The sequence below is a fragment of the Enterococcus sp. 9D6_DIV0238 genome (assembly GCF_002174455.2).
In the GTDB taxonomy this organism is placed as follows: Bacteria; Bacillota; Bacilli; order Lactobacillales; family Enterococcaceae; genus Enterococcus_L; species Enterococcus_L dunnyi.
The window spans coordinates 1,627,915-1,743,257 of the sequence record NZ_CP147246.1 but is presented as its reverse complement, the minus strand read 5'-3'; the positions used below and the strand labels follow the sequence as shown (position 1 = coordinate 1,743,257).

Sequence of the window (115,343 nt, the reverse complement as noted above, 5' to 3'; positions counted from 1 at the left end):
CCATTGGAATTTACATTTTTATTTGCAGCACCGATGCTTTATGGGGTGCATGCGATTTTAGCCGGAGCAACATCCGTCTTGGCACAATATCTAGGAGCAGCAGTCATGGCGCCGATGGGACATGGTTTGATCAACTTCACGATTTACGGTGTGATCCAAGGAACTAAAACTCATTGGTATATGATTTTACTTGCTGGAATTCCATGTGCGATCATCTATTTCTTTGTCTTTAGATTTTTGATCTTGAAATTTGATTTTGCTACACCAGGTCGTGGTGCGGAAGCAGATATCAAGCTTTCCAGCCGAAAAGACGTGGAATCTAAATATGATGGAGGAAGGAAAAAAGGGAAAAACAATGGAGATGCGGCTTTGAGAGAACAAGCATTAGCATTAGTTGAGGCTCATGGAACAAGAAGCAATATTGTTGATGTGGATGCGTGTATTACTCGTTTACGTGTTACAGTAAAAGATAAAAGTTTAGTTCAGCCGGAAGTGATCAAAGGCAAACTACAAGCGATGGGTTTTGTTGAATCGGATATGCAAATGCAGTCGATCTACGGCGGACATGCTAATGTGTTGAAGAATGAAATTCTGAAAATATTTGAAGAAGATGATGAAAAATAAAAGGGGATGGATAATATCAAAAAGAATGTGATGCTGATCGATATCGATGGAACATTTGTATATGATTCATCTGAAGTATCAAAAGAAGATCTTAATGCTTTTAAAGAAGCAGAAAAATATTGTTATATGGGGATCGCTACAGGACGTTCTGTAGACGAGATTGCTTATATCGAAAAAGAAAATGATATAACACTAGATTATCGAATTGGTTTCAATGGTGCATTGATCGTTGATCAGAAAAATGACGTCTTGTACAACAAACCGATCGCTAAACAGACATTGTTAGCATTAGTCGATTATTTAGAGGAACAACAGTTGATTTTTGATGCACTGGATGGTGAATCTAGATTGGGTAATTTTAAGCATGAAGCTAAAAATCAGTTGCTGGGCTTAGAGTACTACTATTTAGAATCACCATATGAAACAGTTCGCAACAAAAACGTTTATAAAATAAATTTACGACCGGACACACTAGACAATGCGAGCCGTATCACGAAAGAGTTGAAAAGGCGTTTTTCTGATTTATCGATTTTCCAAGTCGGACAGCGTCGTATTGAAATCTCAGCAGATAATACATCAAAAGGAGAAGCCTTACTGAAAATCGCAGAGGATCCATCGAAAACGATCGCAATTGGTGATTCTGAGAATGATATTTCAATGTTTCAAAAGGCGCAAGTCTCGTATTGTATGGAGCATGCACCTGATTATGTTAAAAAAACTGCAACATTCGTCGTGCCAAGATTTAGTGATGCGATTGCACATTTTATCAAAACACAGGAGGCGGTCTAAGTGATCGGCAAAGAAAATTATCGCTCAATTAATCAGCGTTTAAATCACTTACTGGAAGAAAAGAAAGTACTATTGGCTGTCCATCGCGGTAGCGCAGCAGGTAATATCATTGAAAATACGATCCCTGCTTATCTGGCCTCTCTTAAAATGGGTGGAGATATTCTAGAAGCAGATGTTGTTTTATCGAAGGATAAAAAAATCTATCATTTTCATAGCGGGATGGAACCTAAAAATTTTCAACAGAATATCGATATTCAAGCATATACCTCATCAGAGATCAATCAGCTTGTTTACATCAATGATAACTTAGAAGAAACAAGTTATCCTGTTGAAAAACTAGAGACAACTTTGAATTATTTTAAGGGAAAATGTTTGATCAACATCGATCGAGGATGGAATTTCTTTCCGGAAATCTGTGCATTGATAGAAAAAACACAAACAGCTGACCAAATTTTACTGAAAGGACCGCTTACTGAAGAGGTAGTTACTTTTTTACAAGCAAGTCCAGTGAAATATATGTTCATGCCGAAAGTCTCAACAATAAGTGAATTAGAGCAAATTACAGCATTGGAAGAAATCAATATTGTTGGCGTTGAAATAAAGGTAGTCGAAGAAACGGATGATTTTTTCAAAGAAGAGAATATTCAAAAAATCAAGGAGCAGCAGCTTTTTGTTTGGGTTAATGCTTTGACCATGGATGATCAGAAAAGATTATTTGCAGGTTACGATGACAACCGTTCGATTCTTGAAGGGGAAGAAAGTGGCTGGGGTGTGATCTTAGCTAAAGGGGCGAATGTGATCCAGACAGATTGGCCGGCATTGGTAGCTGAGTATCGTAAAGTTTGGCTAGAAAAGCAAGGACAATTATAAGATGTCTTTTGTAGATATTACGTTTAGGCTTGTCTTATCGATCATTATTTCTGGTTGTATTGGGATCGAGCGGGAACATAAAAATCGTCCAGCAGGGATTCGTACGCATATTTTAGTCTGTGTTGGTGCAACAGTTATTGCATTGATTCAAGATCAAATTTCGATCGATGCATTAGCCATGGCTCAAGCTGATCCTGCTTTAAGCGGTGTGATTCGGTCAGATCAAGCAAGATTGATCGCACAAGTTGTCAGTGGTGTTGGTTTTCTTGGAGCGGGGACGATCGTTGTTACACAACGGTCGATTCTAGGCTTAACAACAGCTGCTACTATTTGGGCGGTGGCCTGTTTGGGCATTGCTATCGGTATGGGATATTATCCAATTGCGATCATTGGTGCAGCAGCGATCATGATCGGTTTGACCTGGATGAAGCGGATCATCAAAGTGCCAAGTGAAAAAAAAGTAGAAGTAAAGTTTGTGCATAAACTGCAAACAAAAGAATTTTTGAATAATTATTTTGAGGAAAAACAGATTACGATCAAAGATGTGGAGTTCAGCGTTGAATTTCAAAATGATCTTCGTATTTATAACAATGTTTATACAGTTGAGTTGCCGATTGCTTTGACATATATGGATATGATCGAAGATATATCAATCCATAAGAATGTGATGAAGATCAAGATTGTCAGTGTTTGATAAAAAGGCAGCCCCCAGTGGAAAAACTCCGCTGGGGGCTGCCTTTTTATCTAAGACTCGATTTTTTGTTCGGCCCATTTTGCTGAATATTGTTCACCAGCAGTTAGGTCATATTGGATATAATTATAATCAGCTAAAATCTCTTTCTGGGCTTTAGTCAATTCATTTTCAGAAATCATCTTATTTTTATCAGTGACGAAAATCTGTTTACCATTATAACGGTTTGAAACACTTGATACAGGATCGATCGTTGCTGCGGGAAGATCGTTTGCAACTTGTGTTAGTAACGCATAAAACGGTGTGACTTTGATATTTGCTTGTTCGAATGCTAAAGCAGAGAAATTATTTGGAGAAACAACTTTTTTATTTAGCTTCTGCATCTGTTCACGACTATAAGCATTACTGTAGATAAAGTAATCTGTTTCATGATGCTCCAAACCATATTTTTTCATGTCATTTCCACTGTATAGAGGAGGCAAATGATCGCCATAAAAGACAAATGTGATTGGTTTTTGAATTTTATCTAGTTCCTCTATAAATTCTTTGACAGCTTTATCTGTGTAATTCAGACCCTGCATGAATGTTACTAATTCGTGTTTTTTACTGTCAATTACAGCAGTTCCCTCAAAGCTGAAGTCATTTTGATCGTAAAAATCACCATAAGGCATATGATTTTGCATTGTTGAAAGCTGAATAAACTGAGTGGTTTCAGTATTACTTTGTAATGCTTTGAGTGTTTCTTTATAAGCAGACTCATCTGAAATATATCTATTTCTAGCGATTTTATCTGTATAAGTCAATTTGTCAGGACTGTCAACGTAGTAAAATTGTTCAAAACCAAATTTTTCAAATACTTCTTTTCGTTTATATAAAGAAGCGGTAAAAGGGTGGATCGCGATTTTTTCATCGAATAGATTTGTGATATTTGGACTGATCTGTTGGCTATCGACAAGCTGAGTATAAGGTGTAACTAATGTTGGCGATAAACTGCTTATATCCAAACCGGTCAAGCCTTGCCATTCGATATTTGCTGTACCGCCGCCGTAGCCAGACGACAGCATCAGACCACTCGTAGTGTCCTTTTTGATCTGTGAAATTTCAGGAATCGGATTACCTGAAACAGTGACATTAGGTAATCGTGAAGGATCACTGAAGCTCTCGCTCAAATTCAAAATCAGTGTTTGGTTGTTTAGCCAGTCATGTCTTGTTTTGTTGATATTTTCTGCTTCTTCATCATATTTCTTCATGATCTCTTCGATTTTTTCTTTAGAATACCCTTCTGGCTCTGGCATGATCTCAATATCTATATTGTTCAAAAACTGAATGATCGGTCCGTTTTCTCTTACAGCATCTCCTTGGTTAAAGAATGTCTTATTCACTCTAAACAGGTTGAAAAGAAGATAAGAAGGTGAATTTTTGTGATTAATAAAAAAGACACCAGAAAGTAAAACAAGCAACGTCAGAATTCCAACGACTCTTTTCTTCCAATTAAATTTAAGGGCATAGCGATGTTGTAATTTCCGTTGGATAATAATGCTGGAAATGGTTAAGAAAATCACGATAATAATCCCAGCTACTATCAATATTGGGCTGACCATCGCCAATAATTCAGAAATACTATTCAGCATTTTTAAGTCAGAAGGAAAAACAGGTTCTTCTCTAAGTGTGACTTTCAGTACGCTGGAAACGGTGAGTAGTAAATCGATAACCAATGTAATCGAAAAAACATACCAAAAACGGTTTGTAAGTAATAACAATAATAAAAAGAAAGCCATAATAATAAATGTAGTCAAAACTAAAATAGACTGACGCTGAGTAAATACCTTAAGCGCAACTTGGATGGTTTGCTTCCAGCCCTCTTTTTTTTCTAATAAGAAGATTTGTATGAAGGTAAAGAAGTAAAAGAAAATACCGACATAGAAAATTGCTCTTTTTTTATAGAGCCATTCTTTTACAGCACGGAGCTTTTGAGATAGTTCAGACAAGGAATTAAAGGCTAAATAATTATTTATTTTTTTGAAAGGCCATGTTTTTTGCAGCAAGAGACATACTAAAGTAAATAGAATAGCTGCGAGTATATAGATTCCTACAAACTCAAAAATATTCAAAAGCCAAGCTTTGCCGGAAGTTGGGAATGATTTCTTTTCGTAAGTGGTTACTCGATAGCTGATCAATGGCCAATAGGCAAGAACGATCGTAGTAATCAAACTTGTGGAAAGAATAGGTCCTTTTACTCGTAAAGCCATTTTTTGTGACAGCCATTGCAAGAAGATGAACAGGCTAAGCGTATAGTACATAGAAAATAAAGAATAGGGTACAGAAAAACGATTAGCAGTAGAGGCATCACCTCTGACGATCAAGGAAATTTGAGTCATCAGTAGAATCAACCCACCAAGGATTACTACACTAAAAGCAAGATGCAAAAAGCTGAATTTCAATTTATTGATCCAGTTGAACTGTTTGATTATATAACCTAAAAAGAATAGGTAGAAAATCCAGATAATATTTTGCCCCTCTTGAAATCCCCATAAATCTTTACTGAATAAGGTTGGGAAAATGACGAACAGCAATGTTAAAGCAAAAAAGAGGTTCTTCAATAACTTAGGTGAAACTTGTTCCAGCCATTTGACCAACCATGGGGTGCTACAAAACAATAGTACACAAGAAACAGCATAGATAAAATAGTTTTGGCTGATCGGAAAGAATCCTAACCAGTAATCATGCAAGTTCAATGCAGAAGAACGAATATAAAAAAAGACATTGCTGCATAATCCGATAAAGAGATAGAGTAGAAAGAATCGGCTTAAATAGCTAAATACATTCTTTCGGTAAATTTTTTGGTAATGATACCCCATATATAAAGGGATCAGATTTAAGCCTGCTCCTGCAATGACTTTCATAAATGAATAAATATAAAAACGTCCAGGATTTGTTGCATATTGAGGTATCTCAACTGCAGAGAGCAACACCCGCTGTAAGATAATCAAAAGACAAGCCGCTAAAATAGGTAAGACATCATAATTTCTAGATTTTGTTTCTGTCAAAATACACACCTGCCATATACATGTTTAATGATACAAGTTCCAAACGAAGAACTTGTATCATCGATCTCAATCTATAGTACCGTAGAATATGTGCTTTTACAATAAAATACATATATAAAAAGCACTGAAAAGATAGATAAAAGAGATTAGCTTTCTTTGAAATGTTCCTCATAGACCAGCATTAGTTTATCAAAACTTTGGGCGTCAGGAATCAAAGGAATCATCACTATCGGTACGGTATCAGTTTGAATTTCAGGAATGTTTGTAATGACACAATCATAGTCGGATAAAGATTTTTCAACATCTGCAAGTGTCGTCACACGAATTGGTGTGCAGGAGAAACGGCCTCTTAAATAATAGGTGATCCGCTCGGACAGCATCTGCATATACTCCATACTGATATCAAATAAAAGGCAGGCATTTAATGTTGGTGTCGAGGCTTCTAGTCGATCTAACAAATTTGGCCAATAAGTAAATAGCATCGAAATAGATTCATAAACTATGTATTCTTTATAAGGATTTGAATAGAAGATTGCTTGCAGTGAATGGATAATTTCTGTCGGTAAATGTCCATATAGATTTTTAACGCCTAGAAAGAACTCCTTATTACGATCGTATAGGATATATGTCCGTCCATGAGTCATGCAATCCAAATTATAAAGTTGTAAAAAAATAGCTTCGAAATTATGACACTCACAGTCCATCCTGCGTTCGATTTCACGAATTAAATGGATGATTTTTTGATATTTAAGCCGTTCTTGATGATCGCTTTTGATCAACTTCTTTGCAGATTCAAGAGAATCCACATAGTCATTACTAAAGAACAAGAAGAAAAATGTGTTCAGAGTTTTAGGGGTTAGGGATAATTGAAACTGGGCAAAAAATTCATTACAGGCATGTGTATCCTCGAGGATCGAAAACACCTTTTTAGGAACGTCATAGAACTGATTTTCGTTATTGTATTTTAAAAGATTGATTACTGTATATGTATAAAGCCGCAAACGATTCAACAAAGAGAAATACATCCTGTAAGATTTACGGCCAGGAAGAGCTTGTTTAACGATTTGTAAACCAACTTGGTCTAAAGAAGCAAGCTGAGCAGCTGTCAAAAGTTTTTCTGCTACACCGTATCGTTCTTGAAAGTAACAGTGCATAAAGTTACAAATACTATGTGGGTCGCCAATTAACTGCATTTTCTTCAAATTGATCGTAAAGCCTTCTAATTGAAGCTGCTGGTTGACTCGTTGAACAATTCGTTTGATCGTCGAAATACTGATGTACAGGTCGTCAGCCAAATCGATAATAGTGGAAAAATTATGTAAAAAGATTTTTTCGATCAGCTGAAATTCAATACTGTTTTTTAAGAATTTCTGATAAATACTTGATATACAGAAGTCAAGATTTGTTGCTAGACGTAATCCGTATTTTTTTGAGGTTTCAATGGTTGTTGGTGTTAAGAGCGCTTCTAGTTCAATAATATCTGATTTGAGGGTTTTTACAGGAACATTCAAGATTTCGGAGGCTCTTGGAAAAGTGATCCAATCCGCATCTGCTAGGAGTTCTAATAGTTCTAATTGGCGTCTGGTTCGAGAGGAGAAAATAGCCTTCATGATATCATCACTTTCTTATTCTTTGTTTTTTTATAATTGTTCATCATGCTTTGAACTAAATTTCATTATAATATTATTTTAACTCTAAATATACCAATTTGTCTAGATAGTATTTGGGTTTAAACAACTTATTATTGAAATGGTTATTAAAATATCGGTTCAATTTTTTATTTTGAAGAGAAAAATATGATCCTTTTTTTAAATAAAAAACGTTATTTAATTTCCAATCTGTATGGAAAGCCTTACTTGGATATAAAAAACTAAAAAAAGGTCAAATCTGTCGTTTTTTTTCCCTTAAATGATCTTTTTGTTTGGCTCAGAGTCTTTACACTAGGAATGAGCCAATTGATGGCAAAAAAATGAATGGAGGAAAATTATGAACAAGTTAACAGGATGGACAATGATAGCAGCGGTTGCTTTAGGTGGGGCGAGTGTGTTGTTTGCTGCTGAGGCAGATGCACATGGATATGTTGAAAGCCCGGTAAGTCGAGGTTATCAGGGGGTGTTAGATCGTAATACATTGGGATGGACTGAAGCGTTTAATAAGTACGGGAACGTGATCACTAATCCACAATCATTAGAAGCGCTTAAAGGATTTCCGCAACAAGGACCTGCTGATGGACGTATAGCATCAGCGGATGGAGGACTTGGTCAGATAGGAGATTATGTGCTAGATAGTACTGGTGTCGATCGTTGGAAAAAACAAGAAGCAAAAACAGGTGTAAATACATTTACTTGGACATATACAGCACCACATTCTACATCAAAGTGGCATTACTATATCACTAAAAACGGTTGGAACCCAGAAAAACCATTAGCGAGAGAAAATATGGAGTTGATCGGCGAAATCAAGCATGATGGATCGACTGCAACCAATAACAGATCTCATCAAGTGACGATTCCAAGCGATCATACAGGATACCACGTTGTATTAGCTGTTTGGGATGTAGCGGATACTCCTAATGCATTTTATAATGTGATCGATTTAAACTTGAGCTCAGAGGGAACGACGCCACCTATAGAAGAAGCACCTGCGAAGCCAACGAATATAAAAACATCAGAAGTGACAGTTTCCACTGTGAAGCTAACGTGGGGTGCTGTATCCAATGTAAAAGAGTACAATGTTTACCGTGATGGTAAAAAAGTTGGTACAGTCGGCGGCACACAATTTAATGATTCAAATTTAGCGGAGGACACAACGTACTCGTATCAAGTGGAAGCTGTAGGTACAAATGGAAAAGTCTCTGAGAAAAGTACAGCAGTGAAAGTAACTACGCAATCATCAACAATAGAAGATAAGGAAAAACCAACGGCACCGACAAATCTTCATTCAATGGGAACAACGGCAAATTCAGTCGATTTGATGTGGACAAAATCTGCACACTTTTTGGGTGTTAAAGAATATGATGTATATCGTGATGGCAAAAAAGTAGCGACAACAACAGCAACTCGTTTCAAAGATACAGGGTTGAAAGCTGAAACAACATACACATATACAGTTAAAGCAATCAGTCTTGGCGGGAATGTGTCAGAAGAAAGTGCAGCATTTTCTGTAACAACTAAAGAGGCTAGTGGCCAAATCACGACATGGGAAGCAGATAAAATCTATGATACTGGAGATCGCGTGTTTTATGAAGGCTTAGAATATGAAGCAAAATGGTGGACGAAAGGAAATCAGCCTGATCAATCAGATGTGTGGAAACTCCTTCCGAACCAAGTTGCAGAATGGAATGTAAATAAAGCTTATGATGGCGGTTCAAAAGTAACCTTCCAAGGGAAAACGTATCAAGCGAAACATTGGACAAAAGGTGACCAACCAGGAGCGTCTTCTGTGTGGGAACTTGTATAATCTAAATCATTGAGCATAATTAACTTAAAAGAGTCCAGAACAAAACTATTTTCTAGTTTTGTTCTGGACTCTACTTCTTAATAAACGGTGGCCAAAAGTCAGTTTCTTCGGCGATTTCGCAAAAGCCAAGTGGTACAAAAGAGTATTGTTTGGTTTTTGTATTACCCAAATCTAAACGACCTTTGTCTCATCCTTATTTTCGTGCGGCTACTCTTTTTTCGTCACTGGAAGCCATACCTCAAACGTTGCATTATTTGGATTAGAATCCAGATAAAGCTCGATATCAGGACCATTTGCATACTCATATCCAGAGCTTGGCAGCCAGTCAGTCACGATCCGTTTCTCCAACTCCTGAATGGCATGCGGCATAGCTCCTTGTCCAGTAAAAATCGCCCAAGTAAATGATGGGACAATGTATTCAACGAGCTTGCCGGAAATTGCCTGATCGCTCGCAACAGCAATGTAGTATGACATTCCTTTACTTCCTTTTAGATCACTGTCTACACTCATATCTCCATCAAAACCTGCACTGATTCCTAAAACCCCCTTAGGTTCTTGATTCATCATAGGCAGCATTGAATTGAGTGTGCCATCCATACTGATTTGCTGCCAAAACTTCGGTACTTCAGCAAAATTTTCCTCTATGTTTGCAGATAATTCTTTTTGTGCGCCGATTACACGAAAGGCCTCTTTTGTTTCGATCCGATATTCCATCTCTACATCTCCTTTGATCGTAATCTGGAATTTGATTCTAGGAAAAGAAGTCAAGCGACTGCCTTCTTGCTGTGCCTCAGAAGGTGTGATGCCATGCTGTTTTTTGAAAGCTCGGGTAAATGAATTCGGTGACTCGTAGCCATATTTAATGGCCACATCGATCACTTTTGCTCCTTGCTGCAATTCTACACCAGCCAATGATAATTTTCGCCGCCGAATATAGACTGCTAAAGGTACGCCTACCATGTAAGAAAATACGCGTTGGTAATGATAAGAAGAGCAATACGCGATTTTTCCTAACTTAGCTACATCTATTTCCTCTGTCAAATGATCTTCAATATACGTCAATGTTTGTTCCAGTCGAGTAACCCATTCCATATCTAATCAACTCCTACCTTTAGTCTAACGATTCTAGCTTTAGTTTACCTCACTTTCTCTGCCCAAAAAAGAGAGAGTGTATTTTTTAAGGATGATTGGTTTATATAAGTCAAAACGTTTATACTATAATCAAAAGAACAAAGGAGAGAATCAATGAAATATGAATGGCGTAAACAAGAAAAAGAACTTTATTTACCGAAAGCAAAACCAACAGAAATCACAGTGCCAAAACAAAATTTTTATACGATCACAGGCAAAGGTGACCCGAATAGTGAGCGATTCAGTGAAGAAACAGCAGCGCTTTATGCAATGTCTTACGGTATCCGCATGATGCCGAAAAGAGGAGTCACACCGGAAGGTTATTTTGAATACACAGTATACCCGCTGGAAGGGATTTGGACGATGTCAGATGAAGCTATCGCAGAAGGGAGAAATTTTGACAAAGCAGATCTAGTTTATAAGATCATGATCCGTCAACCGGAATTTGTTACAGAAGAACTGGCATTAAAAAACCTGACGGAAATCTCTGAGAAGAAACCGAATCCGAATAATCGACACGTAAAATTTGAAACGATCGAAGATGGCAGAGCCTTGCAAATGCTGCATGTCGGGCCTTACGATGATGAAGCAAAAACCTTTGAGATCATGGCGAAGTATTGCGAGGAGCATCAGCTGAAAAAAAGAAGACTGGATCATCGGGAAATCTATTTATCTGATCCAAGAAAATCAGCACCAGAAAAAATGAAAACTGTTTTGCGGTATTTTTTAGAGGAATAAACGAATAGATATAAATGCAAATATAGGATCTTATAAGAAACTTAAAAAAACATTGTTACATAAACATTTCTTTTGTGTTACAATTTGGTTGCGGATGAAAAGGAGTGTTTAGTATGAAAAAAACATGGATCGTTGGTTTATCAGTATTATTTTTAGTAGGTTGTTCTGGAGAAAAGCAAGAGGAAACAGAAGCTAGCTCTTCTAGCGTACAAAGTTCGCAAACTACACAACAAAAAAAGATAGAGGAAAAATCATCGAAATCATCGAGTATATCGTCACAAATGAATGAGGCCCTGCCTTTAGATCAGCATTCTGATTCAGCTGTGGCCAATGATTCAAGTGAAAGTGTTACTATTGATAGTTCTGAGGTAAATGAAAGTGTGGATGTGAATGCGGTAACACCTGCACCGCTAAGAGGAACTTGGATGGGGAACAATGATGAAGTAGATATTGAATTCACGATAACAGAGAACACGATTATTTCAAATGGTCAAACGTATGCTGTCACTGATTTCTCTCAGAGTGGAAATACATATACCATTTATTGGGATATTGATAGTGTGGCAAACCCAGGTAATCCACAGCCCTTTATTTATACTTATTCACCAGAGACTGATGAATTAAGTAATAGCATCGTTTTTCATCGTAAATAAACCTGATGTTCTTTACTTGATAGACGATAAATTACAAGAATAAAAATAAACAGCTTGAGAGCTAGTGAAGCTCTCAAGCTGTTTATTTTTATTTTATACTTTCCGGTAAACATGAGCTTCATAATCCGACAGAATCATCTTATGAGCAAGTGGTTTATACTCTGTATTCGTCAATACTTCCTCCCAACCAGCAGTTTCCCAAGAATCAGGAAATGTGACTGTTATTTGGTTTTGGTCCAGTTGAACTAAAATCAACCAGCTTTCCGTTTCTGTCGTACGAGTATAGCTAAAAACAGTTGGATGTTCAGGCAACAGTAAAGTAAATACGCCGTAGATAAGTGCCTCTGTGCTTTTCCGTAAACGGATCAATTGTTGATAATAGTGGAATACACTGTTTGTTTCTACATCTTTTTGCGTTGCATTGATCAGTTGGTGGTTTTGGTTTACCTTCAGCCAAGGTGTCACCGTAGAAAAGCCGCCAAATAGTGACTCATCCCACTGGAAAGGTGTACGGCTATGATCTCTTGACCAATTGATTGCGATATTCAGTGCTTCTTTTGTCGTCTTTCCTTCCGTCAGCAACGTCTGATAAAAATGGATCGTATCAGCTGCATCGATTTCTTCGATAGAGCTGAAAGGGAAATTCGTCATTCCTAGTTCCTGTCCTTGGTAGATGAACGGTGTTCCCTTTAGCAGCAGTAAAACAGTCGCCAGTGCCTTCGCAGCTTCTGGTGAATCATCTCCATAAACGGAAACACTGCGAGGTGTGTCATGATTTTCTAAATACAATGCATTCCAACCATCATCTGCTAAACTTGTTTGCCATTGATTCAGCGAATGCTTCAAATGAAAAATCGAACCTTTTTGACTGCCCAATTCACCTACGCGCTGACAGTGCTCCAATTCAAAAATCATATTGAAATAGCCATGATCTCCTGTCCATTCTGAAGCTTCAGAATGGGGCACTCCGCTAGCTTCACCAACAGTCATCACGTTGTACTCATTGAAAATCGCTCTAAGCTCAGCTAAATAGTTTTCGATACCAGCAACATTCATAAATGGCGCCCACTGGTTATCGGTAATCTTAAAGTCCCAAGCTTCTTTTTGGATGTGGCTGATGGCATCGATTCTAAAGCCATCGATCCCAAGCTCCAACCACCAGCGAATCATTTGGTAGATTTCGTGACGAACTTTAGGATTTGTCCAGTTTAGGTCCGGCTGTTCTTTCGCAAATACATGAAAGTATGCTTGTTTAGTTGTCTCATCATATGTCCAAGTCGAACCGCCAAAAAAGGATTGCCAGTCATTCGGCAGCTGTTCCGGCGTTGCATCGACCCAGTGGTAGTAATCGCGATACGGATTATCCAGTGATTTTTTTGATTCAAGAAACCATGGATGCTGATCACTCGTATGGTTGACAACGAGATCCATGATGATTTTTATGTCTAACTCATGTGCTTCTTTTACTAACGATTGAAAATCTTCCATAGTACCGAAATCTTTATGAATAGCTTGATAATCTGAAATATCATAGCCATTATCTGCATTTGGGGAAGCGTAGATTGGATTGATCCAGATAAAATCGATCCCAAGCTCTTTTAAATAAGGTAATTTTTGGTGAATACCGTTCAAATCACCGATCCCATCGTGATTACTGTCTTTGAAACTACGGGGATAAATTTGATAGCCGACGGAGTTTTTCCACCAAGTGCTTTTCTCAGTCAGTAGTTGACGCTGAATATCGATCGCTGTGTTAGGCATCTAGGTTTCCTCCGAGCGTGACGACAAATGCTTCATAAGGATCAAGCGTTCTGTTTAAAAGACTGTGATACTCTTTGTCTGTATTTGCGATAATGGTTTGTTCTGCATTTATATCCAGTGAAAATGGTTGCTCTTGATCAGAAAAATTGCAGACGATCAGCCAACTTTCTTCTTTGTAATGACGATAATAAGCAAAAATCTCTTCCGTTGTATCTGTGAGCAATTCAAATGTTCCCCACACGATCAACGGATATTTTTTTCTCAAAGTGATCAATTGCTGATAGGTATAAAAAAGAGAGTTCGTATCTTCTAAAGCCTGTGCTACATTGATTTCAGGATAATTTTGGTTGACTGCAAGCCAAGGGGTTCCAGTAGTGAAACCGGCATGTTTACTTGAATCCCACTGCATCGGAGTACGAGCATTATCTCGTCCCTTAGCATTGATGGATAATAGAATGTCTTCTTTTGCGTAGCCTTTTTCCAATCGATCCGCATACATATTTTTACTTTCGATATCTGCTGCTTCTGAAATGTCCGTGATCACACGATTGGTCATGCCGATTTCTTCTCCCTGATAAATATAAGGTGTCCCTTTCAGCATATGGAGTAGAATCGCCAGCATTTTGCCGCTTTGAACGCGATAGTCTCGATCATTGCCCCATCTGGAAACGATACGAGGGAGATCGTGGTTATTCCAAAACAAAGAGTTCCATCCCTGGTTGCCGAGCTCGGTTTGCCATTTGCTGAACACATTTTTTAATTCTGAGATGACAAGCGGACGTAAATCCCATTTGCTTTTGCCGGGCTGTTCATCTAAAGCGACATGCTCAAACTGGAAAACCATCGAGAGTTCATGTCGTTTAGGATCAGAATAAAGCTTAGCGATTTCGGGTGTTGCCCCCCAAGTTTCTCCGACAGTCAACAAGTCCTTTCCGCCGAAGGTTGCGGCATTCATTTCTTGGAGGTAGTCATGTAGTTTAGGACCATTTCCTGTGATTTTTTGATCAGGGATTTTTCCGACCAAATCGATGACATCCATGCGGAAACCACCGATTCCTTTGTCGATCCAAAAATTCATCATATCATAAACTGCTTTGCGGACAGCGGCGTTTTCCCAGTTTAGATCCGGCTGTTTTTTGCTGAAAAGGTGTAAATAATAATCGCCAGTGTGTGTATCTAATTGCCAAGCGGAGCCTAAAAAAGTCGACTCCAGATCATTTGGCGCCTGTCCATCGATCCCTTCTCGCCAGATATAAAAATCGCGGTAAGGATTGTCCTTAGAAGAACGAGATTCGATAAACCATGGATGTTCATCGCTCGTGTGATTGACAACGAGATCCATAATGATTTTTATTCCTCGTTTGTCTGCTTCCTTGATCAGTTGTTCCATATCTGCCATTGTTCCAAACTCTGCCATGATTTGCTCATAATCACTGATGTCGTAGCCATTATCATCGTTTGGTGATTGGTATACTGGGCTAAGCCAGATGGCGCCGATCCCAAGCTTTTCTAAATAATCTAAGCGTTGGATCAATCCTTGTAGATCACCGATCCCGTCACCGTTACTATCTTGGAAGCTGCGAGGATAAACCTGATAAACCACTGTTTCCTGCCACCAAGGAGCGTTTGTTTTGATGTGTCCCATTTTTTTCATTCCTTTCTACTATTTCAAGTGATGAGGCAAAACCGAATGGTGCAAGTTCGATAGTATCTTGGTCTAGCCGTTGTGTTCGGTTGTAAAATAAAATATCTGATTTTTTTACATAAACAGGTTGTTCACCAGTATTGAAAATGCTGCGTAAACGTGTTCCTTCATATTCGTAAGCGAAGTCGATCGTTCCTGTTTGTTCGTCGACCTCAAACCAGCGAAGCTTGCCTTCAGATAGTAAGGTTTGGTGTTCTTTTCTAAATGCAATCAAATGTTTTACGAAGCTGTACATCTCCTGATCTTGTTGCTCTGGTTCCCAGACCATACATTTTCGACAATCGGGATCGGCTCCACCGTCCATTGCATATTCGTCTCCGTAATATAAACAAGGAACTCCTTTTTGTAGATAAGTGAATGCCATGACTTGTTTCATCAAGTTCTTATTGTGTTGAGCGATCGTCAATAAGCGGGGAGTGTCGTGTGAGTCTAATACATTGAACATGATTTGATTTGTCTGTTCTCTATATAGCATCAATTGATGATTCAACTCTGACACAAGCTTGCTTAGAGGGATCGTTTGGTAAACAAAATAAGAGAGAATAGCATCAGTAAAGGCATAATTCATCACAGCGTGGAATTCATCTCCTTGCAGCCAGCGCTGAGAGGAATGCCAAATTTCTCCTAAAATATAAATATCTTCTTTCGCTTCAGTACAAACATCGTGGAATTTTCTCCAGAAACGATGATCTACTTCGTTGGCGACATCTAAACGCCAGGCATCGATATCGAATTCTTCGATCCAGTAACGAGCGATTTTCAATAAATAGTCTTGTACATCTTTGTTTGCTGTATTTAATTTTGGCATATGTGGTGTGAAGGCGAATGTGTCGTAAGTAATATCATCAGAAAATTCAAAATCAGCAGTCGGTGTATATGTCACAGGGAACTTATGGATATGGAACCATTGTGCGTAAGGTGAATCCTCGCCATTTTTGATCACATCTTGCCATTGCGGTGAAAAATCGCCCATATGATTGAACACTGCATCCAGCATCACACGAATACCTCTTTTATGGCACTCTTCTACCAGTGTTTTGAATAATTTTTTGTCACCAAAAGCGGAATCGATTTCAAAATAATCGATCGTATCGTATTTATGATTGCTGCTTGCTTGAAAAATCGGGCAAAAATAAAGCCCGTTGATCCCAAGATCAACAAAATGGTCTAAATGATCTAAAACACCTTGCAGATCTCCGCCAAAAAAATCATCTCTACTAGGAGAAATAGAACTATCCCATGGCAGTGTCCCCTGTGGATCATTGCTGAGATCGCCGTTAGCAAAACGCTCTGGAAAAATTTGATACCAAATGGTTTCCTTGACCCATTGAGGTGCTTTGAAACGATCGGCTTCATGAAAATAAGGTAGTTTAAAATAGTTATTTGCTGTTTTTAATGTTGCTTCTTGATAAGGGAAAAAACCATGATCGCCGTAAAACAGAATGCTTCCATCCATTCCCTCGATTTTAAATGCGTAGCTAAGTCTACGGTGTAAAGCAGATGTTTCGACGATCCAATAATCGTGTGTTGTTGTTGATAAGTATTTTTCCATCGGGATCGTTTGGTTGAACCACTCATGATGGTCCAACTGATAAGGGTCTCCGTTGATCAAGGAGACGTTTTTAACATCTTCACGACCAGTTTTTAAACGGATGTGCATTTTATCTAAGGTATATAGATAGGCAAATTCACTTTCGGGTTGATGATGGATTGCGGCAGTATTCATTTTAGTTGTTCCCTCCTACAGTTAACAAAATACATTTTTCAAAAATCACCCATATTATGCCATATAAGAAAAACGTTTTCAATATATTTTTCGCAAACGATTGCATTTTATTCTTTTAAATTAGACTAACCAAAGAGAAGAGCCTGATTTCGGTGATTTTAGTTAGAAAAAGCATTTTAAACTGATTTTAAGCTAGCTTATTAAAAAGCATTTCGTATCTTATAAATTGTTTTTTCGAATTTTTGCACATTTATACTTGACTTTTTACGCAAACGATTGCATAATGCGAATAGATCAATCATTTAAATAATTCCTGGGAGGAACAAAAAGATGAAAAGAAATACGAAAAAGCTTTTAGCATTAGGTGTGACAATGGCAGCGGCTGCGGTGATGTTGGCAGCATGTGGCGGAGGTTCGTCTGATAAAAAAACTTCTGCAGAAAATGAAAACGCTTCTATAAAGTTGTGGGTGGATGTAGCGTTTGTTGATACGTATAAACCTTTAGTTGAAGAATTTGAAAAAGAACATAAAGACTGGAAAGTGACGATCAAACCAAGCGAATCTGCATCGGCGCAAGAAAACTTGAAAAAAGATCCTAGTGCTGCAGCTGACGTATTTATGATGCCTCATGACCAACTTGGACAAATGGTAGACGCTGGAATTATTTATGCGAATACAAAATATGAAGATAGCGTGAAAGAAAATAGTACTGAAAGTGCAGTAGAAGCTGCAACCTATGATGGTAAATTATACGGATATCCATATGGTGTAGAATCACAAATTTTATATTATAACAAAGCGAAATTGACTGAAGATGATGTGAAAAGCTGGGAAACGCTGACTTCTAAAGGGAAGTTAGGAACCAACTTTGGTGAAGCTGGAGCGAACTACATTTTCACACCGCTGTTTATGTCAAACGGAGATGAATTGTATGGTGCGAATGGTGAAGACATCAATGGAACGAATTTCAACAATGATAAAGGTGTGCAGGTCTTAAAATGGATTCGTGCACAAAAAGATAATCCGGGAGTTGTTCAATCAAATGCAGATGCATTATCAAATATCGGTAATGGAAAAACAGATGCATTCTTGTCAGGTCCATGGTCTAAAAATGATGTAGAAAAAGCTTTAGGCGATAATTTTGCTGTTGCGCCTTACCCAACTGTTGATTTAGGGAATGGCGATGTGCAACAAAAAGCCTTCTTAGGTGTTAAATTATTCGGTGTGAATGCGTCAACTAAGAGCCCCGTTGCAGCAATGGCTTTAGCTGATTTCTTAACAAGTAAAGAAAATCAATTAACAGTATTTGAAAAAAATGGAACTGTGCCGGCGAATAAAGATGCACAGGAAGATGAAAAAGTAAAAGCAGATGATGTAGCAAACGCAGTTATGATGATGAGTGACGCTGATCATTCGGTTGTGATGCCTAAACTGCCTGCGATGGTTTCGTTCTGGGGACCAGTTGAAGCGGTCATCAATGATACGTATAATGACAAAATTTCTGAAGACCAATATTTACCTAAGTTAGACAAGCTTGTGAAAGATACAAGTAAATCAGATAAATAAAAACGATAATTGAGGTTTAGAGTATGGACCGAATATGCAAATGTTCGCTTCATACTCCTCCTCTTTTTAGCCCAAGTTTAGTGAAAAAGAACAGGATGTGAATCACGATGAAGTTAAAACCGAAAGAGGATGATCAGATTAGTTTTAGACAGTTATTCAAAAAAGGGGATAAATCGATCAAATTCTCTTTTATTTTCATGGGAATGGCCAACTTGCTGAATGGTCAAATAGTCAAAGGGCTCCTTTTTTTAGCGTTACAGCTTGGTTTTATCGCTTGGTTGGTGCTGAATGGATTTCATGCGCTCTCAATGCTTCAAACCTTGGGGACAAAATCTCAAGGCTGGGTCATGGATGAGACATTGGGGATCGAAGTGCAGCAACCAGGTGATAACTCGATGCTGCTTCTGTTGTTTGGGATTGCAGCTATTATTCTTATTGTCCTTTTTATTTTTCTTTATTTTGTCAATCTTAGAAGTGCCCGTAAAATATTTGTGCTAAAAGAAGCAAATAAGCCGTTGCCGACGTTAAAAGAAGATTTAAGTAGTTTGCTGAATGAAAAATTTTATGTGACATTGATGAGTATTCCATTGTTAGGTGTGTTGGCATTCACGATTTTACCCTTGCTTTATATGATTTCGATCGCATTTACAAGCTATGATCATAATCATTTGCCACCGAAAAACCTTTTTAGCTGGGTCGGTTTTGCGAACTTCGGGAATGTGATCACAGGAGATATTGCGAGTACCTTCTTCCCGGTTCTGAGCTGGACGTTGATTTGGGCGGTACTGGCTACAGCTACGACTTTTTTCTTCGGGATTTTATTAGCTCTTTTGATCAACGCTAAAGGAGTTAAAGGGAAAAAAGTTTGGCGGACGATTTTTGTGATCACGATGGCTGTGCCTCAGTTTGTGAGTTTGTTACTGATGGCTAATCTATTCAATGGATCAGGACCGGTCAATGCGCTGTTGCAAAACTGGGGGTTGATCGATCAGCCGATTCCGTTTCTAACAGACGGGCTATTAGCGAAAGTCACTGTCATTTTTGTAAATATGTGGGTTGGGATTCCAGTAACGATGCTAGTTGCGACAGGGATCATCACTAATTTGCCTGATGACCAAATCGAAGCTGCTGAAATTGATGGAGCTAATAAATTCCAGATTTTTAAAAACATTACGTTTCCTCAAATTTTATTTGTGATGGCACCAAGCTTGATCCAGCAGTTTATTGGAAATATCAATAACTTCAATGTGATTTTCCTGCTGACTGGCGGACAACCTGCTAATAGCAATTATCATTCAGCGGGGGAAACAGATTTGCTGGTTACGTGGTTGTATAAACTGACAGTCACCGCAGCGGATTATAATTTAGCTTCGGTTATTGGGATCATCATCTTCGTTCTATCAGCGGTCTTCTCCTTGATCGCTTATACACGAAGCAGCTCATTTAAAACAGAAGGGGCGTAACGCATATGAAATCGAAAAAAAGAAAAACGTTGATCGTTCACTACACATTGTTGACGATACTATCGATTGTCTGGATTTTTCCGATCGTTTGGATCGTGTTGACAAGCTTTCGTAGTGAAGGTGGGGCATTTGTAACGTACTTTATTCCAAAGCAATTTACCTTTGAAAATTATAAGATGCTTCTGACGAGCTCGACGTATCCATTTGTACAATGGTTTTTAAATACGCTGTTTGTTGCAGTTTGCAGTTGTATTTTGTCTACGCTGATCACGATTGCGATGGCGTATTCGCTTAGTCGTCTGAGATTTAAAGCGAGAAAACCGTTTTTGAAGCTAGCGCTTGTTTTGAATATGTTTCCAGGATTTATGAGTATGATCGCTGTCTACTATATTTTAAAAGCGATGAATTTGACTGGAAGTTTATTGGCGTTGATTTTAGTCTATTCCTCTGGTGCGGCATTGAGCTTTTATATAGCGAAAGGGTTCTTTGATACGATTCCAATGGCGTTGGATGAATCGGCGATGATCGATGGGGCGAGTAAGTTTGAGATTTTTACTAAGATCACACTTCCGCTAAGTAAACCGATCATTGTTTATACAGCGTTGATGGCATTTATGGCACCATGGATGGATTTCATTTTTGCAAAAATCATTTTGGGTGATAATGTTAATAAGTATACTGTTGCGATCGGCTTGTTTACGATGCAAACGAGAGACAAGATCGATCAATACTTTATGACTTTTACTGCCGGCTGTGTGTTGATCGCTGTACCGATCACGTTACTGTTTATCTTTATGCAAAAGTACTATGTAGAGGGGATAACAAGTGGTTCTGTAAAAGGGTAGTGAGAGAGGCTGAGACAAAAGTGTTTAGCTCAGAGAACCAAGTAGATACTGTACCACATCAACTCGTTTCTCGTTGTGTTTTACAGCAATTTCAGCTTATTTCCGAAGCCTTCAACTCTTAGTGCTTTAGTGCTTAGAAGTTGATGTGATCGAAGCGTAGCGTAGTAAGTGCTTTTTTCTCGCCGTTTATTCGGTTTTAGAGAGCGAAACAAAACTAATTTTTAGTTTTGTCCCGCTCTTATTTTGTTACCGTCGTTCTGTTAAAAAAGATTGTCTGCCTTCAACTATATTAGTGATTTCCATCGCTAATTGTTCTCTAGTGATGGGATCATAGTCTCTTACGAAGTGCTTAAAGATAGGCAACTTCTTGAAGCATAAGATGGCTTTACCGCCAATGACAGAAGTTGGGCGTTGTTTATCCATGATCAGGCTAGGATAAACAATCGTATATGGAAAATGCTGCTCGTGAATCACCTGTTCTGCCTTACGTTTTGCTGACATATATTTTTTTAGTGGAAATGGTGCAGCATTAGCAGATAGGAATAAAAATTTCGCTGGTTGTAGTTGCGCAGTTAAAAAAGTTGACATTCGCTGAACGGGTTCAACGATAAAGCGCTCGTAAGTAATACCTTTATTTGGTTTTTCCGTAAGTATGCCGATAGCATCGATCACCCAGTCTGCATGGATGAGCGCTGATTGCCACGCAGTGTCGTTTAAAATATCGGAATGTATCCAATGTACATAATTCGTCCATTCCTCTGTAAGGGTGTCGGGGCGTCCATGACGGGAAATGCTCGTTACAGTATGCTTGTGTTGGATGAGTTTTTTGCATAATGCGGTTCCGATGAAGCCGCTGCCGCCGAAAATAACGATATTCATTAAAATCACTGCTTTCTTCTTTTCACAAGTGTAACGTATGAACGCATTTTTATACAAAAAAAGAGATCAGCATAAAACGATATTTTTGTTTTATGCTAACTTCAAAATACTGGATACAGATGTTTTTAATTCTTTTGATCGACTGTAACAGCTACGCCAAAGTGATCGCTGATGATCGGCGTTTGTTTACCATCGAATAAAATTTGATAATGGTCGATCGACAATTCTGGTGAAGTGAAAATGTAGTCGATTCTAAGTTTTTCTTGGTTTTCGCCCCAGCCGTCGATTGCTTTTTCTACGGTAAATTCACCTGTTCTTTTTTTGGCGGATAAAAAGCTATCCTGTAAGTGTAAACTACTATTGCATACAAGTTCATAACCAGTTTCTGCGGCAGAAGCAGGATTGTTGAAGTCGCCCATGATTATCAATGGTGAAGGACAGTGCTTTAAAATGGCTTCTGTTTGCTGCCATTCATACGCGAAGCCGCCTGTTTCTGTCCACCAAGAATAGTGGCAGCTTGCTGCGGTGACCGGCAGTTCGCCAACGGATGTCTGACCGAGCAGCACAACTCTTCTTCGGTAATCGGCTGGATTTTGTTCTTTTGAGACAAGTGCTGCCTCTGGTTTGATCGGCTGCTTTGATAATAGTGCAACGCCTTCATGGTAGAGATCGTAACCGATATGGTTGTAAGCCCAGCTCCAATGGTAGGTGGCATGTTGTTCTGCTAATTGTTGAACCAGTAGATAAGCAAAATTATCTTCGTGGACAGCAAATTGATCATTCGTAGGGTGGAAATTAGGGGGATCGATAACCTGTTGGCTGTCGATCCGTTGGTTGACTTCCTGCAAAGCGATCAAATCATAGTCGTCTTCTAAAATTTGCTTTACGAGTTGTTGTAATTTTTCTAGAGGGCGTTCTTCCATCCAGCTGTGTGTGTTTAACGTCAATACTTTCATTGTCTACCTCTTTCTATAGAAAGAGACTGAGACATAACTCTACGAGTTACGATCCAGTCCCTTTAAAAACGAATAAACGGTGGAAACAGAAGTAATTTCTTCTTATTTCTAGGAGTTGAACACTTCTGGTCCAACCTCTTGGTGATGTCGTTAGATCGCTAATTTTCCAATGGGTGTTCCAGGTGCTTGTTTTCCTTTTTTGTCTAATGTGAATTGTTTGATTTTTTCGCCGTTCGTGAAGACAACGATCATCGTCGTTTGTTTGCCGGCTGCTTCGATTTTGGCTAAATCAGCAGTAGCGATAACATCTCCTGCAGTTACTTTTTGTCCTTCTGTGACAGAAATCGTAAAGGCAGAATCCTTCATTTCCACTGTATCTAATCCCATGTGGACAAGAACTTCGATCCCTTCGTTTGTTTGGATCCCTAAAGCATGTTTTGATGGGAAAATACTGCTGATCACACCATCTATCGGTGCATAGATCGTGCTATTTTCCGGGATGACAGCAAAGCCGTCGCCCATCATTTTTTGTGAGAAAACAGGATCATCTACTTCGTCAATTGCGATCACAGTTCCGTCAGCGACTGGAACCAGTGTTTTGGTGATACCAAGATAATTTGTAGTATCTGCAGCATCCGTTGATGTTTCGGTTTGTGTTTGTTGAATTGAAGGAATCACAGCACCGGAATCTAGTAAGTCTTGGATATCTGATTTTAGCACATCCGCTTTAGGTCCGTAAACTGCCTGTACACCGTTATCTTTGACGATCAATCCCATAGCTCCCGCTTTTTTCCATGACTCTTCATTTCCGACCTTGTCTTTATCGTGTACGCTGACCCGTAAGCGAGTCATACAAGCATCGACATCGACGATGTTTTCTTTTCCGCCGAGTAGATGGATCACCTCGATGATTTGAGGGTCGATTCCATCGATCGTTGTTGCTCCGCTTGTAGCTGCTGAATCGCTTGAAGTATCGTTACTATCATAGTTTCCGTTTCTGCCAGGAGTAGCAAAATTGAATTTTTTGATCATAAAGTTTGCGATGAAATAGGTCAATACACCAAATCCGATCGTGCAAAGAACGAAATTAAGTAAATCCATTCCGAGGCCAGCTTTGAGTGCAAGTGGTGTTCGTGTCAATAGTTCGATATTTCCAAAAGAGTGAACACGTAGCGAAACAATATCTGCCATCGCGAAAGCAGCCCCTTGAATAACTGCATATACAACATAAAGTGGTACGGCAGCGAACATAAACATAAATTCTAATGGCTCAGTTACCCCTGTTAAAAAGACAGCCAATGCTGCAGAAAGGTACATTGATTTGTAATTTGAGCGCTTGTCAGGATCGACATTACGATACATTGCGACAGTCATGCCCATTAAGATACCTGAAGCACCGATCATTTGTCCTACTTTGAAGCGGGCAGGAGTCCAGTTGTTTAGAACGAAATCATATTGAGACATATCGCCGGCGCCTTTCAAGTTGACCAAATCAGTTGCCCAAGCTAGCCATAATGGATCTTGTCCAAATACTTGCGTTCCTGCTTGTGCACCGGAAAGGATTTCATATGTTCCACCTAATTGTGTATAGTTGATCGGGATCGTCAACATGTGATGAAGTCCAAATGGTAAAAGAAGACGCTCTAGTGTTCCGTATAAGAACGGTGCTAGGATCGGAGCGGTATCTTGTGATTGTGCGATCCATAAACCAAAGTTATTGATTCCAGCCTGGATAGATGGCCAAATAATTGCTAAAAGGATGGAAACGATCGTTGACCATAGGATAACAACGAATGGGACAAAGCGTTTTCCGTTGAAAAATGACAAAGCATCAGGCAATTTCCGGAAGTTGTAGTATTTATTAAAGGCCATAGCACCAACAAAACCAGCAATGATCCCGACGAACACTCCCATATTCAAAGCAGGTGCCTCTAAGACACTGGTGAAGAACCCTTTGACCATGATCTTAGTACCAAATAAAGTATGAGTGAATGCTTTATCGTCCGCTAGCATCTCACTTGTGACACCGAAAATCGAACCAGTGATCCGATTGATCAAGATGAACGAAAGCCCGGCAGCAAATGCTCCGCCAGCCCGTTCTTTTGCCCAACTTCCGCCGATCGCTAATGCGAACAGTAAATGAAGATTGCCGATAACAGCCCAACCGATATTTTCGATCACGCCTCCTGTTGTTGCTAAAGCAGTCCAGTCAGGATTGATCAGCGGGATTGTTTTACCGATACTGATCATCAAACCGGCGGCGGGCATCACAGCAATAACGACCATCAGCGCTTTCCCGAATTTTTGCCAAAACTCAAAACTTAGTAACTTTTTCATTCTTTTTCTCCCCTTTGCAATTTTTACGCAATCGTTTTCGTTGATATCAGTATAAAATAGTTTTTTATTTTTGTAAACCCCGAAGTGGAATCTAAATTCTATGAACAAGTTATAATCAGTATAAATCAATAAAAAGAGCATAGTAAGGAGAAAAGTAGATAAGTTTATGAATAAATAATTGACAATGCAATCGGTTGCGTTTATTATGGTGTTAAGAAATGAAACGAGTTTAGGAGGAAATCAAAATGAATCATCTATTTGAAATAGATCCATGGAAAATTTCAACACACCAATTAGAACGTGACGAACGCCGTTTGCAGGAGTCTCTTACATCTATAGGAAACGGTTATATGGGGATGCGTGGGAATTTTGAAGAGCGCTATACGGGTGATTATCATCAAGGAACCTATCTAGCTGGTGTTTGGTATCCAGATAAAACGAGAGTCGGCTGGTGGAAAAATGGCTATCCAGATTACTTTGGTAAAGTGATCAATGCAATGGATTTTATCGCACTGGATATTTTTGTAAATGGGGAAGCTATAGATTTAGGTGTACAAGAACCTAAGGATTTTTACCTAGAATTAGATATGCATAATGGTTTATTGACAAGAACATTTATTTTAGAAAGTGACAAGGCAACAGTGAAATTCCGTTTTGAGCGCTTTTTAAGTATCGTTCAACAAGAATTAGCTGTTATTCGAGTAACGGCTGAGGTTCTTAAAGGAAGTGCAGATATTCAAATCCTTTCAAAAATCGATGGTGATGTTCGTAATGAAGATAGCAACTATGATGAAATGTTTTGGGAAGCTCGTGGCACTGGATTCACTGATGAAATCGGTTTTTTGACAACGCGCACGATTCCTAATGCTTTTGGCATTGAACAGTTTGCTGTGACAGGTGCTATGAAGCATAACACAACGATGAATACTGATGGTTCAGAAGCAGAAGCGTTGAAAATACAACAGATTTTCCAAAAGCAGCTATCAGAAAGCGAATCACTTGTGCTGGAAAAACAAGTCATTGTCCTGACAAGTCGTGATATTCCAGAAGAACAACAACAAGAAAAAGCAGTTCAGTTATTACAAGAAAGTTCAAAACGATTTGAGGAGCTTCTTCAAGAACAAAATGAAGCATGGCAAGAGCGTTGGGCTTTAGCGGATGTGACGATCGAAGGAGATGAAGCTGCACAACAAGGCATTCGGTTTAATTTATTCCAGTTATTTACGACATATTATGGTGAAGATGAACGCTTGAATATTGGACCAAAAGGCTTTACGGGAGAAAAATATGGCGGTGCTACTTATTGGGATACGGAAGCTTATGCTGTACCATTATACCTTGCATTGGCAAAACCAGAAGTAACAAAAAATCTGTTGAAATACCGCTATAATCAATTAGAACAAGCCAAGCATAATGCTCGCCAACAAGGGTTGGCAGGTGCTTTATATCCAATGGTGACTTTTACTGGAGTAGAGTGTCATAACGAGTGGGAAATCACATTTGAAGAGATTCACAGAAATGGTGCGATCGCCTATGCTATTTACAATTATGTGAACTATACAGGTGATAGTGACTATCTAAAAAATGAAGGCTTACAAGTTTTAACAGAAATCGCACGTTTCTGGGCAGATCGTGTACATTACTCAAAACGTAAAGGGAAATACATGATTCATGGTGTCACAGGACCAAATGAATATGAAAATAACGTCAACAATAATTGGTATACAAATACTATCGCAACTTGGGTATTGCAGTATACTTTAGAAAATTATCTTAACTATCAAACAGAAACAACCGTAGAAATATCAGCTGAAGAACAAGCTTCATGGCAGGATATCATTGAGCATATGTATTATCCGTTTGATGAAGAATTGGGTGTTTTTGTCCAGCATGATACATTTTTAGATAAGGATTTGATGCCAAGCAGCGATCTTTCACCAGAAAATCTGCCGTTAAATCAAAAATGGTCTTGGGATCGAATTTTACGTTCTTGCTTCATTAAGCAAGCAGATGTATTGCAAGGCATCTATTTCTTTGGCGAACGCTTTACCCAAGCTGAGAAGGAACGTAATTTCTTATTCTATGAGCCGATGACTGTTCATGAATCATCATTGTCACCAAGTATTCATGCTGTTTTGGCAGCAGAGCTTGGGATGGAAGAAAAAGCGGTGGAAATGTATCAGCGAACAGCACGCTTAGATTTAGATAATTATAATAATGATACAGAAGATGGTTTGCACATTACGTCCATGACAGGTAGCTGGTTGGCAATCGTTCAAGGGTTTGCTCAAATGAAAACAGCGAATGAGGCATTGAGTTTCGCGCCGTTTTTACCACAGAGTTGGACAAGCTATGCGTTTCATGTGAATTATCGCGGACGCTTGTTATATGTAGCAGTTGATCAAAATGAGGTTCGTTTAACATTAGTTTCCGGAGATAAATTATCACTTAAACTATACGGAAACCAAGTAAGTTTAGAAGATGAAGTAGTTGTTAAGGTGGAAAAGGTGGCAGAACATGTTTAAAGGTGTGTTGTTTGATTTAGATGGAGTGTTGACAGATACAGCGGAGTATCATTATCAAGCTTGGAAACAGTTGGGCAAAGAGATCGGTATTACTATTGACCGCGCGTTCAATGAGGAGTTAAAAGGTGTCAGTCGAGAAGATTCTTTAAAATTGATGCTGGCTCACGGCGGACGGAGTGATGTGTATACTCCAGAGCAGTTTGCTGAACTGGCGCAGCGGAAAAATGAATACTATGTAGAAATGATTCAAAATGTGAGTCCGACAGATGTTTATCCAGGCATTTTAGAGTTATTGAAACAATTGAAGGAGCAAAATTTTAAAATTTCTTTGGCTTCTGCTAGTAAAAATGGCCCCTTCTTGCTAGAAAAAATGGCCTTACTTCCTTATTTTGATGGGATCGCTGATCCGGCTAAAGTAAAAAAAGGAAAGCCGGACCCCGAGATTTTTCAACTGGCTGCAAGTGAAGTTGGCTTAACTGCACAAGAATGCCTTGGAATCGAAGATGCTAAAGCGGGGATCCAAGCGATCGTGGCAAGCGGTGCGGTACCTGTTGGGATAGGTCGTGAAGAAGATTTAGGACAGGATATTGCATTAGTTTCTTCAACGGAAGGGTTGACGCTGGCGTATTTGACAAGTGTTTGGCAGACAGAAAGAAAAGAGAAGTAAGTCCTTAGGTCAAGGAATTTGTACAGTCTTAAAATGACGATAGCAACGAGCTGCTGATATGTGGTATTATTTTCTACGATGGCATGATTTGTTCTTAAAAACATGAACCTGGAAAGGAGTGAAGCCGATGACGATTACTGTGAAAGATGTTGCGAAGAAAGCTGGAGTAGCAACTTCCACTGTATCAAGGGTAATCAATGATCACCCCAGTATTTCTGACGCGACCAAGAAAAAGGTCTTTAAAGTGATGGAAGAAATGGGATATGTTCCGAATATTGCTGCACGTAATCTTGGTAAAAGATCTTCGGGTGCAGTAGGTGTGATTTTGCCACCCTTAGATTCGCGTGAACGGATGGGCAATCCATTTTATCTAGAAATCATTGAATCGATCAACGCTGAAGCCCGTAAACATGATATGACGACGGCGATTGCAACGGCTCAGTCTTTTGATACCTTGTTAGAAAATGTTCAGCTGATGCATCGTCAAAAGCAGGTAGACGGATTTATCTTGCTCTATTCAGATAAGGATGATCCAGTGATCGATTACTTAGTTGAAAATCACGTGCCATTCTCTTTGATCGGACAACCGTACACAAACGAAGAGAAAGTTATTTATGTAGATAATGATAATCAGCTTTTAGGAAAACATGCAACGGATTTTTTGATCGAAAATGGACATAAGAATATTCTGTTTATCACTAATACAACGCACGAAAATATTTATTATGAACGTTACTTTGGTTATCAAAAAGCAATGATGGTTGCAGGTTTGACAATGTTTCCTTCGGTGGATATGGAAAGTCCGGAAGCGTATGTTGCATTTGAGGACTTGCTAAAAGAAACGAAAGCAACAGCCGCAGTTGTGATCGATGATATTTTTGCAATGCGGATGATCCAGTTGGCTCAGATGTATGGATATCGCGTCCCGGATGACTTTTCCGTGATCAGTTTCAATAACTCGATTTATTCGACATTGGTCCATCCTTATCTAACGAGTATCGATATCGATATTGCTGAGCTAGGCAAAATGGGTATGCAAAAGCTGATCGATACACTGCAGCAAAAAGAACCGACAGGAGTACGATTAGTGATCCCTCATCAGTTGATCAAGCGGGAGACGGTGCTTGATTTGAATGGCATATAATATAAACTGCGAATGAACATTTTTAGATGTTTGTTCGCAGTTTTTTTTGTATGGAACTCGATTGTGTATTTATGGATTGATAAAAAGTGATAAATGGGTTGACAAATATATTTTACTGTCTTAATATAAAGAAGAAATGGCTCGACTACATTTATAGTCGTTTTTTAAAATATAAAAAAGTACATACAGAAAGAAGGAGCGGGAAAAGTGGAAGCTAAAACATTTGATATAGAAGGGATGACGTGTGCATCTTGTGCACAGACTGTTGAAAAGGCGACGGCCAAACTAGCGGGTGTATCAAAAGCAACGGTCAACTTGGCAACTGAAAAATTGAATGTGGAATATGACGAAACAGCATTATCGGAAAAAGATATTCAACAAGCAGTTGCTGATGCAGGCTATGAAGCATTGAGCAATACTCAGCAACGCACATTTGATATAGAAGGAATGACGTGTGCATCTTGTGCACAAGTGATCGAAAAGGCGGTCAATAAACTAAATGGTGTGCAGATCGCTGCCGTAAATCTAGCGACAGAAAAAATGACAGTTGATTTTGATCCAGCAGTTCTGAATGTGTCAGATATCACGAAAACAGTTGTTGATGCAGGCTATGGAGCTGTTGAACAAATCGATTCAGCGGATACGGTAGATAAAGACCGTGAGAAAAAACAGAAACACATCAAAGAGATGTGGCAACGCTTTTGGTTGTCTGCTGTTTTCACGGTACCTCTATTTTACATTGCAATGGGACACATGGTTGGTTTGCCATTACCAGGATTCTTAGATCCGATGATGCATGCGACAACTTTTGCGACGGTCCAGCTGCTTTTGACGATCCCTGTGCTGTATTTTGGACGAAGCTTTTTCATCATTGGATTCAAAGCATTGTTCAAAGGTCATCCTAATATGGATTCTCTTGTAGCATTGGGAACGAGTGCGGCTGTAGCTTACAGCTTATATGGCACGATCATGATTTATACGGGTGACACTCATTTTGCAATGGCGCTTTACTATGAATCTGCTGGCGTGATTTTGACCTTGATTACACTAGGAAAATATTTTGAAGCTGTTTCAAAAGGAAAAACCTCAGAAGCGATCAAAAAATTGATGGGTTTAGCACCCAAAAATGCACGTGTTTTACGTAATGATGAGGAAATGGAAATTCCAGTAGATGCAGTACAATTGGATGATATCATTGTCGTTCGACCAGGAGAAAAAATTCCTGTTGACGGACTTGTTGTTGAAGGGTCAAGTGCAGTCGATGAATCGATGCTGACTGGTGAAAGTATACCTGTTGAGAAAAAAGCTGGTGATAATGTGATTGGTGCAAGTATCAACAAAAACGGCAGCTTCCGATTTAAAGCGACAAAGGTTGGAAAAGATACTGCTCTTTCGCAAATCATTAAATTAGTCGAAGATGCGCAAGGATCAAAAGCACCGATCGCTAAAATGGCAGACAAAATTTCAGGTGTATTTGTACCGATCGTCATTGTTTTAGCAGTGTTATCTGGTTTGGCTTGGTATTTCTTGGGACAGGAATCTTGGATTTTTGCCTTGACGATCACGATCTCTGTTTTAGTGATTGCTTGTCCATGTGCTTTAGGGTTGGCGACACCGACTGCGATCATGGTCGGTACAGGAAAAGGTGCTGAAAATGGTGTGCTGATCAAAAGCGGTGACGCACTGGAAACAACGCATAAAATCCAAACGATCGTTTTTGATAAAACGGGTACGATAACAGAGGGAAAACCTAAAGTGACAGATATCGTTACAGCAAATGATTTAGCTGAAAATGACCTACTGCGTTTAGCAGCATCAGCTGAGAAAGGCTCTGAACACCCTCTAGGTGAAGCGATCGTCAATGATGCAGTGGAGAAGAATCTTACTTTTGCCCAAACAGAAAATTTTACAGCTATTCCTGGACATGGGATCGAAGTGACGATCGAAGGCAGCCGCTTTTTATTAGGGAACAAAAAATTGATGGATGATCGTCATATTTCATTAGAGAATTTAGGTACGATCTCTGATCAATTAGCAGAACAAGGGAAAACACCGATGTATATTGCGAAAGATGATTTGATTGCAGGAATCATCGCTGTAGCAGACACGATCAAAGAAACCAGTATTCCGGCAATCAAAAAGCTGCATCAAATGGGCATCGAAGTAGCCATGATCACAGGGGATAACCAACGAACGGCACAAGCGATCGCGAAACAAGTTGGAATCGATCGTGTATTAAGTGAAGTTTTACCAGAAGATAAAGCGAATGAAGTCCAAAAGCTTCAAAAAGAAGGTAAGAAAGTTGCCATGGTCGGTGACGGAATCAATGATGCTCCTGCCTTAGCTCAAGCAGATATCGGCATTGCGATCGGTTCTGGTACAGACGTTGCAATGGAATCAGCAGATATCGTTTTAATGAGAAGTGATCTGATGGATGTACCAACGGCAGTAGAATTAAGCAAGGCAACGATCAAGAACATCAAAGAAAACCTATTTTGGGCGTTTGCCTATAATACGTTAGGGATTCCAGTGGCGATGGGTGTCTTGTATCTATTTGGCGGACCGCTATTGAATCCGATGATTGCAGGAGCTGCGATGAGTTTTAGCTCGGTTTCAGTGTTGCTGAATGCCTTACGTTTGAAAGGATTTAAACCATCGGCTTTGAAAAAATAGAAAATATAATAAGGGTGGAGGGGAAAATCATCGCTGAATGAGTTTCCCCTTTATTTTCCTTTTTCTGGGTTCGTAGTGTACATTGGAAAAAACAAGAATCTATGCTACTATGGTTGTGCAATCATTAAGTTGAATGAAAGATAGTAAAGGATGTGAGCGAGTAAATGGATACCTATAAATTAATATTGATCATGCTCCCGCCGCTTCCCGGAGAAAGATGTTTTTTTTCATCCCTTTAAACTAATTTTCTAGCTTAACAGGTCATTCTTGTAACAAGCTGGATCGACCTGTTCTGTTATAGATTCAGGAGGAATTTTTTTGAAAAAAAGCATCAAAACTCAAACACCATCTTTATTATTATTGATCGTTTTGGTAGGATTTCCGCAAATCAGTGAAACGATTTTCACCCCATCATTACCAGATATTGCGACGGACTTGCAAGCGTCGATGGCGACAGTTCAGCTAACATTGAGCATCTATTTTCTGTCATTTGCGCTCGGAGTCTTTTTTTGGGGCTGGCTGTCAGATCTAAGTGGTCGTCGAAAAGCAATGCTTTACGGCTTGTTTGTCTATGGTATCGGCAGTTTTCTATGTTTCAGGGCCTACTCGATCAATGGTCTGCTCTTTGCCCGCTTTATTCAAGCGTTCGGTGCTAGTACAGGTTCTGTTGTGACACAAACGATTTTAAGAGAAAGTTATGCAGGCAATCGTCGGCATGCGCTGTTTGCTCAAATTTCAGCAGCTTTGGCATTTACGCCGGCGATAGGACCTTTGATCGGCGGGCTTGTTGATCAGTATTTAGGCTTTAGAGCCGTTTTTCTTGTATTAGTTTGTATGAGTATCGTCATTTTCTGCTATGCATTTTTATGCCTACCTGAAACGTATCAAGTGGAAAAACGAGTGCAAGTAAAGCTGTTACCTTTGATCAAGCGATTATTGACTGATCCCAAGGTGATGACCTATGGCTTCTTGATCGGTGCGATCAATGGGATACTATTCAGTTATTATGCGGAAGCTCCGTTTATCTTTATCGAACATTTTCATTTGTCTACAGCAGTTTATGGTTTTTTAGGCATTGGAGTAGCAGGTGCTTCGATTTTAGGCTCGTTGTTGTCTAAACGCTTATTACCGGTTTATTGCCCGGAAAAAATCATTTATATGGGTATTTGCTGTTTGCTGCTGGGTAGTTCCTGTCTTTTGTTGACAGTATTGTCTGTATTTTTACCGAATACACTACAGATGTGGCTTATTTTGCTCGGTGTTTTTGTTGTCTTGACGGGGACAGGAATGGCGCTGCCTAACTGCTTAAGTCTAGCTTTAGTTGAGTATCAAGAGGTGATAGGATCAGCTGGAGCGCTTTTTAGCCTAGGGTATTACTTATTGGTCAGCTTGTTTACCTATGGTATGAGCGTGATTCATAATGGGGCACTGGTAGTGATGCCGATATATTTTCTTGTGATCGGACTGTCTATGTTGGTTTTTGTGCGTAGGTTTTTGTATCAGAAGAATTTACATTAGAAGAGTATAAAAAAGAGTGCGGGACAAAACTAAAAATCAGTTTTGTTTCGCACTCTAAATCTTAATAAACGGTGGAAACAGAAGCAACTCCTTCGGAAATAAGCTGAAATTCACAAAAATTGAAGAGAAATTTTCGTGAATTCCAGCTTATTTCTCGGAGCTTGACACTTCTGTCCCATCCTCTTTTTTTAATGTTGAGTTGCTGAGAAAGGAAAAGGCAGCTGTCTTTGCTTGATGATGAGATATCCACCTAGAAATTGGAGTAATCCTAGGAGAAAGAAAATGAGATGAAGTGCAACGATAGACCATAGCATCAGACATTGGATCATGATCCAGATACATAGAACAAGACCAATCAAACACTCCAAGTAAGGAAATGTGTGTGTTTGTCTTAAGTTAGCCCAGCCGATAGCAAGGTTCCCGCAACCGATCATTACTAACAAAAATAATCCGGGAATCAAAAAAGTTGTAAACGGTGAGTATCGCAACATGTCTTCTGATAGCCCAAGACTTGAATGCGCATTGCTGGATAAAGCCATCACGCCACCTGCTATACCACCGAAACCGATAAATAAGTTAGTGAGCAACAAGAGTTTTTTTGTCATAAAGAAGAACCTTCCTCGTGCTTTTCCCTAATTGTAGCACATATAAACAGGCAGACAATTGATTTAAGTGAGTTGCTCCTCCCTTTTTTTGTTATACTTTGTTTAAGATAGTCAAGTAAAGAGACGAGGGTGAAGTGGTTGAAAGAGATTTTGTTACAGGCGGTTAGTTTTTGTTTTGTCATCATTTTGGGGTATTTGATGAAACGCTTTGGTTTATTGAGTAAAGCAGATGGCGGGACTTTATCTGTGATCATAGTCAATATTACATTACCAGCAACAGTTATTGTTAGTTTGGCAAATGTGGTTGTTTCAAGTACATTGTTCTTTTTATTAGCAATGGGGATTTTATTAAATTTGATCGTGATTTTAGCAGGAGGATTGTTGTCCAAAAAGCGTTCGACATTGGAACGGACATTTCAAATGTATTCGATGTCAGGCTATAATATTGGCAATTTTACATTGCCGTTTATTCAGGGATTTTATCCGTTAGCGATTCCGTTTTTACTGATGTTTGATATAGGGAATAGTGTCATGCTGACAGGCGGTAGTACGCTGTTGATCGATAAAATAGTTGGTTCTAAAGAAGAAACGACGTTAAAAGAAATTCTATCGACATTGTTTAAGTCTGTTCCTTTTACGGCCTACATGATCATGCTGCTGTTGCGTGCAGTTCAAGTTGGCTTGCCAGTGGAATTGATTCAAATACTAGAGCTAGTTGCAAAAGCAAATGGCTTTTTATCGATGTTCATGATTGGATTATATCTTGAATTACGTTTGCCTAAACAAGCACTGAAACTAGTGAGAGAAGTGCTGTTTTGGCGATACGTGTGCGGGCTAGTCTTTGCATTGATATTTGCCTTCATTATTCCGTTGGAGCCATTATTGAGAATCGTATTAGTGGTGTTGAGTTTAGCACCGATGCCGACATTTTCTGTGATCAATAGTGTGAAGGCTGGAGTAAAAGAAGAGACGGTTGGTTTTACTTCCTCCATGAGTATTTTGATCAGTTTATTACTGATGACGCTGGTGATGGTCTGGATGGTATGATTTTTGGTAAAATATGACAAACTGTTGTCATCTATTAGATGCTAAAGTAATAGCAAATGATAGAGGAGATGATACGATGGATTTTCACATTCAAAAAAAGCCGAAATTTAATCTGGTCGGCTATCAAAAAACACTAGATATAATTGATCACTTTGAGGATTATCAAGGAATATCAGCATTTTGGGCTGATTTAACAGAGGCCAAGATCAATCAGCTATTATCTGAAACTAAAGAAAAGGCAGGTGGGTTCTATGGCGTCTCTGACAGCAATCGACAGGTGGCAGAAACGTTTAATTACATGATCAGTGTAAGTGCTCAGGGAGAAAAAGAAATCGCTGAAGAATTGACGAGTATCCAAGTGGTCAAAACGTCTTGGGCAGTCTTCACTTGTCAAGGAGCGATCGCAAATGCTGTTTCTACTTTTGACGCAAACAAACCGAATCATTTGATGCAATTAAAAAATCAATTGACTGCTCCATGGATAGCTGAGTCATTAGAAGAAAATCAGCAGCTGCCGCGAATAGAATATTATCCTATAGGGGACATGATGTCTGATGAGTATCGTTGTGAGCTATGGATTCCGCTCAAAAAATGAGGTGAGTTAAAATGAAAGAAATCAAAAATGAACAGGTTGCCGCTGTTTTTGAACAATATCCAGAGGTTATTCGCTTATCATTGCTGGAGCTTAGGGCGTTGATCTTTGAGGTTGGCGAAGCAACTTCTGAAGTTGGTGAAATCGAAGAAAGCTTAAAATGGCATCAACCAACTTATTCTACTATTCAAACAAAATCTGGGACACCTATTCGACTTGATTGCTTTGGGGAAGCCAAGATCGCCCTTTTTTTCCATTGTCAAACGACCGTGATCGAAGAATTTCGGGCGTTGTTTTCCAAGGAACTGGAATTCTCTAAGAATCGCGCCATTGTTCTTGATCCTGCAAAGGAATTACCTCTAGAAGAATTAGCTTTTTGTATCCAACGAGCACTGACCTATCATCAAAAGTAAATATAGGCTGGGATAGAAGTGTTTGATCCCAAGAAATAAGAGGATATTTGACCACGGTTTATTAAGAAGTAGAGTCCAGAGCAAAACTGTTTTCTAGTTTTGTTCAGGACTCTTGTTTTAGTTGTATATTCTAACGGTCGATCAAACGCTCTGCAATAGCAAAGTCACCTTCATAGGGAGTATCTATCCCATGGATCTTTTGATATAAATCTGCTCCTTTACCTGCCAAAACAACAGCATCTTTTGGATTGCTCAAGGAGAGTGCTTTTTCTATTGCGGCACTGCGATCGATAATCGTTTCGACTTGGATCGGTGCAGTTATATATTCTGCGATCTCTTTACAAATGGCAGCAGGATCTTCATCAGCAGGGTCATCTGTGGTTAAAATCGCGATATCTGCAAGTTCAGTTAACACCCTGCCGAAATCTTTACGTCGGGAAATCGCTTTGTTGCCCGTGCTGCCGATCACTACAATCAAACGGCCTTCTGGATGTTCTTCTTTTATAAAAGTCAGAAGGTTTTTCAAGCTATCATAATTATGGGCATAATCAACATAAACTTTTGCCCCATTTGTGTTTGTTAAAAGCTCCATTCGTCCAGGAACTGTTGCTTCTTGAATTCCTTGGACACATGAATCGTGAGTAGCACCGACCAAAGAAGCAGCAATCATTGCACTGAGTGCATTTCCTTTATTAAAGTCGCCGCCTAAGCGTAAATGATAGTCACCAGCAAGTCCAAGTGTGTCCTTTTTGGCTGTAACAGAAAAGGCTAAGGAATCTTCTGGATCGGTTTGATAAGCATAATCTGTATCTGTCTGCTGACTGCCATAAATGATGTATGGTGTGTGATGAAGCTCTGCTGTTTCCTTCAATAATTGGAAATAGTCAGAGTCGTGGTTTAAAATAACTGTCTTAGAATGTGAGATCAATTGTCTTTTACAATAAAAATAATCATCGAATGTCGGATGCTCGATCGGACTGATGTGGTCAGGTGTGATATTTAGAAAGATCCCTACATCAAAGAATAAACCATATACTCGATTCGTCTTATAAGCTTGTGAAGAGACCTCCATGATAAAATGGGTCATCTGGTTATCGACTGCTTCTGCCATCATACGATAAAGATCTAATGATTCAGGTGTTGTCAGCTGTGATTTGAAAAAAGTTTGTCCATCCAATGTCGAGTTCATAGTAGACAGCATCGCTGTTTTATTGTTTGTAGCATGATCTAAAATGAATTTTGTGAAATAAGCGGCAGTTGTCTTTCCTTTTGTACCTGTAAAGCCGACTAATTTCAGTTTATTCTGTGGATAATCATAGAACGCCATGCTCAAAACAGCCATCGCTTTTTTGATATCCGTGACGATGATTCCTAGAGCCGCTTCAACCTCATAAGGCTGTTCTGCCACATAAACTTCAAGTCCAGCTGTAATGGCCGTTGTTAAATAGTCTTCTTTGAAATTCAAGCCTTTACAGAAAAAAAGTGTGTCGCTATTTACGGTGCGGGAATCGTAAGAAAGAGCATCGAATTGTTTATTTTCTAGTGAAATTGGTGATGTTAAGCTCCAGCCTTCAGCTGAAGTAAATTCTTTTAAAAGGTGTTCTTTAAGTAAACATTCCCGGATTTTTTCTAAAGAAATAGTCATTATTCGGCCTCCAAGCACCGGTTAAAATCTGAATGTCAGGTTTTATCGGTATAGCTATACTAGTTTAGGATTTCATCATACAATTTAAACAGTAAAACTTCAAGATGTGTGCTATTTTATTATATAAGCAGAATAAATAGTCGTGTGAATTTTTTTATAAATGGTATTAGGAAATTTGGTTGCAAGTAAGAAGAATAATTGGTTAATTTTGGATAAAAAAACGATGTTTTTCTACTCTTTATTTCAGTTATTTTAGATTAATTTATATAAAAGTTGAAGAAGTGATAATTTGATCGATGATTATGAAAATAGCTTTTTAAGTGTTTTTCAATGATTTATGTAGGGAAACGATAAATAAGTGAAATTATTCGAGAAATTCGTTGCATATACTTGATTTAACAATTAAAATAAAGAAAGCATGTTTGAAGAAAGTTGGAGGAGTTAAATGATCAATCAATCAAATCCTGCTGATCAACCAGTCTTGACGAACCAGGAAAAAATGGTCAAAGGTTCGGCCTGGATGACAGCTAGTAATATAATTTCTCGGTTGTTGGGTGCAGTATATATCATTCCTTGGTATGCATGGATGGGTGAACACGCCAATGAAGCGAATAGTTTGTCTTCAATGGGTTATACTGTTTACGCACTTTTTTTATTAATTTCTACAGCAGGGATTCCTGCAGCGATCGCTAAACAAACCTCATATTATAATTCTCTTAATGAGTATAAAGTGAGCAGACAGCTCTTTTATAAAGCTCTTCAGTTGATGGCTATTTTAGGGGCGATTTTTGCCATCGTCATGTATCTGGCTTCGCCTTTATTGGCTGAGTGGTCAGGCGGCGGTGAAGATTTGATCCCAACGATGCGGTCACTGAGTTTGGCAGTCTTGATCTTCCCTTGTATGAGTGTGGTTCGTGGCTACTTCCAAGGAAATCAGGATATGATGCCGTATGCGTTATCACAGATCGTTGAACAAGTTGCCCGTGTCTTCTATATGTTACTGACAGCGTTCATTATCATGAAAGTTTTCGATGGAAATTATGTAGATGCAGTGACACAATCTACCTTGGCAGCAGCGATCGGAATGTTAGCTAGCTTTGTTGTACTATTTTTCTATATTCGTAAACAAAAGCCGATGTTCGATTACTTGGAAGCACATAGTGCGAACGAGCACGAAGCATCTACTCGTGATTTACTGACAGAAACGTTAAAAGAAGCAATTCCATTTATCATTGTAGGTTCAGGTGTTACTGTATTCAAATTGGTCGATCAATTTACATTCTCAAATTTCATGAATACTTTTACCACATATTCAGGTAGTCAGCTGCGTACATTTTTCGCTATTTTTAATGCGAATCCTGATAAATTGACGATGGTCGTCATTGCTTTAGCAACATCGATTTCTGCAACAGGGTTGCCATTGATCACAGAAGCGATCACCTTGAAAAATTACCGTGATCTTTCAAAGCTGATCAGCAATAACCTGCAGTTATTTATGTTTGTGATGCTACCGGCCACATTCGGGATGATCGTATTAGCGAAGCCGCTATATACGATGTTTTATTCGCCGGATCATTTAGGTGTATCGGTTTTAGTTCAAGCTTGCTTTGCCGGGCTGTTCATGGGCCTATACATGTTGTCATCGACGATGTTGATGGGGATGTATGAAAATAAAGCAGCCATCAAGTACTTTGGTTTAGGACTTGCGCTGAAGCTGATCGTTCAATATCCAGCTATTCGATTATTTGAAGTCTATGGGCCAGCGATTGCTACGATGATCGGTTTTGCTTTTGCATGTACCTTGATTTTGAGAAAAATCAAAAAAGTCAGCCGTTTTAATTTTAGCTTGACCTTGCGCCGCGGATTATTGATCTTTTTGATCACGTTAGTGATGGTCGTTGCGACTGTTATCATGCGTCAGTTCTTATATTTATTCTTAGACCCAACACGTAAGTTCCAGTCATTTATCATCATTATGCTTGTTGCAGCTTTTGGCGGAGCCGTATATGGTTATATTACGTTGAAACTAAGACTGGCAGATAAATTATTAGGGAGCAGCGTGAATAAAATTCGCCGCAAATTAAAAATAAGATAAGAGCATTCGCTCATGATGGATTTAAATTTAGAGTGTGCAGCAGGAGTAGGGATACTTTTGCTCACACTTATTTTCTTATAAAAGGAGATTCGATTGAATGCGTTTAGATAAATTTCTTGCCGAAGCAGGTGTTGGCAGTAGAAAAGAAGTCAAACTGTTGCTGAAAAAAAATCTCGTAACGGTAAACGAACAGCCTGTAAAAGATGGTAAGCTGCATATCGATGAATATCAGGACATCGTTTTATTTGCAGGAGAACGAGTGATCTATCAAAAATTTTATTATTATCTATTACATAAACCGCAAGGAGTTGTGTCCGCAACGGAAGATGCAAGGGATCAAACGGTGATCGATTTACTGAAAGAGGAAGATTATCGTACTGATTTGTTTCCTGTTGGTCGTTTGGACAAGGATACAGAAGGATTATTACTCTTAACGAATGATGGTCAATTGGCACATCGATTATTGTCACCTAAAAAGCATGTGGATAAAGAATACTTTGCTGAAATCGAAGGGCTAGTCACAGAAGAAGATGTGCAGATCTTCGCTTCTGGCTTTGCTCTAACGAACGATGAACAGGTAAAACCGAGCAAGCTGCTGATCGACGAGATAAATGAAGCCAATCAAACATCAAAGATCCGGTTAGTCATTCAAGAGGGAAAGTTTCATCAAGTGAAACGAATGTTTGAAGCGGTCGATAAAAGAGTTGTTTATCTAAAACGTTTACGCATGGGCAGTTTAGTATTGGATGAGCAGCTGCCTTTGGGAGCCTATCGCCCGTTGACAGAGACGGAGCTTCAAGAGCTGTAGGATAGCTAGGATTACTATGTAGAGGATAAAACAACTAGGCTTTGATCATGGCTGTTTTATTCTCTTTTTTTGACGAACTGTTGCCTTAGGTATATACTTCAATTGACTGATGAGTCAATAAGGAGGAATGGTGAAATGAAGGCCATTGAGCTAGAGGGATTAACCAAGCTGTATAAAAAGAAACCTGCAATCAATCAAGTAGATCTAACTGTAGAAAAAGGAGAAATTTATGGCTTTATTGGGCCAAATGGTTCTGGGAAATCAACGACGATCAAATCAATGCTGAATTTTATTTATCCAGATCACGGGACTGCGACGATTCTTGGCTTGGACAGTGTCAAAAATGCCAAGGAGATTCGTAAACGTACAGGGTATGTCTCAAGTGATGTGCGTTTTTATCCAGCCATGTCAACATTAGATATTCTAAAATATGTAGCAGAGTTTCACCAACTTAAAAACAGTAAAGAACAGATCGATTATTTTATGGAGCGATTCGATATCGACGGGAAGAAAAAAATGTCTGAACTGTCGTTGGGAAATAAAAAGAAAATTGCAATCATCGCTGGAATTTTGCCAAATCCAGAATTGTTGATTTTAGATGAGCCTACGAATGGTTTAGACCCACTGATGCAGCATCGCTTATTTGAAGAACTGGAAAAATATAATAAAAATGGCATGACTATTTTTTTATCTAGCCATGATCTAAATGAAATCCAACAGCATGCACATCGAGCGGCATTTATTCGTCAAGGTGAGATTATTACGGTGCAGGATATTTCTAAAGAAAAATCATTAGGGAAAGTCATTACCTTGATCGGGGATCATATTCCGCTATCTTTATTTGAAAAAATCGGTGCAGCGATCTTAAAACATCAAGGAAATGAAACGCGTTTATTCTATGAAGGAAATTTGCAAGAAGTATTGCCATTATTGAGCGATCCATCGATCCAGGATTTTACTATCACGAATCCAGAACTTGAAGATCAATTTATGGCATTGTACGAAGGAGGGGAAACAAAATGATCACAGCAAAAATCGAAACGCGTTCATTGGTCAAAGGGATGCTGATCTGGATCATCTTATTTTCGGTCATCATTTTTGGATTCAGTGCTGTTTATCCGCAAATGCATAGCTCTGCGATGAAAGATCTGCTGGATGCCAAGTTGACAGGGCTGTCTCCTTCCCTACTCAAAACGTTCAATATCAGTGTAGAAGGACAAGCCAGCTTCTTAGTAGCAACAGGTTTTTTTGCTTACTATTTTCAATATATGTTTTTAGCTTCCTCTATTTATGCGATGATGCTAGGCAGTCAGTCCTTGATCAAGGAAGAGACAGATGGGACAATAGAATTTCTTTATGCGCAACCAGTGACCCGCAAAGGAATCGTGACGAGTAAATTCGTAAGTAATATGCTTGTTTTGGGTATTTTTTGGTTGATCTCCTATGGTGTTTCTTTAGGATCGACAATGCTTTATCGTCAATCAACAGATTCAACAGCGACGATCGTAAAGGAAATCAGTAAGATTTTTATTCAAGAAAGTTTGATTCTTTTATTTTTCCTAACACTGGGATTTTTGATCTCGACCTTTTTAAAATCAAGTAAACAAAGCACCAGTATATCATTAGGTGTCGTATTTGCTTTCTACTTGATCGGTATTTTTGCTGATTTAAATGACTCGTTTAGTTGGGCAAAAAATATATCGCCGACTCATATGGGCATTCCAAGCAATTTATTAGATAAAGGATTATCAGCTAGTCACACAGGATTTCTAGTAGTGTTGATCATATTGTTTTTAGCTGGAACTTATGTGCTTTACCAACGAAAGGATCTGAAGATTTAGTGGCTGAAATCAACATCGATCCAAAAAAATATGAACGGATAATACAAGCTGCCTTGAAGCAATTTGCTAAACAGGGCTATCAACGCGCAAACACAGAAGATATTGCTATAGCAGCGGGTGTTTCAAAAGGATTGGTTTTTCATTATTTTGGAAATAAGCAAAAGTTGTATGAACGCACGATCAGCTATGTGATCGACTGTTTAAATGAACAGTCAAAAGAATTGTTTGAAAAAGAGTATGCTGATCTAGTTGAAGTGGTAGTCGCTTCGACACAGCATAAGTTAAATTTAGAGCGGACTTTTCCTGACCATATCCATTTGCTGATTGCCTCGTATGCACAGAAAAAAATGCTTCCTGATAAAATACAAGTAAAATTGGATCACTATATGGCTGAAAATATGGCTATTGCACAGCAGCTTCTAACGAAGATCATCAACAAGCTTCCGCTCAAAAAAAACATCTCTAGAGAAGATGTGGTTCGTTTAGTACTAGGTGTTTTCAATCAGATTTATTTAGAGAGTTTGACTTTTTTAGAAGAAAACCAACAGGTAACAGAGATTCATCAAATGCAATTTTTAGTTGAACGTTCACAAAGCTATATGAACATTCTGCAGGCTGGTTTTTTAGAACAATGAATGAGGTTGGGACAGAAGTGTTTAATCCCGAGAAATAAGAAAGAATTCACGAAAATTGTTTTTCAAATTTTTGTGAATTCTGGCTTGTTTCTGAAGGGATCACTTCCGCTCTCGCCGTTTATCCGGATTTCAGGTGTCAGGGATTTGACTCGCAGAGTTTTGTCTCGCTCTCATTTTAAAATGTAATAAGCGATGGTCGAAAGTCAGATTTTTCAGCAATTTTCCAAGGGGGGCGAGACAAAAGCGATCATTCAAAATTTTAAATCCGAACCGTTTCCCTCATTGTTCAAAACGTTTCATATAATAAGGAATTTGCTTGCTGATTTCTGTTGGTAAGACGACATAATGATCTTGTCCGAGAACATCGCCAATCAAGCTATGAAGGTAAACAGCAGCGCACAGGGCGTCTTTTTTAGCATCAAATTGAGCTAAAAAACCAGCGATCATTCCAGCAAGTGTGTCTCCCATTCCGCCAGTCGCCATGGCTGGATTTCCAAGAGGATTGACAAAATAGTCGTTCAAAGTATAAATAGTTGTACGATGACTTTTCAACACTAAATTGCTGCCTAATATTTTTTGAGCAGTTTGATTATTTTTTATTGTTTGGTTTGGAATGGTCAGACCGCTTAAACGCTGCCATTCCATTTGATGAGGGGTAAAAACAGCTTGCTGAGGATAAGCTAGCTGATAGTGATATTGAGCAAACAAAGTAATGCCTGAACCGTCAATAACTAGCCAGTGTTTTGCCTGCTGTTCCTGGATCACTAATTGTAATAACGTATGACTATGTTCGCTCAAACCAAGTCCGGGACCGATCAAAATAACATCAGACTCTGCTAAAACAGCTTGAATATCTTGTATCTGAAGCCAATCGATGACCATTACTTCAGGCAAGCGAGCATGCAGCGGAGCGTGATTTTTTTCTGCTGTAACGACAGTAACTAACCCAGCGCCAGAGTTGACAGCAGCTTCAGCACTCATAATGATCGCACCGCCATATCTTTCATTGCCGCCAATCAATACGACTCGCCCGAAAGTCCCTTTGTGGGAAAGCTCAGGGCGTTTTTTGATCACGCTATGTAGTAGTTCTTCGGACAATTCGTTCATTTGAAGGCACTCCTTTCACTCTTACTATTAGTATAAAGCTGTTTAAGACGAAGGGCAAAATATTACAGAAAAAACTTGTCCCGCCTTTTTCTTTTAGCCGAGTTAGTGGTATGATGAGAAGGTAGAATAATGAATTGGAGTGACTAAAAAATGACAATTGATTGGCAAAAAGAAGTAGATGCCCGCAAAGAGGCACTATTAGAAGATTTACAGAATTTATTACGCATCAATAGTGAGCGTGATGATGCAAAAGCAACACCAGAAGCGCCTTTTGGCCCAGGACCTGTGGCTGGTTTGAAACATATGCTTTCTTACGGTGAACGTGATGGCTTTGTCGTAAAGAATGTGGATAACTATGCAGGACATATCGAATATGGTGAAGGTGATGAAACATTAGGTATCTTCGGCCATATGGACGTAGTTCCTGCAGGTGATGGCTGGGACACTGATCCATATGAACCAGTGATCAAAGACGGGAAAATTTTCGCCCGCGGCTCAAGCGATGATAAAGGACCAAGTATGGCTGCTTATTATGCATTGAAAATCATCAAAGATCTAGGTGTACCATTATCTAAGAAAGTTCGTTTTGTAGTCGGCAGTGACGAAGAGAGCGGCTGGGGCGATATGGAGTATTACTTCAAACATGAAGAAACACCTGATTTTGGTTTTTCTCCAGATGCTGAATTCCCGATCATCAATGGGGAGAAGGGGAATGTTTCATTATATGCACGCTTCAGCGGTTCAAGTGAAGGTGAATATGGCTTAGAGAGCTTCAATGCTGGTTTACGTGAAAATATGGTTCCTGGTACAGCAACAGCGGTGGTCACTGTCCCTTCTGAAGAAGCTGCTGAAAAAATGCAAGGTGCATTTAGTGTATTTGTCGGTGAAGAACCAATTTCTGGTACTTTGGAGGCAAATGGAACAACTGTTACGATCAAAGTTGTCGGAAAAGGGGCTCACGGTGCTAGCCCGCAATCAGGGATCAATGCAGCGACATTCTTGGCTGTTTTCCTAAATAGCTATAGCTTTGGCGGCGCGGCAAAAGAATTTATCGAAGTGGCTGCAACATTAGTGCATGAAGATTTCTACGGTGAAAAATTAGGCGTAGCTTTTGAAGATGCTAAAATGGGCAAACTAACAATGAATGCGGGTCTGTTTGTATTCGAGAAAGGGCAAGAAGAAGGTAATTTTATGAGCTTGAACTTCCGCTACCCTAAAGGAACATCGGCAGAACAATTAGAAGCAGGTGCTAAAGCAACGGCTGGTAAGATCGGTGCAGAGATCGTTCAAGGCGGTCGCAATCAAGAACCGCATTATGTACCAGCAGATGATCCATTGGTAGAAACATTACTGCAAGTGTATGAAGATCACACTGGACAAAAAGGTCACGAACAAATCATTGGTGGCGGAACTTACGGACGTTTATTAAAACGTGGCGTAGCGTATGGCGCAATGTTCCCAGGCTATACAGATACAATGCATCAAGCGAATGAATTTATGGCATTGGATGATTTATTCCGTGCAACAGCTATTTATGCGGATGCGATTTATCGTTTAGCGAAATAAAAATAAAGATCATCTCAATAAACCTGACAGACAGTTGTCAGGTTTATTTTTGTATAATGAAAACAAGTCGTTAGAAACAAATGACAATTTCCAGTATACTTAATAACATATCTTCCCAGCTTTAAATAAAAATGAGGTGAATACATGATTCGGTTTCAACAGGTTTCCAAAAAATATAATGATCAGGCAGTTTTAGAAGATTTTGATATAGCGATCGAAGATGGTGAGTTTTTTGTATTGGTCGGACCCAGCGGCAGTGGAAAAACGACAACACTGAAAATGATCAATCGATTGATCGAGCCGACATATGGGGATATCTATTTTAATGATCAACGTTTGATTGAATATGACTTAAAAGAGCTTCGACTAACGATCGGTTATGTTCTTCAACAAATTGCTCTCTTTCCTAATCTGACTGTGGCTGAAAATATCGAATTGATTCCAGAAATGAAACGCTGGAACAAAACGCAGCGAAGAGAAAGAACGGAGGAGCTATTACGAAAAGTCAATTTACCGCCAGAGGAGTATTTACATCGTAAACCGGCAGAATTATCAGGTGGTGAACAGCAGCGTATCGGTATTTTAAGAGCGATCGCAGCAAAACCGGATATCATTTTGATGGATGAACCATTTAGTGCATTAGATCCGATTTCAAGAGGTCAGCTGCAATTATTGATCAAAGATTTGCATAAAGAAATGGCGAGTACAGTCGTATTCGTCACGCATGATATGAACGAAGCATTACTATTGGGCGATCGAATTTGTGTGATGAAAGAGGGAAGAATCATACAGACGGATACTCCAGAAGAAATCCGCAGCCATCCGGCTAATGAGTTCGTAGCGCAGTTTTTCCAACAAGATCATTCGAACTTGGAAAATTATTGTGCAGAAGATTTACTAAAAATAGATTCATTAGCTCCTGCTAAAATAACAGGAGAAGTGAACGTAGCACTGGATACGACATTACCAGTGATCATTCGTGCGCTTATAGAAGGAAAGCGTGTCACATTGGTCGAAGAAGAAATAGTTCATGGAGAAATCACAGATCGGGCAATCCTAAGATTCTTAGAGACGAAGATGGAAAAAGGTGATCAATAATATGGGGAAACTGATAGAAACATTAGCTGCACGAAAAGAAGAGTTTATTCAGGCAGTGGTTGAGCATATCCAATTATCATTGTTATCTTTGCTGATTGCGATTCTTTTGGCGATTCCACTGGCGATTTTACTTACAAATTATAAAAAAGCAGCAGAAGCAGTATTGCAAATCACAGGGATTTTTCAAACGATCCCTTCATTAGCTTTATTAGGTTTACTGATACCGATCATCGGAATCGGGACACCACCGGCAGTTGTAGCGTTAGTGATTTATGCGTTATTTCCGATCTTGCAAAATACGTATACTGGACTGACGGAAATCGACCCCTCATTAGAAGAGGCAGCTGAAGCTTTTGGAATGTCCAAAAGAGAAAAGCTGATCAAATTTGAGTTACAATTAGCGTTGCCATATATTATTTCTGGTATTCGTACGGCAACGGTGATGATCATCGGTACGGCAACCTTAGCTGCTTTGATCGGTGCAGGCGGATTAGGTTCATTTATCCTGCTTGGGATCGATCGAAATAATGTCTATTTGATTTTGATTGGTGCAATTTCCTCTGCTGTACTGGCTGTGCTGTTTAATTACGGGATCCATCTATTGGAAAAAGCGACAGTCAAACGAATCGTTACAGCCTTTATGGTATTACTAGCATTATTGATTGGGTCATTTGTTTATACACATCAAGAAGCAGAGCAAAAAGAAATCACGATTGCGGGAAAATTAGGTGCTGAACCAGATATCATTATCAATATGTATAAGGAATTGATTGAAAACAACAGTGACATCCATGTAAATTTAAAAACAAATTTTGGAAAAACCAGCTTCTTATTTAATGCTTTAAAATCAGGTGAAATCGATGTTTATCCAGAATTTACAGGGACAGTTCTTGAAACATTCCTAAAAGATAATAAGAACACATCTAACGATCCGCGGAAAGTTTACGAATATGCGCGTGACCAAATCAAGCAGCAGGAAAATATGGATTATTTAGAGCCGATGCGTTATCAAAATACCTATGCAGTAGCAGTCAAACGTTCCTTTGCAGAAGAAAACGGACTGAAAACCATCGAAGATTTGAAAAAGGTCGAAGGTCAGCTAAAAGCTGGATTTACGCTTGAATTTATCGATCGTGATGATGGCTACAGAGGCTTACAAAAATTATATGGACTCAATGTAGAGGTCAAATCAATGGAACCGTCTTTACGCTACCAGGCAATCAATAACGGTGATGTGAATGTTGTAGATGCTTATTCTACAGATAGTGAGCTTAAACAATATGATCTTGTTATTCTGAAAGACAATAAGCAACTATTCCCACCGTATCAGGGCGCACCATTATTGAAAGCAGAAACACTGAAAAAATATCCGGAACTGAAAGACTTATTAGAACCTCTAGTAGGAAAAATCACTGAAGAAGAAATGAGTGATATGAATTATCAAGTCAATGTGGAACAAAAAGATCCGGCGGCGGTGGCTCATGATTATTTAGTGAAGCATAAGCTGTTGGAAGAATAAAGGATAGCAGGAGAAAAGACGACGATTATCAGTTGTCTTTTGCTTACTTTATAAGGTATAAGAAATGAGAAAGTAATCACCTGTAAGTACAATTACAAAAAAAGCTCGAAAGTGTATTATATCGCCACTATCTTACTTTAGTAGGTAAGATAGTGGCCTTTTTTTGTCTAGCACCGCGAACGAATGTCAATTTACTTAAGGATTAAATGAGTTTGTTCAGTTTTTATGTATCAAAAACTACATAAAATCCACATTGTAATTATTTATTTCTTTAAGGTTATTTTAGAAAACTTTAAAGCATAAATATTTAATGTTATTATTTTATTTGTACTTTTTGAAGATAATTTTTTGTTGTTCGGGTTTGTTGGTTATTTTTATAATTTAATATGGAGGAGCGAAATGAAAAAGAAAATTTTTTATATGTTGTTTGGTCTGTTGTTGTTACTTAGTTTTACTATAAAGTCGGAAGCTGCAAAACCACCTAGATTTAAAGGAGTTTTATCTCAAGGTGTTAGGAACATCAAGTATTATATTGCCCCTAGTGCATCCGGAGTAGCGGGGCACATTGACAATGCTAAACATAATTGGATGTATACTGGTTGGGCAAATCCAATCTATATGTATTAAGCAAAATCATAATTGGTTATCCAATATTGACGCCCACGGTTACACAAGTTCTGGTAGCAAAACTGGAGGATATGTAGAGTTTTACGATAATACTGATAGAGCGATTGCCACTGGAGGAAATGCACCAAATAGAAACTACTTCTACGCAATCATTCGTTTCAATATGCATTATAAAAATAATAGTTATATGAGAGATCGAATTCCAAAACATGAAATGGGCCATGCCTTAGGTTTAGCTCATATAAATGATAAGACGAGTATCATGCATCCAAGTGTAGAAGGTGGTCCTCGTAAAGTGGATAGAGATGCAAGCAATAAAATTACAGATATTTACGGATGGTGATAAGAATGAAAAAACTAACAATAATAACTATTCTGTGCGTCAGTATTTTCTTAAACGGTTGTAGCAATACTTCTTCTAAAACCGCTAAAGTCAAAGAAATACCTACAGAAAAAAGTAATTCAACATCAACAACTAAAGAGCAAGTATCAGAGGTCAAAAAAGAAGACTACTACTCTTATCTCGACAACGTTGATCGTACGAATGTACAATCATCAACAGTCGAATCATTTTTGATGTACGATAATACTAATCCAAAAAGTCTTCAGGATAATACCAATAATATATTTCTAGCGCATGTCATCGCTATAGATAAAGCAGAAGTTGATGCCAATATTCCTGAAACAGATAGCAATAGTATTTTACCTGACACTTATGGAAGGTTAGAAGTATTGAAACAAATCGAAGGCACTACACTTGATCAAGTATCTTTTATCAGATCAGGTGGTATTATCAAAGAAAAAGATCGTTTCAGAAATGCAGAAAAAGAAGAGGTGGACAAACATAACCGCTTAAGAACTGAAGCTGGACGTCCGCCAATCACTCAAAGTCACGATTGGGTTGAAGTCAGAGAAGCTGGTGATATTGAACTTCAAGCAGGTGAAGTATATTTATTTTTTGCAACATATAATGAAGAAAGAGATGCATATGTTTTAGAAGGCTATCAATATGGGGCTTTGCTACTAGAAGATGACGAACAACCAATTTCAAGAACTCGTTCGCTTCCAAATCAGATCGGAAAAACATGGAAAATTAAAAATGCTGCTTCTGGTGAGGAACAGGATTTAGGTGATTATCTAAAAAATGAGTTAGGAATCGAAATGCAAGAAAACTAAATGAATAAAATCGAAACTTCAAGTTCTTGTATCATCGAGCACTTGAAGTTTGTTTAGGATTCATCTACGTTTTTCTCATAATAAAGTACTTTCTACCAAAAAGAAATGCATTTTTTCCAGACTTTCGCTATAATAAAGAAAACAATAAAAACAGGAAGTGTAAACATGAAAAAAGCAGATCGTCAACGCTTGATCAAACAATTGATCACTGAAAAAGAAATAGAAACTCAGGATGAGTTGATCGCACTTCTTGAACAATCAGGAGTTAAAGCAACTCAGGCGACCGTTTCAAGAGATGTTCGTGAAATGAGTATCGTAAAAACGCATGGCTCAGATGGCCGTGTGAAATATGCGATTTTTTCTCAAAGCCAGCCATCCAGTAGCGAAGAAAAACTAAAGGAATCGGTCAAAGACTCTGTGATCCGTATGGAGCGTGTACAGTTTATGGTCATTGTTCACACGGACATGGGCGCGGCGGATGTTGTCACTAATTTTCTTGACGAAGTAAAGTATGATGAGATTGCAGGAACAGTCGCAGGTGTAGATACGATTATTATTATTGCACGTTCAGAAGCAGATGCTAAAGCAGTAGTTGAACGTTTTGAAAGCATGATGAATTAATATTGACCAATGAAAAATGAAGGGAGATTTGGTTACATGGGATTGAAAGCGTTACAAAATGGTTCGGACATTAGAGGGATTGCTGTCGATCATGAGGATAAGAAAGCGAATTTGACACCTGAACAGGTTGGGGAAATCGCTGTTGGAATCGTTCGATGGCTATGTGAAGAGAAGCAATTAGCTGAAAAGCATCAAGCAGGAGATTTAAAAATCGGGATCGGCCATGATAGTCGAATTTCAGCAGATAGCTTGAAGCAGGCACTGATCGATAGTTTTGTAAACCAGCAGGTGGATGTTTTGGACTTTGTTTTAGCGACGACACCAGCAATGTTTATGACGACACAATTTCCTCAGTATGATTGCGATGCTTCTATCATGATTACAGCAAGCCATCTACCTTATTATTTCAATGGATTAAAGTTGTTTACAAAATCAGGTGGAGCCGAAAAAACGGATATAGCGTATATCCTTTCACACACTGCCCCTTTAGAGACGACCGGAAAAGGAAATGTGATGAGCGCGGACATCATCGATGATTATTCTGCAGATTTAACTGAGAAGATTCGTAAGGGAATGAAAACAGAGGCTGAGAAACCATTGACTGGTTTTCGTATCATTGTAGATGCTGGAAATGGAGCAGGAGGTTTCTTTGCGGAAAAAGTACTTCAAGTGCTGGGAGCGGATACGACAGGTTCACAATTTCTAGAACCGGACGGCATGTTTCCAAATCACATCCCAAATCCTGATAATAAAGAAGCAATGGCAAGTATTCAGCAAGCAGTACTTCAAAATAAAGCTGACCTAGGCGTGATTTTTGATACAGATGTCGATCGTTCAGCGTTAGTAGATGCCACTGGTGAGGTGATCAATCGAAATAATTTGATTGCTGTTTTGGCAACCATTGTATTGGATGAATACCCAGGAAGCAGTATTGTCACTAATTCACCTACCTCTAGTCATTTAAAAGATTTTATTGAAGCAAAGGGTGGAAAGCAAGTTCGTTATATTTCAGGCTATCGAAATGTGATCAATAAAATGATTGAACTGAATAATAAAGGGATTGAAACACCATTGGCGATAGAGACGAGTGGTCATGCGGCGTTCAAGGAAAATTATTTTCTTGATGATGGTGCCTATGTCATTGCCAAAATCTTGATGCTTTTGCCTAAATTAAAAACTCAAAATGAAACATTGGGTGAATTGATCGAATCATTAAAACAGCCTCTTGAAACACAAGAGCTGCGTTTTGAAATAATGGCAGACGATGTAAAAGGATACGGGAATCAAGTGATTCAAGAGTTGGAGTCTTTTGTGACTAGTCATGCGGGAATGACCATAGACCCAGAAAATGAAGAAGGCATCCGTGTCAATGTATTTGATGATTATGGCTCAGGCTGGTTATTATTGCGAATGAGTTTACACGAGCCTTTATTAGTGCTTCAAGTCGAAAATGACGAAAAAGACAAGAATCAAAAAGTACTAGAGACACTAAATGAATTCTTTGGAAAATATACTGAATTGGATTTAACAAAACTTACTCAGTTTTTGGGAGAATAATAAATAGTCGGGAAAAGAGCAGCCTCTTTTTCCGACTATTTTTAAATAAACGTAGTTAAAAAAATTATTTTGTGTTCTCTTTTTTCTTCCTGTAAACATAACCTAAGCCAAGACCAACGACCGCTGCCAAAATAAATAAAAGATCGCTCATATTTCTACCCCTCTCCTTTTGCAACCTTTAGTGTAACACAAAGAAGAGAAGGGGGCAGGTAAAGTTTAAGTAAAGATTACTCGATACCAGGTTCAGCTGTAGCAACTATTGTTTCACCACTAAACGGATGGACAAGATGAAGCTCATAAGCATGAAGCATCAAGCGGCCTTTCGGCTTTGGATGATAGAGTGGATCGCCAATGATAGGATGCCCAATACTCTGTAAATGAACTCTGATTTGATGTGTTCGACCGGTTTCTAACACACAATAAATCAACGTTTGATTTTTTTCTTTTGAGTAGGAAACAGCTTCTACATGAGTGATCGCTACATCTCCTTTATGTTCATCGATCACTCGTTTGCGTCGATCGTGTCGATTTCGCCCAATTTTTTTACGAATAGTGAAGGATGTTTCTTTAAGAGCACCAGAAACGATTGCTTGATAGCGACGGTAAATCTCTTTTTTTTCCAGTAGCCGTCCTAAGATAGGCAGTACAAATGGGTTTTTTGCAAAGAGAATTGCCCCGCTGGTTTCTTTATCTAAACGATGAACAACATATGGCACTTGATTTTTGGGCGCTAGATAAGCTGCTAAATGATTTAAAAGCGTCTCTTGTTCATCTGGCTGATTAGGATGAGTTTTCATGCCGGCGGGCTTATTTAAAATAATCAGGTGCTCATCTTCAAAAAGGACATGTACGTTAGCCGGATTGCCGAGTCGTAATTTTGGCATGGGATAGTCATCTGCTTCGAAGTTCAGCGTGATCTTGTCACCTGCTTTGGCTGTAAAATGAAATAATGCCGGCTCGTCATTGATCGACACATTTTTTCTGATACGTAGAAAATGGCGCACTTTGCGAGGAACTAGCCATTCTTGTTCAAGTAGTTCTCTGATGGTCTGTTCTTTGAATGTTTCAGGTAATAGGATGGATAATTCCATAATTTTTCCGCCTTTTCACTAGAGTCAATCCTAGTTTAACAAATGCAGGCAGAAGTTCAAGCGATTCTCTTATTTTTGGGTGAATGGGCAAAGTTAATTCAACTCAGTAGGTAGCGAAAGTTGGAACAGAATCAATCGATAAGGAGATTTTAAAGAAAAAAAGAACCCGCCCTTTGGGGAAGGACGGGAAAGGAGTTAAAAATGAAAAAGTGTTTTGTTAGGGTTGTTTGTTGGTATGTGTATATAATACAAAGCAAATATGAATTTTTTGTGTGCTAAATTATTTAAAACTGTAAACTTTTTCTAAAGTAGTCTTTAAATGTTGAACAGAATTAGTTTTTCATCGTATTGATCAAACGTTTGGTCCAGCTAAAATCAGTTTTTGTGATAGTATCATCGCCGAATAGTTTGCCATCACGGTCGATAGCATATACAAACATTCCGCCTTTTTGACCATCCTTAGGGTTCCAAACAGCATAAGAATAAGCACGGCTCGTTTCGTAAGGATCGATCGTATCATTCCAGCGGTTTCGGTCTTGTTCCTCTGGGAAAGAAATGCCAGGCAGAAATTGTTTTGTGTTGATGGATATCTTATACGTATCCCAAGTACGGTCTAAAGAAGTAGTTGAACGACCATAGGCTTGAAGAAATAGATAATCACAATAAGGAGCTACTTTTTTGAATAAAGAATGGTTATCTTTATTCGTATCATAAATCAATAGTTTTCCAGTGTTTGATAAGGGCCCTAATTTGTTTGAAAGAGCTTTGAATGTCCCAGCCGCCATTTCTTCTTGCGTAGCAGTCAAAGTCGATTCCATATCGATATCCAATCCATCCAAATCCCAAGGCGTAAGATAGGTATCGATCAATTGCTGTGCATAAGAATCATATTCAGCGAGCGTTGGTTTGGTTCCTGTATGAGGAACATTCCATAACTCTCGAATATCGATCGTGCGTATGACGCGCGTCCCTCTAGCATGAAGTGTAGGGACATATGTGTCCTTTAGTGTGTCCCAAAATTTTTGCTGATCTGTTCCAGGATTGACATAATGAAAAACGGACACAATATCGACACCTTCAGGAATGTCCGTCATGGCAGTGACATTTTCATCGGGTAAATTAGAATTTGCATCATGCGGCATAGTTACGTCTCGCCATGTGCGGTAATAAGCCATCATGATAGGATCAGGTTGTGCCTGTGCATTAGCTGAATCGGGAAGTAAATTAGACCCTAATAAGAGCAACGTAGCAACAAATAAAACCTTGAATGATTTAGACATAAAGACATCTCCTCTTTCTTTTGTTAGTAAGCGCTTTCTTTTTTTAGCACTTTAATACAAAAAAATTGTAGCATAAACAGTAAAGATACTACAGCAGGATGGTTTAAAATAAGTGAGCTAGCAAGTATTTTCATTTAGGATAGGACTTTTAAAAAAATACAAAAAAGACCTGCCTTTGGGGAAGGCAGGAAAAGGAGTTAAAAATGAAAAAAGTGTTTGTTAGGGTTGTTTGTTGGTATACTTATATAATAGATGAGAAATGTGAATTTTTATGGCCTAACGTGTTCTAAAAATGAGAACTTTTCATGATAAACGATAGAAAGACGCGTAAATGAACTTAAATAGGGATTTCTTGAGGTATTCTTAAGCTTTTCTACATAAATTCAAAAGAAAAGCATGTTAAAATAGGCAGAACAAAATTTGTATGCCTTTATTCATGCTAAAGCCGTATGAATAAATGTATCTTTCTATGTTAAAATGGCTTAGAAACTTTTATATAAAGAGGGAGTAATATGGATTTTAAAACAATTATGGCAAAAATTGCGGCAGGGTTCAAACGTTTCTGGATATGGATCAAACCGTACCTCAGTCGTTTTCATCATTGGCGTAAACGAATTTGGAAAAAATACCAGATCAATAAAATTATTTTATTGTTAGGTCTGGTCGTTGTATTAGTGACTAGTATTTATTTGTTTACTCTAGCCAAATCAGCGAATGTCGGAGCCTTGAAAAAAGGGTTGGAAGAATCCACCGTTATTTATGATAAGAATAATGACGAAGCCGGTAAGCTTTTCGGTCAAAAAGGAACCTTTGTCACGATCGATCAAATTTCTCCTTACGTCAAGGATGCCTTGATCTCAACAGAGGACCGTAATTTTGAAACGCACCATGGCTATGACATCAAAGGACTTTTGCGGGCGGTCGTAGGAAAATTAAGCTTTGGGAAAATCGGCGGAGGCGGCGGAGGAAGTACCATCACCCAGCAATTAGCCAAAAATGCTTACCTGACCCAAGAGCAAACGATGACTCGTAAAGCAAGAGAACTATTCTTAGCGATCGAAATCGAGAAAAAATATGATAAACAGCAAATTTTAGAAATGTATCTGAACAATTCTTACTTCGGAAACGGGGTATGGGGAATCGAAGATGCTTCTCATCGATATTTTGGTGTCAGCGCCAGTGAATTGAGTGTTGGTCAAGCAGCAACACTTGTTGGAATGCTGAAGGGACCGGGGATCTACAATCCAATCGACTATATGGAAAATGCTGTCAATCGTCGTAACACTGTTTTACAATTGATGGTCGATAACGGCAAATTATCCCAAGGTGAAGCAGATGCACAGGAAAATACGGAAATTGCATTGGCTGATAATTATTCTGATGTAAATTCAGACTATCGTTATCCGTACTATTTTGATGCGGTCATTGACGAAGCCGTTAATAAGTATGGACTAAAAGAAGAAGATCTGTTGAATAGGGGCTACCAAATCTACACAGCGCTGGATCAAAACTATCAAACAGCGATGCAGCAAACGTATGAAAATGATGCATTATTTCCGCCAAATGCAGAGGATGGCGCAATGGTTCAAAGCGGATCAGTGGCATTAGATCCAAAAACAGGCGGCGTACAGGGCGTTGTTGGCGGACGCGGTGAGCATGTCTATCGCGGATTCAACTTTGCCACTCAAACAAAACGTTCACCAGGATCTTCATTGAAACCTATTTCAGTGTATACACCAGCACTAGAGTCTGGAATGAAGCCGAATGCGATTTTAGAGGATAAGCCACAAGATTATTATCCAGCAGAAAACTACAGTCGGACATTTAGCGGTGAAGTACCGATGTATCAAGCTTTAGGAGAGAGTTTGAACTTACCTGCTGTTTGGACACTGCATAAAATCGGGTTAGATAAAGGATATGAAAAAACAGAAAAATTTGGGATTCCTTTAGCTAAAGAAGATAAGTATTACGGATTAGCATTAGGCGGGTTGAAAACAGGAGTATCACCACTGACGATGGCTAATGCGTATAGTGCTTTTGCAAATGAAGGCGTTCAGCATGAAGCCCACTTGATTACCAAAATCATTGATTCTACGGGTGCAGTGATCGTAGACAACACAAGTACGAAATCAAAACAAATCATCACAAAAGATATCGCGAATCAAATGACGAGCATGCTTTTAGGTGTATTTAGCTCTGGAACAGGGATCAATGCCGATCCATCAGGCTACGTAATGGCAGGAAAAACAGGAACGACTGAAACAAACTTCGATACGAATAAAACCAATGACCAATGGGTTGTCGGCTACACACCGGATGTTGTTCTTGCAACATGGCTAGGCTTTGAGCAAACGAGTGAAAATCACTATCTAGAAGGCAGCAGTGCCACTCACGCTTCGACAGTATTTAGTAGTCAGGCACAGGGCATCTTGCCTTATACAGCACAAACACCTTTTACTATCGCGGATGCATATGCAACTGGCGGAGTCATGCAGGCAGCAGGAGAAGTCCCAGCTGTAAATCAAGATGATTGGCAGGACAGCATGAAAGAAATCGGTGGTCAGGTCAAAGAAGGAGCCAAAGATGTCGGCGGCAAAATCAAAGAAGGCTGGGAAAAAGCGAAGACTGGCTTAAAAGATTTATTTGGCGGTTTGACAGGAGAATAATCGGTTTCAAAACGAATCAAACAATGGTACAATCAAAGGGAAGAATTTTGTAGAAATGAGGGAACGTACATGAGCAATATTTATGATACAGCCAACCAAGTAGAACGCGAAATCCGTGAATTAGCAGAATTTAAAGCATTAGAAGGAGCCTATGATGCAGTAAAAGCAGATGAGGAAGCCTATAAGCTATTCAAAGAATTCCAAACTTTCCAACAAGGATTACAAGAAAAGCAAATGCGTGGAGAAGAATTCACAGACGAAGATGCAGAAAAAGCCCAAGCGTTAGCAACAGAAGTACAAAAAGCTGAAGTGATCAATGAATTGATGCAAAAAGAACAAGCTTTCAGCTTGATCGTAAATGATTTGAACCGCATCATCATGACACCGATTCGCGATTTGTATAACGATTAATAAAAATAAGACTTTAAAGAGGCGTAAACACGTTTTCTTTAAAGTTTTTTTGTATATTCGGAAAAATTTTCTGTTGTATAAGTGTTTTAGAATGTCCTAAGTACGTAAAAAAGATTCGATAATATAAATCTTATGTGTTCCTATTCTTTCTCGATAAAGGACAAATGATTTTTGAACTGCTGGAACTTGTAGGTTACGAGTTATACTTTTCGGAAGATGGTTTTCCTTTGTTCAGAAAGTGAGGAACTGTTTTTGAATCTCTGGAGAGAATCTATTCTTTTTAGTACAGGATATTTGGTTTATTGATCATACGATTTCTAGTATATAGATTCTGTGGAGCGGAAAATGAAAGAACGGGCAACGAAGGAAAAGCTGGTCCATTTTTAGTGATCAAGTCGAGCGTGTCGATTTTTTGACACCTCAAGCTTACGTAACAACCTTTTCTAAGCAGATAAAAATTATTGCATATGGATTCGAGCGTTAATTAAAGTGGTGATATTAGAGGTTTAAGGTGATTAAGGGAGGACTCGAAGAGCATTTTTAACTCTTTTTAATTTCTATACAAAAAATAGAAAACGAACAAATTTTCGTATGTTTTTACTGACCGAACCTTGATAAAATGATATGATGGAAGAAATGATTCTAGATGAAGGAGGAGGAGCAAATGAAAGTCTTACATGCTGCAGATTTGCATCTGGATCGGTCCTTTGAAGGATTAAGAAATATACCTAGAGCACTCGCAGAAAGCTTACAGCAGGCAAATCAGAAGGCTGTGACAGCGATCATCGATATAGCAATCAAAAATCAAGTCGATTTAGTGATTTTTGCCGGTGATACATTTCATCAAAGTCGGACATCGATTCGGACACAGGCTTTTTTTATAGACGAAATGAAGCGGTTAGAGCAGGCACAGATCCCTGTGGTTCTGTCATTCGGCAATCATGATCATTACGTTCCTGAACGCTACTGGTTTGATTTTCCAGAGAATATGTTTCTTTTTCAGAAAGAGCAAGTAGAGACTCATTATGTAATGACGAAAAATCAAGAAAAAGTTGCGATTTCTGGTTTTAGTTATGAACACTCATGGATCAATGACCCAAAATTACCTGAATTTCCTATGAAAGATATAAATGCTGATCTTCATATCGGTATTTATCATGGCGATATACAAAGCAACGGACAACAGAATTATGCTCCCTTTTCATTTAGTGAAATGAAAGCCAAAGGGTATGATTACTGGGCATTAGGCCATATCCATCAACCGCAGGTAGTCAGTGCCGATCCGTTGATCGTTTACCCTGGAACACCACAAGGACATACGAAAAAAGAGCGTAACTTACAAGGAGTTGCGATCGTTTCGATTGCTTCAGGGCATGCGACCGTCCGTTTTGAACCTGTTGCACAGGTGATTTGGCAAGTAGAATCTTATTCCTTAAAGCAGGTATCAAGTCTACAAGAAGCGTTGAGTGTTCTCACAAATCACCTTATAAGCAGTAAAAAAGAACATGGACAGCTACTGTTGAAAGAGCTTCGATTGACAGATACCGAGCATTTAGGAGATGAATTTCAGCGTTCTTACGAAACGGGTGAATTGCTCTCTTATCTTCAAACGACAGTAATGAGCCAAACCGATCAGGAAATATTTCTATTTCAAATCACGCTCAGCGCAAGTATTGGAGAGCAAAAAACATTGATCACAGCGGATCCAGAGCTGTTGGAGCAACTCGAAAAAACATATTTTCAAGCGGATATATTTTCAAATACCCTACAAGAACTACTTCAAAATCCAGCCTTCACATCGGTTGTTGCAATTGATAATGAATGGCGTGAACGTAGCGTTGAACAAGCCGATCAGCGGATAAAAGAAGATTTTGTCATTCAGGAGGATCAGTCATGAAACTCATTGCAATAGAAATAGTCGGCTTTGGCAAATGGCAGCAGCAAAAAATTGAGTTTTTACCCAATAATCAGCTGCTATTTGGTGCAAATGAAGCAGGCAAGTCAACGATCTATCAATTTATTCAAGCAATGCTGTTTGGTTTTCCGCCTAAAGGCAAGCGCAAAAAGGATTATCAGCCTAAAAATGGTGCAGCATATGGTGGTCGCTTATGGCTGTCTCATCCAGTTCATGGAGAAGTACAGGTCGAACGTTTTAAAGGGCAAAATAAAGGACAGGCGAAGGTCTACTTTAATGATCAAATCGGAGACGAAGCAACTTTAAAAAACATGCTCCACCCGCTGACGAAAGAATTATTCCAATCTGTTTTTTCTATTCAGCAAGAGCAGTTAGGTCAATTAGATAAACTGACAGAAGAAGAGCTGCAGACGTCATTGCTGTCTTTAGGCTTATCAGGTAGCCAGCAACTTCTCGTTCGCCGAGAAGAATATTTTAAAGCAGCTCAAACGATCTATAAAGGAAAAGGCAGCCAACCGCCATTGAATCAAAAGCTTGCACAATATCAAGAGCTGCAGCAAAAAATCAATGATAAAGAACAGCAGGAACGACCGTTTCAAGAAATAGGCATATCGTTAGCCAATACAGAAAAGCAAATTTCAGAACAGTATGCACTGATTCAGCAAATAAAAAATCAGCTGTCCCTAGTGGAAAAACAGGTCATGAACTTACCACTGTATGAAGAATTACAATCGATCGATCAGCTAAGTGAAGCACCTGTTATTAAGAAAGAAGATCAAGACAAGCTGTTGTCACTTTATCAGCAGCATCGCTTCTTAAATGAAGAATTGATTCGTTTAAATCAAAGCCTAGCAGTTCAAAGTGAACATGGGGATCGGCAGGAAGAGTATCAGTTTTATCTTGAAGAAGAAGAAAATATCAAGCAGCTATTGAATCAACGTTATGCCATTGATAAACTGCTTTCTGAAATCCAGTGGATGAGTCAAAATCTGGAGCAAAACCAGAAAGAAATGCAGCCGTTAGAAAAGCAATGGGGCTGGTCTAAACAAAATCCCCCTCAGTTTGCGATGGATGAACAGGAAGTCAATGAATTGCGGGAATCCATCGTTGAACGAACAGTCAAGCTGCAGACCGCTCAAACTGATCTACACTTATTAGAAGAAGAAATTGCTACGCGGGAAGAAAATCTAAGCACGTTTGAAGCAATCAATAAAGATATGTTCCGTAAAGGTAGGCAAAATAAAGAAAAAAGCGTTAATCTTGTTTTTTGTATTCTTGCGGCAGTCATTCTGATTCTCAGTTTCTTTTTCTCTGCACCAATTAGATATATAGGTGTAGGAATTAGCATCATAGCTGTACTTATTGGCGTATCACCTCTTTTTTATCAGGCGAAAGAGCCTTATGCGAATGAAAAGCGCCAATGGCAAGAGAAGCTTTCTCAACTAGATTATTTAAATGATCAGCTTTTAAAAATCAAAGCTGATATTAAAAAAATACATGATGAAGAACGAGAAGTAGCTCGTTTTGTCGCGGAAAAAGTTCAGGAAAACCATTTAGGCCGAATGGATCAGGTAGAATTTTGGCTGAATCATCGGGGAGATATTACTAGGTACTTGATTTTGATCAATACAAATCAAGAACTGGAACAACAATTATTGGATGATCAAAAGCGTATGGCAGAGATCACCCAACAAACAGAACGATTTACGGCAAGGCTGCCGATTTCAGGTTTGCCTTTAGCAGAGCGTATCCAAATCATCAGTCAATTTGTTGATCAAATGGAAAAAATTCGTTTTGAACAAGAGTATCAAGCAGATGCATATACAAGGCAGACCATCCGTGAGGTCAAAGAAAAACAGCATCAAGTTGATGAGCAGCTTTCACCACTAGTGCATCGTTTTCAAATTGATTCGATCAATGAAATACCAAATAAGTTAAAGAGTTACCAAAATACAACGGCAAGCAAAAAAAGAAAACAAGAGCTGCAATCGATGTTGGCTGGGATATATAACGACACAACGATGATAGAAGAACTTCCGGCAAAAAGACAACATTTAGCTGAAAAGTTAAAAGAAGCAGAAGAGCAACTTTTGCACTCACAAAAAACAGAACAAAAATTACTTTATCAACAAAAACAAATGCTGTCAGATGGTACGTTAGACGAATTGTATCAAGAACAAGCTGCTTTGAAAGCAGAAGTTGAAGAACTAGCATTAGAATGGTCAGGCTATCAATTAGCTGGTCAATTGTTGATGGATCTGCTCACGGAATTATCAGAGAAACAATTACCGAATTTACTGAAAAAAGCTACAGAGTATTTTCAGCTTTTGACGGAGCAGTCATACCAGTCGATTCAGTTAGAAGCTGAGCAGTTGATTGTGATTCGCCAAGATCATCAACGGTTTTTGCTCCATGAATTATCGACAGGAACAAAGGATCAAGTGATCATGGCTGTTCGCTTTGCTTTCTTATACTTACAAAAGCATCGGAATTTATGCCCGATCATGATCGATGACGGCTGGCTGCATTACGATAGTCAACGGAAAAAACAGTTGGCGGAACTTTTTGCACTTTTTTCTGAACAGCAGCAGGTCATCTGTTTTTCTTCCGATAAAGAAATGGTAAGCTATTACCAAGAGCTAAAACAACCGATTATTGAATTAAAAGGAGTGTAAGTATGAAAAAAATTCGCGAATTAACTGTAGATGAAACATTTGAATTATTTCTGCTGATCAAAAATGCAGATGTCCGTGTAGCTAAGAATGGCAAAAAATTTATTGCGTTTACCTTCCAAGATACCTCAGGTACGATCGATGGAAAATATTGGGATGCTTCTGAGGAAGAAATCAGTCGCTATACTGCTGGTCATGTTGTTCTTTTGAACGGTAAAAGAGAGGTTTATCAGGGCAATCCTCAAGTCAAAATTATTCATATGCGCTTAGCGCGTCCGGAAGAACCAAATGAGCCGACTTTATATATGGAAAGAGCTCCTTTAAAGCGTGAAGATATGGTAGAGGAGATCAATCAGACGATTTTTGAAATCACTAATGCCCATTGGCAGCGAATCGTTCGTTATTTGTTAACACAATATCAAAAAGAATTTTTTGATTTTCCAGCTGCCAAACGAAACCATCATGCATTTGCCAATGGTTTGGCTTATCACACAGTCTCTATGCTGCGATTAGGAAAAGCGATTTGTAAGGAGTATAACGAATTGAATGCCGCTTTACTTTATTCTGGGATCATCTTACATGACCTTGGCAAAGTAAAAGAATTATCTGGTGCGATGACGACTGAATACACGATTGCCGGCAATTTGATCGGACATTTGGTTTTGGTTGATGAAGAAATCACAAAGGCATGTATTGCACTGAAGATCGATGAAAATGATGAAGATGTGATCGTGTTACGTCATATGGTTTTAGCACATCATGGCTTATTAGAGTATGGTTCACCAGTTAGACCGCGAATCATGGAAGCGGAAGTCCTGCATCAAATCGACAATATTGATGCATCGATTCAAATGATGTTAGGATCGATTCGTCAAACAGAACCTGGGGAATATACAGATCGTATTTTTGGTTTAGATAACCGTAGTTTCTATGTACCAAAAAATATATAGATAAAGTGAGTGAGAGGAATGAATCAATCGGCACTTGAGTTGTGGACACAATTTAAGCAAGATCAAGGGATTTCGCATGATCATTACGATGTTTGGGCATTTGGCAATTCTCCTCAGATGGCAGATGAATTGTTGGCACTTGTCATTCAAGGAAAAAAGACCGGAACGTCTTCTTTGAAGTTATTATATGAGTTGGAGCCAGAAGGAGAACAAATGCCGGAAATTGGTCATTACAGCGTGTTGCTTGATGGGAATGATCAAGCACAAGCAATCATTTGTACAAGAGTCGTTGATGTGCTTCCTTTTTCACAGATCACCGAGGTTCATGGGTATCTGGAAGGAGAAGGCGAACGAAACCTGAGCTATTGGCGCAAGGTTCATAGACCCTTTTTTGAGCAGGAATTAAATGAGCGTAATTTACCGCTTTCAGAAGACTTGTTGATTGTTTATGAGCTTTTTGAAGTTGTGTATAAGAGATAAACATGAATAGTTTACCGCTGCTCTTGGATTATAGATTAGGAAGGTAGGTATCTCATGGAAATAACTGTTTATGTTGTAAATGGGTTTAGTAAGGATCATAGAGGCGGAAACAAGGCTGGAGTAGTCTTGATGGAAAAGCCATTGACTACTTATCAAAAAATGGCTATAGCCAAACAGTTGGGATATGCGGAAACTGCCTTTATATCCAGCTCTGAACAGGCTGATTATAAATTTGAATATTTTACACCAAAAGAAGAAGTTGATTTATGCGGGCATGCCACGATCGGTTCTTTTGCGCTATTGAAACATTTAAATAAAATTTTCAAAAATCATTATACGATTGAGACGAATAGTGGTGTTCTTACCGTAACTATAGAGGATGATACTATATTTATGGAGCAAACCAATCCAGTATTTTATGAGACTCTATCATCAGAGGAGCTCGCTGAGTGTTTTGATATCGAAAAAATAGATCAGGAGTATCCAATTCAAATTGTGTCTACGGGATTAAAAGATATTTTGATTGCTATCAGAAGTGAACGAGAATTGCATGCACTACAACCAAACTTTGAAAAGATCAAGGAACTTAGTGAGTCGTACCATGTTGTCGGGATGCATCTATATGCATTCAATGATGATCGAATAATATGTAGAAATTTTGCGCCATTATACGACATCAACGAAGAAGCTGCGACAGGAACTTCAAATGGAGCCTTGGCGTGCTATCTATACAAGCAACATGGTTTACGAAAAGAAGTTTATGTATTTGAGCAAGGCTATTCTTTACGTTTACCTTCTGAAATACTAGTTAAGTTAAAAACGAATAGTAACAATGAAATAGAAAAGGTGTATGTTGGCGGTAAAGGGGATTACTGCGAGACGAAGGTTTTAAGTATAGAAAATGACTAATGAAAAAAGGAGCGGGATGTTTATCCGCTCCTTTTCTATTTTGATTATTTAGAAGAGTCTTCAGTTTTGCTTGATGATTCTTCTGTTTTTGAAGAATCACTTGATTTAGAATCTTTTTCTTTAGAAGAAGATTCTTTTGCTTTAGACTCTTTTGTAGAAGATTCGCTTGATTTAGAAGAATCTTCAGTTTGGATCAAACCAGCTAAAATATCTTTGAATGCGTCATCTTTGATTTTAACGTTAGCTTCAGTTAAAACATCAGAAGTCACTTTTTGCACGAATTCTTGGTCGTTTTGTTTGTTTGTTTCAGCAATTTTCTTCAACTCTTTTTTGTAAGGAGCCATATCATTGCCTTTTTCTTTGTTTTTCACCATTTTAACAACATAATAAGTTGATTGGTAAGTTGTTGCATCTGTCGCTTGGATCGGTTCAGATACGGTACCATCTTTTAATTTGAAGGCAGCTTCTTTTACTTGTTCTGGAACAGTTGCTGATTGTGAATCAAATTTCACTTTTCCGCCGTCTTCTTTAGTTGTTGTATCTGTTGATTTTTCTTTAGCGATTTTAGCAAAGTCGCCGCCGTCATCTAATTGTTTTTTGATATCTTTTGCTTCATCTTCAGTAGCAACTTGGATCAATTGTGCTTCTACTTCTGGGTGGAACGTTTCCCAAGCCGCTTTTAAATCTTCATCAGTGATTTTGATGTGTGCTTTGATCCCAGCTTGATAAGCTAAGTTTTGTTTGATTAACTGTTTATAGCTTTTTTCTGTGTAGCCAGCTTGTTTTAATTGATCTTCTAAGCTTGCGCCTTGGTCTTTAGCGTTTTTCTTAGCTTCATCATATTTAGCTTGTACTTCTTTGTCAGAAACGTCTTTACCATATTTTTCTTCAAAGACTTTGAAAATGATCATGTTACGAACATCTTGTTGACTTTGTTGGCTTGTTTTCACTTGGTTGTAGAAATCATCAACAGTAATTGTAGCACCTTTCATTGTAGCGATTTCTTTTGATCCGCTTGAGCATGCTGCTAGTGCAAAAACACTGAATAAGCCCGCTGCGGCTAAAATTAATTTTTTCTTCATTCTTCTAGCACTCCTAAGTTTATTTTATTTTTTATTATGTAGAAATTAATTCTCACGCTTATTACTATACCACACTATGTTTCAGAAAAGAAATATTGAATTAGTAGTTTCAAGAAATTTTCGAATTTAAGACACATTTTCCTCTATAAATAGGTTTATTTCGGACATTTTAGTGATTTAAATACACGAAAAGAGTGATTGTAAAAAAGTGTTGAATTATATAAATAGAAAATGAATTTAATTTAAACGATGATTAAATCAAAAAAATAGAGGATGAAAAAACATGAATCTGACGTTTTTCCATCCCCGTATAAACATATGATCTATTTAGCTATTTCAGGTAATTCATCCTGAATTTTTTCCACTTGCTCTTGAATTTGCTCGATTCGTGGTTCTGTTTGAAATTTAAAATTCTCAATGTCTTGATTGATGCCTTCAATGAACGGCTCGATATAAATTTCTGCTGTTGCCTGTAAGGCTTGCGCAGATTCTTTAAACTGATCAAGTTTGTCAGAAAAGTCTTCTCTTAGATCTGACCATTCATCTAATTCATCGACAAATTTTTGACGGGTCGCTTTTCCGCTTCGTGGCGCAAAAAGTAAACCGCTGGCAGCACCGACGATGGCGCCAAAGAACAATCCTTTAGAAAATTTACTCATTTATGCTTCCTCCTGTTGTCTGATCTTATCAGCGATTTCCTGCATTTCTTCAGCTGTATACTTTCCTTGATTATTACCAAAGTGGATCGAAAAGTCATCTGTTTCTTCATAACGCGGAATCAAGTGGATATGGGAATGGAAAACAGATTGATAGGCTAGTTCTTTATTATTATTGATGATGTTTAATCCCTGCATCTCAGGAAAAGCTTTTTCAAGCGCACGAGCAACTAGCGGCACTCGAGCAAAAACTTCTCCAGCAAGTGCGGGCTCATACTCGAAGATATCTGTCACATGCTCTTTAGGAACAAGCAAGGTATGTCCTTTAGTTACCTGGGTAATATCTAAAAAGGCATAGACTTTGTCATCCTCATATACTTTATAGCTAGGAATTTCCTGATCGATGATCTTGCAAAAAATACACTCTGTCATGATGTCCCTTCTTTCTTTAAACTCTTTCTTTTACTTTACCACATCTTGAATTTCAATTGGGAGTAAAAGTTCATGAAACCTTCAAAAAGTTCGTGGTATAATAGATTCACGATAAAATTTAGTTGGAGGTACCTCATGAGTTTAGTAATTGAACACTTAACAGGTGGATATGGACATATCCCTGTTTTAAAAGATATTAATTTTGAAGTAAAGTCTGGTGAGATGGTAGGTCTGATCGGTTTGAATGGTGCTGGTAAAAGTACAACGATCAAAAATGTGATCGGCTTGCTAACGCCGCAGAAGGGAAAAATTTCGATCGATGGCGAAACATTGAAACAACAGCCTGAAAGCTATCGTAAAAAAATTGGTTATATTCCAGAGACCCCTTCTTTATATGAAGAATTGACTTTAAGAGAACATATTGAAATCACTGCGATGGCCTATGATATCCCAATCGAAGAAGCGTTTGAACGGGCAGATGGATTATTGAAAACTTTCCGACTTGAGAATAAGTTAGATTGGTTTCCAGCGAACTTTTCAAAAGGAATGAAGCAAAAAGTCATGGTATTATGTGCATTTTTGATTCAGCCCAGTCTATATATCATCGACGAACCATTTTTAGGACTTGATCCATTAGCCATTCATGCGTTGTTGGAGTTGATGGATAATATGCGTAAGCAAGGAGCAGGGATTTTGATGTCTACTCATATCCTTGCGACAGCTGAACGTTACTGTGATCGCTTTGTTGTGTTGCACGATGGTGAAGTCCGAGCAGTCGGCTCAATGGAAGAGTTGCGAAAAGAGTTCGATTTACCTGATTCATCTTTGGATGATATTTATATTGCATTGACAAAAGAAGAAAAGGTGGGGTAGTATGTCTGGATTTTTTGGCATCCGTTTAGCGCGCCACTTGAAAAAAATGATGAAGTATATGCGTTATGTTTTTAATGATCACTTTATCTTGGTTTGTGTCTTTTTGTTAGGCGGATTAGGCTTTTATTACTCTCAGGTGCTGAAAACCTTGCCGGTAAATTTTGTTTGGGGCAGACCGATCGTCTTGATTCTTTGGTTATCATTACTACAGATCGGTAGAATTGCTACGTTGGCTGAGGAGGCAGACAAAGTTTTTATATTACCTAAAGAGCCTGAAATGAACAGTTATTTGAATCGTGCGATGCGTTATTCTTTTTGGCTGCCGTTAGTCGTTTTAGGTTTGATGAGCGGTATGTCGATGCCGTTAGTTGTGGTATCAACAGGCTGGGCGTTTTCTACCTTCATCTATTTTTTTGTTATGCTAGGAATATTGAAAGCCAGTCACTTACGATTACAAAAATATGAATTGTATCAAATCTCTTCAAGTCAATACAACCAATGGTCTATGTTATGGTTGGCTACTTGTTTATTAGCCATTGGGCTTAGTCTTTATATAATGCCTTTGGTAGGGATACTTATCGCGCTTGTTCAATTTTTAAGTTTCTATTATATATTAGGTAAAAAAGAACAACAGGTATCATTAGACTGGGAGAAAATGATCAAATTAGAAAAAAATCGGATGCATCGGATTTATCAATTCATTCATCTGTTTACTGATGTACCGGAGATCTCCAGCAGTGTCAAACGTCGGAAATTCTTAGATCCATTTTTAGCTAAAATCAAGAAGACAACTCAAAATACCTATATCTATTTATATGCCCGTAGTTTTTTAAGAGGCTCTGAGTATAGTGGTTTATTTATCCGACTGGTTTTAGTTTGTGGTGTGATTCTATTTTTCCTTAAAGAATTTTGGATTTCTATGGGTGTTTCTGTACTATTCATCTATCTGATCGGTTTTCAGCTGATTCCGATTTATACGCAATTCGATTATATGGTGATGACGCAGTTATACCCTGTGCCAAATGAACAGAAAAAACAAGCAGTCAGTCGTCTAGTGTCACTATTACTTTTTGCTGCTGCAGTACTATTTAGCTTGTTTGTATTGATTGCACTGCCAGATGTGAAAGAAGGCTTAATGATTATTGCTGCCTTGGTAGTGGAAGTTGTATTATTTGCTAAGTTTTATGTTCCGTATCGTCTGAAGAAAATGGAGGTTTAAACATGCATATTTTGTGGAATGATCAAATTGTTGAACGTGATGAAGTAAAAATCGATATCGAAGACCGTGGCTATCAATATGGTGATGGACTTTATGAAGTTGTTCGAGTGTACAACGGGCATTTATTTATGTTAGAAGAGCATTTAAACCGTTTGTGGGATGGAGCAGAAAAGATTCGTATGACTTTGCCATTTACGAAGGATGAACTGGCAGCAAATTTACAAAAGCTGGTGGCTCTTGAAGGAATTCCAGAAGGAAAGCTTTATTTTCAAGTGACTCGCGGAATTGATTCACCTAGAAACCATGCTTTGCCAGACCCTAAAAAGGTCACAGGTGTGTTGACAGCGAATATTACTGCTTGTGAACGTCCAGTGAAAAAAATGCAAGAAGGAATTACGGTAGCGGTCGTTCCGGATACACGCTGGCTGCATTGTGATATCAAATCATTAAGTTTGATGGGCAATATTTTATCCCTGGATGAAGCAAGACGACAAGGCTTTGATGATGCGGTACTTATTCGCGATGATAAAGTCACAGAAGCGTCAGCAGCGAATTTTTGGGCGGTCAAAGATGGAACAGTTTATACTCATCCAGATGGAAATTTGATTTTACCTGGGATCACTAAACGGAAAATTTTAGAATTGGCCCGAGAATTGAATATCCCTGTCAAAGAAGAGGCCATTTTCGAAGAAGAACTGTTCACGGCAGATGAATGCTTTGTTTCCGGATCAGTGACAGAAATCGTCCCAGTCGTAAAAATCAATGAGCATATCGTTGGTTCTGGAAAACCAGGAAAAATCACGCAACAACTGATAAACGCCTATATTGCTAGCGTAGACCAAGTTTGTGCTGTAGCAGAATAGAGAAAGAAGCTGAAAGAACAAGAGAGATGCTTGACGTGAGGTGCTATGGAAGCTAAAATGATAAGTACTGTAAACAATGAACGATAGATATAGGGCTTTCATATGAGTGTGGATCATTTTTCTAGTCGAGACTAAGCGGGCTCATTCTGCTTTTGCTGAGAAACACAGTGAATGAAGTGAGCTGATGTAGAACAGTACAAGACTTTCGAAGAAAGTGTTGATCATTTGTATTATCTAGCTGCACAAATCAATCCTTAGGAAAATAGATAAATTGCCAGTGAAACAAAAAGCATTTCAATGTCAATTTCCTAATTTTCTACAGGATTAAGCGATTTGTTCTGCTTTTATTGTTATCCAGCTACATGAGCCAGTCTCTCGAGAAAAAGATAAAACCTGGATAAGGCAAAAAGCGCCTCAGTCATGTTTTCCTATTTTCTAGTCGAGACTAAGCGGGCTCATTCTGCTTTTAAATGTTATCTAGCTGCACAAATCAATCCTTAGGAAAATAGATAAATTGCCAGTGAAACAAAAAGCGTTTCAATGTCAATTTCCTAATTTTCTACAGGATTAAGCGATTTGTTCCGCTTTTATTTAAATCGTGTTAAGATAGGAGATAATTTCCATGGCATTTCAGTTGGATAAGGAGTGGCGCTTGCAGCCAATAAAAGGCGCAACCGGTCAAACTTTCATGGGCATACGTGCGGCTGAACGAGTATTCATCAAACGAAATACGTCTCCTCTTTTGGCCGCTTTATCTAAAGAAGGAATCGCACCGAAGCTAGTTTGGACTAAGCGGACAGTCACAGGAGATATTTTGACTGCACAAGAATGGTTAGATGGACAAGTGCTGCGTGCACAGGAAATCGGGCAAAGAAATGATGTGGTCGATGTGCTGTATCATTTGCATCATTCGCATATGCTGAAGAAAATGCTGGAAAAGATCGGCGGGAAAGTACAGACTCCTGCAATGCTGCTTCAAGCATATGAGGAAAAACTGCCGGCAGAACTTCGAAATAATTCGTATCTCGAACGTGTTTATAGCTATTTATTGCGTACGGTTCCTACTTACTCAGTTCATAACTATATGGTCGTTCATGGGGATGTGAATCATCGAAACTGGATCGTTTCTAAAAATTACTTATACTTAGTTGATTGGGATTCAGTGATGATTGCCGATCCAGCCTTAGATTTAGGTATGCTGCTGGGGCACTATGTGCCGCAAGAGAGCTGGAATAAATGGCTTCTGTCATATGGTATGCATCCAACAGAAGAAAATTTGACCAGAATCAAGTGGTATGCACTGTTCAATTTCCTTCAAGAAATCCTGCGGCATTATCAGTCAGGGGAAAAGCGGGAAATGAATGCAGAGATTTTAAAATTGAAACAAGCTTTTGGCTATTAAGAAATTGAGGTTCCAGTCGTTGCTTCATGTAAAAGAGTGACTTAAAAATAACAGAGGGCGGTACAAAATCGGCAGGTTTTGTCCTACCCTCTTAAAATTTGTGATAAAGAAAGGGAAACTAAAATTATGCGCATGAGAAAAAGAGCAGGGGCTGCTGAGTTGTTAGCAAGTCATCCTGAATTAGTTGTAGAAGGGCCAGAAAAATGGCAAGGACGCTGGCAGGAACGTTTTGGCAATGATCATCCAATCCATATCGAGATCGGTTCAGGCAAGGGCCAATTTATCGTAGGAATGGCAAAAGCTCATCCAGAAATCAATTATATCGGGATCGATATGCAGTTAAGTGTGTTGTCGATTGCTTTAGATAAGGCGTTGGAAGAAGCTCTCCCTAATCTCCAATTGCTACATGTCGATGGAAGTGCACTGACTGAGTATTTTGCTGAAAATGAAATCGATCAAATTTATTTGAATTTTTCTGATCCGTGGCCAAAAACGCGTCATGAAAAGCGTCGATTAACGTTTAAAACCTTTTTAGAAACAGATGAAACGATTTTGAAACCAAACGGAGAAATCCACTTTAAAACAGATAATCGTGGATTATTTGAATATTCTCTAAGCAGCTTCTCAAAATATGGCATGATTTTAGAACAAGTTTGGCTTGATTTGCATGCAAGCAATTACGAAGGAAACATCATGACCGAGTATGAGGAAAAATTCTCTGCTAAAGGACAGCCTATTTATCGTGTAGAAGCGAGATTTCAGTCTAATCAATAAAAAACGTAAAAATAGCGTTTGACACCGGTTTCACACTGTGGTATATTTTAACCATAAAACACAGGGTGTAACTATTAAATTAGGCACGACCTAAGAAAAGTCATTTTTCTTAGGTCGTTTTTGCGTAAAAAAGTTACGTTATTTTGTCTGTTTTTAACTCGAGTTTGTTAGAAATAAACGAAAAGGAGTGATTGGAAAAATCAACAAAAGTACGTAGTAAAAAGTCACTTAGCCTTTTTGGAGAAGGGATTGTTAATGAAAATGCTTATCGTGAAAAAGATCAATCACAATGTTGTTTTGGTGGATGATCATGGGGTAGAAAAAATTGCTATGGGGAAGGGCATTGGTTTTTCAGCAGTCGTAAACGAGGTATTTGATGAGTCGTCAGCTGATAAAATTTTTGTTTTAGATTCGAAGGAAAAAACGAAGATGTTCAGCGAGATGGCAGCACAAATTCCACTGGAATTTATTGAGTTTTCAGAAGAAATCATTCACTTTATTCAATCAAAGATCCAAGTGCCCTTAGATTCAAATATTTATATCGCTTTAACAGATCACATTTATTTTGCGATTCAGCGAAAAAGAGAAGACAGTCAGGTGACAGCGATCATGCTGCCGGAAATGAAGTTGCTTTATCCTGAAGAATATTCAACGGCTGTTGAAGTGGTAAAGCTGATCAATAAACGCTATGAGACAGAGTTAGGCGCAAATGAAGTTGGATTTATCACGATGCATATTATCAATGCGGAATTAGGGGAGCGAAATAGTTTAAACAGCTTAAAGATTTTAGAAATGACAGCAGCTATTTTGCAGATGCTGGAAAAAGAGTATTTTGGTGTATTAGATAAAGAATCGCTTACGTATCATCGGCTGATGATCCATATAAAATTTTTAGTAAAACGTTTGATCTATCAAGAAAAGGTGTCTGATGAAGATTATTCATTCTTTAATCCGTCTTTTCAAGAAAGTCAGCCTTATAAAGTGGCGAAATTCATTACAACTAAGATCGAAGAAACATACCAAATGACTATTCAAGAAAATGAAACAGTGTATTTAGCAGTGCATTTGGCAAGAATTAAATAAAACAATGATTAGGGTGTTACTATTCGGTAGGCGTAACCTAATGAGAGAGTATTCAGTTTTATACTGGAGTTCTTTTATTAGGGTGCGCCTTTTTTACTGTTTAGAAAGGAAGAGGAAAAATGGGAAAAGTAATTATCAACTCAGACGATTTTGGATACAGCCGCGGGGTGAATTATGGGATCATCGATGCTTATCGTGAAGGGATTTTGACTTCAACCACGCTAATGGCGAATATGCCGGGATTTGAACAGGCAGTCCAGTTGAAAAAAGAAAATCCAGATTTAGGTGTTGGCGTTCATTTGACATTGACTTGTGGACAACCACTTTTAAAAAATGTTGATACATTGATGGATGGAAAGGGTTCTTTTAAGAAATTAGCTTATTATGAACAACCTTTTGAAATCGATTTGGATGAGCTATACCAAGAATGGAATAGTCAAATTCAAAAGGTTTATCGTTCAGGGATCGTACCTACTCATTTAGACAGTCATCATCATGCACACACTTTTGGACAAAATCAGGAAGTAGTTGTTGCTCTAGCAAAGAAATATGATTTGCCGGTTCGCGGGAATTTTGAAGAAAAAGAGCAGGTGCGTCATGTTGATTACTTTGAGCGATTCTTTGATGATGTAGGCGTAGATGAGCCGAAGGAACGTCAAATAGACAAAGGAATCGATGAATATTTAGCGGATCTGCTGGAAAAATTAAGATCGGTAAAAACAACGGAGATCATGTGTCATACAGCTTATATCGATCAAGAGTTATACCAGGGATCAGGGTTTGTTTTTCCACGAATCAATCAGGTCGAATTTTTGATTCATTCAGAGTTTGCGAAAACAGTGAAACAGGATAAGGAGATCGAACTGGTCACGTATCGGGAGATTTGCTGAGAATTATAACGAAAGTATTGGGTTGATGATGGACAGTACAAGACTTTCGAAGAAAGTGTTGATCATTTGCTGAGAAACACAACGAAAATGATTGAGTTGATGTTGAACAGTACAAGACTTTCAAAGAAAGTGTTGATCATTTATATTGTCCAGCTACACAGGCTAGCTCTTCGGAAAAAAGATAAATATTGAGTGAGATAAAGAGCATCTCAATCAATATTTCCTATTTTTCTGTCAGAGCAAAACGAGCCTGTTCCGCTTTTATCATTATCTAGCTGCATGAGCCAGTCTCTCGGAAAAAAGATAAAATATAAATGAGGAAAAAAGCACCTCAGTTATATTTTCCTATTTTTCAGTCGAGACTGAACGGTTCATTCCGCTTTTATCGTTATCTAGCTGCACAGGCTAGCCTTTCGGGAAAAAGATAAAAATAGAGTGAGGCAGAAAGCACCTCAATCGATTTTTCCTATTTTCCTGTCAAGGCTGAGCGAGCCTGTTCCGCTTTTATCATTATCCAGCTGCACAAATCAATCCTTAGGAAAATAGATAAATTGCCAGTGAGACAAAAAGCGTCTCAAAGTCAATTTCCTAATTTTCTACAGGATTAGACGATTTGTTCCGCTTTTAATTTAAGGAGGAGTTATCATGTCGAGTTTTAAAGCGAATATTCAAAAATTGGGAAGAGCAATGTTGCTTCCTGTTGCTGCAATGCCGTTGGCGGGTTTGATCATGCGTTTATCTGCGGATGATATGCTGAATATTCCGGTGATCGGTGCTGCCGGAAATGCTGTTTTTGGGAATTTAGACATTCTGTTTGCCATTGGTGTAACGATCGGTTTTGCTAAGACGAAGGATAAAGGGATTCCAGCTTTGACTGGGTTTCTAGCAATTGCAACGTTGAAAAAAGGGTTGGAGATCATGAATCCGGCTGTAAGTATGGGGATTTTTGGCGGGATCATTTCTGGGTTGGTTGCTGCTTGGACCTATAATCGTTTCAAAAATCAAAAATTACCAATGGTATTTTCTTATTTTGCAGGCGAAAAATTTCCGTTGACGATGGTCATGATTTTACAAACGATCACAGCAGTTGTTTTTGGGGTTATTTGGCCGATCATCCAAACAGGGATCGATAGTTTCGCAAAATTATTAGTAGACATGGGTGCATTTGGAGTCGGTATTTTTATGTTCCTGAATCGATTGTTGATTCCATTTGGGCTTCATCATGTCTTGAATACCTATGTTTACTATGATCTAGGAAGCTATACATCGCCAAGTGGAGAAGTTTTCCGTGGTGAGATGACTCGCTTTATCAATGGAGATCCGCAAGCAGGATTATTCTTATCTGGATTTTTCGTGGTAATGATGTTTGGTATACCAGCGATTTGTTTAGCGATTTATCGTGCAGCGTTCAAAGAAAATAAAGAGATGGTCAAAGGGATCATGGGGAGTGGTGCGGCAACGTCATTTATCGCAAATATCACAGAACCTGTTGAATTCAGCTTTATGTTCATTTCGCCAATGCTTTATGTCGTTCATGCATTCTTCGCAGGTTTGGCAGGATTTGTCTGCTACCTATTCAATATTCGAATCGGTTTTACCTTTGGTGCCTGTATCGTGGATTACTTGATCAATTTTAGAATCGCAACGAATGCGATCTTGATTCTTCCGATCGGATTAGTGTTCTTTGCACTCTATTACTTCACATTCTATTACCTGATCAAAAAGCGTAATATCCCAACTTTAGGAAGAGAAGTGGCAACAGAATTTGGGACAGAAACAATAGAAGAAGAGGAAAAAGAACTAACATTAGCAAGTAAAAACTATGAATATATGGCGAAAAAATTATTGGATGCTTTCGGTGGTGCAAAAAATATTGCGGACGCTTATAGCTGTAATACACGATTGAGAGTAGAGGTTTTGGACAGTTCTGTAGTGAATGAGCAACGAATCAAGCAGTTAGGTGTTAGCGGAATCATCAAACCGACAGAGAAAAATTATCAAGTGATCGTTGGTTTGGAAGTAACGTATATCATGGCTGAATTTGATAAATTATTAGAAAATCAAGGATAGGTGAAGACAATGACAAAAAAACAAATCATTACAATCGCAGGTGGCGGAAGCACATATACGCCAGGAATCATTCAAGCTGTTTTAAATAATGCGGATCGTTTACCAGTTGCGGAAATTCGATTATACGATATCGATAAAAAAAGAAATGATGATATGTATCTAATCATTGATTTTATGCTGAAAAAAGATGGCTACGATGAGGTGAAACTATCATCAACAGAAGATCCTAAAACAGCATTTACGGGCTGTGATTTCATTTTCTCACAAATTCGTGTAGGCGGAATGAAAATGCGGGAGCAAGATGAAAAGATCGCTTTGAAGTATGATTTAGTTGGTCAAGAAACCTGTGGCTTAGGTGGCTTTGCTTATGGGATGCGTTCAATGGGCGGTTTGCTTGAAATCGTTGGGTATGTTCAAGAATTTGCTCCAGATGCTTGGATTTTGAATTATACGAATCCTGAATCGATCGTTTCAGAAGCCGTTCGCCGGACGTATCCGACAGCGAAAATGATCAATGCATGTGATATGACGATTTCAATTGAAGAAACGATCGCTATCAACTATGGCTATGATCGAAAAAACTGGATACCTAGCTACTATGGATTGAATCATTTTGGCTGGTATACCTCTATCTACGATAAATCTCTAGGTCGCGATGTGATGCCTGAAATCATCGAGAAACTGACGACTCAGGAAATGGCAGTAGCTGATTTCAACGCTGGAGATAAGACATGGCAAGAGGCATTCAGTATGATGTCTGTGATCACCAAGAATTTCCCAACACACATTCCAAATAACTATTTAGAATATTACTTATACCCAGATATGGTCGTTGAGCATGCGGATAAGAATTATACACGAGCAAATATGGTCATGGATGGGCGAGAAAAAAATACACGGGAAATGGCGCAAAAAATTCGTGATGGTTTGACAGAAGACGTCTTAAATTTCAATTTTGGCGAGCACGGTCAATACATCGTTGATATGGCAACGTCATTGCTGAATGACGAACGTCGTCGCTTTATGTTGATCGTACCAAATCAAGGGGCGATCCCGAATCTTAGAGCAGATGCAGTAGTAGAAGTACCAGCTTATGTGGGTGCTACAGGTGTTGAACCGATTTCCTTGAGACAACCGATCAATGATTTCCATAAAGGCTTGATGGAAGCACAAGTTGCCGCAGAAAAATTATTAGTGGATGCATACTTTGAAGGATCTTATCAAAAAGCACTACAAGCCTTCACATTAAATCAAACAGTACCAAATGCCAGAGTTGCGAAGTTAGTTTTAGACGACATGATCGAGGCAAATAAAGAGTACTGGCCAACATTGGCATAAAGGTTAGGTGGAAAATGAGATTCTTTAAAAAGAAAAAGTCATTAAAAGCTGTAGCAGAAGGTCGATTGATCCCTTTAGAAGACGTGGATGACGCTGTTTTTTCCAAGAAAATGATGGGGCCTGGCTTTGCGATCACCGAACATACAGGGCAAGTGTATGCACCAGTCTCTGGAAAAATCTTAAACATTTTTCCAACACTTCATGCGATCACGTTAGAAAGTCGATCGGGAGAGACGATCTTGATCCATATGGGATTAGATACAGTAGATCTAAAAGGAGCCCCTTTTTCATTACTTGTAGCAGAAAATGGAACAATTAGCTGTGGGCAAAAGCTAGCGGAAATGAATCTTGCACTGCTGAAGAACGAAGCAAAAGATCCGGTGATAATCGTTGTATTACCAGAGACTGACAAAGGGGAGATCATCAAAGGAAAAGAGCATGTTTCTATCGAAGATGATGTGTTTAAACTTTGAGCAAATAAAATTCAGTAGAGAAAACAGCGGAACGCTCTGCTGTTTTCTCTCTTTGTAATTAGAAGGAGATATCGATGTATTTACTTTATTTTTTACCTGCGCTTGGCTGGGGCTTGATGCCAGTGATCGCTTCTTTAACAAAAGCCAAACCGATCAATCAGTTGATAGGAACTACGATGGTTGCGTTGCTGTGCGGAATCGTTGTCTTATTTTGTTTGAAGCCGCAGTTGACTGTCTCGCTGTGTATTGTCACCTTTTTGTCAGGTTGTCTGTGGGCGATAGGACAGTATTTACAGTTTCACTCATTTCAATTGATGCCCGTTTCTGAGGCAATGCCGATTTCTAACGGGACCCAATTGATAGGAACAACGTTAGTTGCGGTATTCTTTTTTCGAGAGTGGCAAGGTATCCAAGCGTTTATCATTGGAGGAACAGGTATCTTGTTGGTCATTTTTGGAATCGTCTGTACGTCATTTTCTAAAGAGCAGGAGCAACAGAAGCTTACAGCAGATTTTAAGCAGGGACTTCTTTTTTTACTGTTTTCTTCAAGTGCCTTAGTATTGTATGTGACATTGCCGCAATTTTTTTCTATCTCTGGAACAGCTGTTATTTTTCCTCAATCAGTAGGGATGTTTATGAGTTCATTATTACTTGCTTGGGCTGAAAAATCAAAAGTCGATCCTGTAGCAATCATGAAAAATTGGACGACGGGATTGGCATGGAGTGTTGCTAATCTAAGCTTATTTTTAATTATTCCATTGATCGGTGTTGCGAAAAGCTTTACCTTTTCACAGCTAGCGGTACTAGTCTCAATTTTTGGTGGACTTTGCTTTTTAAGAGTTCAAAAAACAAAGAAAGAATTAAGGCAAATTATTTTAGGAGCCTTTTTGATCACAGCGGGAATTTTACTCGTTGGACTAATCAAGCAATAAGAAGAGAGAAAATGGGATAAAAGTGTTTATTCCCGAAGCTTCCACCGTTTATTGGTTTTAAAGAGGACTGGGTCGTAACTCGTAGAGTTATGTCCCGGTTTCTCTTTTTTTGTAGGTACCTACATATTTTTGTTGACATTTAAAACAGGTACCTTTATAATTCTTTTTTGTAAGGTACCTGTTTTAATTTTGTATAATCGATTAAATGAATAAAAGCATAGGAGATGATGAGATGATTGCTTGTTTATTTTTATTTTATGATTTTTGTAAGACACAACGATTGAAAATCAAAAGAGATATGCCTGTATATGCATAAATAATAAGTAGTAGATGAAAGAAGGGAAATACATGAAAAAAATAATCAAACGTCTTCCAAAGGCGACAACAGCAATTGCAGTTTTATTTTTATTAGTACAAACATTTAGTGATTTGTATTTACCCACGTTGACAGCTCAATTGATCAATCAAGGAGTTGTTCCAAATGATCAAACGATTATTTGGCAAAAAGGATTTTTAATGTTAGGGTTTGCGATTATTAGTTTTGGTGGAGCATTGATCAACATTTATTTTGCGGCTAAGGTATCGTATGGCTTAGGCGGTGAATTACGAGAAGCATTGTTCAAAAAAGTTACTTCATTTTCGCAAAAAGAAATGGATCGATTTGGCTCTTCTTCATTGATTACCAGAAATACAAACGATGTGACTCAAGTACAAAATCTAGTTGAAATGGGCTTGAAATTTTTGATTCTAGCACCTCTTTATCTAGTCGGCGGGATCTATTTTGCCTATCGGTTAAGTCCATCATTAACAATGGCATTTGTTTCTGTAACACCGATTATTTTGATCGTCTGCTGGTTGATTTTCCGTTATACCAATCCTTTATTTGATAAAATGCAGCGAAAGATCGATCAGCTGAACCTAATTTTTAAAGAAGGATTGACAGGGATAAAAGTGATCCATGCGTTCAATAAAGAACAGGAAGAGTATCAACGTTACCAAAAAGAAAATGAATCGTATACCAAATTAGCGATTCGCTCAAATACAGCCTTTAGTTTCTTGATGCCTTTCATTACGTTGATGATGAGCTTAGCAACGATCGCAATCACTTGGCTAGGTGCAGGACTGATCGATACAGGGCAGATGGAGATTGGAACGATGATGGGTGTTGTGTCTTATGCAGCACAAATTTTAATGGGCGTCGCTATTTTAACAATGGTTCTTTCTTCGATTCCGCGTGGACAAATTTCTGCGAAACGAATCAATAATGTGTTGGAGACAGAAAATGTGATTCAAGATGGTTCAAGTGATTTCGCTGAGCATGAATCTAAAACCAATAGTTTGATCCTAGACCAAGTTTCATTCAGCTATGATGGTGCGGAGGAAGACGCCTTAGAAAGAATCTCTCTTTCTGTTCGATCAGGAGAAACCTTGGCAATTATCGGAAGTACAGGTTCAGGAAAAACGACGTTAGTCAATTTACTAGACCGCTTGTATGATCCACGTAAAGGATCGATTCGTTTTAATGAGCAGGAAATCAGTCAGATATCTCAAAGCAATTGGCATGAACAAGTTAGTTTAGTACCTCAAGTAAATCAGTTATTTTTTGGAACGATCCGTGAAAATTTATTGGTTGGAAATCAACGGGCGACAGATGATGAGCTTTGGGATGCTCTAGCATTAGCGCAGGCCGTAGATTTCGTCCAAGCACAAGGTGGTTTAGATGGCGCGGTAGAAAAAAATGGCGGCAATTTTTCCGGCGGTCAAAAACAACGACTCTGTTTGGCGAGAGCATTTGTAAAAAATGCTGCGATCTATCTTTTTGATGATTCATTTTCGGCACTTGATTTCAAAACAGATGCAATGATCCAAAAAAAGATGAAGGTTCATTTAAATCAAGCAATCAAAATTATTGTGGCACAAAGAATCACTACTGTGAAAAATGCTGCAAAAATTCTTGTATTGAATGAAGGTCAAATGGTTGGTTGGGGAATACACGAGGAATTGGCCGAAACAAACGCGGTCTATCAAGAAATCATTCTTTCACAAGAAGACAAGGAGGCAGCCTGATGAGTAAAGGAACACCGATGAATAGAGGCGTCAAAGCGACACCAAAAGATTTAAGCGGAACACTTAAGCGATTGATGAGCTACATGAAAGAAAGTCTTTGGCTGATCGTGTTAGTCGCAGTCATTGCAATCGCAGGTACACTGCTTCAAGTGCTAAGCCCTAAATTATTAGGATCAGCAACGACATTGATTTTTGCAGGAATCAAAGCAAAAACAGGAATTGATTTCACAAAGCTTGCCATGATATTGGGGATCGTCGGAGCAATGTATGTTGGTAAAGCAATCGCGGACTTTGTACAACAGTGGTTGATGACAGTTGTTTCACAAAATACAACCAAAACCTTACGAAACGAGTTAAAGACAAAGATCAATGAGTTACCAAGTGATTATTTTGACAAGCATTCAAATGGAAACCTGATGTCGATCGCGATCAATGACATGGACAATATCGCAACGATGCTGCAGCAAAGTTTGACTCAATTACTTTCTAGCGTGATTTTAGTCATCGGTGTGATCTGGTTGATGCTGACGATCAGTTGGAAATTGACTTTGGTCGCTGCATTGATTTTACCCTGCAGTTTTTTGATAACGAAACTGTTTACACCAAAAGCACAGGAAAATTTCAAGAAATATTTACACGTGCAAGGCAGCTTAAATGGTCAGATCGAAGAGGCTTTCAATGGTCATACGGTAATCAAAAGCTTTAATTATGAAGAAAAATCTGAGCAGCAATTTGAAACGTTCAATAAAGAAATGTATGAAGCCGGTTGGAAATCAAAATTTTTCGGCGGTTCAATGATGCCGGCGATGATTTTATTGAAAAATCTAGTTTATGTCGTGATTTGTACTGTCGGTGCTGTTGAAGTGGCTGCAGGTGCGATCTTGATCGGAAATTTACAGGCATTCCTTCAATATTCAACGCAATTTTCTCAACCAATTAGTCAATTCTCTCAAATATGGAGCGGGATTTTATCGATCGTTGCTTCTGCGGAACGGGTCTTTGAAGTATTGGATGAAGAAGAAAGAAAACATTATGAACAGACATTTCCTAATCAGCTGGATGACTCGGCTAAAGTACGTTTCGATCATGTTCAATTTGGCTACGGAGAAGAATTATTGATGAAGGACTTTTCTTTAGCGGTTGCACCCAAAGAAACGATTGCGATTGTCGGACACACAGGTGCAGGTAAGACAACCTTAGTTCATTTATTACAACGGTTTTATGAAATTTCTGGCGGTAGTATTAAAATCGATGGAATCGATAGCCGAAACTTTACGCATGAACAGCTACATCAAAAGATCGGTATGGTCTTACAGGATACTTGGCTTTTTTCAGGAACGATTTACGACAATATCAAGTACGGCAATCCTGATGCAACGAAAGAGCAGGTCTATGCTGCAGCTAAAGCGGCTTTTGTGGATGAGTTTGTTCGAAAATTACCGGAAGGTTATGAAACGGTTTTGAATGAAGAAACAAATAATATCTCACAAGGACAAAGACAGCTGATTACGATCGCCCGAGCCTTTTTAGCGAATCCGGAAATCTTGATTTTAGACGAAGCGACATCGAATGTCGATACTAGGACAGAGATGCTGATTCAAAAAGCAATGAAACAATTGTTGGTAGGTCGTACCAGTTTTGTTGTAGCTCATCGTTTGTCTACGATTTATGATGCCGATAAAATCATCGTGATGGATCAAGGAGATGTTGTAGAATCAGGGAATCATCAAGAATTATTAGAAGCTGAAGGTGTTTATTCGGACATCTATAATAGTCAATTCTTAAGTGATGTTGCCTGAGTACAGTGACAACAGGAGGAATGATGATGGAAATACCAATTCCCAACAGTGGTGACTATACTGGATTTCTTGAAAGCTTGCTGACATTTGCAATCAGTTTTTTCATCGTAGCGGGCTATTGGAACGATCATCGGAAATTGTTTGAGCAGATCAAAAAAATCAATGAACCATTCGTTATCAGAAATACATGTTTTCTTTTCTCTTTAGTTTTGATTCCATTTTTTACGAGCTGGTCTATGGAAGCTGCGGATAAACAGCTGCCTACACTTGCTTATGGTTTATTACTGATTGCTGTCAATGGAACATTTAGTCGTTTGTTTAAAGCAGGGATTCCGTTGGCAGTGGAAGAAGAGAGCAGACAAAAATAGTTGAAACAATTATATGCAGCAAGAGATCGTTTATACTATGGAGCCATCTTATCAGTCATGCTCGTTGGCTGGTATGTGCCTTCATTAGCGCTGGTATTGTTTATTGGTGTTCCGATCGTTAGTTATTTTTTGAAAACAAATGTGGAAGAATCTTTTGGGCGTAATGGGAAACGCGCACGAGGAAGATTTGACCAAAATAGAAAGAATCAGAGAAAAACGAGTCATTAGTTTTTCTCTGATTCTTTTTATTCTTTGATTCTCTTGACATCGATCACTGTACCAGTGAGCGCATCTGCTGTGAATTCATATTGGACCATAACGCCGTCTTCTAAACGAGAAATACCGCCATTATAGGTTTTTGAATGAATCGCAAATTTCCGAAGTGGCTTTTTCTCAAATTCGATCCATGATCCTTCTATCGGGCCTTCTTTTAAAAATGCTTCTTTGACATTTTCTAAAACTAGGTCAGCATCTACGGTTCGTTGTTTTTGATACCATAATGTAGAAGCAATCCCACTTATGATACCCAGACTCACACCGATCGCTAAGCCGCCTTTGAAATAGCTTAATTCATTTTCTTCATTCATGGGAATAACCTCCGAGTATAGTCAATGTTTGCCGAAAAAATCGACCTTTCTTTTATTTTACCATACATGAAGGAAATATCGAAAAACAAAAAACGTGGGCAATTAAAAAAATTTGCGTTATAATAAATGATGAAATTAGATGAAAGGAGTATCTGCCGTTTCTGTTTGAATGATGTGTTATTTTTACAGAAAAGAAAGGTTCATCCTTGAAACTTAAAAGGGTAGCTGGCAGATAATATAATGATGGAAGAAAAAACATTTCAACGCATCAAAGAATTGACTGAATTGCAAGGAACCAGCGGATTTGAAGACGATATTCGTGTGTATATGAAAAAGCATATGACGCCATTAGTGGATGAGATCCAATATGATGGTTTAGGCGGTATCTTTGGTCTTAAAAGAGCAAAAGAGCAAGATGCACCACGTGTGATGGTTGCGGCTCACATGGATGAGGTCGGTTTTATGTTGACTCAAATCAAAGATAATGGTCTATTTCAAGTCGTACCTTTAGGTGGCTGGAATCCATATGTTGTTTCAGCACAACGCTTTACTTTAAAAACAAGCAAAGGGAATTATCCTTGTATTTCTTCTTCCGTTCCTCCGCATTTATTGCGTGGAACAAGTGGCCAAAAGCAGCTTGAAGTAACCGATGTGTTATTTGATGCAGGCTTTGAATCAAAAGAAGAAGCAGAAAGCTACGGCGTACGTCCAGGAGATTCGATCGTACCTCAAACTGAAACGATCAAAACAGCGAATGGTAAAAATATCATCAGTAAAGCTTGGGATAACCGTTACGGCTGTACTTTGGTTTTAGAAGCATTGGAAGAATTGCAAAATGAACAATTAGGTCATACATTGATCGCTGGTGCGAATGTTCAGGAAGAAGTTGGTTTGCGTGGTTCTAAACCATCTGTTCACAAGTTTAAACCAGATTTATTCTTTGCAGTAGACTGTTCAGCTGCCGATGATTTACAAACGAAAAAAGGGACGTATGGACATTTAGGTGAAGGAACACTATTACGTATTTATGATCCTGGTTTGATCACGTTACCTCGTGTCCGTGAATATTTACTGGATACTGCAGCGACACACAATATTCCATATCAATACTTTGTTTCTAAAGGCGGTACAGATGCAGGTGCGGCTCATACAACGAATAACGGGGTTCCAAGTACAGTGATCGGTGTTTGCGGACGTTACATTCATACGCATCAAACGATGTTCAATATCAAAGACTATGAAGCAGCTCGCGAAATGCTGATCCAAGTCTTAAAAGGCTTAGACAAGACAACAGTCAATACGATCATTTACGGAAAGTAGAGGGGTCAATATGATTATTCCAACATCTTATGAAGAATTAGCGGGTTATGTAGAAAAAGATAAGAGTGTCTTTTTCTTCACTGCAGATTGGTGCGGCGATTGCCGATATATCAAGCCGGTCATGCCTGAGATCGAAGCCGAATTCTCAGATTTTCAGTTTATTGAAGTTGATCGGGACAAATTTATCGATCTGGCCTCTGAGTGGAATATTTTCGGGATCCCAAGTTTTGTCGTAACAGATAATGGCAAAGAGCTGGGCCGTTTGGTCAATAAAGATCGTAAGACCAAAGAAGAAATAACCACCTTTTTAAACGGTCTTCGTTAGTAGTAGTCAGTAAAAGATCCAGTGTCAGAATCAAATGAATTTGATTGGGAGATGGGTATCATGTTAACACAAACGTATAAAAATATTTTAGTCGGTGTCGATGGCAGTGAGCAAGGAAATTTAGCTTTTGAACAGGCAGTTGAGGTGGCTAGAAGAAATAATAGTCGCGTGATCGTCGTTCATGTCATAGAAAATCAGGTATACACTATGATGGGCTATTCATCCTTGAATGATAATCTGTTGGATCAAGAAACAGAAACAGCAAAAGAATTACTGGCAGATTGTGAAACGTATGCTAAGAGTGTTGATTTTACTCAAGTAGAAACCGTTGTAACCTATGGGTCTGCTAAAGATGTGATGTGTAATGATCTACCGAAAAAATACGAGATCGATTTGATCATGGTGGGACAATCGGGTCTAAATGCAGTCGAACGTTTTATGATCGGCAGCGTCAGCAGTTACATTATTCGGAATGCGCCTTGTGATGTGCTGATTGTTCGTCCAGATAAAAAGAAAAAATAAATGTCGGTATAGATAAAAAACGAGTGAAGCAAAGCGCAATCGTTTTGTTTCACTTATTTTTGTTTTGCCGATCAAAAGTGGCATCGTTCGTCATTTTTTGTTAAGATAGGACGGTAGTAAAAGAGCGTACTTCTCAGAAAAAAACTCGTGATAAGGAGCATCACGCTCAATTTTCTCTATTTTTCATTCGAGACAAATCAGCTCTTTCAGCTTTTAAAACTATCTAGCTATACAGACTAGCCTTTCGTGAAAAAGATAAAATAGTATTGAGTCAAAAAGCAACTCATTCATATTTTCCTATTTTCAAGATAAGGCTGACCAGTCTGATCAGCTTTTAAAATTAGGAGGAAAAAAATGATTTTTGCATATAATAAAGAACATGTTGGTGACGTATTGTTCGTTATCGCAGCGGATGATAAAGGACAAGAAAATCACGTTGAACGTAAAGGAAATATTGCTCGTGTTAGCGCCGATGGGCAAGTTGTTGCGTGGAATATTTTCGAAGCATCAACGATTTTGGGGACGATCGATGGCTCAGGTCAAGTTGAATTGACTGATGAGCAATTGGCTAAGCTAAATCAAGAGCTGACAGCGGCTGGTTTTTCAGAAACGCTAGCTGTAGATCATGAACCAAAAATCGTTGTTGGTTTTGTCAAATCATGCAAGAAACATCCTGACTCAGATCATTTATCGATCACACAAACAGAAGTAGATAATGGAGAAGTTCTTCAAATCGTTTGTGGAGCATCAAATATCAAAGCCGGTCAAAAAGTCGTTGTTGCTAAACCTGGTGCAATGATGCCGGATGGTTTGATGATTTGGCCAGGCGTATTACGTGGTGTGGAAAGCTTTGGTATGATCTGTTCAGCAAGTGAACTTCGTTTGCCGGATGCACCAGCTAAAAAAGGAATCTTAGAATTACCGTTTGATGCAGTAGTTGGCGAAAAATTTACTGTAGGAAAATAAAAAAATAGCGGAACATCATCAAAAATGATGTCCCGCTATTTTTATGCTATTCATTTGTTTGAGCGTTTGTTTTTAAAGCAGATTGATCGATCGTCAATTCTACATCGACACTTTGTTCTTTCCCATCGCGGTAGAATGTAACTTTCATTTTATCTCCGACTTTTTTCTTGTACAGTGCACTTTGTAATTCAGTCACTGAGCTGATATCTTCATCATCGATTTTTGTGATAACATCGTATCGTTCAAGCCCAGCTTTATCTGCTGGAGTAGCAGTTTGGACAGTACGGACAAGGACACCTGTTTGAACATCGTCAGGCAAGTTCAAAATTTCTTTTCTTTGCTGAGTTGAGACATTCGTCAATTCTTCCATTGAGATCCCTAATGCTGGGCGAGTCACTTTGCCATCTTTTTCTAGTTGATTGATGATATTGACTACGTCGTTACTAGGAATCGCAAAGCCCATACCTTCAACACTTACTTGGCTTTCAGATTGAACGATCTTAACAGAGTTGATTCCGATAACTTGACCTTCGATGTTGACTAAAGGACCGCCGGAATTTCCTGGATTGATCGCTGCATCTGTTTGGATCGCATTGATGTTAATTGCTTGTCCATTGTTTTCATTTTGGATATTTCTGTTAACAGAAGAGATGATCCCTTGTGTTACAGAGTTAGCATAAGCAGAACCTAATGGAGAACCGATCGCTAAGGCTGGTTCACCGATTTTTAATTTATCTGAATTTCCGAATTCTGCAATTGAATCAACTTTATCAGAAGAAATCTTGATCACTGCAAGGTCAGTATATGAATCTGTACCGACTAATTCACCTTGTACTTTTGTCCCGTCATGCATGACAACTTCAAGCCCTTTTGCTTGGTCTACTACGTGATTATTTGTAACGACATATGCTGTTTTGCCATCTTTTTTATAGATGACGCCGCTCCCTTCGCTAGCTGCTTCAAGGTCACTGCCATTTGATTCATCACCGTTTGCTTCATTCCCATTTTGACCACCAAACAGGCTGCCAAAGTCAGAATTTTGACTAGTACTCTGTAAGTTGATCACTGAGACAACAGAGTTTTGGACCTTTTCTACGGCCTTAGTGACATCACTGTTGACATCCAAGCTGACATTAGTAACTTTAGTGTCTCCTTTTGTATCTTTTACAGAGGTATTGGTTGTTGAATTACTATTCGAAGAATTATTTTGTCCTGTAATTGCGTAAGCTCCACCAAAAGCCAAAGCACCACCAAGTAATCCTCCGACTAAACCAATCCCAAATTTTTTGAATACGCCATTTTGTTTTTTATCTGAATCAGGTGTAACATCTTTTCTTTGCATATAAGCAACCTCCTAATTATCTATCATTATTTATTATATTTAGTATAGTCTTTCAAGACAACTTTAGTCTACCGAACAGCTTTGAATTTTTTATGAACAAGTTAGGGAGAAAAACAGATATAAACAATGAAAAAAAGTTTGCGGTGCCACACTTATACACATGAATTTGTGAAAAACTATTAAAAAAGTGAGGAAAAATCCAGTGCAAAAGTTATCCACAAAATGTGGATAATGTGGAAAAGTAAACGGGAATATGTGTTTGTATCTAAAAATACCATGAAATAAAGGATAAATGACCTTAGATCTGTGGATAAGTCTGTGCATATGTGCATAACTTTGTGGGAAAGTATGTGGAAGAGTAAAATCATTCATGATAAAATTGTTAACAACTGAAAGAATCAAACATAGGAAGAGACGTGAATCTGTTGAAAATAAAAATCATTACCGTAGGAAAGCTAAAAGAGAAATATCTGGTTCAAGGAATCAATGAATACTTAAAACGACTGCAAAGCTATGCGAAGGTTGAAATCATCGAAGTCGCAGACGAGAAAGCACCAGAGAATCTAAGTGAAGTAGAAATGCTACAAGTCAAAGGCAAAGAAGGCGAACGGATCTTGGCGAAAATTTCTGATCAGGATCATGTATTTGTTTTAGCGATCAATGGCAAGCAGTATAGCAGTGAGGACTTTTCAAAAGAAATTGAACAGTTGGGGATCGATGGAAAAAGTCAATTAGCCTTTGTGATCGGCGGATCACTTGGGCTGAGTGATGAGGTGATGAAGAGAAGCCAAAAGCAGATGTCATTTGGTAAGCTGACTTATCCACATCAGCTGATGCGGTTGGTATTGGTGGAGCAGATTTATCGCGGGTTCCGGATTATGCGGGGGGAACCGTACCATAAGTAGGGATAGAAAATCACAATAAAAGGAATCGTATCTGATCTTATCGGGTACGATTCCTTTTTGTAAAAGTGTAGGGTTGATATCATTAAAAACGAATTAGTTGTTAATAGTAGTGTGATTTTCTATTTTTATACTCACTGGGCGAAATTCCCATCTCCTTTTTAAATACTTTACTAAAATAATTTCCTGTAGAAAAACCAACCTTTTTTGCGACAACATCCACTGCGTTATCCTCCCATAATAGCGATAATGAATGAAGGATGCGCACTTTTTTTAAATAGTGTATCGGTGGCGAGTTATAAGCTACTTCGAATTGCCGAATCAATTTGTATTTTGAGAGTTTGTATTTTTCAGATAAAAACTCTAGACTAATATCATCGAAATAGTGTTCATCAATATATTCTTTTACAGTCTTGATGATATCTGCTTTTTGTTGGGTTTCTTTTTGCACCTCGTCCTTAATATCTAAAAAAAGAGCAAATGCAGCTTTAGCATTTTGCGTAACCGTTAATTCCTGGGTTTTCAGATCAAGAATAAATCTTTGCAGCAGTTCAATGAATGCTTCAGATAATTTAAAAACGGTAACCGATGTATCTAACCATTGGATCATACTTCCTGAAAACTCTACAAATAGAAAGTGCCAATCTTCACCGAAATAACGATAATTTCCAGGTATTTTAGCAAAAAAACCCTTATTTTGTGTTAAGCTAACAGTTTTGTCTCCTATTTGTATAAATCCTTGTCCCTTTAATGTTACTTGCAAAACAATTAGTTGTTCTTTTCGATTACGTGCATCCCAATCATAATGAATACTTCCTTGTCCGACACCAATACCTCGGATGAGTGGTAAATGTCGGTCATCGATGTAATGAAATTGACGTACAAAATTCTGCAATTTATTACCCTCCGTGAAATAATTTCTTCTTGTTACTTCTGATTATACTCGATATCATGAATATAATAAAAGAAGAGGGATGATAAAAATGTCAATCTATTTTGATGCATCACAGAATTTTTTTCACCTAAGCAATAATGAAATCAGTTATATCATTGGTATCGAAAAAAAACAATATCTTACCCATAGATATTTTGGTCCTCGTTTGGCAGAGTATCATCAAGTCAATCAGCTGCAAATGATCGATCGCGGTTTTGCTACGAATCCAATCAGTGAAGAACGTACTTTTTCGCTAAACACGCTACCACTTGAAACGAGCACGCAAGGTAGCTTAGATTATCGAGTGAGTAATTATCAGTTTCGGAATATAGATGGACATTGTATTACTAATTTTGCGTATGATCATTTTGAAATTTCAGAAGGCAAGCGACCTTTAGAAGGTCTCCCTTCACTAAGGGGAGACCAAGGACAAACCTTAGCAATTTATCTTGTAGATTCTATCCAGTCACTTGAAATGGTGTTGTATTATACGATATATGAAGATCTTCCTGTCATTACACGTAGCGTATCATATACAAACAATGGAACACAGATAGTCTATATAGAAAATGCTGGTTCGATGCTCTTAGATTTTCCCCGTTGCGACTTTGACTTACTAACATTTAACGGGGCCCATACAAATGAAGCAACAATCCATCGCCAAGCTCTCCATCCTGGTATACAAAAAATCGCATCGACCAGAGGAACGAGCAGTCCGCAGCATCATCCGTTCTTAGGGCTTGCTGATCGGTATACAAATGAAGATCAAGGGGATGTTTATGGTTTTCATTTTATTTATAGTGGAAATTTTGTTGCTCAAGCTGAAGTAGAGCAGTATGGAAGCACACGGATTCAAATCGGAATCAATCCAGAGACGTTTGAATGGAAATTGTCACCTGGAACAACTTTTCAAACGCCAGAAGTTGTGTTGAATTTTAGTAGGAAAGGATTTAATCAACTTTCTCAGACGTTTCATACGTTATACCAAACCTATCTAATTCCTAAGCAATGGCAACAGGAGGAGCGTCCCATTTTACTTAATTCTTGGGAAGGCAATTATTTTGATTTTACTGAAGAGGACTTGATTCGCCAAGCTCAATTAGCGAGTACATTAGGGATTGAATTATTTGTTTTAGATGACGGATGGTTTGGCCAACGGACAGATGATACAACTTCTTTAGGCGATTGGTATGTGAACAACGCAAAACTTCCAAATGGGATCGAGCATCTAGCAGATGTTATTCACCAACAAAAGATGAAATTTGGTTTATGGTTTGAGCCAGAAATGATTTCTGTAAAAAGTCGTTTGTTTGAAAGACATCCAGAATGGAGTTTACAGGTTCCAAATTACCCTCAAACACAAGGGAGACAACAGCTAGTCTTAAATTTAAGTTTGCCAGAAGTTCAAGACCACCTCATTCAAATGCTGATAGCGTATCTGTCATCAAATAAAATCGATTATATAAAATGGGATATGAATCGACATTTAACGGAAGTGGGCAGTTTTCTTTTACCCAATGATCAGCAAAAAGAAGTTAGCCATCGTTATGTCTTAGGACTATATCGTATTCTATCTGAAGTAACAGAACGATTTCCCCAGGTCCTTTTTGAAAATTGCTCTAGTGGTGGCGGACGATTTGATCCAGGAATGATTGCTTATATGCCTCAAACTTGGGCAAGTGATAACACAGATGCGTTATGTCGCTCGAAAATCCAATATGGCTATAGCTATCTGTATCCGCCAATTATGATGGGCGCTCATGTTTCAGATAGTCCTAATCATCAAGTAGGTCGAAATACTCCCTTAGAAAGTCGCTTTTTAATTGCGATGAGTGGAAACTTTGGCTATGAAATAGCAATCGAGAAACAATCGCCACAAGAACTCGAAATGATAAAAGAGCAAATTATATTTTATAAAAAGCATCGTAAACTGTTACAGTTTGGTCAATTCTATCGTTTAAAAGAACTTGATGCGTCTTATTCTACTGCTTGGCTATTTAAAAATGAAACAGAAGCGCTTCTTGTCTATTCCAATGGACTAGCACAACCAGCACAAACGGTTCAGTATTTAAAAACAAAATATCTTGAGGAATCAGCTCTTTATAAGGACATGAACACAGAGGAAATATACAGTGGTAGTGAATTAAATCACGCCGGCATTCTTATACCGAGGATCAAAGGGGATTTCAATTGTTTCTATATTCATTGGACTGTTATTAGGTAAATGCTACATTAAAAAGATCCCTTACAGCGAATCGCCGTAGGGGATCTTTTTGTTAATTTAGCAAAACAGCATAGGCTTCATAAGGGAGAAGGGGTTGACTAATTTCTTTTTCATAATTATGAATCAGGATTTCTTTGATTTGTTGTGTTCCATTCAATAAGAAGTGAGCCGGCTTATCGGAAAAATTGACAACAACTACTATTTCTTCTCCTTCATACTTACGGATATAAGCTAAAACTGCTGCATCTTCTGTTTGAATACTCTCAAATGTTCCTTCTGTAATCACTGGTACTTCTTTTCGGAGCTGAATCAATTTTTTGTACGTATAAAATAGAGAGTTTGGATCATCTAAAGCAGCTGCTACATTGATTTTACTTGAATCTCCTGCAGGTAACCAAGGAATACCAGTTGTAAAGCCTCCTTGTTTAGAATTATCCCACTGCATCGGATGGCGTGCGTTATCACGTCCTTTGGCATTGATAGAGGTAATGATTTCCTCTTCTGTATAGCCTAAAGTGATGCGTTCATCATACATTCTACGACTTTCAATATCATCAACTTCACTGATGGATGTAATTGGATGATTGATCATCCCGATTTCTTCCCCTTGGTAAATATAAGGTGTTCCTTGAAGAAAATAAAGATAGATAGCCAACATTTTACCACTAAGCACCCTGTACTCTTGATCATTGCCCCAACGAGAAATGATTCGTGGCAAATCGTGATTATTCCAAAATAGGGAGTTCCAGCCTTTACCAGTCAATTCAGTTTGCCATTTAGAAAAAACCTGGTGCAGTTCTTTTGGATCAAGTTTTTTTAGATCCCATTTTCGTTTGCCTGGTTGCTTATCCAAATTGATATGCTCAAATTGGAAAACCATCGATAATTCCTCTCTGTCCTTGTCTGAATAAAGCTGAGCAATTTCGGGTGTTGCCCCCCATGTCTCGCCTACTGTGACCAAGTCGTATTCTCCAAAGGTGTTTTGATTCATTTCCTGTAATAGTTCATGGAGTTTTGGTCCATTTTTAGTAATGAATTGGTCGGGTTCTTTTCCAATTAAATCAATAACATCTAGACGAAATCCGCCTACTCCTTTTTCGATCCAGTAATTCATCATACGATAGATTTCGTTGCGCATCGTTTTATTATCCCAATTTAGGTCAGGTTGCTCTTTGGCGTGTAAGTGAAGATAATATTCTCCAAGTTCTGGAACCAATGTCCAAGCGGAACCGCCGAAGTTTGACTGCAGAGTGTTCGGGGGTCTTCCGCCAACGCCCTTTCTCCAAATATAAAAATCATGAAACTCGCTCTTTGGATCGTGAAGCGCGGATTGAAACCACGGATGTTCAGAGGAAGTATGATTGACGACTAAGTCCATGATGATCTTGATATTCCTCTTTTTCGCTTCTTCAATTAGTGTGTCCATATCCTTCATTGTTCCATAATCTGGATCGATCGCTTGATAATCACTGATATCATAGCCATTATCTTCATTAGGCGATTGATATACAGGACTTAACCAGATTGCTTCTATTCCTAGAAAAGCAAGATAATCTAACCGTTGAATAATTCCAGGAAGATCCCCAATACCATCTGCGTTCGTATCTTGAAAACTACGTGGATAGACTTGATAGATCGTTGCTTTTTTCCACCAATTAGTTTTCATAGCGCACACTCAATGCTAGTAGATCTTGGTTTCCATCGGCACTTAATGTGTCAATTACTTCAACGGCTTCATAGTCGTTCGTATTGGTCACGATCATCATCACTGTTGGGTCAAAGCCCGCTTGTTTAACAGCGTCTAAATCGACTGTTCCTAAGACATCCCCTTTTTTCACTAAGTCTCCATATTTTTTAGTCGTTTCAAAGAATTCTCCATTTAATTTTACCGTATCGATTCCAATATGGATCAGTACTTCTGCACCATGAGTTGTTTTTAACCCATAAGCATGTTTTGAATCGTATACGACCGTTAATTCCCCATCAGCTGGTGCGTAAATAATCCCTTTTTCTGGAATTACTGCAATGCCTTTTCCCATCATTTCTTGAGCAAAGACAGGGTCGTTGACTTCTTTTAAAGAAATAGGTGTACCTTTGACAGGTGCAGCTAAGAGTTCATCTTGAACAGCGATGATTTCCGTTTCAGGATCTTCATTGATTTCAACCGCAACTTCACCTGCACTAGTATCATCATCTGCAAATACAGACATATGACGTTTACCATAAGCATATGTCGTAACAAAACCAACTAAAATACTGATGACGATTCCAATCATGAAATAAGGAATTGATTTTGGTGCGATTGAAATAAATCCGATCACACTAGCAGGTCCCATTGCCACTGATAAAACATGAAATGCACCAATAAATACACAAGCAACTGCTGAAGCAATCATACCGCAGATAAATGGAAATTTAAGTTTTAAATTGACCCCAAAAATTGCTGGTTCCGTAATTCCTAGCATCGCTGAAATACTTGCTGAGGTCGCTAAACTTTTTTGTTTTTTATTTTTAGTTAATAACATAATGGCAAGTGTTGCTGCACCTTGACCAACATTTGCCATAGATGCAACTGGGAAAATGAAGGAACCGCCAGTACGTGCAACATCCGCTAACAAGGTGGTCTCGATTGCTGGAAAACTTTGATGTAGTCCTGTAATAACAATTGGTGAATAAAAAAGTCCGAATACACCTAAGCCAATTGCTCCTGTTGTATTATACAACCAAACAAGTCCGTCAGTTAAACCATCTGAAACGATTCTCATAACAGGGCCCACAACGATAAAGGTTAAAAATCCAGTAATAATAATGGCTAGCATTGGGGTGAAAGTAAAATCAAATGCATTTGGAATGCGTTTGTGGAAGAATTTTTCTAAAGTTGCTAAAAGCCAAGAAACCACTAATACTGGCAATACAGAACCTTGATAACCTGCTTGGGCAACGTTCATCCCAAAAATATGCCAATAATTCATACTACCTTCAGCAATCGCATTAGCAACACCATAACCATTGACTAAATCAGGCATAACCATCGCCATTCCAATGGCCGCACCTAGATAGGGATTACCGCCAAAGCGTTTGGTTGCAGAAAATCCAACTAAGATAGGTAAGAAAGCAAAGGGTGCAGAAGCTAATAAATTAATGATACTTGCAACATCCGTTATATTAGGGAACATTTCTACAACGGATTGTGGGCCAAATAAATGTTGTGCAGTTAACACATTGTTCAACGCCATCAATAAACCACCAGCGACTAAAGCTGGAACAATCGGAACAAAAATATCAGATAATACTTTAATAAAGGCCATAATTGGATTGTTCTTCTTACCGTTTACCGCAACTTCTTTTAAATCAGCGGTTGTTGCTTCTTTGACATTCGTTATTTTTATCAGTTCATCATAGACGTTGTTGACGTCACCAGCCCCAATAATGATTTGAAACTGGTCATTAGCTTCAAATGTTCCTTTAACAGCATCATTATTGTCTAAAGCTTTTTGATCCACCTTACTGGAATCTTTTAAAACTAACCTTAGTCGTGTCGCACAATGCGCTGCAGCTTGAATGTTGTCTTCGCCGAGTGCTTGCTTGATTTCCTCTGCTACTTTTTTGTAATCCATTCTCGTTCCTCCTAAATGTCATTTAAGCGATTTCAATAGAAGTGCTCATCTTTTGTATGAAAAATAGAAATGAAATCGCTTTTTCACATCCAAAGTATACCATTTTTTATAAAATTGTCAAACGTATAACAATAATTAAAATCTATTATTAAAAGGGGGAAATCTATATTTTTATTATGAATTGATTAACGTTTGACATTATATATCTTTAAAGTTAAACTATATGCAAGAATACGCTTACGAGGAGAGTACATATGTCTGTAAAAAAAGCTTGGACAAAAGAAGAACGTTATCGACCATATCAAGAATGGGATAAAACGCATTTGGCCTTATTGAAAGAGAAAATTGTTAATTCTAAATGGCGTTTAGGGTATCATATCCAGCCAAATACTGGCTTACTAAATGATCCAAATGGTTTTTCATATTTTAATAATCAATGGCATGTGTTTTATCAATCATACCCAATGGGAGCTGTTCATGGGTTAAAATCTTGGTATCATCTGACATCTGATAATTTAGTGGATTGGAAAGAAGAGGGAACGAAAGTATTTCCAGATAGTTTGTATGATAGTCATGGTGTTTATTCGGGGTCTGCTTTGCCTGTTTCGGACCAGTTGTTTCTTGCTTATACAGGAAATGTTCGAGATAGAGATTGGGTTCGCTATTCCTATCAATTAGGTGCTTGGATGGATGGCTCTGGAAAAGTTCAAAAAATTGAGGCACCATTGATTACTGAATCACCTGCAGGTTACACATCTGAATTTAGAGATCCCCAAGTATTCCATTATAATGATAAATATTTGATGGTCATAGGTGCTCAAGATGAAGCTGAAAAAGGAAAGATCCTTACTTATCAGAGTTTTGATTTACTTACATGGCAGTACAAGGGAGAACTAGACTTTACTGATAAAGAAATGGGCTTTATGATTGAATGCCCCAATTTATTAGTAACGAAAGATGCTACATTACTTATTTTTTGTCCTCAAGGTTTAGAACCAGCTATTTGTTCTTATGGAAATATTTATCCTAATACTTATGTGATCGGGGATTCTTACGATAACGAAGCGAATCGTTTGATTCAGCCTACTGCATTAAAAAATCTAGATGAAGGGTTTGATGTATACGCTACACAAGCCTTTCAAGCACCAGATAATCGTTTATTGTCTATTAGTTGGGTAGGTTTACCGGAAATTGAGTATCCAACGGATCAAGAAGAATGGGCCCATTGTTTAAGTAGTGTAAAAGAGCTGCTTATAAAAGATAAAAAATTATATCAACGTCCTGTCGCAGAAATGAAAGAATTACGTGTAGGTGAAGCGATTGAGTTCAACCAAGATTCTGATTCTTTTTTTGAAACAGACACAAATCAGTATGAATTAATGCTATCATTTGACCCGCTTTCCTGTGGAACGCTTACTTTGTTTACGAATAAAGAACAAAATAAAGGATTAACGATTAATTTTGACTCGCAACATGGTAAAATAACGATAGACCGTAGTCAAGCTGGTGCTGTTTTTGGAGAAGAATATGGATTTGTTCGATCGTTTTCTGTTGAACAAAAACCCTTGGAACTACAAATCTTTGTAGATTCTTCGATTGTTGAGATTTTCATCAATGAAGGTGAACAAGTAGCAACAATGCGAGTGTTTCCAGAAACATATCAGACAGGAGTCCATCTAGGTTGTGATGGAGGCTATCAAGGGGAATTATGGCAACTGCGGAAAACTAACCAATAAAGGATGAATGAACATGGTTGTCAAACTAACGGATGTAGCAAAAAAAGCCGGTGTTTCTCCCACTACTGTTTCTCGTGTGATTAATAATTATGGTTCTTTAAGCCAAAAAACGATTGATAAAGTAAATTTGGCAATGAAAGAGCTGAATTATCAACCAAATTCTTTAGCTCGTTCCTTGCAAGGGAAAAACACACAACTGATTGGATTGATTTTTCCAACGGTTGCAAATCCTTTTTTTGGTGAGCTCGTTGAAAGAATCGAAGGGAAACTATTTGATCTAGGCTACCGTGTTATTTTGTGTGATAGTGCCAATAATAAAGAAAAAGAGCGTCATTATATTAATATGCTTGCTGCGAATAAAGTAGATGGGATCATAGCTGGTGCTCATAACCTAGGAATCACTGAATATGAAGATATCGAGCTGCCTATTGTTTCTTTTGACCGATATTTAGCTGACAATATTCCGATCATTGGCAGCGATAATTTTCAAGGGGGCTATCTAGCTACTGAAACATTATTTGTTAAAGGTGCACGAAAAATTGCGATTCTTACTGGTTCACAAGAATCCAATTCGCCTACAAATTTTCGCTTAAATGGGTATCTGAGTTTCTTAGAGAAACACGAATTAGAACCTAAAATTTTTCAGATTCAAACAACGGCTAGATCAACAACGTTGAAAAATTTAGAAATCAAACATATTTTAGAAACAGAAGAAATCGACAGTTTGTTTTGTACGGATGATTTAACGGCTATCCTAGCATACAATCAATGTCAGCAGTTGAAGATAAACGTTCCTGAACAAATCAAGATCATTGGGTATGATGGAACCAAATTCATTCAAAATTATTTTCCTCAACTATCGACGATTGCCCAACCAATGGCTGATTATGCAGATATCCTAGTAGATTTGTTGTTAAAACGAATCCAAAACCCAGAAAAAAAACTTGAAAAAAATTACCTGCTACCGGTAAAACTAATTCAAGGTCAAACAATATAACCCTTAAAAGGAGTGAACAATATGTTATACGGTGCAATCGAGGCTGGAGGCACGAAATTTGTTTGTGCAGTAGGAAACGAAAATTTAGAAATAATTGAGCGTGTATCGTTTCCTACAGAAACACCTGAAAAAACCATGCGCTCTGTGATTGATTTTTTCAAAAAATTTGAAACACTCTCAACTATTGGAGTCGGATCATTTGGCCCAATCGATGTTAAACGAGAGTCTGAAACGTATGGCTATATTACATCTACGCCTAAACTTGCATGGAAGAATTTTGATTTTGTTGGATATTTAAAAGACCAGTTGGCTAACATTTCTGTTGCTTGGACAACGGATGTAAATGCGGCTTGTTATGGGGAATATGTTGCGGGATGTGGTAAAGGGTTATCAAGTGTAGTGTATTATACTATCGGAACAGGAGTTGGTGGTGGTGCTTTAGTAGATGGGCAATTCGTTGAAGGCTTTAGCCATCCCGAAATGGGCCATGTAATGGTTCGACGGCATCCTGATGATACATTTATCGGTAGTTGTCCATACCACAAAGACTGTTTGGAAGGCTTGGCTGCAGGATCTGCCATCGAGAAAAGAACGGGGACTAAAGGGCAGGATTTACCACCAGAAGATGCGTCATGGGATATTGAAGCATACTACATTGCACAATGTGCGTACAATACGACCTTACTTTTTTCCCCACAAATAATTATTTTTGGCGGCGGGGTTATGAAGCAAGGACAATTAAGAAAAAAAGTCCAAGAGCAATTCGCCAAGCTCATCAATGATTATGTGAAATATCCAGATTTATCGACCTACATCGTTACCCCTCAATTGGGGGACAATGCTGGTGTGATTGGTTGTCTCGCTTTAGCCAAGGATTTACATTTGCAAGCTTAACTCGAGGAGCGAGAGCAAAGTATAAAAAGATTATAGATTATTTTTCAAAGAGCAGGTAATTTAATACCTGCTCTCAGACTGTAGACAAATACGTTCAACATTCAGAAAATAGAGTGTTGAGCGTATTTTTTTATCTTAGTATCAAAATCAAAGCAAAAAAATAAAGGCATTCGCCTTTCTCTAGCCCCACAGGGCTAATTTCTTTAAATTCATTGCAGCAAAAATCAGTCTCGTATGCACTGCGACTTTTTCCAAGGTTCGGTATTTTGTCCAACGCATCCCATGCTTCTCTTTTGCATCGGCAAACACTCTTTCAATAGTTTCTTTACGTTTGCGGTATGTTTCTCGATTGAAGGAAGTATGACGAAGATGTTCTGCATTCTCCAACCCAGCTTGCCAAATATGACGGGTCACTACTTTTTGATGATTTTGACTTCTTGTGCACTGCTTCAATTGCGGACAATTCTGGCAAATGTAAGATTTTGACTTATATTCACGGTATCCCTCTCGAGTAAGTGTAGAAAAATGTAAGGGTTGATTTTCAGGGCACAGGTAACAATCGTAGTATTCGTCATAGACAAATTGATTTTTGGCTAGTAACGTTCGATCACCTCTAGGTCGTGTATAAGGAAGAACAGGGTGAAGTTTTCTCCGTCGGAGAAATTCTATAAAAGTGGCAGTTTTATACCCAGCATCAGCTGCTACAGCATGTATCGCTGGAAATTTAGTACAGATAGAGGCAACTAGATCAGGAGCAATTTGACTATCATGACGGTTACCAGGCGTTACAATGACATCTAAAATGAATCCGTGTTCATCACAACCAGTATGAGCAGAATAAGCAAATTGTTTCTCTCGTTCTCCTTTTACATAATACCCGCTCTCAGGGTCTACTTTACTTATTTTTCGTTCTTTCAGCTCACTTTCTGTCGGGAAAGTAAAAGGGCGCTTTCCTGCCTTGATGCGTTCCTCGTTAATTTCTTTCTCTAATTCTGATTGATAGGCTTTTGCTTCAATATGCGTCATTTCTCTAGTAAAATAATGCTTGTTTGCATTAGCTTTGATATGAGTAGAATCCATATAGAGAACATCTTCCGTAATCATCCGAGCCTTGGCAGCTTGTTCCAGTATGTAGGCGAAAATATCTTCAAAGAGTGTAGTTTCTCGAAAGCGGCGAACATAGTTTTTTCCAAAGGTAGAGAAATGTGGAATGGTTTCATTGAAATCGTAGCCTAAAAACCAACGATAAGCGACATTAGTGTCTATTTCTTTTATCGTTTGACGCATGGAACGGATACCAAAGAGATATTGAATGAAGACGATTTTGACTAAAACCACAGGATCAATACTTGGTCGACCTAAGGTCGAATAAGTTGATTCAACAATTGGATAAATGAAGGTAAAATCAATTGCTTTATCTATTTTTCGGATCAAGTGATCTTTTGGGACAAGTTCTTCCAAGGAAATCATCATGTATTGATCCCTTCCATTCATTGGGTGTTTTGACATCATTTTTTACGCGCTCCTTTAAAACGTTTTCATACATTAAGTATAAAAGAAAAAACTGTAGACGTCATCCTTTTTTAGAACTTTGTCTACAGTCTGAGAGCAGGTAATTTAATACCTGCTCTTTTTTTAGTATTATTGTTTTTAGAGTATCATAAAATTCCCTAAATATTATCCATCCACTTGTGATAAGCAGAACCATATCATAAGTAAGTTTATAAAAGCGGAACTAAAGGAATCATATTCGATCGTATCGGATACGGTTCCTTTTTATTTTAAGAGATGGAGAATCAAATTAATTAACAGAGTCCGCCACGTTGTTTAGATATCTAAAATAGCTAGAATAATCGTTATGGAGGTACATATCGATTTATTCCTATTCTTTCTGAATAAATTATGGTAGTTAACGATCTATGTTTTCAAATTTTTGTTATACTTAAAGCAAAAAAAATGTGGTGTAGTTAGTACGATTTATCTATTTTTTAAACTAAAAAATCAAGTTGAAATATTAGTATCAGGAGTTGAAAGATATTCGAGATTATGTCTTTCTAAAAGTTAAACAACAAATAGGAGGCTGAAATGAAAATTTTTTTGTTAGTCAGATACTACTGAACTTTAATTTTTACTATTGGGACTTGCTTACTTTTTCCCTAGTGAAAAAACAGGGGCTTTAAGTTGTTTTATATTACCACTAGTTTTTTCGTTGTTATCTATATTTTTTCCAGTATCGTTAATAACATTTATATTTTTTTGGAAAGACTACAAAAAGCAAGATAGAAAGCAATGAACTACTTTTATGTTGCAAATTTTTTTACTAATAGTGATTTTACATAGTTAGATACTATGCTACAGTTCACTTACTCTTACTTTAAGGAGAAAAGAATGAAGAAAAAGACCCTCATAATTTTAGGTATAATCATTTTAGCCATCGGAGGAGCATGGTATATGAAACGAGAAAAAGATTTAGCAGAATTACATGATATTCAAACAGATTTAGCTAATTATTTGTGTAATAATTATCGACTTTATACGAGAAATATATCTGAAAGTGACTCGAGTTTACTCGGATATAGAAAAAGTGGAATTTACTAAATTTTCTGTTGGACCGATGAAAGATTTAGTCGTTAATTTTAAAATCAATGATGTGTACTCAGATGATACGTCATTAAGTACCATTTCTGCAGAAACAGGGAAATGGTTGTACAGCTTCAATTTTATGAATAACCGAAATGAGTATGTTTTAGAACGAAAAGAAAAAAGCACTGACAAAAAAATGGCTGAAGAAAACATTATCTACAACAATAAAGGGGTGGAATAATTATGGCTAATATAGAAAAACCACCACAAAAAGAATTAGACGATTATAACAAATTATCGAAAGGGTCTTATCAAGTGGAAAGTAATAACGTTCAGACTGGGGAAAGATTAGTAGACGATAAGTATTTAGTATTAGATACCGTTGATACAAACAAAGACACCTTAAAATCTGAAAAATCCCCAAGAAAAAATAGTATGCAAGCCATGACTGTAGCAGAAATTAAAGATGATTATCAACCATACAGTGATAGTAAATTAAAAGAAGTTAAAGGCTATCCTGAATCAGTCGTAAAAAAGAACGTCACCATTGTTTATGCCGGCACAAGCAGTTTGAAAGATTGGACAACAGATGCGGTAGAAATTGGGATGAATGCGAAATATGAGAATGAGGCGTTCTCTTCAGCGCTAGATTATGCTAATGAAATTGCACGAAAATATCCAAAAGAAAACGGCTTTAACATCGGAACGACAGGTCATTCATTAGGTGGGGCAGAAGCGATTTATGTTGCGGTATTATTAGGCTACAATGCTTTCACTTATGGTGCTGCTGGGTCTGGATTATCAGATGAACAGATTAAGCAGTACAAAGGGACGATTGTGAATCTTTTCGATACCACGGACGCTGTGACAAGTGGTGTGTTGACTGGTGGTCGGAAAAAAATTCCTTTTTTGAGGATAGGTATCGACAATCCATGGTGGAGAACCGCTGGTCATTCATTAGATCAGTTTAAAGTCGATAAAAAAGGGAACTATATCAATAAATACGGCGATATCGTCGTTTATTCTGATTTGAATGGTGGGATCTCGATTGAACAAACCCTTTTAGCGCAAAGCATCGTTGAAAATAAGATGCAAATGCGTAGATTAGAACATTATGGTGTACATAAAAGTAGTGGTAAAAAAGAGTACCAACAGTTGAAAAAGGAAAATGAATGGCTTCAAACACAAATCGATAGTTTCACAAAATTAAATATTTTACGTAAAAAATTAACCGCTAGTGGTGGTGGTTTATCTAGAAATGAACAAATCTATTTAGACGATAGCCAAGCGTTAACTATTGTAAAGCTTGCCTCTTAAAAATTTGACATGGCAATGGAGAATGTCGTAAAGCTCTATAAAGATGCCATTAGAGAATTAGAAGAAATCTGGCAAGAAGGACGTTCGACGATTCAAAGTAATTGTCCAGACTTGTCTTATGGCGAAGTTTTGGATGCTATGCAGGTAATGGATTGTACGGAACAAACAATGGTGACGATCCCTTCACAAGAATTTCAAGAAAAACTAAGTTTAGCGCATCAAATGAGTAGTAAATTTAGTACTCTAACGAAAGATATTACTGCAAAAATAGGTGAATTAGTTCAAAGAGATCAGGAATTAGCGAAACAACTCGCCTAAAAAGGGAGAGATACGAGTATGGATCAAGAAGAGCAAGCGTTAGCGGATTATCAACAAGCGAGACGACAACTTGAAGAAGAATCTGACGCATTGACAAGAATTAGGCGACAAGCGGAACAAGTAACGAATGAAACCTATTCTGAAATCCAACGACAAGTACAACGATTTGGTGAAACAAATGAGCCTATGGAATGGGCAAGACATGAACTACCACGTCTTGAAGAAGATTTTTTCTCAGAATTAGATAGAGAGAAACAGACCCTTTTGTTAAAAGAAGATGAAGCGGAGCAAGCCTATCGCAAAAAACTTCAAGAACAAACTAAGCCGTAAAAGGAGTATAATTACGTGTTAGAAGCAATCGAAAAACTATTAAAAGAATATAAAAAGAATTTACAAAAAATGAGCGCTCAAGCCACTGCAATGGCACTTGTTCAGAAAAAAGATAGTCTTGTGAAAAAAACAAAAAAATCAGGAGAAACGGAATCAGAAAGTGCAAAAAGTTCCATCACTTCTGCAACAAGCGGTCTAGGGGAAACGGTAAAAGGGCAGTTTGGAAAGAAAGTAACACAAGTTTTAGAGGATCAAGGAAAAATGCTAGATAAATTTTAAGTTGAATGAAAAAAAGGAGACTTTCCAGTGGAGGAGCAAGAATTAGAACAGCGTAAGGAAGAACAGCGTCAAAAGATTCGTGAACTTGCACAGAATGTACGTATCAAAAGTTTAGAACATCAGTTAAAAGTAGAACAAGAAGCCAATCAACACTTCGAAAAAATGGAAAAAACGTTAAAAGAAATGCAAAAAGTGGTTGATTCCTGGGATAGGAAGTACGAGAATACGCCCGAAAAAAGAAGGACGGAGTTTCATGTCATTAAGGAAATCGATGTAAATCAGTTGTAATGAATGTATTTAGTTTAAAAAGCATTATATATTATATCTATGAAGATCAATCATCTTAATCGATGATTGATTTATTTTTGTGTGTCAAAGAGTTAACAAACAAGTACCAAAAAGAAAAACAGTTATACTGTGTCAGATTATTAAAAATGTAGCAACTCCAAATAAATAGTAAAAAACCTCTATTACCTTTTAGAGTGTGAAACTAAACCGATGTTTAGCTTCGCACTTTTTTTATCTACATTAAAATCTATCTTTTTATTTTTACTTCATAATGAGGATCTTCAAGAAGGAGCGAGATGAGTTTATCGAGTTGGCTGTTCTTTTTTTCATCTGCGAATAGCCATTGTAAATAGAAAGGTTTATTTAAAGGTAAGGGAGAATGGATGAAATTTTGTGAACTCAGATCTTTCGTGGCATATTTCGGAAGAAAGGCAGTCTCGTTTCCAGAGGATAGTAACTTTTTTATATCCTCAGGATTCGCTAATTCCAACACAATCGAAATGTTCATAGCAGAACGATATTGTTCAAGAAAGGCTTTGCGATAGCTGCATTTGTTATCGGTCAAAATCATTTCGTAAGATTCTGGATGATCGACCACATTCTTTTTATGGGTGACCAATTCAAAGGTTTCTTCAGCATATAAATGAACGTAATTCATCGTATTCGTTGTCATCTCATCAAATATAAAAATCAAGTCTAGTTCATCTTTTGCTAGCAAGTCAAAAAGTGTTTGCTCGTCTTCTACACTCACTCGAAATTTCATTTCAGGATAAAGTTGCCGAAGTTTTGACAAATAGGTGACCATCAGGCTGGAAGAAAGGCTTTCGATCGTTCCGATCCTAAGAACTTCGTTTTTTTGTTCTAGTTGGTTGAGAAGTTTATGATGTTCTTTCATCAATGATTGAGCAAATGTGAAGACTAATTCGCCAGCCTTTGTCAGAACAATTTTTTCTTTTCTCTTGAATAATAATTCCTGTCCATATTGCTCTTCTAATTTATGGATATGATAGCTGATATTACTTTGAGAATAGCCCAGCTGATTGGCTGTTTTTGAGTAGGAATTCGTTGATACGACATGGTAAAAAGATTGAAGATAGATGAAATTCATAAGCTCCTCCTATCAATAATTTTGATCAAAAGTATCTATTTTTTAAGTAACTATTTTAGCTTTTTATCGATTATACTAAATCTTAACAGAAAGGGAAGGTGAAGAAAATGAAAAAGTATATTTCTCAAGTATTCAATGATAATGTAAAATCGATCGAAGGGAATCGTTTCTCTGAAAAATTGATGTATGAAACAGATATTGCCGATTTGGCATTTGATTTTTACCACCAGTTGGTTGATTACACGATTTTAGATGTTCGCAGCCAAAAAGATTTTCAGGAGTGTCATATACCAGAGGCTATTTCCTGTCCAGGAGGGAATTTGCCTCAGGATACGCTGGAAGTAGGCGCTAAAATCGTTGTCTATTGCTGGGGCCCTTCCTGTAATGGTGCAACTAAAGCCGCTATGAAGTTAATGGCGAGAGGGTATCAGGTGAAAGAATTATTGGGAGGAATCGAATACTGGGCAAAAGAAAACTGTCCGTTAGAGGGAAAAAATACTTCTAGAGCACTTTTTTGGGAGTATGCTTCATTGAGCTAGACGTTCATTTTTATGCTGATGCACAATCGATCTATCATTTATAATAGAAGCTAAAGTGAAGAATGATTCGCTTTAGCTTCTATTTACTTTAAAATCAAAAATATGAAAATTTAGATAATACAATTATTCTTGTCCACTTTTTTAGGAGTTCAAACGTTGTATAAATGAAAGGAGAAACTAAAAATGAAGAAGGATGTGACAGTTGAAGAAGCGCTATTTTCATTAGGACAAGAAGTGATCCAAGTACTAATAAAAAAGGGGAGTACATTAGAAGATGCAGAGGACGCAGTTTCTAAAACGTATGATACGCTATTTTCTATGTTTATTACTCTCAAACAGGAAAATTTGCGGCCCTGGTTTTTTAGAGTCTCGTTCAATAATTATATTGATTTATTTAGAAAAAGGAAACGTGAGATGGAGTATACCGCTCAATATAGTGAGTTTCGATCGAATCTGATACATGAGCCACAAGATTTTTGGTTGATTATTGATTCTTTAAAAAATGAAGAAAAAGAACTATTATGGCTTAAATATTACTATCAGCTCTCTTATGAGGAGATTGCTGTTATCTTGGATACGAAAGTAGAAACGGTAAAAAAACGCTTATATAGAACTCGAAAAAAATTAAAAGCAGATTGGGAGGAAGAAGGATGGATTTAAATAAAAGTATCAAAAAAGCAAAACGAAAGCAGCTAGTGATGTTTAGTTGTATCTCAATGATCATTTTTTTGATTATGTCGATTTTGTTGGTCATTACTGTAGATAAAGTCTCAACAAGGAATTATCATAAATTAGATAAAGCACTGTTTGCCTATCAAACGATCGCTTCTCCGAATACACAAATAGATTCACAAGTGATTTCCAACAGCTCGATTTTTGGCGGAGAAGTCGTCACGAATCAATCGAAAAATATAGATGGTTATATTGTACCTTGGAGTAGTCTACGTAGTAAGTACAGTTTGTTCAAGCAATCGATCGACTACAATGAACTGATGCCTTCTTGGTACCATTCATCAAAAAATTCATATGAGTACAATCGTCAAACAAAACAAAAAGTTGCTACGTTTTATAATCCAAAGATCGAAGATTATTATGATGGCATAAAAAATGAATTGGATGACATTCAGGCTATGGAAGATTCTGTCGCCGAGGTAGCGATCTCTTTTGATCAGCCATATACCTATAATGAAGTGAAGAAAATGTTCCCGAGCGATGTCAATGTTGTATGGTTATACCTGTTTTCTGAAGAAAGAGATGAGCGCCAAGGACCTTCTGGTATGCCTGTATATGGTTTTCAATTAAATGTAGATGAAAAAAATCGCGTAGTTGATGTGGAAGCAGATAAAGCTGATTTTTTCCATTCATTTAAAACCTATTCTGCTGCAATGAACAACCAAGAAATAACAACATTTATTCATGATAATCAAGAGAAAGACATGGCGGATATCGAGGTTTTAGGTGTGATGGTCACAGGAGAAGTAAAACATTTGGCAGGATTAAAAGATCGATCATTTGTTAGAGGAAGTTCTATGGGGGTAACGGTGCCGATCGTTCCGTACATTATACCAGAAAAATAAACAGAAATTTTTTTATATAATCGAAAAGACAAGGCTAAAATTCAGAATTTTTACCTTGTCTTATTTTTCCCAAACGATCTGTACTTAGCGATTCTATCTGTTTTTCTGCAATTTTGTCTGATGTTCTAGTGTCATAGCTGAAATATTTTGCATATGTTGATAAATGTCTGCCAAAAGTGCTTGTGAGAGTTTAGCTAGTTTCTCGTATTCCTCAGAAGTTAGCATTTTCTTTTTTTGTTTTTCGATCAGATCTTGCTTGGTTTGGAGTAAATAAGCATTGTCACTAAATAAAAGACTGATTTCGATCGATTTATAAATACCGTGAAGTTCTTTGAAGATATCTAACGGGATAAACTTTAAATAAATGGCATAAAAATCAGTGATTTCTGTTCTCATATAGTTCCCGATTTCGGTAGAAAGTTCAAGCGCAGAAAGTTGGGCAGTATCTTTTCCTCTAAATACTGGATTGTATTTTTTGGTGGAAGGCGCCAAATATTCGGCAAGCAAGGTGGTTTCCCAAAATTCAGCAGAAAGGACACGTGCTCGTTGAGTGTATAAGTTGTAGAAGGCTGCATCAACATCTTCGTGAGCTTCTGTGGAAAAATTTTCCAGCAAGCAATATTTGATCGTCCAAATCAACTGTAGTTGGTCTTCTTTGGCAATTGAAAAATAGTCTGTATCTTCCCTTAATTCCTCGATCCTTGCTTCTCGTTTTCGTAAAAAATTCTCCAGAAAAAAGACAGTAGCATAGACCTCTACAGGGGTGAAAGCTAGACCAGAAATTAGATTTAGTAAGATTCCGCGAGGGGACTCACCTAAAATAAGCAGTAAATAATTGGTCAATGCAAATAAAGCAAACAATAAAAAGATAAAGAATAGTTGTTGGCGGTCTCTCTTCAAAAGCATTCATCTCCCTTCGATTTATGCACGGAAAACAGTACACTGTTAGGAATTTTATATTCTATATCTTAAGTGTACCATGGCTAGAGTAGAAGGTCTGTTTAGAGCGTCTACGAAAAAATGTGCATCTATTTTTTCGATGAACTCACCATTCCTTTTTATACTAAAAAGGAAAAAAATCCATAAACACGTGTGATACAATGTGCTTGAGCAACGAACTTTTGCATCTAAAATAAATAATAAAGGATGTTATGTGATGTATGTAGGATTTGATATAGGTGGAACGACGGTCAAATATGGTGTGCTAGATGAAAATGGGACGATTTTAGAAAAAGGAAGTATCAAGACGGAATATGAGCCTGATTCTTTTTATGCCAGTCTTTTAGCGATTGTCAAGGATGCACAGACACGGTTTCAAATTAAAGGAATCGGTATGAGTGCGCCGGGAATCGTACAGCAAGATGGACTTATGTTGACAGCTGGGGCAATCAGACCGTTGTATGGAGAAAATTTTAAAGAAAAATTGACAGCGCTGACAGGTCTGCCGGTAACGGTCGAAAATGATGCAAACGCAGTAGCGATCGCAGAAAAATGGATCGGAAATGCTATTGGCATGGAGAATTATTTATGTTTAGTGTTGGGAACGGGTGTTGGTGGAGGAATTGTGATCAATGGAAAGGTTTATCGCGGAGCACATGGTATGGCTGGTGAATTTGGCTGGATGATGATCGATAAGTTACCGGAAAAAGGTGATCTTGAAGCGGTTTCGATCAATAAACGAAGCGCGATCGTCGGCGGATTGATCCCACTTTATAATGAAGCACAAAAACAAAGAAAAAAAAATGTTATTCCAATCAGTGATGCGAGAGAAATTTTTGCTTTAGCTGAAGAAGGAGATGCTCTTGCTATAGAGATCACTAAGCAATTTTATGTCGACTTGTCTGTTGGATTAGTCAATCTAATTAGCTGCTTTGATCCGGAAGCTATTTTAATTGGCGGGGGTGTCAGTGCAAACAAAATGTTCCATAGAGAACTTCAGAAAACACTAGTAGAAGTCGAAACAAGACATGCGTCGATCAATTATTTGAGAGGAAAAACGATTGCACCCGTGATTCCGGCAAAATTAGAAAATGATGCTGGACTGATTGGTGCAGTCTATCAGATCCATCAAGCGGTCACTAAATAATTTATGGTATAATCTTTTTATCGAACTAAAGGAGATTGACCGAAATGGCGATATTTGATTACCTAAAATTAAATGACCTATCCTCTGTAGAACAAGAAATTTACCGATTTATTGTGAATAATCTAGAGAAAATCCCTTATATGCGTGTTCGTGACATTGCAGATGGCGCACATGTTTCCTCAACATCTGTTTTTCGCTTTGTTCAAAAAATTGGCTTTCATTCTTTTCCGGAGTTTCGCTTTTATATAGGCACTCATTTAGAGAATGTCCGTCAAGATGAAACTAAAAAGCACATTGGGATCGAAGAACGAGTGAACTCTTTGAATATGGGCATCTTTCATCCTGATGTTGAGTATCAAATAAAGAATATGGCCTATGCCTTGCGTGATAGTGACTGCATTTTATTCATGGGAATGGGGGCATCAGGGGCTATTGCCCAGTATAGCGCAAGAAAACTCGCAAGTTTGGGCTATTTATCGATTGCTTTGGATGATTTGACCTATCCTATTCGAAGTTTTTTACGCAGAGATCAAAAAAATGTGATTATTTTTCTAAGTGTTTCTGGTGAAACGAAAGAATTGATCGAAGTGATTGCAGGATTAGAAGATAAGAATATCGTAAAAAAATATTGTATTACCTTAAATAAAAAAAGTACGCTGGCTCAACAATGTGACTACTCTATCGAGTATGAAATCAAAGAAGAGCGTAAGGATATCTACCTAGATCTGACGAGTCAGTTACCTTCGATCGCTATTTTGGAAACGCTTATCAGTTATTTGAAGGATTTTCGTAAGGATCAGTGATCAACAAAAACGAAAAGAATAAAGCACTGAAAAACAGGTTGTAGCAACGTGTCTTTCAGTGCTTTATTCTTTTTTGCAGATGATGTAAGATTCAGCGCTGAAATAAAAAAGAGCTTTCAGCGAGTTTTTCTGCTCACTGGAACAGGTTGTTTCATGCATGGAATTTATTTTGTTTTCTCGGAATTTTTTTCTAAAGGGAGGCGCTTACTTATTTAGTGATTGAGGATATGTAATAATAGATTCATAAAATGAAAGGGGTTTTATCTATGCAAAAATTCAATGAGATCATCGATCGCTCACTAGTGCCGGTTGCGACGAAGCTAAATAATCAACGGCATATTGCAGCGGTCAGAGATGCTTTTATGCTGATTTTTCCATTGACGATTTCGGCGTCACTCGTTATTTTAGTCAACAATATTTTATTTTCAAACGACAGTTTTGTTGTGCAATTATTACGATTATCGAGTATTTTTCCAAATTTAGAAAGTGCTCAGCAAGTGCTATCTTCTGTAGCTAATGGAACGATCAACATCATGAGCATTTTTATTACGTACTTGGTTGCTCAAATTTTGGCGAAGCATTTCGAAGCAGATTCGACTTTGGTTGGTCTAACAAGTATTGCTTGTTTTATGATCTTGTACCCAAAACCTTTTAACGCTGACGACTTGAATGTGATCAGCACACAATATTTAGGGGCGCAAGGTTTATTTGTTGCAATGATCGTTGGCTGTTTGGTCGGAGAATTTTTACCAAAACTTTTTAAAGTCAAACGCATGCAAATCAAGATGCCGGAAATGGTTCCACCAGCTGTATCTCGTTCTTTCTCAAGCATGATCCCAATTGTGATCGTTGTTGGAGTAGCTGCGATTATCAACTTTTTAGTTCTGATGATTGCACCAGAAGGAATCAATGAATTGATTTATAAAGGAATCCAAAGTCCGTTGCGTGATCTTGGCGGAAATGTAGTAGGTGTTTTATTACTGGCTTTTATCCAAACCTTGCTATTTTCGATCGGGATTCACGGGCCAAATACCTTGAATGCGGTTCGTTCTGCTATTTTTACGGAACAAGATTTAGCGAATCTTGATTTTGTCAATCAAGGAGGATCACTTTGGGATGTACCGTATAAAGAAACTTGGGGCATTTTAAATGATATGTTCGCAAATATGGGCGGAACTGGTATGACAATGGGACTGATCATTGCGATCTTTATTGCTTCAAAACGTCCGGAACAAAGAGAAATTGCCAAAATGTCGTTAGTTCCGGGTATATTCCAAATCAATGAGCCAATCATTTTTGGTCTGCCGATCGTTTTAAATCCATTATTGATCATCCCGTTTATCTTAGTTCCGATGGTCAACATTTTGATCGGTTACTTTGCGACAGTCGTTTGGCAGATCATGCCTTCGCCGGCAATAGGCGTGCCGTGGACGACGCCTGGGATCATCAATCTGTTCTTAGGAACCGGTGGGAATATCGTTGCAGTAGTAGTAGGGATCGTCTGTTTGGCTGTATCTACAGTCATTTACCTTCCTTTCGTTATTGCATCGAACCGAGCACAAAAAATCGAGTTATAAGAGATACTTTCATTAAAGGAGCGTAATCATGACGAATAAAATAGGAGAAAATTTTTTATGGGGCGGTGCGATTGCAGCTCATCAAGCAGAAGGTGCTTGGAATATAGAGGGGAAAGGGCTGAGCATCGCTGATGTAATGACTGCTGGTGGAAATGGGATTCCCCGAAAAATAACGCAAGGAGTCATTGAGGGGGAATATTACCCCAACCATGAAGCAATTGACTTTTATCATCATTACAAAGAGGATATTCAATTGTTTAAAGAATTAGGCTTAAAATGTTTTCGGACCTCTATCGCATGGAGTCGGATTTTTCCTAAAGGAGTAGAAGAGGAGCCTAATGAGGCGGGATTATTATATTATGATCGTTTATTTGATACACTGATCGAACATGGGATCGAGCCAGTGATCACGTTGTCTCATTTTGAAATGCCGTACTATATTTATGAGAAGTTTGGTGGCTTTTCAAACAAAGAAGTCATTCCTTTATTCGTAAAATTTGCTACTTGTGTTTTTGAACGCTACAAAGACAAAGTAACCTATTGGATGACATTCAATGAAATCAATAATCAGGCCGATGGACAAGATCCACTGCACGTTTGGACAAATTCAGCGATGATCATAGAAGATGAGACGAAAAAAGAAGAGCTTGTTTTTCAGGCGGGGATCAATGAACTGATCGCCAGTGCAGCGGCTGTGATTGAAGGGAAAAAAATTAATCCTGATTTTCAAATCGGCTGTATGATGGCGTATGTTCCTGTGTATCCGTACTCATGTAATCCTGAGGATATGATGGCTTCAGTCAAAGCAAATGAACGCAGATTTTTCTATAATGACATTCATGCCCGCGGAAAAGTACCAACCTATGCACTAAAATATTGGGCGGAAAAAAACTATCAGATAGACATTAGTAAAGAAGAGTTAGCTATTTTGAAAGAAGGAACCGTTGATTATATCGGATTTAGCTATTATATGTCTGGTACGATATCAACGCTTGAAGAGATCGAAGGACAGGCGACCGAAGATATTCCAAGGGCAAAAATAGTCAAAAATCCGTATATCGAGGTCTCTGACTGGGGCTGGCCTATCGATGAAGTTGGGTTGCGTTATGTGTTGAATACTGTTTATCAACGCTATGATTTGCCAATGTTTATTGTGGAAAATGGATTTGGTGCTTATGATCAACTGACTGAAGACAATACCGTTCATGATGATTACCGTGTGGAGTATTTAAAAAAGCACATCGAACAAATGAAAAAAGCAATCGTAGAAGATGGTGTACCAGTTATTGGCTACACTCCCTGGGGTGTGATCGATATCGTAAGTTTCGGCAGCGGTGAGATGGAAAAACGCTACGGGATGATCTACGTGGATAAGGATAATGAAGGCAATGGAACACTTAAACGCTTAAAGAAAGACTCCTTTTCTTGGTATCAAAAAGTGATTGAAACGAATGGCGAGAAACTTTAAGTAGAAAAAAAGAAATGTGTAACGATTTTATTAACTACAAATGAACATTGTTTTCTATAAATGTGTAAAATATAAAAAGGCTGCTATAGTATTCCGTTAAGGAGCATTATGGTAGCCTTTTTTTGGTATATCGTTTCAACTGGTAGATCATCAATAAACGCTAAAAAAATAGAGCTGATTTTGAACGTACACTTCAAAATCAGTTCTATTCTTTTGTATCATCATCGGGTTAAAGATGCTTTGTTTGTTTCATTTTTTTCCACGTCAATTCAGACAATTTTTTTGCAATCACTCTATAATCGGAGACGGAAACAGTCGGTTGAACGTAAATAGTTGGTTGTGTAGCTCCAATAGTAGAAAGTGTTTGGGGCGACAAGATCATGTCACTTATGATCAAGTCGACTTGTGAAGTCAATTCATAAGTTGAGTCGAAATTGTACAAAGCTTTAAAACTGCTGGTTACCATATTTTCTAATTTATTACCGCTGTATTTTGAGAGGAATAGCACATGAATGTTTGGCTTATGTTTATCCCAATCTAACGTATGCATTAAAATATTGTGATATTCAAAAAGTAAATAGCTTTTGTAATCTGCGAATCTTGACATGATCGGACGAGTAAACTCTTGTTCTAATGCTTGAGTAAATAAAGCAGTACGTTGTCTATTATATGTTAAAAGATCGTCGTTAGGATCTACCCAAACAGGTAAATTCACAAAAGATTTATTGCCAAACAATAAAACACGATAATGTGTCAAACAAAGTTTATTGAAGATGTTACTATATTCGTCATTCGTAATGGGAGAAATCGCATAATTTTCCAGCTGATTCATCAAATAGATCACGCTATTTAAAAAGTTTTGCTCCTGTAGTTCTTTATTTAAATAAAAGAAATTGGACGCTCTAGATATGCCAGGATAACTGCCAAAGGCTAAGACACAACTCAACAATGTTCGAATTTCAATCAACCGCTGATCTTCATTCACTAAAGGAAGCATTTTTTTGAAAATCAAACTTAATTCATCAACTGATTGCTGGTACGACTCATGTTGAGAATCAAATAAGGGAACATTGATCGTTGCTGGATCGATTACATGCCCATTTTTGGCCCTAACAAGTGAGTTAGCCGTAAAAATACTAAGTAAGATTTTTTTTGAGGCAACCGCAGGATTATAAATTTCTGATGGAAACAGAGTACAGATATGATTGATCTCATGCTGATGAATATACGGGAAAGGCCAAGATTGCCCTCCGTAAGAATCTAAGTGCAGCACGGTATAAAACAAACGAA

The 115,343-nt window shown here is 38.1% G+C and carries 98 protein-coding genes and 3 pseudogenes (2 of these 101 only partly in view); 75 read left to right on the top strand and 26 right to left on the bottom strand.

The window, feature by feature from the left end; all coding sequences use genetic code 11:
• The 4 genes in view from A5889_RS08145 to A5889_RS08130 are tightly spaced (at most 6 nt apart) and all read left to right on the top strand, a layout consistent with a single transcriptional unit that may run on beyond the window.
• On the top strand, window positions 1-624 hold the final stretch of the coding sequence (locus A5889_RS08145; RefSeq protein ID WP_087641521.1) for a PTS transporter subunit EIIC. It extends 1,023 nt beyond the left edge of the window; only the last 624 of its 1,647 coding nucleotides appear in the window; the start codon falls outside the window, past its left edge; the stop codon is at window positions 622-624.
• A 6-nt stretch (window positions 625-630) separates the two neighbouring features.
• Window positions 631-1,413 (top strand): Cof-type HAD-IIB family hydrolase, encoded by a 783-nt coding sequence (locus A5889_RS08140; RefSeq protein WP_087640597.1) that lies wholly within the window; start codon window positions 631-633, stop codon window positions 1,411-1,413.
• Window positions 1,414-2,283: a glycerophosphodiester phosphodiesterase family protein gene (locus A5889_RS08135; RefSeq protein WP_087640598.1), complete on the top strand. Its 870-nt coding sequence runs from the start codon at window positions 1,414-1,416 to the stop codon at window positions 2,281-2,283. It begins immediately after the preceding gene.
• A gap of 1 nt (window position 2,284) precedes the next feature.
• Window positions 2,285-2,977 carry an MgtC/SapB family protein gene (locus A5889_RS08130; protein ID WP_087640599.1) on the top strand — a complete coding sequence of 231 codons (693 nt, stop codon included), beginning with the start codon at window positions 2,285-2,287 and terminating at the stop codon, window positions 2,975-2,977.
• Between the two features lie 50 nt (window positions 2,978-3,027).
• Here A5889_RS08130 and A5889_RS08125 read toward each other — a convergent pair whose 3' ends face one another.
• Together A5889_RS08125 and A5889_RS08120 are read right to left on the bottom strand one after the other, a co-directional pair.
• Window positions 3,028-6,021: a sulfatase-like hydrolase/transferase gene (locus A5889_RS08125; RefSeq protein ID WP_087640600.1), complete on the bottom strand. Its 2,994-nt coding sequence runs from the start codon at window positions 6,019-6,021 to the stop codon at window positions 3,028-3,030.
• A 146-nt stretch (window positions 6,022-6,167) separates the two neighbouring features.
• Window positions 6,168-7,631, bottom strand: coding sequence for a helix-turn-helix domain-containing protein (locus tag A5889_RS08120; protein ID WP_087640601.1), 1,464 nt, complete (start codon window positions 7,629-7,631; stop codon window positions 6,168-6,170).
• 376 nt (window positions 7,632-8,007) lie between these two features.
• Between A5889_RS08120 and A5889_RS08115 the strand changes: the two genes are divergently transcribed.
• Window positions 8,008-9,480 carry a lytic polysaccharide monooxygenase gene (locus A5889_RS08115; protein ID WP_422389712.1) on the top strand — a complete coding sequence of 491 codons (1,473 nt, stop codon included), beginning with the start codon at window positions 8,008-8,010 and terminating at the stop codon, window positions 9,478-9,480.
• A 207-nt stretch (window positions 9,481-9,687) separates the two neighbouring features.
• On the opposite strand, the gene A5889_RS08110 is transcribed toward A5889_RS08115, so the two are convergent.
• Window positions 9,688-10,572 (bottom strand): AraC family transcriptional regulator, encoded by an 885-nt coding sequence (locus A5889_RS08110; protein WP_087640603.1) that lies wholly within the window; start codon window positions 10,570-10,572, stop codon window positions 9,688-9,690.
• 153 nt (window positions 10,573-10,725) lie between these two features.
• Between A5889_RS08110 and A5889_RS08105 the strand changes: the two genes are divergently transcribed.
• Window positions 10,726-11,349 (top strand): GyrI-like domain-containing protein, encoded by a 624-nt coding sequence (locus tag A5889_RS08105; protein ID WP_087640604.1) that lies wholly within the window; start codon window positions 10,726-10,728, stop codon window positions 11,347-11,349.
• Between the two features lie 113 nt (window positions 11,350-11,462).
• Window positions 11,463-12,002, top strand: coding sequence for a hypothetical protein (locus A5889_RS08100; RefSeq protein WP_087640605.1), 540 nt, complete (start codon window positions 11,463-11,465; stop codon window positions 12,000-12,002).
• Between the two features lie 93 nt (window positions 12,003-12,095).
• On the opposite strand, the gene A5889_RS08095 is transcribed toward A5889_RS08100, so the two are convergent.
• Genes A5889_RS08095 through A5889_RS08085 form a run of 3 tightly spaced genes read right to left on the bottom strand, consistent with a single transcriptional unit; the run spans window position 12,096 to window position 17,194 of the window.
• A complete protein-coding gene (locus A5889_RS08095; protein ID WP_087640606.1) occupies window positions 12,096-13,763 on the bottom strand; it encodes an alpha-glucosidase in 1,668 nt (555 codons plus the stop codon).
• The gene (locus A5889_RS08090; RefSeq protein ID WP_087640607.1) at window positions 13,756-15,408 is read right to left on the bottom strand and encodes a glycoside hydrolase family 13 protein; all 1,653 of its coding nucleotides are present in this window, start codon (window positions 15,406-15,408) and stop codon (window positions 13,756-13,758) included. Before A5889_RS08090 ends, A5889_RS08095 begins: the two co-directional genes overlap by 8 nt.
• Complete coding sequence (locus A5889_RS08085) at window positions 15,329-17,194, bottom strand: glycoside hydrolase family 13 protein (protein ID WP_087640608.1); 1,866 nt, start codon at window positions 17,192-17,194, stop codon at window positions 15,329-15,331. Before A5889_RS08085 ends, A5889_RS08090 begins: the two co-directional genes overlap by 80 nt.
• Window positions 17,195-17,524: 330 nt before the next feature.
• Between A5889_RS08085 and A5889_RS08080 the strand changes: the two genes are divergently transcribed.
• From A5889_RS08080 to A5889_RS08070, 3 genes are all read left to right on the top strand, one after another.
• Window positions 17,525-18,760, top strand: coding sequence for an extracellular solute-binding protein (locus tag A5889_RS08080; RefSeq protein ID WP_087640609.1), 1,236 nt, complete (start codon window positions 17,525-17,527; stop codon window positions 18,758-18,760).
• A gap of 107 nt (window positions 18,761-18,867) precedes the next feature.
• The gene (locus A5889_RS08075; RefSeq protein WP_087640610.1) at window positions 18,868-20,223 is read left to right on the top strand and encodes a carbohydrate ABC transporter permease; all 1,356 of its coding nucleotides are present in this window, start codon (window positions 18,868-18,870) and stop codon (window positions 20,221-20,223) included.
• 5 nt (window positions 20,224-20,228) lie between these two features.
• The gene (locus tag A5889_RS08070) at window positions 20,229-21,068 is read left to right on the top strand and encodes a sugar ABC transporter permease (RefSeq protein ID WP_087640611.1); all 840 of its coding nucleotides are present in this window, start codon (window positions 20,229-20,231) and stop codon (window positions 21,066-21,068) included.
• Between the two features lie 246 nt (window positions 21,069-21,314).
• Here the strand turns inward: A5889_RS08070 and A5889_RS08065 are convergent, their stop codons facing one another.
• The 3 genes from A5889_RS08065 to A5889_RS08055 form a co-directional block, all read right to left on the bottom strand.
• Window positions 21,315-21,947: an SDR family oxidoreductase gene (locus A5889_RS08065; RefSeq protein ID WP_087641522.1), complete on the bottom strand. Its 633-nt coding sequence runs from the start codon at window positions 21,945-21,947 to the stop codon at window positions 21,315-21,317.
• 125 nt (window positions 21,948-22,072) lie between these two features.
• On the bottom strand, window positions 22,073-22,903 hold the full coding sequence (locus A5889_RS08060) for an endonuclease/exonuclease/phosphatase family protein (protein ID WP_087640612.1): 831 nt from the start codon (window positions 22,901-22,903) through the stop codon (window positions 22,073-22,075).
• A gap of 150 nt (window positions 22,904-23,053) precedes the next feature.
• Entirely contained in the window at window positions 23,054-25,240 is a 2,187-nt protein-coding gene (locus A5889_RS08055; RefSeq protein ID WP_087640613.1) for a PTS transporter subunit IIBC, read from the bottom strand.
• 245 nt (window positions 25,241-25,485) lie between these two features.
• Between A5889_RS08055 and A5889_RS08050 the strand changes: the two genes are divergently transcribed.
• From A5889_RS08050 to A5889_RS08030, 5 genes are all read left to right on the top strand, one after another.
• Window positions 25,486-27,765 carry a glycoside hydrolase family 65 protein gene (locus tag A5889_RS08050; protein WP_087640614.1) on the top strand — a complete coding sequence of 760 codons (2,280 nt, stop codon included), beginning with the start codon at window positions 25,486-25,488 and terminating at the stop codon, window positions 27,763-27,765.
• Entirely contained in the window at window positions 27,758-28,432 is a 675-nt protein-coding gene (gene pgmB / locus A5889_RS08045; RefSeq protein ID WP_087640615.1) for a beta-phosphoglucomutase, read from the top strand. The genes A5889_RS08050 and pgmB overlap by 8 nt, the downstream gene beginning before the upstream one ends.
• 127 nt (window positions 28,433-28,559) lie before the next feature.
• Window positions 28,560-29,576 (top strand): LacI family DNA-binding transcriptional regulator, encoded by a 1,017-nt coding sequence (locus tag A5889_RS08040; RefSeq protein ID WP_087640616.1) that lies wholly within the window; start codon window positions 28,560-28,562, stop codon window positions 29,574-29,576.
• Window positions 29,577-29,783: 207 nt separating this feature from the next.
• A complete protein-coding gene (locus A5889_RS08035) occupies window positions 29,784-32,249 on the top strand; it encodes a heavy metal translocating P-type ATPase (protein WP_087640617.1) in 2,466 nt (821 codons plus the stop codon).
• A gap of 318 nt (window positions 32,250-32,567) precedes the next feature.
• Entirely contained in the window at window positions 32,568-33,767 is a 1,200-nt protein-coding gene (locus tag A5889_RS08030; protein ID WP_087640618.1) for a multidrug effflux MFS transporter, read from the top strand.
• A 188-nt stretch (window positions 33,768-33,955) separates the two neighbouring features.
• On the opposite strand, the gene A5889_RS08025 is transcribed toward A5889_RS08030, so the two are convergent.
• Window positions 33,956-34,372, bottom strand: a complete 417-nt coding sequence (locus tag A5889_RS08025; RefSeq protein WP_087640619.1) for a hypothetical protein — start codon at window positions 34,370-34,372, stop codon at window positions 33,956-33,958.
• A gap of 138 nt (window positions 34,373-34,510) precedes the next feature.
• Here A5889_RS08025 and A5889_RS08020 point away from each other — a divergent pair, with 138 nt between their 5' ends.
• From A5889_RS08020 to A5889_RS08010, 3 genes are all read left to right on the top strand, one after another.
• Window positions 34,511-35,419: an AEC family transporter gene (locus A5889_RS08020; protein WP_087641523.1), complete on the top strand. Its 909-nt coding sequence runs from the start codon at window positions 34,511-34,513 to the stop codon at window positions 35,417-35,419.
• Between the two features lie 76 nt (window positions 35,420-35,495).
• Window positions 35,496-36,014, top strand: coding sequence for a GyrI-like domain-containing protein (locus A5889_RS08015; RefSeq protein WP_176372816.1), 519 nt, complete (start codon window positions 35,496-35,498; stop codon window positions 36,012-36,014).
• An 11-nt stretch (window positions 36,015-36,025) separates the two neighbouring features.
• The gene (locus A5889_RS08010) at window positions 36,026-36,424 is read left to right on the top strand and encodes a DUF1801 domain-containing protein (protein ID WP_087640621.1); all 399 of its coding nucleotides are present in this window, start codon (window positions 36,026-36,028) and stop codon (window positions 36,422-36,424) included.
• A gap of 130 nt (window positions 36,425-36,554) precedes the next feature.
• Here the strand turns inward: A5889_RS08010 and A5889_RS08005 are convergent, their stop codons facing one another.
• Entirely contained in the window at window positions 36,555-38,069 is a 1,515-nt protein-coding gene (locus A5889_RS08005; protein WP_087640622.1) for a UDP-N-acetylmuramoyl-L-alanyl-D-glutamate--L-lysine ligase, read from the bottom strand.
• Window positions 38,070-38,514: 445 nt separating this feature from the next.
• Here A5889_RS08005 and A5889_RS08000 point away from each other — a divergent pair, with 445 nt between their 5' ends.
• The 6 genes and pseudogenes from A5889_RS08000 to A5889_RS07975 form a co-directional block, all read left to right on the top strand.
• Window positions 38,515-40,164, top strand: coding sequence for a putative polysaccharide biosynthesis protein (locus A5889_RS08000; protein WP_087640623.1), 1,650 nt, complete (start codon window positions 38,515-38,517; stop codon window positions 40,162-40,164).
• Between the two features lie 97 nt (window positions 40,165-40,261).
• Window positions 40,262-40,972: a pseudouridine synthase gene (locus A5889_RS07995; RefSeq protein ID WP_087640624.1), complete on the top strand. Its 711-nt coding sequence runs from the start codon at window positions 40,262-40,264 to the stop codon at window positions 40,970-40,972.
• 135 nt (window positions 40,973-41,107) lie between these two features.
• Window positions 41,108-41,995, top strand: coding sequence for an ABC transporter ATP-binding protein (locus A5889_RS07990; protein ID WP_087640625.1), 888 nt, complete (start codon window positions 41,108-41,110; stop codon window positions 41,993-41,995).
• Window positions 41,992-42,813: an ABC transporter permease subunit gene (locus A5889_RS07985; RefSeq protein WP_087640626.1), complete on the top strand. Its 822-nt coding sequence runs from the start codon at window positions 41,992-41,994 to the stop codon at window positions 42,811-42,813. Before A5889_RS07990 ends, A5889_RS07985 begins: the two co-directional genes overlap by 4 nt.
• Window positions 42,813-43,448 (top strand): TetR/AcrR family transcriptional regulator, encoded by a 636-nt coding sequence (locus tag A5889_RS07980; RefSeq protein ID WP_087640627.1) that lies wholly within the window; start codon window positions 42,813-42,815, stop codon window positions 43,446-43,448. Before A5889_RS07985 ends, A5889_RS07980 begins: the two co-directional genes overlap by 1 nt.
• A pseudogene (locus A5889_RS07975) lies at window positions 43,449-43,577 on the top strand (DUF3788 domain-containing protein); the annotation flags it as partial.
• 150 nt (window positions 43,578-43,727) lie between these two features.
• On the opposite strand, the gene A5889_RS07970 reads toward A5889_RS07975, so the two are convergent.
• Complete coding sequence (locus A5889_RS07970; protein ID WP_087640629.1) at window positions 43,728-44,555, bottom strand: NAD(P)H-hydrate dehydratase; 828 nt, start codon at window positions 44,553-44,555, stop codon at window positions 43,728-43,730.
• A gap of 150 nt (window positions 44,556-44,705) precedes the next feature.
• Here A5889_RS07970 and pepV point away from each other — a divergent pair, with 150 nt between their 5' ends.
• The 8 genes from pepV to A5889_RS07930 all read left to right on the top strand — a co-directional run bounded on the left by pepV (window position 44,706) and on the right by A5889_RS07930 (window position 52,719).
• Window positions 44,706-46,121, top strand: coding sequence for a dipeptidase PepV (gene pepV, locus A5889_RS07965; RefSeq protein WP_087640630.1), 1,416 nt, complete (start codon window positions 44,706-44,708; stop codon window positions 46,119-46,121).
• A gap of 144 nt (window positions 46,122-46,265) precedes the next feature.
• Window positions 46,266-47,219, top strand: a complete 954-nt coding sequence (locus A5889_RS07960) for an ABC transporter ATP-binding protein (RefSeq protein WP_087640631.1) — start codon at window positions 46,266-46,268, stop codon at window positions 47,217-47,219.
• A gap of 1 nt (window position 47,220) precedes the next feature.
• A complete protein-coding gene (locus tag A5889_RS07955) occupies window positions 47,221-48,738 on the top strand; it encodes an ABC transporter permease/substrate-binding protein (RefSeq protein ID WP_087640632.1) in 1,518 nt (505 codons plus the stop codon).
• 399 nt (window positions 48,739-49,137) lie between these two features.
• The gene (locus A5889_RS07950) at window positions 49,138-49,365 is read left to right on the top strand and encodes a hypothetical protein (RefSeq protein WP_087640633.1); all 228 of its coding nucleotides are present in this window, start codon (window positions 49,138-49,140) and stop codon (window positions 49,363-49,365) included.
• Complete coding sequence (locus A5889_RS07945; RefSeq protein WP_087640634.1) at window positions 49,310-49,708, top strand: matrixin family metalloprotease; 399 nt, start codon at window positions 49,310-49,312, stop codon at window positions 49,706-49,708. The genes A5889_RS07950 and A5889_RS07945 overlap by 56 nt, the downstream gene beginning before the upstream one ends.
• Window positions 49,709-49,713: 5 nt before the next feature.
• Window positions 49,714-50,541: a hypothetical protein gene (locus A5889_RS07940; RefSeq protein ID WP_242585640.1), complete on the top strand. Its 828-nt coding sequence runs from the start codon at window positions 49,714-49,716 to the stop codon at window positions 50,539-50,541.
• Between the two features lie 165 nt (window positions 50,542-50,706).
• Complete coding sequence (gene argR / locus A5889_RS07935; RefSeq protein WP_087640635.1) at window positions 50,707-51,162, top strand: arginine repressor; 456 nt, start codon at window positions 50,707-50,709, stop codon at window positions 51,160-51,162.
• A 36-nt stretch (window positions 51,163-51,198) separates the two neighbouring features.
• Window positions 51,199-52,719 (top strand): phosphomannomutase/phosphoglucomutase, encoded by a 1,521-nt coding sequence (locus A5889_RS07930; RefSeq protein ID WP_087640636.1) that lies wholly within the window; start codon window positions 51,199-51,201, stop codon window positions 52,717-52,719.
• Window positions 52,720-52,946: 227 nt separating this feature from the next.
• On the opposite strand, the gene A5889_RS07925 is transcribed toward A5889_RS07930, so the two are convergent.
• The gene (locus A5889_RS07925) at window positions 52,947-53,810 is read right to left on the bottom strand and encodes an RluA family pseudouridine synthase (protein ID WP_087640637.1); all 864 of its coding nucleotides are present in this window, start codon (window positions 53,808-53,810) and stop codon (window positions 52,947-52,949) included.
• A 332-nt stretch (window positions 53,811-54,142) separates the two neighbouring features.
• Window positions 54,143-55,090, bottom strand: a complete 948-nt coding sequence (locus tag A5889_RS07920) for an endo-beta-N-acetylglucosaminidase family protein (RefSeq protein WP_087640638.1) — start codon at window positions 55,088-55,090, stop codon at window positions 54,143-54,145.
• A 512-nt stretch (window positions 55,091-55,602) separates the two neighbouring features.
• On the opposite strand from A5889_RS07920, the gene A5889_RS07915 reads away from it, so the two are divergent.
• The 7 genes from A5889_RS07915 (at window position 55,603) to A5889_RS07885 (ending at window position 65,093) form a co-directional block, all read left to right on the top strand.
• Complete coding sequence (locus tag A5889_RS07915) at window positions 55,603-57,756, top strand: PBP1A family penicillin-binding protein (RefSeq protein WP_087640639.1); 2,154 nt, start codon at window positions 55,603-55,605, stop codon at window positions 57,754-57,756.
• A 69-nt stretch (window positions 57,757-57,825) separates the two neighbouring features.
• Window positions 57,826-58,167, top strand: coding sequence for a YlbF family regulator (locus tag A5889_RS07910; RefSeq protein ID WP_087640640.1), 342 nt, complete (start codon window positions 57,826-57,828; stop codon window positions 58,165-58,167).
• Window positions 58,168-58,831: 664 nt separating this feature from the next.
• Window positions 58,832-60,064 carry a metallophosphoesterase family protein gene (locus tag A5889_RS07905; protein WP_087640641.1) on the top strand — a complete coding sequence of 411 codons (1,233 nt, stop codon included), beginning with the start codon at window positions 58,832-58,834 and terminating at the stop codon, window positions 60,062-60,064.
• Complete coding sequence (locus tag A5889_RS07900; RefSeq protein ID WP_087640642.1) at window positions 60,061-62,757, top strand: ATP-binding protein; 2,697 nt, start codon at window positions 60,061-60,063, stop codon at window positions 62,755-62,757. Before A5889_RS07905 ends, A5889_RS07900 begins: the two co-directional genes overlap by 4 nt.
• Window positions 62,758-62,759: 2 nt before the next feature.
• Window positions 62,760-63,704, top strand: a complete 945-nt coding sequence (locus A5889_RS07895; protein ID WP_087640643.1) for a 3'-5' exoribonuclease YhaM family protein — start codon at window positions 62,760-62,762, stop codon at window positions 63,702-63,704.
• A gap of 18 nt (window positions 63,705-63,722) precedes the next feature.
• On the top strand, window positions 63,723-64,184 hold the full coding sequence (locus A5889_RS07890; RefSeq protein ID WP_087640644.1) for an ASCH domain-containing protein: 462 nt from the start codon (window positions 63,723-63,725) through the stop codon (window positions 64,182-64,184).
• Window positions 64,185-64,238: 54 nt separating this feature from the next.
• Entirely contained in the window at window positions 64,239-65,093 is an 855-nt protein-coding gene (locus A5889_RS07885; RefSeq protein WP_087640645.1) for a PhzF family phenazine biosynthesis protein, read from the top strand.
• Window positions 65,094-65,137: 44 nt separating this feature from the next.
• On the opposite strand, the gene A5889_RS07880 is transcribed toward A5889_RS07885, so the two are convergent.
• The 3 genes from A5889_RS07880 to A5889_RS07870 form a co-directional block, all read right to left on the bottom strand.
• The gene (locus tag A5889_RS07880; RefSeq protein ID WP_087640646.1) at window positions 65,138-66,175 is read right to left on the bottom strand and encodes a peptidylprolyl isomerase; all 1,038 of its coding nucleotides are present in this window, start codon (window positions 66,173-66,175) and stop codon (window positions 65,138-65,140) included.
• A 323-nt stretch (window positions 66,176-66,498) separates the two neighbouring features.
• Window positions 66,499-66,834: a YtxH domain-containing protein gene (locus A5889_RS07875; protein ID WP_087640647.1), complete on the bottom strand. Its 336-nt coding sequence runs from the start codon at window positions 66,832-66,834 to the stop codon at window positions 66,499-66,501.
• Complete coding sequence (locus A5889_RS07870) at window positions 66,835-67,263, bottom strand: HIT family protein (protein WP_087640648.1); 429 nt, start codon at window positions 67,261-67,263, stop codon at window positions 66,835-66,837.
• Window positions 67,264-67,398: 135 nt separating this feature from the next.
• On the opposite strand from A5889_RS07870, the gene A5889_RS07865 reads away from it, so the two are divergent.
• The 15 genes from A5889_RS07865 to A5889_RS07795 all read left to right on the top strand — a co-directional run bounded on the left by A5889_RS07865 (window position 67,399) and on the right by A5889_RS07795 (window position 83,642).
• A complete protein-coding gene (locus A5889_RS07865) occupies window positions 67,399-68,136 on the top strand; it encodes an ABC transporter ATP-binding protein (protein ID WP_087640649.1) in 738 nt (245 codons plus the stop codon).
• A 1-nt stretch (window position 68,137) separates the two neighbouring features.
• Entirely contained in the window at window positions 68,138-69,355 is a 1,218-nt protein-coding gene (locus A5889_RS07860; protein WP_087640650.1) for an ABC transporter permease, read from the top strand.
• A 2-nt stretch (window positions 69,356-69,357) separates the two neighbouring features.
• Window positions 69,358-70,218, top strand: coding sequence for a D-amino-acid transaminase (gene dat, locus A5889_RS07855; RefSeq protein WP_087640651.1), 861 nt, complete (start codon window positions 69,358-69,360; stop codon window positions 70,216-70,218).
• Window positions 70,219-70,840: 622 nt separating this feature from the next.
• Complete coding sequence (locus tag A5889_RS07850; RefSeq protein WP_087640652.1) at window positions 70,841-71,620, top strand: phosphotransferase family protein; 780 nt, start codon at window positions 70,841-70,843, stop codon at window positions 71,618-71,620.
• A gap of 126 nt (window positions 71,621-71,746) precedes the next feature.
• Window positions 71,747-72,394: a tRNA (guanosine(46)-N7)-methyltransferase TrmB gene (trmB, locus tag A5889_RS07845; protein WP_087640653.1), complete on the top strand. Its 648-nt coding sequence runs from the start codon at window positions 71,747-71,749 to the stop codon at window positions 72,392-72,394.
• A gap of 261 nt (window positions 72,395-72,655) precedes the next feature.
• Window positions 72,656-73,477, top strand: coding sequence for a PRD domain-containing protein (locus A5889_RS07840; RefSeq protein WP_087641525.1), 822 nt, complete (start codon window positions 72,656-72,658; stop codon window positions 73,475-73,477).
• 119 nt (window positions 73,478-73,596) lie between these two features.
• Window positions 73,597-74,367 carry a chitin disaccharide deacetylase gene (chbG, locus tag A5889_RS07835; RefSeq protein ID WP_087640654.1) on the top strand — a complete coding sequence of 257 codons (771 nt, stop codon included), beginning with the start codon at window positions 73,597-73,599 and terminating at the stop codon, window positions 74,365-74,367.
• Between the two features lie 645 nt (window positions 74,368-75,012).
• Complete coding sequence (locus A5889_RS07830) at window positions 75,013-76,437, top strand: PTS transporter subunit EIIC (protein WP_087640655.1); 1,425 nt, start codon at window positions 75,013-75,015, stop codon at window positions 76,435-76,437.
• A 9-nt stretch (window positions 76,438-76,446) separates the two neighbouring features.
• Window positions 76,447-77,775, top strand: a complete 1,329-nt coding sequence (locus A5889_RS07825; protein WP_087640656.1) for a maltose-6'-phosphate glucosidase — start codon at window positions 76,447-76,449, stop codon at window positions 77,773-77,775.
• A gap of 14 nt (window positions 77,776-77,789) precedes the next feature.
• Window positions 77,790-78,248, top strand: coding sequence for a PTS sugar transporter subunit IIA (locus tag A5889_RS07820; protein ID WP_087640657.1), 459 nt, complete (start codon window positions 77,790-77,792; stop codon window positions 78,246-78,248).
• A 74-nt stretch (window positions 78,249-78,322) separates the two neighbouring features.
• A complete protein-coding gene (locus tag A5889_RS07815; RefSeq protein ID WP_087640658.1) occupies window positions 78,323-79,180 on the top strand; it encodes a GRP family sugar transporter in 858 nt (285 codons plus the stop codon).
• A gap of 348 nt (window positions 79,181-79,528) precedes the next feature.
• Window positions 79,529-81,247 carry an ABC transporter ATP-binding protein gene (locus A5889_RS07810; RefSeq protein WP_087640659.1) on the top strand — a complete coding sequence of 573 codons (1,719 nt, stop codon included), beginning with the start codon at window positions 79,529-79,531 and terminating at the stop codon, window positions 81,245-81,247.
• A complete protein-coding gene (locus tag A5889_RS07805; protein WP_087640660.1) occupies window positions 81,247-83,046 on the top strand; it encodes an ABC transporter ATP-binding protein in 1,800 nt (599 codons plus the stop codon). Before A5889_RS07810 ends, A5889_RS07805 begins: the two co-directional genes overlap by 1 nt.
• Window positions 83,047-83,072: 26 nt before the next feature.
• The gene (locus tag A5889_RS07800) at window positions 83,073-83,414 is read left to right on the top strand and encodes a TMEM175 family protein (protein WP_176372817.1); all 342 of its coding nucleotides are present in this window, start codon (window positions 83,073-83,075) and stop codon (window positions 83,412-83,414) included.
• Window positions 83,415-83,642: a hypothetical protein gene (locus A5889_RS07795; protein ID WP_087640662.1), complete on the top strand. Its 228-nt coding sequence runs from the start codon at window positions 83,415-83,417 to the stop codon at window positions 83,640-83,642.
• Between the two features lie 17 nt (window positions 83,643-83,659).
• Here A5889_RS07795 and A5889_RS07790 read toward each other — a convergent pair whose 3' ends face one another.
• Window positions 83,660-84,001 carry a peptidase gene (locus tag A5889_RS07790; RefSeq protein WP_087640663.1) on the bottom strand — a complete coding sequence of 114 codons (342 nt, stop codon included), beginning with the start codon at window positions 83,999-84,001 and terminating at the stop codon, window positions 83,660-83,662.
• 243 nt (window positions 84,002-84,244) lie between these two features.
• Here A5889_RS07790 and pepA point away from each other — a divergent pair, with 243 nt between their 5' ends.
• The 4 genes from pepA to ytpR all read left to right on the top strand — a co-directional run bounded on the left by pepA (window position 84,245) and on the right by ytpR (window position 87,134).
• Window positions 84,245-85,321, top strand: coding sequence for a glutamyl aminopeptidase (pepA, locus tag A5889_RS07785; RefSeq protein ID WP_087641526.1), 1,077 nt, complete (start codon window positions 84,245-84,247; stop codon window positions 85,319-85,321).
• 10 nt (window positions 85,322-85,331) lie between these two features.
• Window positions 85,332-85,646 carry a thioredoxin family protein gene (locus tag A5889_RS07780; RefSeq protein WP_087640664.1) on the top strand — a complete coding sequence of 105 codons (315 nt, stop codon included), beginning with the start codon at window positions 85,332-85,334 and terminating at the stop codon, window positions 85,644-85,646.
• Between the two features lie 60 nt (window positions 85,647-85,706).
• Entirely contained in the window at window positions 85,707-86,168 is a 462-nt protein-coding gene (locus A5889_RS07775) for a universal stress protein (protein WP_087640665.1), read from the top strand.
• 354 nt (window positions 86,169-86,522) lie between these two features.
• The gene (ytpR, locus tag A5889_RS07770; RefSeq protein WP_087640666.1) at window positions 86,523-87,134 is read left to right on the top strand and encodes a YtpR family tRNA-binding protein; all 612 of its coding nucleotides are present in this window, start codon (window positions 86,523-86,525) and stop codon (window positions 87,132-87,134) included.
• Between the two features lie 46 nt (window positions 87,135-87,180).
• Here ytpR and A5889_RS07765 read toward each other — a convergent pair whose 3' ends face one another.
• Window positions 87,181-88,476, bottom strand: a complete 1,296-nt coding sequence (locus A5889_RS07765) for a S1C family serine protease (RefSeq protein ID WP_087640667.1) — start codon at window positions 88,474-88,476, stop codon at window positions 87,181-87,183.
• Between the two features lie 425 nt (window positions 88,477-88,901).
• Between A5889_RS07765 and rlmH the strand changes: the two genes are divergently transcribed.
• Window positions 88,902-89,381: a 23S rRNA (pseudouridine(1915)-N(3))-methyltransferase RlmH gene (rlmH, locus tag A5889_RS07760; protein ID WP_087641527.1), complete on the top strand. Its 480-nt coding sequence runs from the start codon at window positions 88,902-88,904 to the stop codon at window positions 89,379-89,381.
• Window positions 89,382-89,481: 100 nt separating this feature from the next.
• Here the strand turns inward: rlmH and A5889_RS07755 are convergent, their stop codons facing one another.
• A complete protein-coding gene (locus A5889_RS07755; protein ID WP_087640668.1) occupies window positions 89,482-90,273 on the bottom strand; it encodes a helix-turn-helix domain-containing protein in 792 nt (263 codons plus the stop codon).
• A gap of 88 nt (window positions 90,274-90,361) precedes the next feature.
• Between A5889_RS07755 and A5889_RS07750 the strand changes: the two genes are divergently transcribed.
• Window positions 90,362-92,536: an alpha-galactosidase gene (locus A5889_RS07750; RefSeq protein ID WP_087640669.1), complete on the top strand. Its 2,175-nt coding sequence runs from the start codon at window positions 90,362-90,364 to the stop codon at window positions 92,534-92,536.
• 52 nt (window positions 92,537-92,588) lie between these two features.
• On the opposite strand, the gene A5889_RS07745 is transcribed toward A5889_RS07750, so the two are convergent.
• Both A5889_RS07745 and A5889_RS07740 read right to left on the bottom strand, forming a co-directional pair.
• Window positions 92,589-94,202, bottom strand: a complete 1,614-nt coding sequence (locus A5889_RS07745) for a glycoside hydrolase family 13 protein (protein ID WP_087640670.1) — start codon at window positions 94,200-94,202, stop codon at window positions 92,589-92,591.
• Window positions 94,192-96,153, bottom strand: a complete 1,962-nt coding sequence (locus A5889_RS07740) for a sucrose-specific PTS transporter subunit IIBC (protein ID WP_087640671.1) — start codon at window positions 96,151-96,153, stop codon at window positions 94,192-94,194. Before A5889_RS07740 ends, A5889_RS07745 begins: the two co-directional genes overlap by 11 nt.
• A gap of 254 nt (window positions 96,154-96,407) precedes the next feature.
• On the opposite strand from A5889_RS07740, the gene A5889_RS07735 reads away from it, so the two are divergent.
• Genes A5889_RS07735 through A5889_RS07725 form a run of 3 tightly spaced genes read left to right on the top strand, consistent with a single transcriptional unit; the run spans window position 96,408 to window position 99,780 of the window.
• A complete protein-coding gene (locus A5889_RS07735) occupies window positions 96,408-97,889 on the top strand; it encodes a sucrose-6-phosphate hydrolase (RefSeq protein ID WP_087640672.1) in 1,482 nt (493 codons plus the stop codon).
• A gap of 13 nt (window positions 97,890-97,902) precedes the next feature.
• Window positions 97,903-98,886 (top strand): LacI family DNA-binding transcriptional regulator, encoded by a 984-nt coding sequence (locus A5889_RS07730; protein WP_087640673.1) that lies wholly within the window; start codon window positions 97,903-97,905, stop codon window positions 98,884-98,886.
• A 21-nt stretch (window positions 98,887-98,907) separates the two neighbouring features.
• Window positions 98,908-99,780: an ROK family protein gene (locus A5889_RS07725; RefSeq protein ID WP_087640674.1), complete on the top strand. Its 873-nt coding sequence runs from the start codon at window positions 98,908-98,910 to the stop codon at window positions 99,778-99,780.
• Window positions 99,781-99,960: 180 nt separating this feature from the next.
• Here the strand turns inward: A5889_RS07725 and A5889_RS07720 are convergent, their stop codons facing one another.
• Window positions 99,961-101,292 (bottom strand): IS1182 family transposase, encoded by a 1,332-nt coding sequence (locus tag A5889_RS07720; protein ID WP_140405315.1) that lies wholly within the window; start codon window positions 101,290-101,292, stop codon window positions 99,961-99,963.
• 876 nt (window positions 101,293-102,168) lie between these two features.
• On the opposite strand from A5889_RS07720, the pseudogene A5889_RS16480 reads away from it, so the two are divergent.
• The 5 genes and pseudogenes from A5889_RS16480 (at window position 102,169) to A5889_RS07690 (ending at window position 104,895) form a co-directional block, all read left to right on the top strand.
• Window positions 102,169-102,604: pseudogene (locus A5889_RS16480) on the top strand (hypothetical protein).
• Between the two features lie 2 nt (window positions 102,605-102,606).
• Window positions 102,607-103,998, top strand: a pseudogene (locus tag A5889_RS07705) (Mbeg1-like protein).
• Between the two features lie 18 nt (window positions 103,999-104,016).
• A complete protein-coding gene (locus A5889_RS07700) occupies window positions 104,017-104,328 on the top strand; it encodes a hypothetical protein (protein ID WP_087640675.1) in 312 nt (103 codons plus the stop codon).
• Between the two features lie 15 nt (window positions 104,329-104,343).
• Complete coding sequence (locus A5889_RS07695) at window positions 104,344-104,607, top strand: hypothetical protein (protein WP_087640676.1); 264 nt, start codon at window positions 104,344-104,346, stop codon at window positions 104,605-104,607.
• Between the two features lie 27 nt (window positions 104,608-104,634).
• Window positions 104,635-104,895, top strand: a complete 261-nt coding sequence (locus A5889_RS07690) for a hypothetical protein (protein ID WP_087640677.1) — start codon at window positions 104,635-104,637, stop codon at window positions 104,893-104,895.
• 247 nt (window positions 104,896-105,142) lie between these two features.
• Here A5889_RS07690 and A5889_RS07685 read toward each other — a convergent pair whose 3' ends face one another.
• Entirely contained in the window at window positions 105,143-106,003 is an 861-nt protein-coding gene (locus A5889_RS07685; RefSeq protein WP_087640678.1) for a LysR family transcriptional regulator, read from the bottom strand.
• A gap of 107 nt (window positions 106,004-106,110) precedes the next feature.
• Between A5889_RS07685 and A5889_RS07680 the strand changes: the two genes are divergently transcribed.
• From A5889_RS07680 to A5889_RS07670, 3 genes are all read left to right on the top strand, one after another.
• Window positions 106,111-106,542 carry a rhodanese-like domain-containing protein gene (locus A5889_RS07680; RefSeq protein ID WP_087640679.1) on the top strand — a complete coding sequence of 144 codons (432 nt, stop codon included), beginning with the start codon at window positions 106,111-106,113 and terminating at the stop codon, window positions 106,540-106,542.
• Between the two features lie 183 nt (window positions 106,543-106,725).
• Window positions 106,726-107,202: an RNA polymerase sigma factor gene (locus A5889_RS07675; protein ID WP_087640680.1), complete on the top strand. Its 477-nt coding sequence runs from the start codon at window positions 106,726-106,728 to the stop codon at window positions 107,200-107,202.
• Window positions 107,193-108,119, top strand: coding sequence for an anti sigma factor C-terminal domain-containing protein (locus A5889_RS07670; protein WP_087640681.1), 927 nt, complete (start codon window positions 107,193-107,195; stop codon window positions 108,117-108,119). Before A5889_RS07675 ends, A5889_RS07670 begins: the two co-directional genes overlap by 10 nt.
• Before the next feature lie 93 nt (window positions 108,120-108,212).
• On the opposite strand, the gene A5889_RS07665 is transcribed toward A5889_RS07670, so the two are convergent.
• Window positions 108,213-109,025: a hypothetical protein gene (locus tag A5889_RS07665; protein WP_087640682.1), complete on the bottom strand. Its 813-nt coding sequence runs from the start codon at window positions 109,023-109,025 to the stop codon at window positions 108,213-108,215.
• Window positions 109,026-109,275: 250 nt separating this feature from the next.
• Here A5889_RS07665 and A5889_RS07660 point away from each other — a divergent pair, with 250 nt between their 5' ends.
• The 4 genes from A5889_RS07660 (at window position 109,276) to A5889_RS07645 (ending at window position 114,053) form a co-directional block, all read left to right on the top strand.
• Window positions 109,276-110,205, top strand: coding sequence for an ROK family protein (locus tag A5889_RS07660; RefSeq protein ID WP_087640683.1), 930 nt, complete (start codon window positions 109,276-109,278; stop codon window positions 110,203-110,205).
• Window positions 110,206-110,249: 44 nt separating this feature from the next.
• A complete protein-coding gene (locus tag A5889_RS07655) occupies window positions 110,250-111,008 on the top strand; it encodes a MurR/RpiR family transcriptional regulator (protein ID WP_087640684.1) in 759 nt (252 codons plus the stop codon).
• 266 nt (window positions 111,009-111,274) lie between these two features.
• Entirely contained in the window at window positions 111,275-112,585 is a 1,311-nt protein-coding gene (locus A5889_RS07650; RefSeq protein WP_087640685.1) for a PTS sugar transporter subunit IIC, read from the top strand.
• A gap of 28 nt (window positions 112,586-112,613) precedes the next feature.
• Window positions 112,614-114,053 carry a 6-phospho-beta-glucosidase gene (locus A5889_RS07645; RefSeq protein WP_087640686.1) on the top strand — a complete coding sequence of 480 codons (1,440 nt, stop codon included), beginning with the start codon at window positions 112,614-112,616 and terminating at the stop codon, window positions 114,051-114,053.
• 229 nt (window positions 114,054-114,282) lie between these two features.
• Here the strand turns inward: A5889_RS07645 and A5889_RS07640 are convergent, their stop codons facing one another.
• Window positions 114,283-115,343, bottom strand: the 3' portion of a protein-coding gene (locus A5889_RS07640) for a helix-turn-helix domain-containing protein (RefSeq protein WP_176372818.1). Its footprint extends 310 nt past the window's final position; 1,061 of the gene's 1,371 nt are visible here — the last part of the coding sequence; its start codon lies off the right edge, out of view — the gene reads right to left on this strand; the stop codon is at window positions 114,283-114,285.

Excerpts from the sequence above, each read along its gene's own strand:
- A5889_RS08085 (WP_087640608.1), bottom strand. The coding sequence starts at position 17,194 with ATGAATACTGCCGCAATCCATCATCAACCCGAAAGTGAATTTGCCTAT.
- A5889_RS08105 (WP_087640604.1), top strand. The coding sequence starts at position 10,726 with ATGAAATATGAATGGCGTAAACAAGAAAAAGAACTTTATTTACCGAAA.
- A5889_RS08065 (WP_087641522.1), bottom strand. The coding sequence starts at position 21,947 with ATGAATATCGTTATTTTCGGCGGCAGCGGCTTCATCGGAACCGCATTA.
- dat (WP_087640651.1), top strand. The coding sequence starts at position 69,358 with ATGCATATTTTGTGGAATGATCAAATTGTTGAACGTGATGAAGTAAAA.
- A5889_RS07730 (WP_087640673.1), top strand. The coding sequence starts at position 97,903 with ATGGTTGTCAAACTAACGGATGTAGCAAAAAAAGCCGGTGTTTCTCCC.
- A5889_RS08095 (WP_087640606.1), bottom strand. The coding sequence starts at position 13,763 with ATGCCTAACACAGCGATCGATATTCAGCGTCAACTACTGACTGAGAAA.
- A5889_RS07700 (WP_087640675.1), top strand. The coding sequence starts at position 104,017 with ATGGATCAAGAAGAGCAAGCGTTAGCGGATTATCAACAAGCGAGACGA.
- A5889_RS07800 (WP_176372817.1), top strand. The coding sequence starts at position 83,073 with ATGGAAATACCAATTCCCAACAGTGGTGACTATACTGGATTTCTTGAA.
- A5889_RS07830 (WP_087640655.1), top strand. The coding sequence starts at position 75,013 with ATGTCGAGTTTTAAAGCGAATATTCAAAAATTGGGAAGAGCAATGTTG.
- A5889_RS07940 (WP_242585640.1), top strand. The coding sequence starts at position 49,714 with ATGAAAAAACTAACAATAATAACTATTCTGTGCGTCAGTATTTTCTTA.
- A5889_RS07745 (WP_087640670.1), bottom strand. The coding sequence starts at position 94,202 with ATGAAAACTAATTGGTGGAAAAAAGCAACGATCTATCAAGTCTATCCA.
- A5889_RS07765 (WP_087640667.1), bottom strand. The coding sequence starts at position 88,476 with ATGCAAAGAAAAGATGTTACACCTGATTCAGATAAAAAACAAAATGGC.
- A5889_RS07735 (WP_087640672.1), top strand. The coding sequence starts at position 96,408 with ATGTCTGTAAAAAAAGCTTGGACAAAAGAAGAACGTTATCGACCATAT.
- A5889_RS08130 (WP_087640599.1), top strand. The coding sequence starts at position 2,285 with ATGTCTTTTGTAGATATTACGTTTAGGCTTGTCTTATCGATCATTATT.
- A5889_RS07950 (WP_087640633.1), top strand. The coding sequence starts at position 49,138 with ATGAAAAAGAAAATTTTTTATATGTTGTTTGGTCTGTTGTTGTTACTT.
- A5889_RS08040 (WP_087640616.1), top strand. The coding sequence starts at position 28,560 with ATGACGATTACTGTGAAAGATGTTGCGAAGAAAGCTGGAGTAGCAACT.
- A5889_RS07650 (WP_087640685.1), top strand. The coding sequence starts at position 111,275 with ATGCAAAAATTCAATGAGATCATCGATCGCTCACTAGTGCCGGTTGCG.
- A5889_RS07790 (WP_087640663.1), bottom strand. The coding sequence starts at position 84,001 with ATGAATGAAGAAAATGAATTAAGCTATTTCAAAGGCGGCTTAGCGATC.
- A5889_RS07870 (WP_087640648.1), bottom strand. The coding sequence starts at position 67,263 with ATGACAGAGTGTATTTTTTGCAAGATCATCGATCAGGAAATTCCTAGC.
- A5889_RS07890 (WP_087640644.1), top strand. The coding sequence starts at position 63,723 with ATGAATCAATCGGCACTTGAGTTGTGGACACAATTTAAGCAAGATCAA.
- A5889_RS07720 (WP_140405315.1), bottom strand. The coding sequence starts at position 101,292 with ATGATGTCAAAACACCCAATGAATGGAAGGGATCAATACATGATGATT.
- A5889_RS07895 (WP_087640643.1), top strand. The coding sequence starts at position 62,760 with ATGAAAAAAATTCGCGAATTAACTGTAGATGAAACATTTGAATTATTT.
- A5889_RS07825 (WP_087640656.1), top strand. The coding sequence starts at position 76,447 with ATGACAAAAAAACAAATCATTACAATCGCAGGTGGCGGAAGCACATAT.
- A5889_RS07905 (WP_087640641.1), top strand. The coding sequence starts at position 58,832 with ATGAAAGTCTTACATGCTGCAGATTTGCATCTGGATCGGTCCTTTGAA.
- A5889_RS08115 (WP_422389712.1), top strand. The coding sequence starts at position 8,008 with ATGAACAAGTTAACAGGATGGACAATGATAGCAGCGGTTGCTTTAGGT.
- A5889_RS07880 (WP_087640646.1), bottom strand. The coding sequence starts at position 66,175 with ATGAAGAAAAAATTAATTTTAGCCGCAGCGGGCTTATTCAGTGTTTTT.
- A5889_RS07850 (WP_087640652.1), top strand. The coding sequence starts at position 70,841 with ATGGCATTTCAGTTGGATAAGGAGTGGCGCTTGCAGCCAATAAAAGGC.
- A5889_RS07865 (WP_087640649.1), top strand. The coding sequence starts at position 67,399 with ATGAGTTTAGTAATTGAACACTTAACAGGTGGATATGGACATATCCCT.
- A5889_RS07955 (WP_087640632.1), top strand. The coding sequence starts at position 47,221 with ATGGGGAAACTGATAGAAACATTAGCTGCACGAAAAGAAGAGTTTATT.
- trmB (WP_087640653.1), top strand. The coding sequence starts at position 71,747 with ATGCGCATGAGAAAAAGAGCAGGGGCTGCTGAGTTGTTAGCAAGTCAT.
- A5889_RS07970 (WP_087640629.1), bottom strand. The coding sequence starts at position 44,555 with ATGAACGAATTGTCCGAAGAACTACTACATAGCGTGATCAAAAAACGC.
- A5889_RS08100 (WP_087640605.1), top strand. The coding sequence starts at position 11,463 with ATGAAAAAAACATGGATCGTTGGTTTATCAGTATTATTTTTAGTAGGT.
- A5889_RS07920 (WP_087640638.1), bottom strand. The coding sequence starts at position 55,090 with ATGTCTAAATCATTCAAGGTTTTATTTGTTGCTACGTTGCTCTTATTA.
- A5889_RS08075 (WP_087640610.1), top strand. The coding sequence starts at position 18,868 with ATGAAGTTAAAACCGAAAGAGGATGATCAGATTAGTTTTAGACAGTTA.
- A5889_RS07780 (WP_087640664.1), top strand. The coding sequence starts at position 85,332 with ATGATTATTCCAACATCTTATGAAGAATTAGCGGGTTATGTAGAAAAA.
- A5889_RS07925 (WP_087640637.1), bottom strand. The coding sequence starts at position 53,810 with ATGGAATTATCCATCCTATTACCTGAAACATTCAAAGAACAGACCATC.
- A5889_RS07945 (WP_087640634.1), top strand. The coding sequence starts at position 49,310 with ATGCTAAACATAATTGGATGTATACTGGTTGGGCAAATCCAATCTATA.
- A5889_RS08070 (WP_087640611.1), top strand. The coding sequence starts at position 20,229 with ATGAAATCGAAAAAAAGAAAAACGTTGATCGTTCACTACACATTGTTG.
- A5889_RS08140 (WP_087640597.1), top strand. The coding sequence starts at position 631 with ATGGATAATATCAAAAAGAATGTGATGCTGATCGATATCGATGGAACA.
- A5889_RS07680 (WP_087640679.1), top strand. The coding sequence starts at position 106,111 with ATGAAAAAGTATATTTCTCAAGTATTCAATGATAATGTAAAATCGATC.
- A5889_RS07990 (WP_087640625.1), top strand. The coding sequence starts at position 41,108 with ATGAAGGCCATTGAGCTAGAGGGATTAACCAAGCTGTATAAAAAGAAA.
- A5889_RS07805 (WP_087640660.1), top strand. The coding sequence starts at position 81,247 with ATGAGTAAAGGAACACCGATGAATAGAGGCGTCAAAGCGACACCAAAA.
- A5889_RS08000 (WP_087640623.1), top strand. The coding sequence starts at position 38,515 with ATGATCAATCAATCAAATCCTGCTGATCAACCAGTCTTGACGAACCAG.
- A5889_RS07875 (WP_087640647.1), bottom strand. The coding sequence starts at position 66,834 with ATGAGTAAATTTTCTAAAGGATTGTTCTTTGGCGCCATCGTCGGTGCT.
- A5889_RS08120 (WP_087640601.1), bottom strand. The coding sequence starts at position 7,631 with ATGAAGGCTATTTTCTCCTCTCGAACCAGACGCCAATTAGAACTATTA.
- A5889_RS07985 (WP_087640626.1), top strand. The coding sequence starts at position 41,992 with ATGATCACAGCAAAAATCGAAACGCGTTCATTGGTCAAAGGGATGCTG.
- A5889_RS08050 (WP_087640614.1), top strand. The coding sequence starts at position 25,486 with ATGAATCATCTATTTGAAATAGATCCATGGAAAATTTCAACACACCAA.
- A5889_RS08080 (WP_087640609.1), top strand. The coding sequence starts at position 17,525 with ATGAAAAGAAATACGAAAAAGCTTTTAGCATTAGGTGTGACAATGGCA.
- A5889_RS07740 (WP_087640671.1), bottom strand. The coding sequence starts at position 96,153 with ATGGATTACAAAAAAGTAGCAGAGGAAATCAAGCAAGCACTCGGCGAA.
- A5889_RS08090 (WP_087640607.1), bottom strand. The coding sequence starts at position 15,408 with ATGGGACACATCAAAACAAACGCTCCTTGGTGGCAGGAAACAGTGGTT.
- A5889_RS07810 (WP_087640659.1), top strand. The coding sequence starts at position 79,529 with ATGAAAAAAATAATCAAACGTCTTCCAAAGGCGACAACAGCAATTGCA.
- A5889_RS07665 (WP_087640682.1), bottom strand. The coding sequence starts at position 109,025 with ATGCTTTTGAAGAGAGACCGCCAACAACTATTCTTTATCTTTTTATTG.
- A5889_RS07960 (WP_087640631.1), top strand. The coding sequence starts at position 46,266 with ATGATTCGGTTTCAACAGGTTTCCAAAAAATATAATGATCAGGCAGTT.
- A5889_RS07655 (WP_087640684.1), top strand. The coding sequence starts at position 110,250 with ATGGCGATATTTGATTACCTAAAATTAAATGACCTATCCTCTGTAGAA.
- A5889_RS07915 (WP_087640639.1), top strand. The coding sequence starts at position 55,603 with ATGGATTTTAAAACAATTATGGCAAAAATTGCGGCAGGGTTCAAACGT.
- A5889_RS07685 (WP_087640678.1), bottom strand. The coding sequence starts at position 106,003 with ATGAATTTCATCTATCTTCAATCTTTTTACCATGTCGTATCAACGAAT.
- A5889_RS07725 (WP_087640674.1), top strand. The coding sequence starts at position 98,908 with ATGTTATACGGTGCAATCGAGGCTGGAGGCACGAAATTTGTTTGTGCA.
- A5889_RS07750 (WP_087640669.1), top strand. The coding sequence starts at position 90,362 with ATGTCAATCTATTTTGATGCATCACAGAATTTTTTTCACCTAAGCAAT.
- pepA (WP_087641526.1), top strand. The coding sequence starts at position 84,245 with ATGGAAGAAAAAACATTTCAACGCATCAAAGAATTGACTGAATTGCAA.
- A5889_RS08110 (WP_087640603.1), bottom strand. The coding sequence starts at position 10,572 with ATGGAATGGGTTACTCGACTGGAACAAACATTGACGTATATTGAAGAT.
- A5889_RS07775 (WP_087640665.1), top strand. The coding sequence starts at position 85,707 with ATGTTAACACAAACGTATAAAAATATTTTAGTCGGTGTCGATGGCAGT.
- A5889_RS07885 (WP_087640645.1), top strand. The coding sequence starts at position 64,239 with ATGGAAATAACTGTTTATGTTGTAAATGGGTTTAGTAAGGATCATAGA.
- A5889_RS07860 (WP_087640650.1), top strand. The coding sequence starts at position 68,138 with ATGTCTGGATTTTTTGGCATCCGTTTAGCGCGCCACTTGAAAAAAATG.
- argR (WP_087640635.1), top strand. The coding sequence starts at position 50,707 with ATGAAAAAAGCAGATCGTCAACGCTTGATCAAACAATTGATCACTGAA.
- A5889_RS08060 (WP_087640612.1), bottom strand. The coding sequence starts at position 22,903 with ATGAAAGTATTGACGTTAAACACACACAGCTGGATGGAAGAACGCCCT.
- pgmB (WP_087640615.1), top strand. The coding sequence starts at position 27,758 with ATGTTTAAAGGTGTGTTGTTTGATTTAGATGGAGTGTTGACAGATACA.
- A5889_RS07930 (WP_087640636.1), top strand. The coding sequence starts at position 51,199 with ATGGGATTGAAAGCGTTACAAAATGGTTCGGACATTAGAGGGATTGCT.
- A5889_RS07815 (WP_087640658.1), top strand. The coding sequence starts at position 78,323 with ATGTATTTACTTTATTTTTTACCTGCGCTTGGCTGGGGCTTGATGCCA.
- A5889_RS07645 (WP_087640686.1), top strand. The coding sequence starts at position 112,614 with ATGACGAATAAAATAGGAGAAAATTTTTTATGGGGCGGTGCGATTGCA.
- A5889_RS08010 (WP_087640621.1), top strand. The coding sequence starts at position 36,026 with ATGAAAGAAATCAAAAATGAACAGGTTGCCGCTGTTTTTGAACAATAT.
- A5889_RS07910 (WP_087640640.1), top strand. The coding sequence starts at position 57,826 with ATGAGCAATATTTATGATACAGCCAACCAAGTAGAACGCGAAATCCGT.
- A5889_RS07660 (WP_087640683.1), top strand. The coding sequence starts at position 109,276 with ATGTATGTAGGATTTGATATAGGTGGAACGACGGTCAAATATGGTGTG.
- A5889_RS07840 (WP_087641525.1), top strand. The coding sequence starts at position 72,656 with ATGCTTATCGTGAAAAAGATCAATCACAATGTTGTTTTGGTGGATGAT.
- A5889_RS08005 (WP_087640622.1), bottom strand. The coding sequence starts at position 38,069 with ATGACTATTTCTTTAGAAAAAATCCGGGAATGTTTACTTAAAGAACAC.
- A5889_RS07670 (WP_087640681.1), top strand. The coding sequence starts at position 107,193 with ATGGATTTAAATAAAAGTATCAAAAAAGCAAAACGAAAGCAGCTAGTG.
- ytpR (WP_087640666.1), top strand. The coding sequence starts at position 86,523 with ATGATTTTTGCATATAATAAAGAACATGTTGGTGACGTATTGTTCGTT.
- A5889_RS07900 (WP_087640642.1), top strand. The coding sequence starts at position 60,061 with ATGAAACTCATTGCAATAGAAATAGTCGGCTTTGGCAAATGGCAGCAG.
- pepV (WP_087640630.1), top strand. The coding sequence starts at position 44,706 with ATGACAATTGATTGGCAAAAAGAAGTAGATGCCCGCAAAGAGGCACTA.
- A5889_RS08015 (WP_176372816.1), top strand. The coding sequence starts at position 35,496 with ATGGATTTTCACATTCAAAAAAAGCCGAAATTTAATCTGGTCGGCTAT.
- A5889_RS08055 (WP_087640613.1), bottom strand. The coding sequence starts at position 25,240 with ATGAAAAAGTTACTAAGTTTTGAGTTTTGGCAAAAATTCGGGAAAGCG.
- A5889_RS08025 (WP_087640619.1), bottom strand. The coding sequence starts at position 34,372 with ATGACAAAAAAACTCTTGTTGCTCACTAACTTATTTATCGGTTTCGGT.
- A5889_RS07675 (WP_087640680.1), top strand. The coding sequence starts at position 106,726 with ATGAAGAAGGATGTGACAGTTGAAGAAGCGCTATTTTCATTAGGACAA.
- A5889_RS07820 (WP_087640657.1), top strand. The coding sequence starts at position 77,790 with ATGAGATTCTTTAAAAAGAAAAAGTCATTAAAAGCTGTAGCAGAAGGT.
- chbG (WP_087640654.1), top strand. The coding sequence starts at position 73,597 with ATGGGAAAAGTAATTATCAACTCAGACGATTTTGGATACAGCCGCGGG.
- A5889_RS07995 (WP_087640624.1), top strand. The coding sequence starts at position 40,262 with ATGCGTTTAGATAAATTTCTTGCCGAAGCAGGTGTTGGCAGTAGAAAA.